At 67.4% G+C, this 110,724-nt stretch carries 111 protein-coding genes, 3 tRNA genes and 2 pseudogenes (2 of these 116 cut by a window edge); 48 read left to right on the forward strand and 68 right to left on the reverse strand.

All coding sequences use genetic code 11. The features are described 5' to 3' along the window. Window positions 1-556, forward strand: partial view of a cadmium resistance transporter gene (locus tag ACSC1Q_RS09300; RefSeq protein WP_436758240.1) — the 3' portion only. 44 nt of this gene lie to the left of the window's left edge; 556 of the gene's 600 nt are visible here — the last part of the coding sequence; its start codon lies off the left edge, out of view; the stop codon is at window positions 554-556. 52 nt (window positions 557-608) lie between these two features. Then, a complete protein-coding gene (locus ACSC1Q_RS09305) occupies window positions 609-1,421 on the forward strand; it encodes a PrsW family glutamic-type intramembrane protease (RefSeq protein WP_436758241.1) in 813 nt (270 codons plus the stop codon). A 30-nt stretch (window positions 1,422-1,451) separates the two neighbouring features. Here ACSC1Q_RS09305 and ACSC1Q_RS09310 read toward each other — a convergent pair whose 3' ends face one another. Further along, the gene (locus ACSC1Q_RS09310; RefSeq protein WP_436758242.1) at window positions 1,452-2,315 is read right to left on the reverse strand and encodes an NUDIX hydrolase; all 864 of its coding nucleotides are present in this window, start codon (window positions 2,313-2,315) and stop codon (window positions 1,452-1,454) included. A 71-nt stretch (window positions 2,316-2,386) separates the two neighbouring features. Between ACSC1Q_RS09310 and ACSC1Q_RS09315 the strand changes: the two genes are divergently transcribed. Beyond that, entirely contained in the window at window positions 2,387-2,845 is a 459-nt protein-coding gene (locus ACSC1Q_RS09315; protein WP_436758243.1) for a VOC family protein, read from the forward strand. A 57-nt stretch (window positions 2,846-2,902) separates the two neighbouring features. On the opposite strand, the gene ACSC1Q_RS09320 is transcribed toward ACSC1Q_RS09315, so the two are convergent. Then, window positions 2,903-3,745, reverse strand: coding sequence for a M15 family metallopeptidase (locus ACSC1Q_RS09320; RefSeq protein ID WP_436758244.1), 843 nt, complete (start codon window positions 3,743-3,745; stop codon window positions 2,903-2,905). Window positions 3,746-3,832: 87 nt separating this feature from the next. Next, on the reverse strand, window positions 3,833-4,735 hold the full coding sequence (locus tag ACSC1Q_RS09325) for a MerR family transcriptional regulator (protein WP_436758245.1): 903 nt from the start codon (window positions 4,733-4,735) through the stop codon (window positions 3,833-3,835). Between the two features lie 54 nt (window positions 4,736-4,789). Between ACSC1Q_RS09325 and rplK the strand changes: the two genes are divergently transcribed. Next, the gene (gene rplK, locus ACSC1Q_RS09330) at window positions 4,790-5,245 is read left to right on the forward strand and encodes a 50S ribosomal protein L11 (RefSeq protein WP_436758246.1); all 456 of its coding nucleotides are present in this window, start codon (window positions 4,790-4,792) and stop codon (window positions 5,243-5,245) included. Between the two features lie 312 nt (window positions 5,246-5,557). Further along, on the forward strand, window positions 5,558-6,730 hold the full coding sequence (locus ACSC1Q_RS09335; protein ID WP_436758247.1) for a DUF8462 domain-containing protein: 1,173 nt from the start codon (window positions 5,558-5,560) through the stop codon (window positions 6,728-6,730). 129 nt (window positions 6,731-6,859) lie between these two features. Here ACSC1Q_RS09335 and ACSC1Q_RS09340 read toward each other — a convergent pair whose 3' ends face one another. Together ACSC1Q_RS09340 and ACSC1Q_RS09345 are read right to left on the reverse strand one after the other, a co-directional pair. Beyond that, a complete protein-coding gene (locus ACSC1Q_RS09340) occupies window positions 6,860-7,705 on the reverse strand; it encodes a MauE/DoxX family redox-associated membrane protein (protein WP_436758248.1) in 846 nt (281 codons plus the stop codon). Window positions 7,706-7,709: 4 nt separating this feature from the next. Next, window positions 7,710-8,660 carry a hypothetical protein gene (locus ACSC1Q_RS09345; protein ID WP_436758249.1) on the reverse strand — a complete coding sequence of 317 codons (951 nt, stop codon included), beginning with the start codon at window positions 8,658-8,660 and terminating at the stop codon, window positions 7,710-7,712. A gap of 305 nt (window positions 8,661-8,965) precedes the next feature. On the opposite strand from ACSC1Q_RS09345, the gene ACSC1Q_RS09350 reads away from it, so the two are divergent. Next, the gene (locus tag ACSC1Q_RS09350) at window positions 8,966-9,469 is read left to right on the forward strand and encodes a SigE family RNA polymerase sigma factor (RefSeq protein ID WP_436758370.1); all 504 of its coding nucleotides are present in this window, start codon (window positions 8,966-8,968) and stop codon (window positions 9,467-9,469) included. A gap of 348 nt (window positions 9,470-9,817) precedes the next feature. Here the strand turns inward: ACSC1Q_RS09350 and ACSC1Q_RS09355 are convergent, their stop codons facing one another. Next, window positions 9,818-10,321 carry a MarR family winged helix-turn-helix transcriptional regulator gene (locus ACSC1Q_RS09355; protein ID WP_436758250.1) on the reverse strand — a complete coding sequence of 168 codons (504 nt, stop codon included), beginning with the start codon at window positions 10,319-10,321 and terminating at the stop codon, window positions 9,818-9,820. A 103-nt stretch (window positions 10,322-10,424) separates the two neighbouring features. Here ACSC1Q_RS09355 and ACSC1Q_RS09360 point away from each other — a divergent pair, with 103 nt between their 5' ends. Continuing rightward, window positions 10,425-10,988, forward strand: coding sequence for a YceI family protein (locus ACSC1Q_RS09360; RefSeq protein WP_436758251.1), 564 nt, complete (start codon window positions 10,425-10,427; stop codon window positions 10,986-10,988). Between the two features lie 279 nt (window positions 10,989-11,267). Next, window positions 11,268-11,357, forward strand: a tRNA-Ser gene (locus ACSC1Q_RS09365). Between the two features lie 85 nt (window positions 11,358-11,442). On the opposite strand, the gene ACSC1Q_RS09370 is transcribed toward ACSC1Q_RS09365, so the two are convergent. The 7 genes from ACSC1Q_RS09370 to ACSC1Q_RS09400 all read right to left on the reverse strand — a co-directional run bounded on the left by ACSC1Q_RS09370 (window position 11,443) and on the right by ACSC1Q_RS09400 (window position 15,969). Beyond that, window positions 11,443-12,807, reverse strand: coding sequence for a tyrosine-type recombinase/integrase (locus tag ACSC1Q_RS09370; RefSeq protein WP_436758252.1), 1,365 nt, complete (start codon window positions 12,805-12,807; stop codon window positions 11,443-11,445). Then, the gene (locus tag ACSC1Q_RS09375) at window positions 12,791-13,117 is read right to left on the reverse strand and encodes a helix-turn-helix domain-containing protein (protein ID WP_436758253.1); all 327 of its coding nucleotides are present in this window, start codon (window positions 13,115-13,117) and stop codon (window positions 12,791-12,793) included. The genes ACSC1Q_RS09370 and ACSC1Q_RS09375 overlap by 17 nt, the downstream gene beginning before the upstream one ends. Window positions 13,118-13,214: 97 nt before the next feature. Continuing rightward, window positions 13,215-15,029, reverse strand: coding sequence for an FtsK/SpoIIIE domain-containing protein (locus tag ACSC1Q_RS09380; protein WP_436758254.1), 1,815 nt, complete (start codon window positions 15,027-15,029; stop codon window positions 13,215-13,217). Next, the gene (locus ACSC1Q_RS09385; protein ID WP_436758255.1) at window positions 15,026-15,346 is read right to left on the reverse strand and encodes a hypothetical protein; all 321 of its coding nucleotides are present in this window, start codon (window positions 15,344-15,346) and stop codon (window positions 15,026-15,028) included. The genes ACSC1Q_RS09380 and ACSC1Q_RS09385 overlap by 4 nt, the downstream gene beginning before the upstream one ends. Before the next feature lie 31 nt (window positions 15,347-15,377). After that, window positions 15,378-15,560 carry a hypothetical protein gene (locus ACSC1Q_RS09390; protein WP_436758256.1) on the reverse strand — a complete coding sequence of 61 codons (183 nt, stop codon included), beginning with the start codon at window positions 15,558-15,560 and terminating at the stop codon, window positions 15,378-15,380. A 53-nt stretch (window positions 15,561-15,613) separates the two neighbouring features. Continuing rightward, window positions 15,614-15,748 (reverse strand): hypothetical protein, encoded by a 135-nt coding sequence (locus ACSC1Q_RS09395; protein ID WP_436758257.1) that lies wholly within the window; start codon window positions 15,746-15,748, stop codon window positions 15,614-15,616. Between the two features lie 20 nt (window positions 15,749-15,768). Next, the gene (locus tag ACSC1Q_RS09400) at window positions 15,769-15,969 is read right to left on the reverse strand and encodes a hypothetical protein (protein WP_436758258.1); all 201 of its coding nucleotides are present in this window, start codon (window positions 15,967-15,969) and stop codon (window positions 15,769-15,771) included. Between the two features lie 306 nt (window positions 15,970-16,275). Between ACSC1Q_RS09400 and ACSC1Q_RS09405 the strand changes: the two genes are divergently transcribed. Next, a complete protein-coding gene (locus tag ACSC1Q_RS09405; RefSeq protein ID WP_436758259.1) occupies window positions 16,276-17,040 on the forward strand; it encodes a GntR family transcriptional regulator in 765 nt (254 codons plus the stop codon). Between the two features lie 394 nt (window positions 17,041-17,434). Here ACSC1Q_RS09405 and ACSC1Q_RS09410 read toward each other — a convergent pair whose 3' ends face one another. Then, a complete protein-coding gene (locus ACSC1Q_RS09410) occupies window positions 17,435-17,740 on the reverse strand; it encodes a hypothetical protein (RefSeq protein ID WP_436758260.1) in 306 nt (101 codons plus the stop codon). After that, entirely contained in the window at window positions 17,737-18,246 is a 510-nt protein-coding gene (locus tag ACSC1Q_RS09415; RefSeq protein ID WP_436758261.1) for an ATP-binding protein, read from the reverse strand. Before ACSC1Q_RS09415 ends, ACSC1Q_RS09410 begins: the two co-directional genes overlap by 4 nt. Window positions 18,247-18,406: 160 nt before the next feature. On the opposite strand from ACSC1Q_RS09415, the gene ACSC1Q_RS09420 reads away from it, so the two are divergent. Both ACSC1Q_RS09420 and ACSC1Q_RS09425 read left to right on the forward strand, forming a co-directional pair. After that, a complete protein-coding gene (locus ACSC1Q_RS09420) occupies window positions 18,407-19,999 on the forward strand; it encodes a hypothetical protein (protein ID WP_436758262.1) in 1,593 nt (530 codons plus the stop codon). A 399-nt stretch (window positions 20,000-20,398) separates the two neighbouring features. Continuing rightward, window positions 20,399-22,624: an AAA family ATPase gene (locus ACSC1Q_RS09425; protein WP_436758263.1), complete on the forward strand. Its 2,226-nt coding sequence runs from the start codon at window positions 20,399-20,401 to the stop codon at window positions 22,622-22,624. Here the strand turns inward: ACSC1Q_RS09425 and ACSC1Q_RS09430 are convergent. The 4 genes from ACSC1Q_RS09430 to ACSC1Q_RS09445 form a co-directional block, all read right to left on the reverse strand. Further along, window positions 22,610-23,425, reverse strand: a complete 816-nt coding sequence (locus ACSC1Q_RS09430) for a pentapeptide repeat-containing protein (protein WP_436758264.1) — start codon at window positions 23,423-23,425, stop codon at window positions 22,610-22,612. The genes ACSC1Q_RS09425 and ACSC1Q_RS09430 overlap by 15 nt on opposite strands. A 27-nt stretch (window positions 23,426-23,452) precedes the next feature. After that, window positions 23,453-23,797, reverse strand: a complete 345-nt coding sequence (cutA, locus tag ACSC1Q_RS09435; protein ID WP_436758265.1) for a divalent cation tolerance protein CutA — start codon at window positions 23,795-23,797, stop codon at window positions 23,453-23,455. A 678-nt stretch (window positions 23,798-24,475) separates the two neighbouring features. Then, on the reverse strand, window positions 24,476-25,534 hold the full coding sequence (locus ACSC1Q_RS09440) for a zinc-dependent alcohol dehydrogenase family protein (RefSeq protein ID WP_436758266.1): 1,059 nt from the start codon (window positions 25,532-25,534) through the stop codon (window positions 24,476-24,478). Continuing rightward, entirely contained in the window at window positions 25,531-25,944 is a 414-nt protein-coding gene (locus ACSC1Q_RS09445) for a hypothetical protein (RefSeq protein ID WP_436758267.1), read from the reverse strand. Before ACSC1Q_RS09445 ends, ACSC1Q_RS09440 begins: the two co-directional genes overlap by 4 nt. Window positions 25,945-26,062: 118 nt before the next feature. Between ACSC1Q_RS09445 and ACSC1Q_RS09450 the strand changes: the two genes are divergently transcribed. Further along, window positions 26,063-26,932: a helix-turn-helix domain-containing protein gene (locus tag ACSC1Q_RS09450; protein WP_436758268.1), complete on the forward strand. Its 870-nt coding sequence runs from the start codon at window positions 26,063-26,065 to the stop codon at window positions 26,930-26,932. A gap of 134 nt (window positions 26,933-27,066) precedes the next feature. Here the strand turns inward: ACSC1Q_RS09450 and ACSC1Q_RS09455 are convergent, their stop codons facing one another. Beyond that, the gene (locus ACSC1Q_RS09455; RefSeq protein WP_436758269.1) at window positions 27,067-27,546 is read right to left on the reverse strand and encodes a YcxB family protein; all 480 of its coding nucleotides are present in this window, start codon (window positions 27,544-27,546) and stop codon (window positions 27,067-27,069) included. 93 nt (window positions 27,547-27,639) lie between these two features. Further along, window positions 27,640-28,503, reverse strand: a complete 864-nt coding sequence (locus ACSC1Q_RS09460; RefSeq protein WP_436758270.1) for an NmrA family NAD(P)-binding protein — start codon at window positions 28,501-28,503, stop codon at window positions 27,640-27,642. Window positions 28,504-28,591: 88 nt separating this feature from the next. On the opposite strand from ACSC1Q_RS09460, the gene ACSC1Q_RS09465 reads away from it, so the two are divergent. From ACSC1Q_RS09465 to ACSC1Q_RS09475, 3 genes are all read left to right on the forward strand, one after another. Continuing rightward, on the forward strand, window positions 28,592-29,332 hold the full coding sequence (locus tag ACSC1Q_RS09465; RefSeq protein WP_436758271.1) for a TetR/AcrR family transcriptional regulator: 741 nt from the start codon (window positions 28,592-28,594) through the stop codon (window positions 29,330-29,332). A 201-nt stretch (window positions 29,333-29,533) separates the two neighbouring features. After that, window positions 29,534-30,136, forward strand: coding sequence for an RDD family protein (locus ACSC1Q_RS09470; protein ID WP_436758272.1), 603 nt, complete (start codon window positions 29,534-29,536; stop codon window positions 30,134-30,136). Window positions 30,137-30,204: 68 nt separating this feature from the next. After that, a complete protein-coding gene (locus tag ACSC1Q_RS09475; protein ID WP_436758273.1) occupies window positions 30,205-30,504 on the forward strand; it encodes a VOC family protein in 300 nt (99 codons plus the stop codon). 273 nt (window positions 30,505-30,777) lie between these two features. Here the strand turns inward: ACSC1Q_RS09475 and ACSC1Q_RS09480 are convergent, their stop codons facing one another. Beyond that, a complete protein-coding gene (locus ACSC1Q_RS09480; protein WP_436758274.1) occupies window positions 30,778-31,302 on the reverse strand; it encodes a GNAT family N-acetyltransferase in 525 nt (174 codons plus the stop codon). Between the two features lie 172 nt (window positions 31,303-31,474). Here ACSC1Q_RS09480 and ACSC1Q_RS09485 point away from each other — a divergent pair, with 172 nt between their 5' ends. Next, window positions 31,475-31,798 carry a hypothetical protein gene (locus tag ACSC1Q_RS09485; RefSeq protein ID WP_436758275.1) on the forward strand — a complete coding sequence of 108 codons (324 nt, stop codon included), beginning with the start codon at window positions 31,475-31,477 and terminating at the stop codon, window positions 31,796-31,798. Between the two features lie 276 nt (window positions 31,799-32,074). Here the strand turns inward: ACSC1Q_RS09485 and ACSC1Q_RS09490 are convergent, their stop codons facing one another. From ACSC1Q_RS09490 to ACSC1Q_RS09500, 3 genes are all read right to left on the reverse strand, one after another. Next, complete coding sequence (locus tag ACSC1Q_RS09490; protein ID WP_436758276.1) at window positions 32,075-33,328, reverse strand: SGNH/GDSL hydrolase family protein; 1,254 nt, start codon at window positions 33,326-33,328, stop codon at window positions 32,075-32,077. A 1,014-nt stretch (window positions 33,329-34,342) separates the two neighbouring features. Then, a complete protein-coding gene (locus ACSC1Q_RS09495; protein ID WP_436758277.1) occupies window positions 34,343-37,375 on the reverse strand; it encodes an AfsR/SARP family transcriptional regulator in 3,033 nt (1,010 codons plus the stop codon). A 286-nt stretch (window positions 37,376-37,661) separates the two neighbouring features. Then, window positions 37,662-38,720, reverse strand: a complete 1,059-nt coding sequence (locus tag ACSC1Q_RS09500) for a TrmB family transcriptional regulator (RefSeq protein ID WP_436758278.1) — start codon at window positions 38,718-38,720, stop codon at window positions 37,662-37,664. Between the two features lie 121 nt (window positions 38,721-38,841). Here ACSC1Q_RS09500 and ACSC1Q_RS09505 point away from each other — a divergent pair, with 121 nt between their 5' ends. Continuing rightward, window positions 38,842-42,186, forward strand: a complete 3,345-nt coding sequence (locus ACSC1Q_RS09505) for a S8 family peptidase (protein ID WP_436758279.1) — start codon at window positions 38,842-38,844, stop codon at window positions 42,184-42,186. Window positions 42,187-42,326: 140 nt separating this feature from the next. On the opposite strand, the gene ACSC1Q_RS09510 is transcribed toward ACSC1Q_RS09505, so the two are convergent. Continuing rightward, window positions 42,327-42,953 (reverse strand): transcriptional regulator, encoded by a 627-nt coding sequence (locus ACSC1Q_RS09510; protein ID WP_436758280.1) that lies wholly within the window; start codon window positions 42,951-42,953, stop codon window positions 42,327-42,329. 17 nt (window positions 42,954-42,970) lie between these two features. Between ACSC1Q_RS09510 and ACSC1Q_RS09515 the strand changes: the two genes are divergently transcribed. Then, window positions 42,971-44,704 (forward strand): pyruvate, phosphate dikinase, encoded by a 1,734-nt coding sequence (locus ACSC1Q_RS09515; protein ID WP_436758281.1) that lies wholly within the window; start codon window positions 42,971-42,973, stop codon window positions 44,702-44,704. A gap of 219 nt (window positions 44,705-44,923) precedes the next feature. On the opposite strand, the gene ACSC1Q_RS09520 is transcribed toward ACSC1Q_RS09515, so the two are convergent. The 4 genes from ACSC1Q_RS09520 to ACSC1Q_RS09535 all read right to left on the reverse strand — a co-directional run bounded on the left by ACSC1Q_RS09520 (window position 44,924) and on the right by ACSC1Q_RS09535 (window position 50,384). After that, entirely contained in the window at window positions 44,924-45,595 is a 672-nt protein-coding gene (locus ACSC1Q_RS09520) for a hemerythrin domain-containing protein (RefSeq protein WP_436758282.1), read from the reverse strand. A 1,978-nt stretch (window positions 45,596-47,573) separates the two neighbouring features. Beyond that, window positions 47,574-47,999 (reverse strand): hypothetical protein, encoded by a 426-nt coding sequence (locus tag ACSC1Q_RS09525; RefSeq protein ID WP_436758283.1) that lies wholly within the window; start codon window positions 47,997-47,999, stop codon window positions 47,574-47,576. 401 nt (window positions 48,000-48,400) lie between these two features. Further along, window positions 48,401-49,675: an esterase-like activity of phytase family protein gene (locus ACSC1Q_RS09530; RefSeq protein WP_436758284.1), complete on the reverse strand. Its 1,275-nt coding sequence runs from the start codon at window positions 49,673-49,675 to the stop codon at window positions 48,401-48,403. A 223-nt stretch (window positions 49,676-49,898) separates the two neighbouring features. Next, complete coding sequence (locus tag ACSC1Q_RS09535) at window positions 49,899-50,384, reverse strand: hypothetical protein (protein WP_436758285.1); 486 nt, start codon at window positions 50,382-50,384, stop codon at window positions 49,899-49,901. 219 nt (window positions 50,385-50,603) lie between these two features. Between ACSC1Q_RS09535 and ACSC1Q_RS09540 the strand changes: the two genes are divergently transcribed. After that, the gene (locus ACSC1Q_RS09540; RefSeq protein ID WP_436758286.1) at window positions 50,604-51,068 is read left to right on the forward strand and encodes a MaoC family dehydratase; all 465 of its coding nucleotides are present in this window, start codon (window positions 50,604-50,606) and stop codon (window positions 51,066-51,068) included. A 188-nt stretch (window positions 51,069-51,256) separates the two neighbouring features. Here the strand turns inward: ACSC1Q_RS09540 and ACSC1Q_RS09545 are convergent, their stop codons facing one another. The 3 genes from ACSC1Q_RS09545 to ACSC1Q_RS09555 all read right to left on the reverse strand — a co-directional run bounded on the left by ACSC1Q_RS09545 (window position 51,257) and on the right by ACSC1Q_RS09555 (window position 54,009). Beyond that, window positions 51,257-51,892, reverse strand: a complete 636-nt coding sequence (locus tag ACSC1Q_RS09545; RefSeq protein WP_436758287.1) for a response regulator — start codon at window positions 51,890-51,892, stop codon at window positions 51,257-51,259. Between the two features lie 193 nt (window positions 51,893-52,085). Further along, window positions 52,086-53,213 (reverse strand): sensor histidine kinase, encoded by a 1,128-nt coding sequence (locus ACSC1Q_RS09550; RefSeq protein ID WP_436758288.1) that lies wholly within the window; start codon window positions 53,211-53,213, stop codon window positions 52,086-52,088. Window positions 53,214-53,379: 166 nt separating this feature from the next. Further along, a complete protein-coding gene (locus ACSC1Q_RS09555) occupies window positions 53,380-54,009 on the reverse strand; it encodes a nitroreductase family protein (protein WP_436758289.1) in 630 nt (209 codons plus the stop codon). A gap of 91 nt (window positions 54,010-54,100) precedes the next feature. Here ACSC1Q_RS09555 and ACSC1Q_RS09560 point away from each other — a divergent pair, with 91 nt between their 5' ends. The 3 genes from ACSC1Q_RS09560 (at window position 54,101) to ACSC1Q_RS09570 (ending at window position 55,146) form a co-directional block, all read left to right on the forward strand. Then, window positions 54,101-54,400 (forward strand): ArsR/SmtB family transcription factor, encoded by a 300-nt coding sequence (locus ACSC1Q_RS09560; protein WP_436758290.1) that lies wholly within the window; start codon window positions 54,101-54,103, stop codon window positions 54,398-54,400. Between the two features lie 134 nt (window positions 54,401-54,534). Continuing rightward, window positions 54,535-54,607: transfer RNA gene (locus ACSC1Q_RS09565), tRNA-Arg, on the forward strand. Between the two features lie 152 nt (window positions 54,608-54,759). Then, a complete protein-coding gene (locus ACSC1Q_RS09570) occupies window positions 54,760-55,146 on the forward strand; it encodes a hypothetical protein (RefSeq protein WP_436758291.1) in 387 nt (128 codons plus the stop codon). 79 nt (window positions 55,147-55,225) lie between these two features. Here ACSC1Q_RS09570 and ACSC1Q_RS09575 read toward each other — a convergent pair whose 3' ends face one another. From ACSC1Q_RS09575 to ACSC1Q_RS09610, 8 genes are all read right to left on the reverse strand, one after another. Next, on the reverse strand, window positions 55,226-56,470 hold the full coding sequence (locus ACSC1Q_RS09575; RefSeq protein ID WP_436758292.1) for a site-specific integrase: 1,245 nt from the start codon (window positions 56,468-56,470) through the stop codon (window positions 55,226-55,228). Further along, window positions 56,470-56,655 carry a helix-turn-helix domain-containing protein gene (locus tag ACSC1Q_RS09580; RefSeq protein ID WP_436758293.1) on the reverse strand — a complete coding sequence of 62 codons (186 nt, stop codon included), beginning with the start codon at window positions 56,653-56,655 and terminating at the stop codon, window positions 56,470-56,472. The genes ACSC1Q_RS09575 and ACSC1Q_RS09580 overlap by 1 nt, the downstream gene beginning before the upstream one ends. Continuing rightward, window positions 56,652-58,001 (reverse strand): replication initiator, encoded by a 1,350-nt coding sequence (locus ACSC1Q_RS09585; protein WP_436758294.1) that lies wholly within the window; start codon window positions 57,999-58,001, stop codon window positions 56,652-56,654. Before ACSC1Q_RS09585 ends, ACSC1Q_RS09580 begins: the two co-directional genes overlap by 4 nt. Window positions 58,002-58,138: 137 nt before the next feature. After that, window positions 58,139-58,297: a hypothetical protein gene (locus ACSC1Q_RS09590; protein ID WP_436758295.1), complete on the reverse strand. Its 159-nt coding sequence runs from the start codon at window positions 58,295-58,297 to the stop codon at window positions 58,139-58,141. Further along, entirely contained in the window at window positions 58,287-58,631 is a 345-nt protein-coding gene (locus ACSC1Q_RS09595; protein WP_436758296.1) for a hypothetical protein, read from the reverse strand. The genes ACSC1Q_RS09590 and ACSC1Q_RS09595 overlap by 11 nt, the downstream gene beginning before the upstream one ends. An 18-nt stretch (window positions 58,632-58,649) precedes the next feature. Then, window positions 58,650-59,306, reverse strand: coding sequence for a DUF2637 domain-containing protein (locus tag ACSC1Q_RS09600; protein WP_436758297.1), 657 nt, complete (start codon window positions 59,304-59,306; stop codon window positions 58,650-58,652). Window positions 59,307-59,341: 35 nt separating this feature from the next. Beyond that, on the reverse strand, window positions 59,342-60,664 hold the full coding sequence (locus ACSC1Q_RS09605; protein ID WP_436758298.1) for an FtsK/SpoIIIE domain-containing protein: 1,323 nt from the start codon (window positions 60,662-60,664) through the stop codon (window positions 59,342-59,344). After that, entirely contained in the window at window positions 60,657-61,010 is a 354-nt protein-coding gene (locus ACSC1Q_RS09610; RefSeq protein WP_436758299.1) for an SCO3933 family regulatory protein, read from the reverse strand. The genes ACSC1Q_RS09605 and ACSC1Q_RS09610 overlap by 8 nt, the downstream gene beginning before the upstream one ends. Before the next feature lie 127 nt (window positions 61,011-61,137). Between ACSC1Q_RS09610 and ACSC1Q_RS09615 the strand changes: the two genes are divergently transcribed. Continuing rightward, window positions 61,138-61,476, forward strand: a complete 339-nt coding sequence (locus ACSC1Q_RS09615) for a winged helix-turn-helix domain-containing protein (protein ID WP_362899571.1) — start codon at window positions 61,138-61,140, stop codon at window positions 61,474-61,476. An 8-nt stretch (window positions 61,477-61,484) separates the two neighbouring features. On the opposite strand, the gene ACSC1Q_RS09620 is transcribed toward ACSC1Q_RS09615, so the two are convergent. Then, on the reverse strand, window positions 61,485-61,661 hold the full coding sequence (locus ACSC1Q_RS09620; protein ID WP_386207930.1) for a hypothetical protein: 177 nt from the start codon (window positions 61,659-61,661) through the stop codon (window positions 61,485-61,487). Next, a complete protein-coding gene (locus ACSC1Q_RS09625) occupies window positions 61,658-61,879 on the reverse strand; it encodes a hypothetical protein (protein WP_436758300.1) in 222 nt (73 codons plus the stop codon). The genes ACSC1Q_RS09620 and ACSC1Q_RS09625 overlap by 4 nt, the downstream gene beginning before the upstream one ends. A gap of 153 nt (window positions 61,880-62,032) precedes the next feature. On the opposite strand from ACSC1Q_RS09625, the gene ACSC1Q_RS09630 reads away from it, so the two are divergent. Together ACSC1Q_RS09630 and ACSC1Q_RS09635 are read left to right on the forward strand one after the other, a co-directional pair. Continuing rightward, on the forward strand, window positions 62,033-62,773 hold the full coding sequence (locus ACSC1Q_RS09630) for an XRE family transcriptional regulator (RefSeq protein ID WP_436758301.1): 741 nt from the start codon (window positions 62,033-62,035) through the stop codon (window positions 62,771-62,773). Between the two features lie 3 nt (window positions 62,774-62,776). Beyond that, window positions 62,777-63,253 (forward strand): NUDIX hydrolase, encoded by a 477-nt coding sequence (locus tag ACSC1Q_RS09635; RefSeq protein WP_436758302.1) that lies wholly within the window; start codon window positions 62,777-62,779, stop codon window positions 63,251-63,253. Here ACSC1Q_RS09635 and ACSC1Q_RS09640 read toward each other — a convergent pair. The 3 genes from ACSC1Q_RS09640 to ACSC1Q_RS09650 all read right to left on the reverse strand — a co-directional run bounded on the left by ACSC1Q_RS09640 (window position 63,221) and on the right by ACSC1Q_RS09650 (window position 64,680). After that, window positions 63,221-63,787, reverse strand: a complete 567-nt coding sequence (locus ACSC1Q_RS09640) for an HD domain-containing protein (protein WP_436758303.1) — start codon at window positions 63,785-63,787, stop codon at window positions 63,221-63,223. The two genes, ACSC1Q_RS09635 and ACSC1Q_RS09640, sit on opposite strands and share 33 nt — an antisense overlap. A gap of 67 nt (window positions 63,788-63,854) precedes the next feature. Next, window positions 63,855-64,331, reverse strand: a complete 477-nt coding sequence (locus ACSC1Q_RS09645; protein ID WP_436758304.1) for a GntR family transcriptional regulator — start codon at window positions 64,329-64,331, stop codon at window positions 63,855-63,857. Between the two features lie 4 nt (window positions 64,332-64,335). Continuing rightward, window positions 64,336-64,680, reverse strand: coding sequence for a hypothetical protein (locus ACSC1Q_RS09650; protein ID WP_436758305.1), 345 nt, complete (start codon window positions 64,678-64,680; stop codon window positions 64,336-64,338). A 164-nt stretch (window positions 64,681-64,844) separates the two neighbouring features. Between ACSC1Q_RS09650 and ACSC1Q_RS09655 the strand changes: the two genes are divergently transcribed. From ACSC1Q_RS09655 to ACSC1Q_RS09675, 5 genes are all read left to right on the forward strand, one after another. Then, window positions 64,845-65,579 (forward strand): XRE family transcriptional regulator, encoded by a 735-nt coding sequence (locus tag ACSC1Q_RS09655; protein ID WP_436758306.1) that lies wholly within the window; start codon window positions 64,845-64,847, stop codon window positions 65,577-65,579. A gap of 644 nt (window positions 65,580-66,223) precedes the next feature. Beyond that, complete coding sequence (locus ACSC1Q_RS09660; RefSeq protein WP_436758307.1) at window positions 66,224-67,465, forward strand: DNA cytosine methyltransferase; 1,242 nt, start codon at window positions 66,224-66,226, stop codon at window positions 67,463-67,465. Window positions 67,466-67,515: 50 nt separating this feature from the next. Continuing rightward, window positions 67,516-70,503: an ATP-binding protein gene (locus ACSC1Q_RS09665; RefSeq protein ID WP_436758308.1), complete on the forward strand. Its 2,988-nt coding sequence runs from the start codon at window positions 67,516-67,518 to the stop codon at window positions 70,501-70,503. Between the two features lie 91 nt (window positions 70,504-70,594). Next, entirely contained in the window at window positions 70,595-72,295 is a 1,701-nt protein-coding gene (locus ACSC1Q_RS09670) for a response regulator receiver domain (protein WP_436758309.1), read from the forward strand. Window positions 72,296-72,474: 179 nt separating this feature from the next. Continuing rightward, window positions 72,475-73,149, forward strand: coding sequence for an IS3 family transposase (locus tag ACSC1Q_RS09675; RefSeq protein WP_436758310.1), 675 nt, complete (start codon window positions 72,475-72,477; stop codon window positions 73,147-73,149). Between the two features lie 590 nt (window positions 73,150-73,739). On the opposite strand, the gene ACSC1Q_RS09680 is transcribed toward ACSC1Q_RS09675, so the two are convergent. From ACSC1Q_RS09680 to ACSC1Q_RS09690, 3 genes are all read right to left on the reverse strand, one after another. Then, window positions 73,740-73,967: a recombinase family protein gene (locus tag ACSC1Q_RS09680; protein WP_436758311.1), complete on the reverse strand. Its 228-nt coding sequence runs from the start codon at window positions 73,965-73,967 to the stop codon at window positions 73,740-73,742. Then, a complete protein-coding gene (locus tag ACSC1Q_RS09685) occupies window positions 73,964-74,146 on the reverse strand; it encodes a hypothetical protein (RefSeq protein WP_436758312.1) in 183 nt (60 codons plus the stop codon). Before ACSC1Q_RS09685 ends, ACSC1Q_RS09680 begins: the two co-directional genes overlap by 4 nt. Window positions 74,147-75,280: 1,134 nt before the next feature. Then, the gene (locus ACSC1Q_RS09690) at window positions 75,281-76,333 is read right to left on the reverse strand and encodes a hypothetical protein (protein WP_436758313.1); all 1,053 of its coding nucleotides are present in this window, start codon (window positions 76,331-76,333) and stop codon (window positions 75,281-75,283) included. A 465-nt stretch (window positions 76,334-76,798) separates the two neighbouring features. On the opposite strand from ACSC1Q_RS09690, the gene ACSC1Q_RS09695 reads away from it, so the two are divergent. Next, window positions 76,799-77,110: an integrase core domain-containing protein gene (locus ACSC1Q_RS09695; protein ID WP_436758314.1), complete on the forward strand. Its 312-nt coding sequence runs from the start codon at window positions 76,799-76,801 to the stop codon at window positions 77,108-77,110. A gap of 104 nt (window positions 77,111-77,214) precedes the next feature. After that, entirely contained in the window at window positions 77,215-77,970 is a 756-nt protein-coding gene (locus tag ACSC1Q_RS09700; RefSeq protein WP_436758315.1) for a DinB family protein, read from the forward strand. 319 nt (window positions 77,971-78,289) lie between these two features. Here ACSC1Q_RS09700 and ACSC1Q_RS09705 read toward each other — a convergent pair whose 3' ends face one another. Beyond that, window positions 78,290-79,213: a hypothetical protein gene (locus ACSC1Q_RS09705; protein ID WP_436758316.1), complete on the reverse strand. Its 924-nt coding sequence runs from the start codon at window positions 79,211-79,213 to the stop codon at window positions 78,290-78,292. A gap of 67 nt (window positions 79,214-79,280) precedes the next feature. Here ACSC1Q_RS09705 and ACSC1Q_RS09710 point away from each other — a divergent pair. Then, window positions 79,281-79,370, forward strand: a pseudogene (locus tag ACSC1Q_RS09710) (SEC-C metal-binding domain-containing protein); the annotation flags it as partial. Window positions 79,371-79,466: 96 nt separating this feature from the next. Here ACSC1Q_RS09710 and ACSC1Q_RS09715 read toward each other — a convergent pair. Next, window positions 79,467-79,751 carry a hypothetical protein gene (locus tag ACSC1Q_RS09715; RefSeq protein WP_436758371.1) on the reverse strand — a complete coding sequence of 95 codons (285 nt, stop codon included), beginning with the start codon at window positions 79,749-79,751 and terminating at the stop codon, window positions 79,467-79,469. A 134-nt stretch (window positions 79,752-79,885) separates the two neighbouring features. On the opposite strand from ACSC1Q_RS09715, the gene ACSC1Q_RS09720 reads away from it, so the two are divergent. From ACSC1Q_RS09720 to ACSC1Q_RS09730, 3 genes are all read left to right on the forward strand, one after another. Further along, complete coding sequence (locus tag ACSC1Q_RS09720) at window positions 79,886-80,062, forward strand: hypothetical protein (protein ID WP_436758317.1); 177 nt, start codon at window positions 79,886-79,888, stop codon at window positions 80,060-80,062. Between the two features lie 120 nt (window positions 80,063-80,182). Next, window positions 80,183-80,821 carry a DUF6348 family protein gene (locus ACSC1Q_RS09725; protein ID WP_436758318.1) on the forward strand — a complete coding sequence of 213 codons (639 nt, stop codon included), beginning with the start codon at window positions 80,183-80,185 and terminating at the stop codon, window positions 80,819-80,821. Window positions 80,822-81,243: 422 nt separating this feature from the next. Next, the gene (locus ACSC1Q_RS09730) at window positions 81,244-81,861 is read left to right on the forward strand and encodes a hypothetical protein (protein WP_436758319.1); all 618 of its coding nucleotides are present in this window, start codon (window positions 81,244-81,246) and stop codon (window positions 81,859-81,861) included. A 435-nt stretch (window positions 81,862-82,296) separates the two neighbouring features. On the opposite strand, the gene ACSC1Q_RS09735 is transcribed toward ACSC1Q_RS09730, so the two are convergent. Continuing rightward, the gene (locus tag ACSC1Q_RS09735; RefSeq protein ID WP_436758320.1) at window positions 82,297-82,521 is read right to left on the reverse strand and encodes a hypothetical protein; all 225 of its coding nucleotides are present in this window, start codon (window positions 82,519-82,521) and stop codon (window positions 82,297-82,299) included. 486 nt (window positions 82,522-83,007) lie between these two features. Beyond that, complete coding sequence (locus ACSC1Q_RS09740; protein ID WP_436758321.1) at window positions 83,008-83,547, reverse strand: PadR family transcriptional regulator; 540 nt, start codon at window positions 83,545-83,547, stop codon at window positions 83,008-83,010. A 239-nt stretch (window positions 83,548-83,786) separates the two neighbouring features. Between ACSC1Q_RS09740 and ACSC1Q_RS09745 the strand changes: the two genes are divergently transcribed. From ACSC1Q_RS09745 to ACSC1Q_RS09760, 4 genes are all read left to right on the forward strand, one after another. Continuing rightward, window positions 83,787-84,974 carry a serine hydrolase domain-containing protein gene (locus ACSC1Q_RS09745; protein WP_436758322.1) on the forward strand — a complete coding sequence of 396 codons (1,188 nt, stop codon included), beginning with the start codon at window positions 83,787-83,789 and terminating at the stop codon, window positions 84,972-84,974. 51 nt (window positions 84,975-85,025) lie between these two features. Next, window positions 85,026-85,382 (forward strand): hypothetical protein, encoded by a 357-nt coding sequence (locus ACSC1Q_RS09750; RefSeq protein ID WP_436758323.1) that lies wholly within the window; start codon window positions 85,026-85,028, stop codon window positions 85,380-85,382. A 213-nt stretch (window positions 85,383-85,595) separates the two neighbouring features. Beyond that, window positions 85,596-85,670 (forward strand) — tRNA-Ser (locus ACSC1Q_RS09755). 71 nt (window positions 85,671-85,741) lie between these two features. Continuing rightward, window positions 85,742-86,710 (forward strand): TAXI family TRAP transporter solute-binding subunit, encoded by a 969-nt coding sequence (locus ACSC1Q_RS09760; RefSeq protein ID WP_436758324.1) that lies wholly within the window; start codon window positions 85,742-85,744, stop codon window positions 86,708-86,710. A 39-nt stretch (window positions 86,711-86,749) separates the two neighbouring features. On the opposite strand, the gene ACSC1Q_RS09765 is transcribed toward ACSC1Q_RS09760, so the two are convergent. Both ACSC1Q_RS09765 and ACSC1Q_RS09770 read right to left on the reverse strand, forming a co-directional pair. After that, entirely contained in the window at window positions 86,750-88,246 is a 1,497-nt protein-coding gene (locus tag ACSC1Q_RS09765; RefSeq protein ID WP_436758325.1) for a sensor histidine kinase, read from the reverse strand. A 6-nt stretch (window positions 88,247-88,252) separates the two neighbouring features. Then, window positions 88,253-88,936 carry a response regulator transcription factor gene (locus ACSC1Q_RS09770; RefSeq protein WP_436758326.1) on the reverse strand — a complete coding sequence of 228 codons (684 nt, stop codon included), beginning with the start codon at window positions 88,934-88,936 and terminating at the stop codon, window positions 88,253-88,255. 168 nt (window positions 88,937-89,104) lie between these two features. Here ACSC1Q_RS09770 and ACSC1Q_RS09775 point away from each other — a divergent pair, with 168 nt between their 5' ends. From ACSC1Q_RS09775 to ACSC1Q_RS09785, 3 genes are read left to right on the forward strand one after another with little or no spacing between them, the layout of a single operon-like run. Continuing rightward, entirely contained in the window at window positions 89,105-90,142 is a 1,038-nt protein-coding gene (locus ACSC1Q_RS09775) for a tripartite tricarboxylate transporter substrate-binding protein (protein WP_436758327.1), read from the forward strand. Between the two features lies 1 nt (window position 90,143). Continuing rightward, window positions 90,144-90,605: a tripartite tricarboxylate transporter TctB family protein gene (locus ACSC1Q_RS09780; RefSeq protein WP_436758328.1), complete on the forward strand. Its 462-nt coding sequence runs from the start codon at window positions 90,144-90,146 to the stop codon at window positions 90,603-90,605. Window positions 90,606-90,625: 20 nt separating this feature from the next. Then, window positions 90,626-92,131: a tripartite tricarboxylate transporter permease gene (locus tag ACSC1Q_RS09785; RefSeq protein WP_436758329.1), complete on the forward strand. Its 1,506-nt coding sequence runs from the start codon at window positions 90,626-90,628 to the stop codon at window positions 92,129-92,131. An 87-nt stretch (window positions 92,132-92,218) separates the two neighbouring features. Here the strand turns inward: ACSC1Q_RS09785 and ACSC1Q_RS09790 are convergent, their stop codons facing one another. The 4 genes from ACSC1Q_RS09790 to ACSC1Q_RS09805 all read right to left on the reverse strand — a co-directional run bounded on the left by ACSC1Q_RS09790 (window position 92,219) and on the right by ACSC1Q_RS09805 (window position 96,970). Next, window positions 92,219-93,613, reverse strand: a complete 1,395-nt coding sequence (locus tag ACSC1Q_RS09790; RefSeq protein ID WP_436758330.1) for an NtaA/DmoA family FMN-dependent monooxygenase — start codon at window positions 93,611-93,613, stop codon at window positions 92,219-92,221. Window positions 93,614-93,625: 12 nt separating this feature from the next. Continuing rightward, on the reverse strand, window positions 93,626-94,726 hold the full coding sequence (locus tag ACSC1Q_RS09795; protein ID WP_436758331.1) for an LLM class flavin-dependent oxidoreductase: 1,101 nt from the start codon (window positions 94,724-94,726) through the stop codon (window positions 93,626-93,628). Between the two features lie 173 nt (window positions 94,727-94,899). Further along, on the reverse strand, window positions 94,900-96,357 hold the full coding sequence (locus ACSC1Q_RS09800) for an MFS transporter (protein ID WP_436758332.1): 1,458 nt from the start codon (window positions 96,355-96,357) through the stop codon (window positions 94,900-94,902). A 178-nt stretch (window positions 96,358-96,535) separates the two neighbouring features. Continuing rightward, window positions 96,536-96,970 (reverse strand): Rrf2 family transcriptional regulator, encoded by a 435-nt coding sequence (locus tag ACSC1Q_RS09805; protein WP_436758333.1) that lies wholly within the window; start codon window positions 96,968-96,970, stop codon window positions 96,536-96,538. 129 nt (window positions 96,971-97,099) lie between these two features. Here ACSC1Q_RS09805 and ACSC1Q_RS09810 point away from each other — a divergent pair, with 129 nt between their 5' ends. Then, complete coding sequence (locus ACSC1Q_RS09810; protein WP_436758334.1) at window positions 97,100-97,849, forward strand: SDR family NAD(P)-dependent oxidoreductase; 750 nt, start codon at window positions 97,100-97,102, stop codon at window positions 97,847-97,849. Window positions 97,850-97,890: 41 nt separating this feature from the next. Here ACSC1Q_RS09810 and ACSC1Q_RS09815 read toward each other — a convergent pair whose 3' ends face one another. From ACSC1Q_RS09815 to ACSC1Q_RS09825, 3 genes are all read right to left on the reverse strand, one after another. Next, window positions 97,891-98,871 (reverse strand): SMP-30/gluconolactonase/LRE family protein, encoded by a 981-nt coding sequence (locus ACSC1Q_RS09815; RefSeq protein WP_436758335.1) that lies wholly within the window; start codon window positions 98,869-98,871, stop codon window positions 97,891-97,893. A 214-nt stretch (window positions 98,872-99,085) separates the two neighbouring features. Beyond that, entirely contained in the window at window positions 99,086-99,985 is a 900-nt protein-coding gene (locus ACSC1Q_RS09820) for a helix-turn-helix domain-containing protein (protein ID WP_436758336.1), read from the reverse strand. Between the two features lie 101 nt (window positions 99,986-100,086). Continuing rightward, window positions 100,087-102,210, reverse strand: a complete 2,124-nt coding sequence (locus ACSC1Q_RS09825) for a cellulose binding domain-containing protein (protein WP_436758337.1) — start codon at window positions 102,208-102,210, stop codon at window positions 100,087-100,089. A 137-nt stretch (window positions 102,211-102,347) separates the two neighbouring features. Here ACSC1Q_RS09825 and ACSC1Q_RS09830 point away from each other — a divergent pair. Beyond that, a pseudogene (locus ACSC1Q_RS09830) lies at window positions 102,348-103,037 on the forward strand (amidohydrolase family protein); the annotation flags it as partial. 30 nt (window positions 103,038-103,067) lie between these two features. Here the strand turns inward: ACSC1Q_RS09830 and ACSC1Q_RS09835 are convergent. From ACSC1Q_RS09835 to ACSC1Q_RS09845, 3 genes are all read right to left on the reverse strand, one after another. After that, a complete protein-coding gene (locus ACSC1Q_RS09835; protein ID WP_436758338.1) occupies window positions 103,068-103,553 on the reverse strand; it encodes a DnaJ family domain-containing protein in 486 nt (161 codons plus the stop codon). Window positions 103,554-103,695: 142 nt separating this feature from the next. Continuing rightward, window positions 103,696-104,277, reverse strand: a complete 582-nt coding sequence (locus tag ACSC1Q_RS09840; RefSeq protein WP_436758339.1) for a YdeI/OmpD-associated family protein — start codon at window positions 104,275-104,277, stop codon at window positions 103,696-103,698. Window positions 104,278-104,567: 290 nt separating this feature from the next. After that, entirely contained in the window at window positions 104,568-104,798 is a 231-nt protein-coding gene (locus ACSC1Q_RS09845) for a hypothetical protein (protein WP_436758340.1), read from the reverse strand. On the opposite strand from ACSC1Q_RS09845, the gene ACSC1Q_RS09850 reads away from it, so the two are divergent. Further along, window positions 104,799-105,704 (forward strand): TIGR01777 family oxidoreductase, encoded by a 906-nt coding sequence (locus ACSC1Q_RS09850; RefSeq protein WP_436758341.1) that lies wholly within the window; start codon window positions 104,799-104,801, stop codon window positions 105,702-105,704. 28 nt (window positions 105,705-105,732) lie between these two features. Here ACSC1Q_RS09850 and ACSC1Q_RS09855 read toward each other — a convergent pair whose 3' ends face one another. Beyond that, the gene (locus ACSC1Q_RS09855) at window positions 105,733-106,266 is read right to left on the reverse strand and encodes a pyridoxamine 5'-phosphate oxidase family protein (RefSeq protein WP_436758342.1); all 534 of its coding nucleotides are present in this window, start codon (window positions 106,264-106,266) and stop codon (window positions 105,733-105,735) included. A gap of 415 nt (window positions 106,267-106,681) precedes the next feature. On the opposite strand from ACSC1Q_RS09855, the gene ACSC1Q_RS09860 reads away from it, so the two are divergent. Both ACSC1Q_RS09860 and ACSC1Q_RS09865 read left to right on the forward strand, forming a co-directional pair. Beyond that, complete coding sequence (locus ACSC1Q_RS09860) at window positions 106,682-108,571, forward strand: NAD(P)-binding domain-containing protein (RefSeq protein WP_436758343.1); 1,890 nt, start codon at window positions 106,682-106,684, stop codon at window positions 108,569-108,571. Window positions 108,572-108,749: 178 nt separating this feature from the next. Further along, window positions 108,750-109,340, forward strand: coding sequence for a YdeI/OmpD-associated family protein (locus ACSC1Q_RS09865; RefSeq protein WP_436758344.1), 591 nt, complete (start codon window positions 108,750-108,752; stop codon window positions 109,338-109,340). Between the two features lie 95 nt (window positions 109,341-109,435). On the opposite strand, the gene ACSC1Q_RS09870 is transcribed toward ACSC1Q_RS09865, so the two are convergent. Both ACSC1Q_RS09870 and ACSC1Q_RS09875 read right to left on the reverse strand, forming a co-directional pair. Then, on the reverse strand, window positions 109,436-110,086 hold the full coding sequence (locus tag ACSC1Q_RS09870; RefSeq protein WP_436758345.1) for a YdcF family protein: 651 nt from the start codon (window positions 110,084-110,086) through the stop codon (window positions 109,436-109,438). Between the two features lie 7 nt (window positions 110,087-110,093). Continuing rightward, on the reverse strand, window positions 110,094-110,724 hold the 3' portion of the coding sequence (locus tag ACSC1Q_RS09875; protein ID WP_436758346.1) for a GntR family transcriptional regulator. It continues 140 nt past the right edge of the window; only the last 631 of its 771 coding nucleotides appear in the window; its start codon lies off the right edge, out of view — the gene reads right to left on this strand; the stop codon is at window positions 110,094-110,096.

Raw genomic sequence — 110,724 nt, forward strand, 5'->3', positions numbered from 1 at the left:
CAACGTGGACGACATCATCATTCTGACGGTGCTCTTCCTGGCGTCCGGAGCGGGGGGTGTTCCCCGCCCCTGGCAGATCGTCGTGGGCCAGTACGCGGGCATCGCCGCGCTGGTGGCCGTCTCGGCGGCGGCGGCCCTCGGGCTCGCGGTGGTGCCGGACCGCTGGGTGGGACTGCTCGGCCTGGTGCCGTTCGGCATGGGAGTGTGGGGGCTGGTCAAGGCCTGGCGAGCTCGGCGGGCCCGGCGGGCCGGGAAGGACGGCGACGAGGCGCCCCGGGTCGCCTCGGGGGTGCTCTCGATCGCGGGGGTGACCGTCGCGAACGGGGCCGACAACATCTCCGTCTACACCCCGATGTTCCGCACGATCGGCCTGGCGTCCAGCGTCGTCACGGTGGTCGTGTTCGCGGTGCTCGTCGCGGTCTGGTGCGCGGCGGCCTCCTGGCTCGGGTCGCACAGGAAGGTCATCGCCCTGGTGGAGCGGACGGGGGCGTGGCTGGTGCCCGTGGTGTTCATGGTCATCGGCGCCGTCATCGTGGCGGAGTCGATATTTAGATAAATATCGACAAATCGCCCGAATCTAGGGCAAACGTACGGGGAAATTACCTGCCATGCGAGAACATTTGCGCTTCTACCAGCAGCGATGGTTCAAGGCGTGGATCGCCCTGATCGCTCTGTCCTTCTCGCTCATCGCCATGATGCAGGCGGCCGGTAACCAGGCGCTCCTGCCCGCGGCCTTCTTCTACGGAGCCGCGGCCGGGCCCCTCGCCCTCCTGCTCGCCATCCACGACCGGATCCACATCGCCACCAGCGTGCCGCCCATGACGCTGCTGGGCATGTTCCTGTTCGGCGGGGGTGTCGCCCTCCTGCTCGGCGGCTACTTCGACGCGCTCCTCATCTCCGGGAAGAACAGCACCTCGATCCTGCGGGTCGGCTGGATCGAGGAACCCGCGAAACTCGTCCCGCCCCTCGCGGTCGCGCTCACCGGCCGGCACCTCACCAAGGCCGCGGGGGTCGCGCTCGGCCTCTCCTGCGCGACCGGGTTCGCGATCATGGAGTCGATGGCCTACGCCTGGAAGAGCCTCGCCAACCACGACGGCGCCATGGGCGCGGGTACGGTCCTTCTCCTACGCGGTCTCAGCACCCCCTTCAGCCACCTCGTCTGGACCGGCCTGGTCTGCGCGGTGGCCTTCGGCGCCTGGCAGGTCAGGGGCCGCGCGGTCGTGACCCTGCCCGTCGTCGCCGCCTTCGTCGTGGCGGCCACGCTCCACTCGCTCAGCGACGGCCTGCTCGTCCTGGACATCCCCTGGCCGGTCAGGCTGCTCTTCCTCGCCGTCGCCGCGGCGAGCTACTGGCTGTTCCACCGCGCCACCCGAGACCTGAAACCGGCGCCGACCCCGGCACCTGAGCCGTCCCACGCCTGACCTCCGGGCACCGGAGCCGTCCCGCGAGCGTCACAGCCGTGCCAGCAGCCACCGTGGCCCGGTGACCTCGGCGCCCAGTGCCGTGACCCGCTCGCGCAGCCCCCGGTCGGCGGTGACGACCAGGACGCGCTCCCAGAGGCGGGCGTCCCGTACGGCCTGGACGACGGCGTCGTCCCCGCTCCCCGGTGCGGCGATCACGGAGACGCCGGGCGCGGGGGCGGTGTCGCGGGCGGCGCCCTCGACGACCGCGGTCAGCCGGGGGAACCAGCGGGCCAGCACCGGGACGCGGCCGGGCGCGGTCAACCGGCCGTCGGCGGCACGCGCGCCGACCTCGGCGAGCAGCTTGGCCGCCGCCCCCGCGCGGTCCCGCCACCAGCCGTGTTCGGCGCGGGCGCCCACGATGTTGGCGACGTCGAGGACGACGAGGGAGGGGGCGAGCGCGAGGCCGACGACCGGCCAGGTCGCGGCGAAACCGGGGTGGAGGGTCCTGGCGGTGATCTCCCCGGCGGGAATCCAGCGCAGGTCGTCGCTCTCCGCGTTGGCGGGGACCGCGCGCAGCAGCTCGGTGGCCTCGGCGATCACCGTCTCGAAGGACCAGCCGCCGTGGTCGTCGAGGTAGACCCCCTGGACCCGCAGGCCGGTGCCGTCCAGCGCGGCCTCCTCGAAGGCCTCGCGCAGGGCGGTGTCGACCGCGTCCTCGTGGCTGTCGCGGGCACCGCCCGGCAGTCCCCAGGTGCCGCCGTGGTGGCTCCACACGGCGCGCTTCTGCATCAGGACGCGAGGCTCGCCCGTGGCGTCGTGGTTGACGGCGAGCAGACCGGCCGCGCCGTACACGCCCCAGTGCCGGTGCCCGAGATCGCACCGAGCCCACCCGTCCCCGTCCCCGGCCGTCATGGACCAATGATGCATCAGGCCACGGACGCGTACTCCCGCCCCCCGGGCCACCGGGAAGACGCGGCCGGGCGGTGACGGCCACGACGTACGTGCCGGTCCTCTCCCCGCTCATCCTTCTCACCACTCTCGTCGTGCGCGACTACGACGAGGCCCTCGACCTCTACCTCGGTGGCCTCGGCTTCCGGCTCCTGGAGGACACGCCGCTGGGTGACCGTCCGCCCACGCGGGGCCCGGGAGACGGCATGCTCCTCGCCCGCGCCGACGGCCCCGAACGGGAGGCCAGGATCGGGGACCGGACCGGCGGCGGGGTCGGCCTGTTCCCGCACACGGACGACTTCGCCCGCGACTACGGGCGGCTGCCGGCGGCGGGCGTCGTCTTCGAGGGGCCCCGCGCAGCGAGCCCTACGGCGAGGTCGTCGTCTTCCAGGACCTGCACGGCAACCGCTGGGACCTGTTCCAGCCCGCCGGCGTCTCACCGGCGTACGGCTGAGCCCGAGCCGCCCCGGTTCCGCGACCCTTCAAGCCGGTGACGGCCCGGCGGAGCGCGGAACGAACGTCCCGGTTTCCCGTTCCCCGGAGGGCCTCCCTCAGTTCCCGCCCTTGCTGAAGTGCTGGTAGTCCTTGATTCCGGACCAGTAACCGCCCCACTCCCAGCCCTTCTGCCGGAAGGCCCTGACCACGCGGTCGCCCGGGTTGATCACCCCGGGAGCCCGGACGGGTCGCTTGAAGAACTTGGCGGCGTTCTTGTGGGAGCCCGTGCCGTTGGCGTAGATGTACGGGTTCTCGCGCGGGTTGATGTCGATGGCCAGGCCGTAGGCGTGCTTGGACCAGCTGCTCGACCCCTCCGCGGGGCGGCAGTTGAAGGCCGAGGTGTTGTCGGCGTCGATCGAGGCGTAGTCGTCGGCCTTGTAGGCGTCGACGAGCCGCATCTTGTAGATGGGCCAGCGCCAGTCGTACAGACGGTGGAAGACGGAGACGACGTCGTCGGCCGCGGCCTTGTTCACGACCAGCTCGCCGGTGTGCGGCTTGTCGTCGAAGCCCCAGTAGGTCATCGTGATCAGCCGCAGGTCGCTCACCGGGACCGGGCAGCCGGGCCGCCACGAGTGTTCGAGCCGTTCGCGGGGGACCCGGGAGACCTTCGCGGAGAACTCCGGCGGGCCCGTCGGGGTCGGCGACGTGGTGGCGGACGGTCCGGTCGTCGGCGTCACGACGGTCGGCTCCGGGGCGGCCACATCCGTGGCGGGCTCCGGGGCGGCCACGTCGGTGGCGGCCTCGGGGGCGGACGAGGGCGCCGAGATCGGCGCCGAGGTGGCCGGAGGCGCGGCCGGGGCGGGCTGGGGGGCGGCCGTGCCGCACGAGGCCGCCGCCAGGCAGCCGGCGGCCGTCGCGAGCGCGGCCCGCGTACGGATCATGAATCTGGAGCCTGACACGCGTCGCCTCCTCAGAAAACAGATCCTCAGGAAACGGATCCTCGGAAAAGCGGACAAAAGCGACAAAAAGCTATTGTAATTGATCGACTATCGGAGGTGGGTGGCGGCCGCCAAGGCGATCCACTCGTGCGCGATCACGGATTCCGGCGGCCAGGGCGTGCCGTTGACCACGGCCACCAGCTCCCAGTATCGCCCGGCGCGCGGGTCGTGCTCCGCGTAGTCCCGTACGACCGACTCCGGGGTGCGCCTCTGCGCCCCGGCGAGGGTCGCGACGAGCTCGGTCACGAGGGGCGCGGCGGCCTCCGACCCCGGGGGCACCCCGTCCCGCGCCGCGGCCAGCGCCCTCTCCGTGACCAGGGTGTTGGCCTCGTGCCAGGCCGCCACGTCGATCCCGTCGGCCTTCTCCCAGAAGTCGTCGCTCATCTCGCGCAGCGAGGCGCGGAAGCCCTCGTCGGCGAGCAGCTCGGTCAGCTCCAGCCAGGCGTCGAGCTGCTCGATGCCCGGCTCGTCGGGCAGGTCGGGCACCATGGCCGCGCGCAGGCCGCCGAGCCACTCCTGCCTGGCGGCGTTCGCGCCCGCGACGTCGTCGACGAACTCGTTCACCAGCGCCACCGTCTCCGCCGCGCCGAGCCGCCCGAGGGCGTTGAGGCGCCGCAGGTCGTCGTCGGCGGGTTCGTCCCGCTCCAGGGTGGCCCTGAGCACCGCCCGGGTCCGCTGCAGCGCCCTGATCTGCGTCTCCACCGTACGGAGGTGCAGGGACAGCACCTCGCCCAGGTCGCGGTCGCCGAGCGACCTGATGGTCGCGAGGTCGACGCCGATCTCGCGCAGCGTCCTGACGAGCTCAAGCCGCCCGCGGTCCTCGTCGCCGTAGAGGCGGTAGCCGCTCCGGGTGCGGCCGCGCTCGGGGAGCACCCCTGTGTCGGAGTAGAAGCGGATCGTCTTCACCGGCAGCCCGGAGAGCCTGGCGAGCTGTCCGATCGTGTAGCTCATGACCCCGATTATTCCGTTGAGTCTCCAGTAACGGGAGACTTTAGTTTGACGGGCATGCCAAACATGCCGAACGCGTCGAGCGCGTCGTCGAAGAAGAAGGTCAGCCGGGTCGCCAAACTGCAGCTCCCGGCCGGTGAGGCGGGCCCCGCCGCCGTGGGCAAGGACCTGGGCCCGCTGGGCCTGAACCTCATGGAGTTCTGCCGCCGGTACAACGAGGCCACCCAGGACCGGCGGGGATTCGTCGTCCCCGTCGTCGTCACCGTGTTCGAGGACCGTTCGTTCGAGCTGACGATCAAGATGCCCACCACGGCCTCGCTGATCCGCAGGGTCACCGGCCTGGACCGGGGCGGCCCTCGTCCGGGACACCAGGCGGCGGGCGTGATCACCCGCGCGCAGCTGAGGGAGGTCGCCAGGACCAAGCTGCCCGACCTCAACACCGCCGACCTGGACCAGGCGGAGAGGATCGTGGCCGGCACCGCGCGCTCGATGGGGCTGACCGTCCGGGACTAGCCCGTATGTCCCCGTACGTGCCCATGTGGCTTACAGCCCGGTTCGTACATTCCTTGGGGAGGCTTTTCATCGAAACGTATCGCGCCTGTGTTCGAACCCGCGCTACAGTCATGGGCACGGGATCGAACACGGGTTCGGGCTGACGTTCTCGCAGGTGAGGGGTGTGCCATGGCGATGCTCGCGGTGCCGCCGACGGTGTGCCCCCCGTCAGCCGGGTCTCCGGTGGAGCGCCGCGCGACACGCCGTAGCACTTTCTACGGAATTCTAAGCCGGCCGCTATATCCCGTCATAAAGTCCGAGAGCGTGGACCCCGTGCGCAATCCCTACGCTCCCGGTGCCGGACAGCGCCCCCCAGAGCTCGCCGGCCGCGACCGCGAGCTGCAGCAGTTCGAGATCGTTCTCGAACGAGTGGCCCGTGGGCGCCCCGAGCGCAGCATGGTGGTCACCGGGCTGCGCGGCGTGGGCAAGACCGTTCTGCTCAACACCTTCAAGTCGATGGCCATGCAGCGGCTGTGGGGCACCGGCAAGATCGAGGCCAGGCCCGACCAGTCGATCCGGCGCCCGGTGGCCGCCGCCCTGCACATGGCGGTGCGGGAGCTCGCCCCGAGGCACCGGGCGCCCGAGCGCATCGAGGAGTTCCTCGGCGTGCTCAAGGCGTTCGCGATGCGCGACCCGTCCGCGGCCAAGGGCACCTCGCACTGGTCGCCCGCGATCGACGTGCCCGCGGGGCGGGGGCGCGCCGACTCCGGAGACCTGGAGATCGACCTCACCGAGCTGTTCGTCGACGCCGCCGCGGTCGCCACCGACCTGGGTGTCGGCATCGCGCTGTTCATCGACGAGATGCAGGACGTGCAGGCCCCCGACGTCTCGGCGCTCTGCGCGGCCTGCCACGAGCTCTCCCAGAGCGGCGGCCCGCTGATCGTGGTCGGCGCGGGCCTGCCGCACCTGCCCAGCGTGCTGTCGGCCAGCAAGAGCTACTCCGAGCGGCTCTTCCGCTACGCCAGGATCGATCGTCTCGACCGCGAGGCGGCCGACCTGGCGCTCATCGCCCCCGCCGAGAGCGAGGGCGTGGAGTTCACCCAGGACGCCCTCGACGCCCTCTACGTCGCCGCCGACGGCTACCCCTACTTCGTCCAGGCGTACGGCAAGGTCGCCTGGGACCTGGCGCTGCGCAGCCCGATCACCGCCGACGACATCAGGGTCTCCGCGCCGGAGGCCGAGGAGGAGCTCGCGGTCGGCTTCTTCGGCAGCCGCTACGAGCGGGCCACCCCCGCCGAGCGCGACTACATGCACGCCATGGCAGCCATCGGCGACGAGCCCGTCGCCACCGCCGAGGTGGCCGAGGGGCTCGGCCGCAAGCCGTCGAGCCTCTCCCCGGCTCGCGACAGCCTCATCAAGAAGGGCCTGATCTACAGCGCCGAACGCGGGCTGATCGCGTTCACCGTGCCGCACTTCGGAAAGTTCCTGCGGGCACAACCGGTCTGACTGAACATTTGTTCGATATGATGCGCGGGAGCCCCTAGCCCTCTATATGGCTCTCTAGTGGGGAAGCTAGAGAGCCATATAGAGCTCAATCGTGCTGCCCTGAGGTGTCCTAGCGGAATCTAGGGTTCTCTAGTGTCCAGCCGATATCGGCAGAGATTCGGCGAGACCCCCGGCCTCCACCGGCTGCCCGTCGGAGCCGACCATCGCGACCCGCACCGCCGGGTGCCGCCCGCTCAGATAGACCGCGAAGACCACGTCGACGGGGTCGCCCGCGTGGCTGCTGCCCGGATAGACGAAGAACCGCCAGCACAGCTCCCGCCAGCTGTCGACCGGCTCCTTGCTCGACAGCATCCCCTCGTGCGAGCGCCAGACCGTGCTCGACCGCAGCCGTCCGAGCGCGGTGGCCGGGTCGAGGCGGCGCTGCTCACAGGGGGCCCGATAGCGGAGCCTGGCGACCGTCTCCTCGATCTCCGGCGAGAGCGTGGCGAGCACCAGCAGCCCGGCGAGCACGGCCGGCGCGTGCGTCCACGTCAGGTTCGCCATCGCCGCCCAGCCGGGGACCTCCGGTGTCCAGACCAGTCCCAGGGACATCGCCGTCAGCACCATGGTGCGGCCCAGCGACCGCCGTCCCACCGGGAGCGCGCTCACCTCGCCGAAGCAGCCGCAGCCCGCGTCCGGGCGACGGCGCCGCAGCTCCCACAGGACGTAGGTGGAGACCGCGAAGAACCCGCCGATCCCCCACCGGAAGAACGGATGGCCGGTCAGCAGCAGCCCGCTCGCCAGGAACAGCTCGCCGAGCGCGCAGCCCAGCATCGCGGGCGCGCGCCAGCGCTCGGGCACCAGCACGGCCGGTCCCAGCCTGCTCAGCATGCCCGGCTCGGCCTCGCGTGCGACCGTCCAGATCTTCGCGACCGTACCAGCGGCCAGTAGCAGGAACACGACCGGCAACTGCGCGGCGGCGATCGTCGTCAGCATCTGTTCACCCCATTCCAAGCCGGGCGTTGAAGCACCCGGTGGTCAGGTCACCGCCGAGTTCCACGAAGGAGCTCGGGGACAGTTCCAGGATCCGGCCGCGCGGCGAGGTACCGCACTCCAGACACCGGTCGCAGAAGCGGCCGGCCAGGCAGCCGCACGCCACGATCGGCAGGACCGAGGTGCGTCCGGCGCACACGTTGCGCACGTTGAGCATCGACCCCAGCGCCAGGTAGGGGAGACCGGCGCAGGACACCCCGGTGTCGTCGCACGCCGTGTCGGCCCGTTCCAGCATGGGGTAGGCGACCCCCTGCTCCCCGCAGTCGAAGGTGTCCGACCAGGTGGCCGTGCCCGAGATCCGCGACTGCACGCCGACGTAACCGGGGGGCGGCGGCGGCACCGCCGTCCACCGGTAGGGCGGCTGCGAGGTCGCGGGCAGCCGCGCCAGCGCCGTGCCGTCCTCGCGGACCCCGATGGCGTCGAACAGGTAGCCGGGCTCGAACTGCGGATGCCTGACCCGCAGCCGCCCGGAGGACCGGTAGGGGATGACGATCGTGCGCCGCCCGCGGTGCGGCCCGCAGTACAGCTCCACGGTGTGGTCCTTGCCCTCGGAACCGATCGACTGGATCACCCCGGTGATCCTGGTGATGTCCGCCCAGATCCGGTCCACGACCCGGCCGGCCCGCAGCGCCTTGATGATCACGTTGGAGCCGTGGGGGAGATCGGCGGGGTTGACGGTCTCCCCGCGCCAGGCGGTCGCCCACGGTGCGATGACGAGCCGTTCCTCGTCGCCGGTCGGGGTGTCGATGACGATCAGGTGCGGGCTGACGTCGAGGATCGTGCCGCTGACCGCGTGGAAGGGCTCGCCTTCCGAGGGGAGGGGGCCCGGCTCCTGGACGGTCCGGCCAAGCGCGGCGGCCGCCAGCGTACGGCGGCGATCGGCGCTGCGATAGGGCATCGTCGCTCCCCAATTCTGCGAGGTGTCGCGGCCAGCGTCACACGCTTCGCGGAATCCCGCTGTCCGCTCCACCAATAATCACGGCAGGTGTCCAACCGCGTACTAAAGTTCCCCTCTCTGGTAGAACGCATTGGTGTCCGCCCGATGACAAACCGCTATCTAATGCTTCTTGCGTGCTCCATCGCCCATCGAAGCTGATCTTTACCGTTGATGGGATGAAATATAGATTTCGGTTCAGCCGCAGTATGGGTTCCGGCTGCGATTCTGGCCACCATACGCACCTGGAGCACAGGCTGGTGATCACGGTGGCCGGCGGAACCGACGAGGAGTTCCGCGAGTATGTCGTTGCTCGCGGCCCGGCGCTGCTGCGTGCCGCCCACCGGCTCACCGGGCACCCGAGCGACGCCGAGGACCTGCTGCAGGCGGCGCTGGTGAAGACCTACCTCGCCTGGGACCGCATCCAGGACCGCACCGCCCTGGACTGCTACGTACGCCGGGCGATGGTCAACATCAACATCTCCTGGTGGCGGCGGCGCAAGCTGGAGGAGTATCCGTCGGGCGAGCTCCCCGAGCCGGTCGTCGCGAGCGCCCAGCACCTTCCCGAACGCGTCGAGCAGGCCCTCGACCGGCTGCCCGTCCGGATGCGGACCGCCGTCGTCCTGCGCTACTACGAGGACATGACCGAGCCGGAGATCGCCAAGGCCCTGGGCATCAGCGTCGGGACGGTCAAGAGCACGGTCTCCCGGGGAATGGCCAAACTCCGGGGCGACCTCACCGCCGAACCACGACACCTGGAGCCGCAGGTCTGAGGCGGCCGGCTTTCGCCGGTTCATGGGCGCTTTGCCCACTCACTCGTCGGGAATCTCCGTGGGTTCGCCCGTACGAAATCTCTGCCCGTACGAAATCTCCGAGGGTTCGCCTGTACGGAACCTCTGCCGGCTTGCCTGCGGAATCCCTGTCGGTTCGCCTGTGCGGAACCTCTGCGGGCCGCTCATGGGTCTCGTAAGGACCCGCGTACTCGCGGGGGCTCGCACAGAACTCGTGTGAAACCTTCGCAGCACCGGTTACGGGGGCTTGCGCGGAACTCGCGTGAAACCTTCGCGGCACCGGTCGTGAGACCTCACACCGGTCGCGGGACCTCGTACCGGATGGGCGCGTCACTCGGACGGGATGAGCGCCTTCTCCTCCGGCCGGAGGCCCTCCGCTCCCGCGGTGGCGCACGGTCGTACGGCGTCGCGGATGGTCCTCAGGGTGCCGAGGAAGGTGTCGAGCTCCGCGGGAGGGAGGAGCCCGGTGAACCAGGTGTCGATGTCGATCAGGTGTTGCGGGAGCACGCTGCCGAGCCGGTCGGTGCCGGCCTCGGTGATGGCCGCGTAGGAGGCCCGGCGGTCGGTGGGGCACGCCTGCCTCGTGACCAGCCCCTCGCGCTCCAGCCGGTCGACGACCCGGGTCGTCCCGCTCGTGGACAGACCCGTCTGCGCGGCCAGGTCGCTCATGCGCAGCCGCCGCTGTGGCGAGCGCGCCAGCCTTATCAACGTCTCGAAGTCGATCTCTGACAGCTTCGCGGCGGCGAAGGACTCCTGCGTCTTCGCTGAGATACCGGCGTAGACCTCGGCAAGGAGGCCCATCGCCGTCAGCCGGGAGTCGTCGAAGTGGTTCACGCTCACACCCTACCGGACAGTAGTTGACGAGAGGAATATTCCTCGTGTAGAAATCTGTTGACGCAAGCATCCACTCAGCAAGCATCTCTTCGGGAGCAGAAAAATGACCACTCGGACCTGGGAGAACCTTCAGATCCCCGCCCCGGGCACCTATGCTCTGGACGTCGCCCACACCCAGATCGGCTTCGTCGTCAAGCACATGATGGTGAGCAAGGTTCGCGGTCACTTCAACGAGTTCGCCGGCACCGTCACCATCGCCGAGAACCCCCTGGACTCCTCCGCGCAGCTCACGATCAAGGCCGCGAGCATCACCACCGGCGCTCCCGACCGCGACGGCCACCTGCGCAGCGACGACTTCCTCTCCGCCGACAAGTTCCCGGAGCTGACCTTCCGCAGCACCCGCGTCCTCGGCCACTCCGGTGACGAGTTCACCCTCGTCGGCGACCTCACCATCCGCGACGTCACCAAGCCGGTCGAGCTCACCGTCGAGTACGGCGGCGCCGGCACCAACCCGTGGGGCCAGGACGTCTGGGGCTACTCGATCAAGACCGAGATCGACCGCGAGGAGTTCGGCCTGACCTGGAACCAGGCGCTGGAGACCGGCGGCGTCCTGGTCGGCAAGAAGATCAAGATTGAGATCGAGGGCGAGGCCAACCCGGCCGCCTGATCTCCGATCTCCGTGACCACCCGAGGTCTCTCCCGTCTCACCGGACGGTGAGGGGCCTCAATGGTGTTCACTTGTTGAGATGTAGCGTCTCGCGAACTGGGAATCCACAGGATTTCCACCTTGCTCAGCTGCGGACTCCCCAGTTTGTCCACAGGGTCGGGGAGAGTTATCCACCACTTGTGGATAACTCTCCCCCAACTCTTGCCCGAGACGCGGTCGTCAACCGCTTTGCCGCCTTGCCTGATGGCCGGTACTCTGTGCTGAGCCGAACGGCAACCAGGAGGCTTCGCCTAGTCAGGTCTATGGCGCCGCACTGCTAATGCGGTTTGGGTTTACCGCCCATCCGGGGTTCAAATCCCCGAGCCTCCGCACTGAGCTGCTCGTTCCCCGACGTTAGGGTCGCCGGGGAACGAGCAGTTTTTCGTTGGGTGAGCGGTTGGGTGAGCAGTTCGCCTCACTCGCCCCACAACGCCGCTCCCATGCGGGCTGTCGCGTCCCGCACCTGAGGGGCCGCCACGTGGGTGTACTTCTCCGTCGTCGTCACCCGCGTGTGCCCGAGGATCTCTTGTACGACGCGGATGTGCACCCCCTGCTCGATCAACAGGGTTCCGGCCGTGTGCCTGGCGTCGTGCAGGCGCCCGTCGCGGACTCCCGCGATCTTGAGGAGCCGCTTCCACTCCTTCCAGTCCTCCGTACGGCTCTCCGGCGTCCCGTCCGGTCTCGGGAACAGGAGATCGTGATCCTGCCAGGCGTCACCCACCATGAGCCGCTCAAGGTCCTGCGTCTCGTGGTGCGCCCGCAGGACGGGCAGCAGCTCCGGCGGGCACTGGAGCGTGAGCTTCCGCTTGCCCTTGCGGGGACGGAAGACGATGCCCCCGCCCGTCCGCCGGGGACAGGATCGCGCGTGCTCCCCGCAGTTTTTTCCACAGGGCCTTTTCGGGCACCCGTGCTTGCGGTTCTTGCAGTCGGCCGAGCAGTCCGGGGTGTGGACGTGGATTCTGCACGGCGTCTTGCAGGGCGGCTTGTGCCACTTCGCTCCACAGGCGTGCGGGTTCTCACACCCATGCTGGAAATTGGCCTGCTGGACCTGGAACCACGCCCGGATCACCCCGGTCTCCAGGTCGATGTACGACCAGCGGAGCCCGAGCGCCTCGCCCTGCCTGATGCCCAGGGCGAGGGCGACCGACCACCGCGCGGCATTGCGGCGCCCTTCGGCCGCCTTCAGGATGCGCCTGGCCTCCTCCCTGGTGAAAGCCTCGATCTCCGTCTCGGCCGCGGCCGGCGCGTCGATGAGGGTCGCCACGTTGCGGTTGAGCTTCTCCCGGCGTACGGCCACGCTCAGCGCGCGGGAGAGGATCCGGTGGACCTTGAGGACCGTGCTCGGGGAACGACCCTTCAGGTGCATCTGGCTGTAAGCCTTGTCCAGGTGCTCGGGAAGCAGTCGGTTGAGGCGGTGCTGCCCCAGCAGGGGGATGATCCACACGCGGGTCTTGGACCGGTAGTCGTCGAGGGTGCGGGGCGCCATCTTCCCCGACGCCACCAGCCTTGTGCAGATGGTGTCGAGGTAGAACGCCATCCATTCGGCCAGCGTCGGCACCCGGCTCGTCTGCGCGAGCCTTCCCGCCTCGCGATCGGCCTCGAATTCCTTCACCTTCTTCCTGAGCTTCTGTTCTGACTTCGACTTGCAATGGCGCCGGTCGAGCGAGCCGTCGTCCTTGATTCCCATGGTCACGAAGCCGTGCCAATAACCGTCGGACTCGCTGAAGAAGACCGACGATTCTCCGTTCGCCGTTCTGGTGCCCTTATCGGGGCGGGTCATTTCGATCACCTTCCTCTTGTTCTGCCTGCAGGCGGTGGACGTAGGAGCGGAGGGTGGAGGCGGGGATCTTGCGGCTCCGCCCGATGCGGACGGACTGGATCTCGTTCTTGGCGAGGAGTTCATAGAGCTTCGTCCTGCTGATCCTGAGAGCTTCGGCGGCTTCGGGGATCGTGTAGAGGAACGGGGGCGGGGGTGTGGTCTTCGTCGTGAATCCCTCCTTTCGGGAGGGCACCGAATCCAAGAAAGAACGTCGTACGTTTGCGGTGAGACGATGAACGTAGGTCGTCGAGAGAATTCGGATGCCCTCCATGAAGCGGCTACGTTGAGTGATCGTCTAACGTCTTGTCCAATCCCGCGTCCACGTCCCTTACGTGCAGACACGCGCGAGACATTGAACAATTAGACGATCACGAAGAGTCAACCTCCGGACTACGCCACCGTCCCCGGCTGACCTGTCTGACCACCCCTTGCGTGTCGAGCTGGTTGAGTCGCCAGTACACCCACGGACGACTCATGCCGGTCGCCTCCATGAGCCGGGGAACGCTCACTCCCTCCTCGGGAGCGTCGTGCAGGGCTGCCAGGAGAGCCCCCTCCGAGACCTCCTGAGCGGTTTTGCGGTCATGCTGTCGTTCGGTCTCTCGCGACTCCTCCACCATGCTGTCCGGCCCGTCTTCGACGGCGGTCACGGACACCGGATCGAGGACGGGCCGGCGGGGCGCGTGCTTGCCCGCCGCATGCCGTATGGTCTCGTCCTCCATCAGGTAGGTGCGGGCACGGCGCGGGAGGTCGTGCTCGGGTGCGCTGACCAGGAACTTGCCGGGGGCGTCGAGCGCGTCGGCGTGCCAACCGGCCTTGTGCATGCCCTGCCCGAGGATCAGGTCCACGTCACGGCGTTCCCGCACCCGGAAGGAGATCCGCACGTCCATCTGGGAACGGACGGCACCGCTGCCCATGGCCTTCTGCGAGGGGCGCTGAGTGGCGGCTATGAGCGTGGTCGCGGGGGCGCGTCCACGCCGGGCGATGGAGTCGGCATAGCGCACCGCTCCGGGAGCGTCCTCGACGAGTTCGGCGTACTCGTCGACGAGCAGGATTAACGCGGGCGCCTCCGCCGAAGGCTCCCAGGTGCGTTCCCCGCGCTGGGCGAGTGTCGCCGCGCGCCCGTCGAGGATGGCCACGGCGTCCCGAAGAAGCGTCTCCGCCTCTCGCGGGGTGGTGGCGAGCCTGTCGAGGCAGGAGACCCACGGCAACAACTCCATGCCGCGCTTGAGGTCGATGCCCCACACGATCACATCGGGGCAGGCGGAGAGGTTGCCCAGGATGACGTTGACTCCACCGCTCTTGCCCGACCCGGCGACACCCCCGACGAGGGCGTGACGTCGGAGCAGGGAGACGCGGGCGGGACTGCCGTCCTCGAAGACGCCCAACTCGATCGGTTGGGTGATGGAGGTGACCGAGGAGCCCGGCCATCCGATGGCATCGGCGTGCGGATCGGTTTCGATGATCCGCAGCTCCAGCCGGTTGGCACGTTCGGGGATCGGCTGGATACGGGCGGCTCCCCTGCGGGTGCCGAGACCCGACTCGATGGCGGGGAGCCTCCCGATCGCATCCTCCACGGTCTGCCCGCGAGCCAGCGCGATCCGGGCGCGCCACCCCCACAGGTCCACCACGGCGGACTGGATGCGGGAACCGGCCAGGCCGACCGCCTCCGAGATCTCCGGCCAGGCGTCCAAGGCGCGTTCCACGCGGACACGGGCGCGCCTGCGACGGTGTGCCCACCACGGGACGGCGAGGACGAACCCACCGATCCCGAGAACCGCCGGGAGCGGCGAGGTGAACGGGCCGACGACCGTGGCCGCGGCCAGCCATCCCCCTATCAGCAGGACGATGACGGCGGCATAGCCGCGTTCGGCGCCTCGGGTCAGGTTGACCCATCGGCCGAACAGGGCCAGCGTTCCCGCGAAGCCGCCGGTGAGGATCAGGACGGTGGGCCACCACGTCGGGTAGGAAGTGTGCAGGACCACTCCGCCCGTGAGCGCCAGCAGCACGGTGTTGAGCGGGGCGAGTTCGGAGCGGTAACGCCAGAACCAGCGTCCGGCGACCACCAGCGCCACGGACCCGAAGTCCATGTCGTCGTTGAGGAGCATCATCGGTTCCACACCGGACCTGCGGAGCCGGCGGGCGTTGCGCTGGATTCGATGCCTGGAGATAGGGCGCCTTCTCATCGAGCGTCACCGTCGCTCAGCTCGTCACGCAGATACCAGAGTGGGTCGGTCTCGCCGTCGTGGTGAGCGGCGAGGGTGGCGCGGGCGGCGGCGACCAGGTTCGCCCGCTTGTGGCGAGCGGTGGCGAGGTTGGCACGGAGCCGAACGACCTCCGCGGCCAGCTTTAGCGTGTCATCCATGGCGGTCTCGACAAGCTGCCGGATGCCGCTCGGGAACAGGCCGGCGGTGAAGAAGGCGGTGAGGATCTGGCGGGCGGTGCGGTTGCGGGTGATGACCTCCTGAAGATCACGGTCGGGGTAGGGGTGGATGTGGGGCACTGGACATCCCTCCTTCGGTCGGGGGATCGGGTCAGGAACCGGTGAACCAGCTCAGGGCGGCACTCACCAGGCGGCGGATGTCGGGGGCGAGGGTGGTCGCGGCCAGGAAGAAGCCGAGCAGCAGGCAGACGAGCGCCTGCCACAGGCGCAGTCCCAGGTGACGCCAGGCGACGAAAGCGACCGCGCCCAGGAACAGGACCAGGGGAATCGACACCGTCAAAGAGGTCTCACCTCCTCTCACGTTGTGCGATGGGGAGAAGCGGGGGATCAGAAGCCGTCGTGGAGGGCCTTGCGGCGGTGCCAGCGGGCACGCGCCCGGCACTTGTGGCATCGGGCGGTGCCGGGGTCGGTCAGGGCACCGCACAGGCAACGGCGGGCGAACGGGGTCAGGGGAGTGCGCAACGGTTTCACCTCCTCACGTCTCAGTAGCCGGTACTTCGGCGGTAGCGGGCATGCACCCCGAGCAGTCGCCGCGTGGCGGCTTCGGTGTGGGTGCGGGGCGGGTGGGCCATGCTCATCCGGCGGTCCTCGACGCGGATGCTGACGGTCAGCATCACGAACGCCACCAGCACGGCACCGGTCAGGAACAGGGCGAGGAACACGATGAACAGGGGGACGTCCACGGTTCACGCCCCTGAGGGAAGGCCGGGAACGGTCGTGCCCGAGCGGGATGTCGTCGTGCGGACCTTGGGCCGGTTCACCAGGAAGTTCACCGGCACGCGGAGTTCGTTGACGAGCCGTGTGCGCTGAATCGGGGCGGTACGAGTCATAGAACATCCCTCCTCTCGTCGGGTCGGGCTCTAAAAACAACGTCCAACGTAGTACGTTGACGACTGTACGTTCAACGTACTACGTTCTGTCAAGAGTTCCCGAGTCGGGAAAACACATAAGGCTCTAGGGGCCTGGCAGGGCCCTGGTTGGGAGACCGGATGGTGGAGATCAAGGCTCCTGTGTCCCGCTGGAAGCAGGTCGCCGACTATCTGCGGGAACAGATCCTCACCGGAGCGTTCCCCTCCGGGCAGCTCCTGCCGTCCGAGCAACAACTCGCCGACGAGTTCGGCCTGTCACGCCCCACCATCCGCCAGGCCATCAACGAGCTGAAGAGCGAGGGCCTGGTCGAGGTCAAGCGCCCCCGCGGCACCTTCGTCCGCTCGCCGTACGCACGCCCCGCTCACACCGAGGAACGGGGTCTGACACGTGGCGCGGACGGTCGCTATGCCGAAGCCGGCGACATCGTCTGGCGTGACCTGGGAGAGCCGACCTTCTACCGGGAAGACGCCACTGTGGCGCACGCCGACCTTCTCGGCGTCCTCGCGGGGGAGCCCATGCTCGTCCGGGCTACCGTCCAGATCGCGGGCGACGCACGACGTTCCCACAAGCTGGCCATGCCCTTCAGCGTCGCGGCGAAGACGCCGTGGGCCGACGACCCGAGGCTGCCCGAACCTGTCACGCTGTACGCCCACTTCGAGACGAGCACGAAGGGTGTGCGCTGGACCGAACACGTACGCGCCCGGATGCCCATGCCAGACGAGGTGACGGCACTCAGCCTCCTGCCCGGCACACCTCTGCTGCACGTCACCAGGATCACCCACGCTGACAGAACACCTGTGATCATGGAGGAGATCGTCGTGCGCGGTGACACGCTGGAAGTCGCCTACCCGCTGCCTGTTCTCAAGACCCGAACCGCGAAATAGGCCAGGCGGGAACCGCACGACGATTCGGTTCCCGCCTGACCTACGACGGCGCGGGGAAGGCCCGGCTCACCTCGGTTGGCTGAAAACCGAGGCGAACAACCTTCCCCGCGCCTGCTCTACTGAGCCTCGCCTCGCAAGAGACGTTCCCAGAGCTCCTGTGCCTTGTGAAAGGCCATGCGGTGTGTCTCCTCGACGACGTGGCCGTCAGCCAAACGCACCGTGCGCCGGATGAACGCCTGCGCGTTGACGCGACAGAGTTCGTAGCTCACGCTTCTGCACGCGCACGTGTAGTCGACCACGCCCACAGGCTGCGGAGTCAGCCACTTCAGGGGCTCATGATCCGGTTGTCGAGGCGCGGGGTGCACGCTGAGACAGGGCACCTCTTCGAGCCTTCTCACGCCGCGCATCCCGTCCCCTTTCCCTCTGCTTCCGCCTGGGCGGAGAGCAGTACGAGAGCCTGAGCGAGCAACGCGGCCGTCTCCGGCGTGACGCGCCCCAGTTCCACGAACCCGGCACCGAACACGTTCACGTCGGCCCGGAGATAGGGCATCGACTCGGACAGTTCCAGCGCGTCCAAGGAGTCCTTGAGGCTGCTCACCGCGTGTTGCGCACGAGCCCATGCCCTGACGTAGCCCTTGCCTTCCTCCAGGATGAAGGCAGGATCTCCCTCGGCCCAGGGGGTAGGTTGCTCATCCTTCACGAGGTGCCGCCTTCCCCGCGAACAGCGTGCAGCCGATGACGTCGCGCGATGTCGAACTCACACCACACGGCCTTGCCTTGCGCGGTCAGCCTCACGCCCCAGCGGTCGGTGCATCCCTCCACCAGGAGAAGACCGCGCCCGTCCATCTCCATGGGGCTCGGCGTCTTGACCACAGGGATGCTGGCCGAATCTCCGTCCCGGACCTCAAGGCGCAACGTCCCCGCCGCGTAGGCGAGGAGAAGGGAAACGGGTTCCTCGCCATGGGTGTGCTGTACGGCGTTGGTGACCAGCTCAGACGCGACGAGTTCAACCGGTTCGACGATCTGAGGAAGCTGCCACCTGTCCAGGACGGCCCGTACCCATGCACGCGCACGCCTGACCCCTCGTGGAACGGGCGGGATGGCGATTGCCCTAGAAAGGTAATCATCGGGCATTTCCGGCATACGGATCTTCTGTGATTCGTCAGCCAACTCGTCCCCGCGGAGAAGATTTCTTCGCCACAGCACGGTCCCACCTCCCTTCTCAGCCAGAAGAGACGCGCATCCTGTGCTCGTCCTGTCTGATAGGGAGTCTGTCTGTTACCTTCGGACCAGCCCATGAACCACCGATGCATCACCAGTGCACCGGTAGTGCACCTCCCTTCCCCCACTCAGGGAGCTGTTGTCCGTGGAAGTCGTAGAGCAATGGACCGGTCAGCTCGCAGGTGCTCTTCAGAGAGCGCTCCGGTTGACGAACGAGGGCTTCGCCGGCGAACTCGGCACCGCGGTTCGGACGGTGGCCAAATGGAATGCGGAGCCGGAACTCGTCCCGACAGTGGAGATTCAGCGAGCCCTGGACACCTTGCTCTACCGGTCTCCGGAGGACACGAAAGCACGATTCGCCTTACTCGCTTCTGCTGAGCCGATCGCTTCGGAAGAGATTCCGCCGTCCGCAAACGTGGGCAGCACCGCGTCGATGGAAGCGGAAAGACGGCTCGCGAGCGACAAGAACGTCAATGCCGCACTGGAGTGGCTGGACAAACGAGCGGGTTGGAGCCACGGTCGCAGCCGAAGAACAGTCGCTGAGCAGCTCGCGAAAATCGATCCCCGCGACCTTCAGGACCGGGCTCATCGGCGCGTCCTCGTCAGCAGAGAGCAGATCGCGAGTGCGCTTTCGGAATATTACGCCGACGGCTTCGGCGAGCATCAGCCGTACAGCGCACAGGCGGATGGCGGAGTTGCCGCGACCAGCGTGCTGGTCAGGAAACAGTGGCTTGATCTGAAGCTGGATCTCGCCAGCCGCGATCGACTTCGACTGGCCGACACCAACGAAGCGGTCGTACCCGCTGTGATCGACGAAGTCGGTGCGGACGCGGCGGCTCGGCGCCTGGCGGAGGCTCTGGCGACCAACGCCCGCATCATCAACACTCCGCTCTACAGGCTGACCGGTATCGACGTGTCCCCTGAGGCGATCGAGGGATCCGTAGGCATCACGGATTTCGTGAGCTACGCCCTCACGATGGACCTCCTGGAGGGGGAGCTCATTGACGCCATCGCGGAAGGCAGGGCCGTAGCTCCCGGCAACCTGCCGTTGCGCGATCGCTACCTGCCCAACGTGAACGTCGTACTCGGCTTGGATTGGCGCCTGTGCGCCGGCGGAACCTTGGCCCTGTTCGCGGTTGCCCGCCCCAGCAGCCGGGTGCGCCGCGGTGCACCCGACTACCTCCTGTTGATCCAGGAACGTTCCGGCCATGTGCTGAATGCGGCCCGTCGACTGGCCGTGATCCCCAAGGCATTCCATGAGCCGCTCGTCGACTACGCAGAAGACGTGCAGATCGAGAGGACTCTGGAGCGCGAGATGGAGGAAGAGCTTTTCGGGAGAGACGACGTCGACTCCACCGAGGGGGGCCTGCTCGACGCTGACCCGATGCACCCGAGCCGGCTGTCAGAGCCGATGAGATGGCTGCACGATCATACGAAGAGCTCACACTGGCGGATGGAGTGCACGGGGTTCGGACTCAACCTGGTGAGCGGAAACTTCGAGTTCGCGAGCCTCATCGTCATAGAGGACGAGGAGTGGTGGACGCGGTACGGAGGACTCATAAGAGCCAACTGGGAGTCGAGCAGCCTGAGGCGTTATTCCACTCTGGACCGCTCCGTGCTCAGGTCGCTGATTCTCGACCCTGCCTGGAGCAACGAAGGGCTGTTTGCCCTGACGCATGGCCTGCGACGTCTGGCAGACATCGGTGGTCAGCGGGTAAATATTCCAATTATAGAGTAGGGGCTGTAACAGTTATGGCTGATAACTGGTACACGGGTAATGCAAACGACGACGCAGAGGAGAACCGGGGGTGGATCCTCGGGCACTTCATGGATCCAGACACGGGAGGCGTCCGTAAGACCGAAGATCTTGAGGTGAAGTGGGGAATTCACACCGCAGGCCAGCAGCGGCCAGAGTGGACTTCTGGTGACAACCGGACCACATTGCTGGTCCTTGTACAAGGCCGCTTTAGGCTTGATCTTACGGTTGGCAGCTTGGCTCTGAGTAGGCAAGGTGACTATGTCGTGTGGGGCCCAGGTATCGACCATTCGTGGCAAGCTGAAGAAGTATCAACCGTGATCACGGTGCGATGGCCTTCTTGCGAAGTTTAATTCGATCATCTAGAAGGAAGTGGGAAGAATGATTATAGAGAAGCGACGTAACCCCTATGATTACGCTAACCCGGTAAAAGATAGCAGAATTTTTGCTGGCCGCGGAGCTGAATTAAGCAAAGTCTCCTACATGCTCGATCAGATAGATCTAACACGCCCTTCATCTTATCTGGCCATAGTCGGAGAGCGTGCTTCCGGTAAGACCAGCCTTTTGAATATGATTAATATCATGGCTATACACAAAGAGATTCTTCCTGTGCGGATCGACTTAGTTCCTGGGGATGGTGAGCCCGTAACATTTTTTAGTAAATTGTTCGAAGAGTTAGTTAGCGCTGCCGCTGAAAAGGGGCGTATGAGTACGATCTCCGGCACCCCTATCACTGCCCGAACTATCCGGCGCATAATTAGCGGAGAATTTCAGGATGAGCACTTTCCCCTAGAATTCCCAGAGAGCTTAAATCAAGCTGCGCATGGCGGCCGGATCTCAGAGAGTGCTCTAAGAGCAGATTTAAGCTACCTTGCGAGTCGAATCGCAAGGCCAATATTGTTCCTTATCGATGAAGCGCAAGAGCTTGCCACAAATGAGGCAACCCTTTCCATTATGCGTACCATCGGTATGCGAGTGAATGGTTATGGATTTATTCTAGCGGCGACAGCTGATTTAGTCGAGAAAATCAATTCTGTTTTCTCTCCAATTATACGCCAATTTCAGGTTATGAAAGTCGAGAGATTTACGGAAAGCTCAGAAGTGCGTGAGTGCATTGAGAGCCCTCTGGCAACCTTAGGATTTAATTTCGATGATTCGTTCGAGAATGATGACGAGCAACTATTTGATCTAATGCGACTTACCGACGGAAATCCCTATGAGATTCAATTACTCTGCCATACGATGTTTACGCGTTGGCAGGAAGGAAAGACTGCAAAAATGCAAATAACAACAGAGGCGCTCGAAGGTGTTCGAGCCCTACTTGAAAGTCATCAAGGGACTCAAAGCAGGCCTCTCATCGGTAAATCCCACAAGCTCCCTGCACGGCGTCTATCTGCACTCAATCTTTTATGCTCAGCTATTGGAGCTGCAACATATGAAGACATTTGGTTCATCAATAATATTTCTCTTGTTCCCGAATTCAGTCGCGATGAATTGTCGGAACACTTGGACGGCTTGATCTTTGATGGCTTCATAGAAATACTTCCCGATGGTTACATAAACTTCACAGGTGATCAATTTGATCGCATTTATATCAAAGTGCTAAGCAGGTCACTTCTAGCTAGAGCTGAGAAGAGCCATGCCCTTAGCACCAACAGCATGCACTTCTTGTTGACTTACTATTTGGAAGTATTTATTCATTCCCTAAAGATTAATAATGCTTCTTGTTTGGAAACCTGTTGTCCTATGATGGAGCAGGACGACGTGCTATCAGCTATCAGTGCTTTGTCTGCTCTTGACCCAGGAATTGAAAGAATCCCTGGCGTTGTTGTGTTCTTACATGGAGCTATTGTAGATGCGGGAATTCCGCGTGAGCTTGAATTAACAACGATTCAGTGCCAATACAAAGGCGAAGTCGCCACAAGATGGCTCTTTAAGCGTACTGATGACCCATTTGACTTGGATGAAGATACCCGTTTTAGGACTGTCTGTAGAAGATTAGAGGAACTAGGCGGTAGCCTTACCTTGCAGGCTTCAACTCTCCCTATCGATTCATTTCAAGAGTTATTATCTTGGGCTAAATCTGTACTATCAAAAACCAATTTAGAGCATATGGCTAAGCATCATATAACAGCTGGCTACAACGCATACGAGAAAAGTGAATATAGTTTATCTTTAGAGCATATGCATAGAGCTCAGTGGCTCACGCCCACGTGGAGGGGGGCAAACAACCTAGCCTATATGGCGATGACTGCCGGATCTTTTAGCGATGCGTTAATTTATGCTGAAGAAGCTATAGAATTAGGGTCAGATGCCGATTCGCTATCTCTTAGCTGGTACAATAAAGCGATGGCGCTCCTAGCCTCTGAGCGAGCTATCGATGCCAAAGAAGCGCTACTTGAAGCGCAGCGCAAAGCGGCGGAAGTCAACGAATCTGAATTAAATTTCGGTTATTTAGTAGTTCCGAAGATCGTTGACAAGTCAATTGTATTGCGAGAAGTCAGCAATGCAAATCTTGCGTCTTCTATCACGAACAGTGCTGAAATAATAGAGCTTTCTATACGAATCCCGTCGTTGCTCGACGGCATAAGGCTAGTTTTCGACTAAAACCCCATGATCAAAAGGATTGAATCCTTTCGGCCATCGAGTTTGATCATCCATGGTTGCTCCAGATAGTCTAGCTCTGTCTAATTTTGCCGAGCTCAAGTCAGTGCCTTTTAATCGGGCCCTACGGAGATCGGCTCCACTCAAATCTGCATTTGATAATATTGCCTTGCTTAGATCAGCCTCGCTTAAATCGATTTTTTCTAAGCGTGCGCGGACTAAGCGTGCTTGTGCTAGATGCACTCCTTTTAACGTAATGCCAGAAAAGTTAATTCCTTCAGGCCAGTCTCTTCTGGTAATCACAAATAAGGCCGCCTTAACGTCGCGATTAAACTCAGGATATTGGTTTTGCTCGCAACTCTCTCGAATGAATTCTGTGAGAATTTCACAGACTCGACTACCCTCGGACCTCTCCTGCTGTGCAATTCGATCTAGCGAGTAAATGCCGCCCAACCTTACGGCCGTAGAATTAACATTGGAGAGTTGTTCTACGGCTTTTGAAAAAGTGTCAGTCAGTGCGCTTTGAAAGCTAATTACTTGCTGCCGTCGATTAATTATCATCTGATTCCATGCGGTGAGCGCTCCAGCTAGAAGCAAAATCCCACCGATCGCCTGTAATATCGAACCCCGAATATTGGACTCGGCGGATATTGCTTCGACTGGCTTTAGCTTAGATGCGACAGGCGACATGTTGAGTATTTTGGTCGGCAGCGTACCGAATGTTGCAATTATAGCTGCGGCTAGCGCAAGGGAAAGACTGGCCACTATAAGCCAAGTGGCAAATTTTCCTATTTTATGCTTCACGACTTCACAGTTCCAGTGCTAGCGTGCTTATGAGGCTGGCTTGTTTGGAGGCTGGATTGTTTGGCTATCTATCCACAATAGCTTTTCACGGCTACCGTAAGTCAGAGAAGTAGCGACAAGCTTGAACCGGTCATCCATTGAAAATTTTCTACGCAGGTGTTCCTCTACCAAAGGTAAGAGGTCACGATTCGTCGTCATCGTGACCTCCCACTCCTGGACCTCTTCGAGAAGGTCTTCCCACCAGCGCAGAGAACGGACCGGGCCAGCGATGTGTACCTCTGCCACGAGTCTCGCTTGAAGGATGCTCCGGGCAAGCGCATCGGCCTCCTGGGCACTCTCTGCCATCGTGAAGGCGCGTACGTACTCCGCCATCGGTCCCGTTCCTTTGGTGTCCGAGGAGAAAGATCGTCGAGCGCCTCAACCCTAGTCTGCGGGATTCGTCCTCGTCAGAGGATGCGGAGAGGTGAGCAATCAGATGAGCAGTTCGTGCACGTACACCGGTGCCCGCTGACGTACGGCTTCTCAGCTCAGGACGTCTACGGACACCGGTGCACGCTACATCTGGTCACTGCTAATGCGGTTTGGGTTTACCGCCCATCCGGGGTTCAAATCCCCGAGCCTCCGCAGATCAGAGGCCCTCTCCCGAGTCTTGGGAGAGGGCCTTTTTGATCTCTGAACCCTGTCAGGGTTGCAGTTCTCACGTGTCGCCCCAGAGGGCAGCTCTTATGCGGGTGCTCGCGTCCCGCATCAACGCGCCGGTCACGTGGGTGTAGTGCTCGGTGGTGGTCACCCGCGCGCGGCCGAGGATTTCCGTACGACGCGGATATGCACGCCTTGTTCCAACAAGGAGGGGGCCGGCCATGTGACGCGCGTTGTGGAGTCGTGCGTCACGAACGCCTGCCCGCTTCGGCAGTGCTTTCCACGGCTTGTAGTCCTCATTCTGTTCCATCGGCCTGTCGTGCCGGGTGGTGAACGCGAGATCGTATTCTTCCCACAGATCTCCCGCCTCTTCCCGTTCGGCCGCCTGTGTGTCGCGCTGAGCTCGCAGAGTCAGTCGATCCGGATGATCACCTTTCCGAAAGGCCTGCTGTCGAGGTAGTAGCTGAAGGCCTCGTGTGTGGCGGCGAAGCCGAATACGCGGTCGATGACCGGCCGCAGGCGGTGTGCGCTGATCGCCTGGTTCATGGCCTCATGATCAGCGCGGTTGCCGACGAAGATTCGTCTGATGGTCGCGAGGGTGGATCCGTAGGCTTCGCCGGAGATCTCGATGTGGGACCTGGGTCCTCCGGCCGGATCGGACACCGCGAGCAGCACGATCTGCCCGTAGAGGGCCGCGGCTCTGACCGATTGCTCGATGGTGGCGGGCCCGCTGGTCTCGACGATGAGATCCGCTCCTCGCCCCTCGGTGAGCTCGCGCACCGCCTGTCCCCATTCGGGGGTGTCGACGTAGTCGATGACGTGGTCCGCGCCGAGTTCCTTGAGCTTGCCGGCTTTGGTCTCGCCGGAAGTGGTGGAGATGACGCGGCAGCCCAGCATTTTCGCGAACTGGAGGGCGAAGAGGGAAACGCTTCCGGTGCCGAGGGTGAGCACGGTCTGTCCGGGGCGGAGGGGTTCGCCGCCGACGATCGAGTTCCACGCGGTCACGCCGGCGCAGGGCAGGGTCGCCGCCTCCTCCCAGCTCAGATGGTCCGGCACGTGGACCGCCCACTGCTGATCGAGGAGCACGTACTCGGTCAGCATGCCGTCCAGGGTGCAGCCGAACTGGTCGAGGAACTCGGGCCTCAGCCTGCCGTCGTGCCACCGGGGCCAGTAGCCGCCGACGATCCGGTCGCCCACCTTGAAACGGGTCACTTCCTCGCCGACGGCGACGACCTCGCCGGCTCCGTCGCTGAGCGGGACGACGCCGGGCACCGACGGCAGGGGGTACCGCTCGTGGAGGATGAGCGCGTCGCGCCGGTTGAGTGAGACCGCGTGGACGCGGACAAGGATGTCGGTCGGTGTGGGCGTCGGTATCGGTTCCTCACGCGGCACGATCCCGTCGAGGCGGCCGGGCTTCTCCAGACGGTAGGAACGCGTGGTCGTCCGGCCTCGTGCCGTCTGGGCGTTCATCCCTCGATGAACTGGTAGTCGGTCCGGATCCGGCCGTCCTCGCCGAGGACGAGGATCTCAAGTCCGACGCCCGCCGGTTCACCACCGCCCGTCGGCACCATCTCCCAGTTGAACTTGACGACGTCGGCGAGACGTTCGGCGTTGTCCCGCGGCCTGAAGAGGAACTCCCCGGGCGCGACGAACTCCTCGTACGAGCGAGTGACCCTGACGTCGAGTGCCTCATGTCCGCGAGCTTCGAGGATCGAGGTGAGGCCCAGTGCCGCGGCCGTCTCCCGGATCCCCTGTGGTGGCTGGAGTATCTGGACACCGTCCTCGGTCCACAACCCGGCGACGGCCTTGCGGCGCAGCTCGGCGTCCGGCTCGTTCCAGACCGCCACGTAGCGGCCGACCAGCTCCCTGACATCGATCACAGCTTCTCCCTCGTCGTGACGTGTTCGTGAACGCCGCCGATCCTGACCGCGACGCCGTGGCCCGGCAATTCCCTGGAGGGAATGGCCATACGCCGCTCATCGCGTTAGACAGGGGCCGGTGACCATCACTTCGGAACGCGGCGGGTTCGCCGGTGTCCTGCGCGAGTGGCGGGGACGCCGCGGCGTCAGCCAGCTGGACCTCGCCCTGCGTGCCGGGACCACGCAACGGCACGTCAGCTTCATCGAGAGCGGGCGGTCGATCCCCGGCAGGGCCATGGTCGTACGGCTCGCCGAGTCGCTGGAGATGCCGCTTCGGGAACGGAACACGCTGCTGCTGGCCGCGGGCTACGCTCCCGCCTACCCGGAAACCCGGTTCGACGACCCCGAGCTCGAACCGGTCCGCACCGCGCTGGAGAGTGTCCTGCGAGGGCACCACCCGTATCCCGCGGTGATCGTCGATCGGCGCGGCGATCTCGTCTCGGCCAACGACGCGTTCCGGGCGCTGACCGGGGGCGTGGCGTCCCGTCTCCTCACGCCGCCCGTCAACGTGCCCCGCCTGTTGCTGGATCCTCAGGGAATGGCGCCGAGGATCGTCAACCTGGACGTATGGGCCTGGCACGTGATCGACCACCTCCGGCGGGAAGCGGCTCGCAATCCCGATGACCGGCTTGAGGCGCTGGTCACCGAGCTCACGAGACTCGTACCCGACCGCCCCCGGCAACCGGGACCGGATCACCTCGGCTTCGCGGTCCCGCTGCGGCTTCGCCTCGGCGACGGCGAGCTTCGGTTCCTGACCACGCTGACCCACTTCGGGACCGCGGTCGACGTCACCGTCGCGGAACTGCGGATGGAGGCATTCCTTCCGGCCGACGCGGCGACCGCTTCCGCCCTCGCCGGACTCGGGCGGACCTCACCTTCCACCGGGCTTCGGCCAGGCGAACCTGCTTCCACTGAGAGTGGAGCCGCGGGGCTCCACAGGAAACCGTGACAAGCACACCGATCAGAAGGGCGATGCCCACGGCTTCACGCTGCCGCCAACCGCTGGTGAGCGCAAGCGGTGTTCGCGGATGACCGCTGTGTGACCCGCCGGGAGAATGAACGGAGGGAGCGGCAATTCGGCGATCAAGAAATCATCGTGTTCCGCCGAGAGGCTATGAAGTCGTCGAACTCGGCCTGTTGTCCGCCACTGAAAGCACGCCGGGGGAGGAAGCCGGTGAACTGCCTGTTCACGAAGAACAGCCAGAACTCGGGGCCGGTCACGATCCGTCCGAACAGCGACCATCGCATCGTGGTCGTGGCCTGGTCGGTATGGCACTCGTATCCGTCGCCGGTCAAGCGGAGGGTGGTCGGGACGCAGAGATGGGCGAGCCGCCGCCTGCCGGTACGTCGGATCGACCAGGTCAGCACGAGCGGGAAGGCGACCGCCCCCACGAGCATGGCGACACCCGTGGATGTGGAGCCGATCAGGACGCAGCCGAGCCCCGACGCGATCAGGACCGACGGCAACGCCAGGTAGGCGATCTTGAGCTGCTGCCTGATTCCCTGCCCGAGTGCTCGCGCCACTTCATCGAGGGTGGGCTCGTAGCTGACCGCGACGTCCAACCTGCCGCCTTCGTTCGTGTGGCAACACATCATTCAGGGCCCCGCACGGACGCGCAACGAGCTTCTCCACAGGGCCACATCGGGGAGGGAGGTTCACGGCTGGGTGGTGAGTTGCCCCAGTATCGAGCGGACCGGGGTGGCCGGGCGCTGGAGGAGGTTCTCAAGCTCAGGGCCGGTGGTGGAGAACTCCCCGCGGCGCGTGGCGTGGAACATGCCGAGCAGCAGGTTCGCCTGGTCCGCGGGGACACCGTGGCCGATCATCGTGGCCGTCCACGCCGTGTCGTCGGCGACGACGCGGCGGATGGTGCGCCCGGTGAGTTCGGTGACGATTCCGGCGATGTCCGCGAGGTCGAGCGCGTCCGGTGCGGTCAGTGGCGGGGTCGGGCCATCGAACCGGCCCTCGTCGGCGAGGATGATCGCTGCCGCTTCGGCGAGGTCGGCGTGCGCGGTCCAGGACACGGGTCCGTCGGCCGGTGCGACGAGTTCGCCGGTTTCGAGTGCCCGGCCGAGCAGGTGCCGGACGGTGTCGGCGTAGAACCCGTTCCGCAGCGCCGTGAACGGTGTGCCCGTCTTCGACAGGTAGCGCTCGGTGACGGCGTGGTCGGGCATCGGCGCGAAGACCGAATCCTCGGCGGCGCCCTGGTGGCTGGTGTAGAGGACGCGCCTGGCGCCGGCATCGCGAGCGGCGTCGATCGCCGCGGTGTGCTGGGCGACCGCCGCCTCGCCCGTCCGGTCGGTCGAGACGATGAGCACCTGCGTGGCGCCCTCGAACGCGTCGGCGAGGGAGTCGGGGTCGGTGAAGTCGCCGCGTCGTACGCGTACCCCGCGTGCGGCCAGGTCGCCGGCGCGGCCGGTGTCGCGGACGCTCACGCCGACCCGGTCCGCAGGGACCCGGTCGAGCAGCCGATCGACGATCTGGGAGCCGAGCCAGCCGGTACCGCCGGTAACGATGATCATGATTTGCCCTCCCCTGATAACGATGGAACGAGATAGATGCTATCAGTGTTAGCAACGACGATAGCAAGAGTGCGTTATCGTTGGACGCATGGCAGAGGCTAGGCCGGACAGCGCCGGCAGGCACAGGACGCGGGCGAACATCGTGGAGTGTGCCGCGCGGCTCCTGCGTGAGCAGGGCGCGAGCGCGGTCACCACCCGCGCGGTCGCGCAGGCGGCCGGCATGCAGGCGCCGACCATCTACCGGTTCTTCGAGGACAAGGACGCCCTGCTCGACGCCGTCGCCGAGCACGTCTTCGCCACCTACGTCGCCGGGAAGTCCTTCGCCGAGGACAGCGGTGACCCGGTCGCGGACCTGCGGGCGGGGTGGGACACGCATATCGGCTTCGGTCTCGCCAACGCGGCGCTGTTCGGGCTCCTCGTCGCCCCCGGCCGCGGGGCCCGTTCACCGGCGGCGGCCGCGGGCCTGGAGGTTCTGCGCGGCCGGGTGCACCGTGTCGCGGCGACAGGCCGGCTCCGGGTCCCGGAAAGGCGCGCCGTCGAGCTCATCCACGCCGCCGGCACCGGCGCCGTGCTCACCCTGCTCGCCACCCCGCCGGAACACCGGGACCTCGACCTCGCCGACGCGATGTACGAGGCGGTGACGCGATCGATCCTCACCGACGTGCCGACGCTTCCCGCGGACAGCGCGGCCGCGGCGGCTGTCGCGTTCCGGGCCGTCACCCCGAAGCTGACAGTGCTCACCGGCGCCGAGCGCGCCCTGCTGTCGGAGTGGCTGGACCGGGTCGGCGACGGCTCAACCGACCCCGATGCCGCGGCCGGCCCCGGCTGAGATCGCGATCAGGTGCCGTCCAGGGGTGACCGCGTCCGCGAGAGGTGTTCTCCGGCTCTGCGGTCCCGCCGCCCGTCACGGCGACGGCGTCGACGGCGTCGACGGCGTGCCGAGGTGAGCCGTACCCGGTGCCGCGTCGTTTCTCGTGATCTCCCGCGGCCCCGGTTTCACGCGTCGAAGGCATCCGGCACACTGACTGGCATGACGATCGCCCCCCAATCCCTGGCGCCACGAACTCTCGCCGCCAGGCGTTACCGTTGTGTAGCCTTCGTTATCGACAGCCTGATCTTTTACATGGCGACATCGCCGATCTATCCACTGCTTGTGGAAGACTTCGAGATATCCGAAGAACAGGCCCTCGTCAGCTATCTCAACCCGTACGCGGGGAATCCCAACTGGCCGATCGAGATCGCGGTCACCGTCCTGTTCGCCGTCTACTTCTGGCTGCAGCACGCGCTGTGGGGCCAGACGCTCGGCAAGCGCATTTACCGCCTGAAGGTGGTGTCCAGCACGACCGGAGAAACACCGGGCCTCCGCCATGCGGGAATCCGTGCCCTTGTCCATCCCGCTCTTATGGCGACGCCGTATTCCGGAGTGCTGATCCATCTGATCGACGCGCTGTGGATATTCGTCGGACCGAGGCGTCGATGCCTGCACGACGTGATTTCCGGAACCGTCGTGGTCGACCTCAGTGACCCCGGCAGGAAAGGTTCAGGAAGAATCGGTTTCCTGTTCAGCGTGGGCATCACCCTCACCCTTCTCACCGCCCTCGTGTTGTTCGTCTCCCTGGTGATACCGAAGTAGCCCACCATGTCGACTGGAGCGCGGTAGCCGGGACGGGTGCCCGGCTCGCAGTCGTCGAGGGGAGTCCTGTGATTCGCACCAGTCTGATCGTCGTCTACACCGATCGGCTCGACGCCTGCCACGCCTTCTACGCCGGGCTCGGCCTCACCTTCGCCAAGGAGCGGCACGGCGCCGGCCCCGAACACTACGCCGCCCTCCTCGACGGCACCGTGTTCGAGCTCTACCCCGCCGGCGGTCGCCGCCCAGCCACCGGAAGTCTGCGCCTCGGTCTCACCGTCCCGGCCGGCTCCACCGCCCAGGGTTTCGCGCCCGGGCGGCACGTTCTCACCGACCCTGACGGCCGCGTCGTCGACCTGCATGTCACTTAGGAGGCCCTCGCCCGGCAGGCGACACCCGTAGCGACCACGTGCTTCAACGGCGTTGCCGCGTGCAGGAACGAACGAAGAGGCCCGCGGCGGCGATGAGCAGGAAGACCAGCGCGATGTCCAAGGGATTCACCATGCGCGTCCCTCTGCCCCGCGGTCGCGAAGCCATCCGCTCCGACCACAGGAATCTGCCCGCGGTGAGAGAGCCGTCCGAGGGGTGTCTACACGTGATGCCGGGGCCGTCGTTCGTGCCGGGGCGGGTTCGTCACCGGGGCGTCATTCCCGCGGCATCCCGGTCAGGACGAACTCGTACTCGACCTGGTCGATCGGGTTGCCGTCACCGAAGTCGTGTCCGCGGACCGCGCCCGACTCGGTGAAGCCGCTCTTGGCGTAGAAGCGGCGTGACCGGGGCGTGTCGCGCAGCGTCCACAGGTGCACCCGGCCGAAGCCGTCCTCGCGCAGCCTGCGCAGGGTCGCGGTCATCAGGGCGTCCGCGCTGCCGGTACCCCATCTGTCCGGGTGGCCGTAGAAGCCGAAGATCTCGGCCGATCCCGGACGGGTCGGGGAGGAGCCGAAGTAGGAGAAGTTCAGGGGACGCTCGTCCAGCGCGGCGAGCAGGACGGTGTCCTGGCCCTTGGCGAGCACGTCGTGCCACTTCCCGCGCCGGTGTCGTACCGCCTCGGCCCAGAACTCCGGGGCGAAGAAGCCCGAGTAGGCCGCCTTCCAGGACTCCGCGTGGATCTCGCCCAGGACATCCCCGTGTTCGGCGGAAGCCTGAAAGATCGCGAAGTTCTTGGTCACAGGGTCACACTACGGGGGATGAGGGACAGGGGGCATCGGCCGGGCAGCCACCGCCTGAGCCGGTTCGCGGTGAATCGGCCTGTACGCCGTTGGAGGGCGCGTGCTCGTTCGCTCGGCTCCGACAGCCGCCGATCTTGACGCTGCGCCACGGTGATGCCAGCATCCGGTCACCATGGCAATCGACTCCTCTGATCCGAACGAGCGGAACTACAGGCCTCTGGCCTTCATTCTCGTCTTGTTCAGCTCGATCCTCATGGTCATGCCGATCGGGACAGTGGTCCGGGTGATTGATTCCGGGTCGCGGGATCTGTTCGTCCCGGCGTTCGTGCCGCCGCTGATCCTGGTCGGGTTGCCCGCGCCGGGGGCTCTCGTCGGAGCCTTCACGAGGTTCCGGGGACCCGGTGGCAGATTCTTCGGGATCACATTGGGGATCTTCGTCGCCGGCGTGATCCTGATGGCACTGCTCGTTTTCTGGGTTTTCTCCGTCGTCGACTGATCCGCCTCAGGGTCTCGACCCGCCGAGGGCGGCAAGGGTGCCGATTTCGGCTGTGGGCCCATGCGCCGACACATTTGAACCTCCCGATCCGGAACGGCGAGGAGACATCGGGAACCGACATCGGGAACCGCCCGGGCCGATGCCGCCCGGTGAGTTTTTCCGGTCACGGCGTCGGGCGGTGGGGCCGTCGCGGAACGCGGGACGGCGCGCGCCCGGAGTGGGGCGCGCGCCGTCGTGCGTCGTGCGTCGTGCGTCGAGTGGAGATGTCTGGAGATGTCAGGAGATGGTCAGTGTGCCGTTCGTGTTACGGGCGCAGGTGACGACCGTGCGGGGTGCGGCGGTGAGGGCGCCGGTCAGGCACTGGCCGAGGACGACGTGGCCCGCGGCGTTGGGGTGCCACGCTTCCTGGCAGGTCTGGAAGTAGGTGACGCAGGTGTTCGCCGCCTTCTGGACGCGGATCTTGTCCCAGCCGGACAGGCTGTTGACGACGTTGCCGTTCGGCGACTCCTGCACCCGGACCGGTGTGGCGAGCGCGTTCCCCGGGCTGCCGGGGTTCTCGCAGAGCCGGGCTCCGTCGAAGGCCTTCTGGACGTCCAGCACGCGCAGGTTGGCCGCCGGACGCTCGGCCGCCAGCGTGTTGTAGGCGTTCCTGACGAGGTTGCCGAGGTTCTGGGAGAACACGTGCCCGGGGGCGAGGCTCGCGCGGTGGATCGGGCAGCCTGCGGCGTACCGCTCGGCGCCGAGGTCGCGGAACTTGTCGCGCGTGTCGGTGCGGTTGTCCTCGTCCCGGTACTGCGGGGCGACGTCGAGCGGCAGCGGGTTGGTGTAGTTCTGCAGGACCACCTGGTGCACGCCGTCGGCGTCGACCTGGGCGAGGGTGTCGAGGATCTGGCGCAGGGCGGCGGTGGTCTCGGTGGTGGCGGCGGCCACCTCGGCGTCGGAGGCCAGGTCGGAGACGGTGCAGGGCTCCTGCGGCACGTCGCCGCCCAGGTAGGCCCAGAACTCCCACCAGCCCGTCCAGGCGTCGGCGATGAAGCGGTTGGCGCACAACGTGGCCACGTCGCCGAAGGTGAACTGGCTGTTGTTGGAGCCGAGGCCGATGAGGACGACGTCGATGTCGTGGGTCTGGGCGACGGCGCGCAGCTGGTCGAGCTGCGAGGCGACGGAGCGGCCGTTGGGGCGGGCGCTGGAGGCGTTCGCGATGTCGGAGGGCCGGCCGCCGGAGCACGAGAGGTTGAAGCGGTCCTGGATGCCGGGGAGCGACGCCTTGAAGAACGAGGCGTTCGCCGACCGGTGGCAGAAGTAGGCGTTGCTGTTCGCCGCCGACCAGCCGGGGAAGCCCTGTGCCGTTCCGGAGGTGTCGACGACGGGTTGGTAGTCTCCCGCGCCCTCCCCGCTGATGAAACTGTCGCCGAGTGCGACGGCGGCGGTGGGCAGGGCCGCCTGCGCCGCTCCGCCCTGGATGACCTGGACGCCGACAGCGCCCACCAGGAGCGCGACCATCGCGGCCGCACGCCGGAGAACCCTCACAACTGCCCCATTTCCTACTAAAGGACCATGAAATAATGACTGCCTAGATCACAACATGCCGCGTCGGTGGCGTCAAGATTTCCATGAGCCCGGCTCGTGTTTTTTTCAGGAGTTCAGGAGATCACGTATCGGCCCGATTGCCAACCACTCATTTGCTTGTTCGGAGGGTGTGCGGTGATCGGCCGGACCGGGCCGGACCGGGCTGGACCGGAGCACGCGGACCTGCGCACCGGCGGCTCACCGGTCGGCGACGACCGCTTTCGCGCGGTGTACAAGCCGTGCCGATGCCCCTGCCCGGCACGCGGACCCGGTACGCGGAAGAGCCCCGCCTCCACGAAGGGGACGGGTGCTCTCGCGCGTACGGGTTACGGGCGCGTTACGGGTCAGGGGGCCTTCGTCCGCGTCGGGACGGGGGTCGGCCTCAGGATGGGCCTCACCGTGGGGTGAGGGCCGGCGCGGGCGACGCGACGAGTGCGCCGACGATGCCCGGCACGATCGCGGTCATCCGGGTGACATCGTGCTCCGTGTCGTCGCCCGCCTCCGGGGCGAACATCCCGCCGAGCGTGGTCTCGTACCCCGGGGCAGGACGGGGCGGGACGGCACCGAGCCGGAGGCCGGTGCGGACGGCGACCGCTGCGGGAGGTCGCCGTCCGCACGCGACGGCTGGGCCCGCGACGACCGCCGCGGGGAGGTCGCCACCGGTTGGTGATCACGATTTCGTACGTGCCGGCGGTGCGCGACGCCCCTACGGTCGCGCCTTGTCACGGCACCGTGATCTAGGTCTCATACGGGAGAGGGCTGAACGTCCGGTCACCGCCGCGCTGTGGTGATCATGGTTCCTCCCGAAGGGCCGGGCCGGGGAGACCGGCTACCGAGATCGTGCCATCGGCTCGGATAGGCGCCGTATATGTCACGTATACGCGGCTGACCGCGAGACCGGATCGTCGCGTTCGCGTTCGATGCCGAGGCCCCGCCTCCCGGGAAGCGGGTCGGCTGGACGGGCGGAGAGGACGGTCAGCCGGCCGGGGCGGCGCCGAGCCGGTCGAGGTGGTCGCGTACCACTCCGGCCTTGCGGTGCCTTAGGTCCTCGAAGAGGGCCAGGGCGGCCTCAAGATGGGCGACCGCCTCCCCGGTGCGCTCCAGCGAGGCCCGCGCGAGGCCGAGCGCCTCGTGCGCCTCCGCCCGCAGCAGGGTGTCACCGGTCCGGGTGGCGAGGGAGAGGGCGCGCTCCCCGCACGACGCCGCCTCCTCGCGGGCGCCCATGTCGTGGTGCAGCGCGCTCATGCTGACCAGGATCTGGGCGATGTCCCGGTCACCGCAACTCGTCTCGCTGATCTCCAGGGAGGTCAGGTAGTGGCTCATGGCCTGGGGGAGGCGCCCGGCGAGGTGGTGGGCCTCACCCAGGTTGCTGTGCAGCAGGGCGGTGAAGTGGTGGGCGTCCGCCAGGTGCGCTGCCAGGGAACCGGCCTCCTCCAGCCACCGGATCGCCTCCTCCGGGCGGTGGGCGTTGACGCACACGGCGGCGAGGTTCAGCAGGGCCGTGGCCGCTCCCAGGGTGTCCCCGAGCCGGAGCCGGAGCCGGTGCGCGCGGTGACAGGCGGAGACGGCGCGCTCCGTGTCGCCCAGCAGGCTGTGCACGATGGCGAGCCGGCCCGTGACCATGGCCTCGCCCGCGGGGTCTCCGGCCGTCGCGGCGGCCTCCGCCGCGACGGTGTAGAGGTCGGCCCACTGTCTCGCGTGGTGGCGCCGGTTCAGCCACCCGAACATGGCCGCCGCGATCCGCCAGGCGAGTGCCGGATGCGATTCCGCCGCTCGCCGTACCGCGGCGTCGAGGTTCGCGGCCTCCGCGTCGAACCAGGCCAGGGCCGACGCCGCGTCGGCGAACCCCACGGGCCGGGTCGGGGAGTCGAAGTTGGGCCGTTCCTTCGGCCGGAGGACCCGGTCGGCCGCGTTGGCGGCGTCGCGGTACCAGGTGAGCAGCGCGGTCACGCCTCGCTCCCGCTCGCCCGCGTCCTCCTCGGCGAGGCATCGCTCACGGGCGTAGATCCTCACCAGGTCGTGCATCGCGTAGTGGTCACCGGAGACGGGCGCGAGCAGGTGGACGGACACGAGCTGGTCGAGCAGCCCCCGTGTCTCGTCGGCCGTCGTGCCCGACAGGACCGCGGCGACGGCGAGTGACGGCTCGGGGCCGGGATGCAGCCCGAGCAGCCGGAACATCCGGCGGACCGGTTCGCCCAGCGGGCGGAGCGAGGCGCGCAGGACCGCCCGGATCGATACCTCGTGCTCGTCGACGGCGAGCCTGTCCAGGCGTACGCGCTCGTCGGTCATCTCCGCGACCAGCGCGGGCAGGGCCGAGTCGTACGCCGACATCTCCAGGCGGGAGGCCGCGATCCGGAGGGCGAGGGGGATGCGGTCGCACAACTCGGCGAGCTCTTCCGCGCCGGGGACGTCGCTCGTGACGTCGCTCGTGACGTCGCTCGTGACGTCGCCTATGACGCTGTCCGTGATGCCTCGTGTGACACCGTCCGGGGCGTCGTTCGTGGCACTGCCCATGATGCCGTCTGTGCCGCTGTTCGTGGCAGTGCTCGTGGCAGTGCCCGAGACAGTGCCACGAGCAGTGCCCGTGGGGCCGCTCGTGGTGCTTCTCGTCCGGGTGAGCCGGTCTTTGAGCAGGGCGACGGCGTCGGCCACCGGCAGCGGGCCGAGCGGGATCCGCGGGACGCCGTGCGTGGTGGCGAGCCCGTCCAGGCGGAGCCGGCTGGTGATAAGGGTCAGGCCCGGCGCGGCCCCGGGGAGCAGCGCGCGCGCCTGCGCGGCCGAGGCGGCGTTGTCGAGCACGATCAGCATCCGCCGGTCGGCCACCAGCGACCGGAACACGGCGGCCCGCTCCTCGGTGTCGGCGGGGATCCGCCACGACGGGACGTCCAGGGTGCGCAGGAAACGCTCCAGCACCAGGCCCGCGTCCAGCGGCCTGCCGACCCCGAACCCGCTCAGGTCCACGAAGAACTGCCCGTCGACGAACAGGTGACGCGTGAGGTGGGCCCACCGGACCACCAGGGCCGTCTTGCCCACTCCCGGTGGTCCCACGACGGCGACGACCCGGGCCTCCTCGCCGGTCCCCGCCGCGATCTCGTCCAGGTGCGCGAGCTCACCGTCGCGCCCCACGAACCCGAGCGGCCTCGCCGGTAGCTGGGCGGGCACCACCCGGTGGCCGGACACGGGCGGACGCGCCGAACTGGCACGGGCGTCCGCCTGGGGCGGCCGGATCCCGGCCGTGTCCCAGGGCGGCCGGATCCCGGCCGTGTCCCACAGCCGTGGGTCGGCGGTGAGGATGGCCCTCTCCATCGCGCGCAGTTCCCTGTTGGGCTCCAGTCCCAGTTCGTCCGCGAGGATCCCGCGCGCCCGCCGGTAGGCCTCCAGGGCCTCCGCCTGGCGGCCGGACCGGTAGAGCGCGAGCATCAGGTGCGACCACAGCCGCTCGCGGAAGGCGTTCCGGTTCACCAGCGCCGTCAGCTCGGCCACCAGGGAGGCGTCCCGCCCCAGGCGCAGGTCCGCCTCTATCCGCCGCTCAAGGGCCACCATGCGCCATTCCTCCAGGCGGGACCGCTCCTCGCGCAGGGCGGACTCGGCGGGCAGGTCGCAGAACGGGGACCCCTGCCACAGCTCCAGCGCCTCGCCGAGCGACCGCCGGGCTCCGGTGGCGTCGTCCGCCGCCAGGGCCGTCTGCCCGTCGTGGACGAGCTCGACGAAACGGCAGGCGTCGACCTCGCCGCAGTCGGCGTCGAGCCGGTACCCGGCGCGGCCCTCGCGCAGGATCCGGTCGGCCCCCAGGACCACGCGCAGGCCGCGCGCGTAGAGCCGGATGTTCGCCTCCGCGGAGGGCGGGGGCGCGGATCCCCACAGCGCGTCTACCAGGTGGTCGACGGAGACGAAGCCGTGCGGGTGGCCGAGCAGCACCGCGAGGAGCAGCCGTTGCTTGGGCGGCCCCAGCGCCGGGGAGGCGTCGCCCGACCGGACGCGCAACGGGCCCAGAACCTTGAACTGCACAATCACGCTCCTTCCGCGCGCCGCGTACGGCCCCGCCGCGGACGGCCGCCGCGACGGCGCTTCCCGGCGTCGGCGGCGCGGGATCACGCGGGTACGGCTACCGCGCCCTCGGCGAGTGCTGCGCCGGCGACCGAACTCAGGTGGTGATCATGGGCCAAAGCGTAGACCAAACCACGGCGGCCGGCGGGTCATCCCGAGTGGCGGCCGGAGCGGCTTCCGGGGCGCCGCAGCTCGAAGGGTCAACGAGCTCGAAAGCTCGAAGGTTCGAAGGCCCTCTCCGGGAGGGTCACACGAGGCCCCGGCGGCTCGCCTGGGCGCCCGCCTGGAAGCGGGTCTCGGCGTTCAGCTCGTCCAGGAGGTGGCGCAGGCGGCGGCGGAGGCTGCGCGGGCTGGTACCGAGCTGGCGGGCGATGGCGTCGTCCTTGAGCCCGGTCGAGAGCAGCGTCAGGAGCCGCCGGTCCTCCGGGTCGAGCTCCGCCCACTCCTTCTCCCCGTCCCGGCAGGGCTCCCCGTCCCGGCAGGGCTCCTCGTCCCGGCGGGGTTCGCCGGCGGGCTCCGGAGCGCCGTCACGGGACGCGGGCTGCGGGTAGATGGGAAGCGCCTCCCGCCACATGCGCTCGAACAGCTCGACCAGGGCCACCACCATGGTGGACCCCTTGATCAGCACGCCGCGCGTCAGCGGCAGGTCCATGTGCAGCGGCATGACCGCCTGCCGCCGGTCGACGAGCGCCATCTTGAACGGCAGTTCGGGCAGGACCCGCGCCTCCTCGCCCGCCTTGACCAGGCTGCCCACCTCGTCGAGCGCCCCCGCGTGGTCGAACGCCTCGGGCACGTAGATGGTCCGGTAGCGGACGCCCTCGCGGAGCAGGCCGGTCTGCACCGGGTTGTGATAGTCCAGCACGTACGGAGGCCGGTCGAAGGTCAGCACCTCCTCCTTGGCCTCCTGCTGCAGCCGGACGTACGACCTGGCCTGCTCCTCCGGCCCCGCCAGGACCTCGAACTGGCCGCCCTCCTCCAGGTCCTGACCGGCGGTGCGGAAGGTCTCCTCCAGCTGGTCGGCGGTGTCGGTGAGCCGGTCGAGGTTGGTCTGCATGCCGCGTACCAGCGAGCGGATGGCGGTCCCCGGGTTCGTCGCGGTCCAGCGGGGCGACCGTCCCCACAGGCGGCTGACCAGGCCCTTGGCGCGGAGCCTGGTCAGCGACGTCTGGATGCGCCCCGAGCTCTCCCCGCTCCTCATGACGAGCTCCCGCACCGTGATGCCGGGACAGGCGAGCACCTCTCGGTAGATCCGCTCGTCGAACGCGCTGATCCCCACGACCGCCAGCGCCGGACCGTCATCAAGCATGCCTACGAGCTTGGCCATTTTCGGCAGTTGCCGCAATAGGCCACACGAACCTCCTTGTCACCAAAATTCGCATACCGTTAGAAATCGGGATGTGCTTCAGAGAACCGTCCTTATCGGCAGTGTGGTAACGGCCCTGACAGCGGCCGCCACGCCGGTCCAGGCGACCCCCACCCCAGCCCCCACCCCCAAGGCCTCGGCTTCCTCCTCCCAGGCCGTGCAGGCCGCCCCCGCGAAGGCCGGACCGCCCAAGACGATCACTCTCATCACCGGCGACAAGGTCACGCTCCGCTCGCTCCCCAACAGGCAGACCCAGCTCGACGTCAAGCCGGGACCCGGCCGGGAGAAGATCAACTTTGTGCACCGCCGGGCCGGGGAAGGGCTCAGCATCGTCCCCGTGGACGCGATGCCCCTTCTGGCCGCGGGCAGGCTGGACCCCCGGCTGTTCGACGTCACCCGGCTCGCCGAGCTCGGCTACGACGACGCCGCCAGCCCGGCGCTCCCGCTCATCGTGACGTACTCCGGCCAGACCGACGTCGCCACGCTGCGCGTCGCGGGCGGGCGCCCGCTGCCCGCGGTCAACGGCGTCGCCCAGAGCGAGCCCCGAGCCGCCGCGGGCACGCTCTGGAAGTCGCTGTCAGGGCAAACGCCAGGGCAAACGTCCGGGCAGGCGTCCGGGCAGGCCAGGGCGGCGTCCGAACCCGAGAAGATCTGGCTGGACGGCAAGGCCAGGCTCTCCCTCGACGTCAGCGTCCCGCACATCGGCGCGCCCAGGGCCTGGGAGGCCGGTTACACCGGCAAGGACGTCACCGTCGCGGTGCTCGACAGCGGCTACGACCCCGACCACCCCGACCTGCGGGGCCTGGTCACCAAGACCGAGAACTTCACCGCCGAGCCCGACGTCCGCGACCTCAACGGCCACGGCACCCACGTCGCCTCCACGATCGCCGGATCCGGCGCCGCCTCCGGCGGCAGGTACAAGGGCGTCGCCCCCGGCGCGAAGCTGCTGATCGGCAAGGTCTGTCAGCAGGACGGAAACTGCCCGGACTCCGGCATCATCGAGGCCATGACCTGGGCGGCGGAGAACGGCGCCCGCGTCGCCAACCTCAGCCTCGGCGGCCCCGACATCCCCGGTGTCGACCCGCTTGAGCAGGCCGTCAACACGCTCTCGGAGCGGTACGGCACGCTGTTCGTCATCGCGTCGGGCAACGACGGCCCCCAGACGCTCGGCTCGCCGAGCAGCGCGGACCGCGCGCTCTCGGTCGGCGCCTCCTACCGCGACGCCGACACGGTCACCCAGTTCAGCAGCACCGGGCCGCGCGTCGGCGACGCCGCGGTCAAGCCCGACCTGATCGCGCCGGGCGCGGGCATCGTCGCGGCCAGGGCCGGGGGCACCTCGGCGGACGACTCGTACACGGAGATGAGCGGCACGTCCATGGCGACCCCGCACGTGACGGGAGCGGCGGCGATCGTCGCCGGACGGCACCCCGAGTGGAAGGCCGGCCAGATCAAGGCGGCGCTGATGGCCTCCACCGCGCCCGGCGACGAGCTCGGCGCCTACGTCCAGGGCTCCGGCCGCGTGGACGTCGCCCGCGCCGTCGGCCAGCAGGTCACGGCCGAGCCCGCCTCGCTGAGCCTGGGAGAGATCGAGCTGCCCGCCTCCGCGCCCAGGAAGGGCACGCTCACCTACCGCAACGACGGCGACGCCGCCGTACGGCTGGACCTGAGCGTGAAGGCCAAAAACGGTCAGGGCGAGACGGTGACGCCGTTCGAGCTCGGCGCCACCACGGTGGAGATCCCCGCGCACGGCACCGCGCGGGTCGAGGTGACCGCCGAGCCGGGCGCGATCGGCATGTACAGCGGCACGGTCATCGCCGCCAACGCCGAGGTCTCCGTGCGTACCGGCATCGGCATGCGGGTCGAGCCGGAGAAGCGCGGCCTCAAGCTGGCCTTCACCGGCTCGGACGGGCGGCCCGCGCGGAACTCCTTCGCCGGGTTGATCGACCTCGACACCAAGGAGCAGGTCAACTACGACATCTCCGGCGGCACGCTGGACCTCAGGCTGCGGAAGGGAAGCCGTTACACGATCGTCGCCCTCATGCTCGACCACGACGGCACCCTGGTGATGTCCGCGGAGCCGGAGTTCACCCTCGACGCCGACCGCACCGTCACCGCCGACGCCCGCAAGGCCAGGCCGGTGGACGTACGCACCGAGGAGCCGACCGCGCGACTGGCCATCGGCATGCTCGGCATGATCCAGCTCGCCGACGGCGTCCAGCCGATGGGCGTGGACGTCGAGCTGGCGGACAGGTGGGGCGCGGACCGGATCGAGGGCATCAGGGCCATCCCCACGACCCGTACCGTGAGCAAGAACTTCGCCTACTATCGCTGGACGCAGTGGGCCAAGCCGAAGGGCGACGGCACCTACGACGACAGCCCGTACTTCTACCACCTGATGAAGGCCGAGCCGCGCATCCCCGCCGACCCCGGCTACCGCCCGCGCGGCCGAGACCTCGCCAAGGTCACCTCCACGTACGCCACCCAGAACGACGCCAAGTTCGGCGAGCACTTCGCCCTGCCCGTGCTGTACGGGACGGAACTGGCCTGGATGCCGTACGGCGACGTGTCCCACTTCCCCCTCCCGTTCCGGCGGACCGAGTACTACACGCCCGGCGACACCGGCTGGTACCCGTCCTTCATCCAGTACAAGGCCCTGGACGTCTGGGACAACATCGACCAGTTCTTCTTCGGCGAGACCACCGTCTACCGCGCCGGTCAGAAGATCTCCGACCGCTGGAACAACGGCGTCTTCGCGGCCGGGTTCCTGCCCGGCGGGGACTACTCCAGGCGCGAGGACGACATGCTCCAGTTCGCCACCGGGCTGTTCGAGGACAGCGTGCCCGAACGCAACTCCTACGGCGAGTACACCGCCCCGCGGGCCAAGCTCTACCGCGACGGCGAGGAGATCTACAGCGACACCTACCTGCCCGGCGTCATCGAGGTGCCCGCCGACAAGAAGGAGAGCGAGTACCGGCTCGCCGTGACCGCCGACCGCGACCCGGCCATGACCAAGTTCTCCACGAAGGTCAGTGCCGAATGGCGGTTCAGGTCCAAGACCCCCGAGAAGGGCAGGCTGTCGACGCTTCCGCTGATGGTCGTCAGGATGAGCCCGGAGCTGGACGACCGCAACCGCGCGGGCACGGGCCACACGCGCGTCCCGCTGCGGATCCAGCGCCAGGCGGGCTCACCCGACCTGAAGGTGAGCAGGCTCTCCGCGGAGATCTCCTACGACGACGGCCGCACCTGGTGGCCCACACTGGTGCTTCCGACCGGCAAGGGGACCTGGTCCGCCGAGACCTGGAATCCGGCCGGCACGCGCGGCAAGTTCGCCTCGCTGCGCGTGAAGGCCGTCGACACCGGCGGCAACGCCTTCACCGAGACCGTCATCAGGGCGTACGGGATCAGGTGAGCCCCGGGTAACCCGGGTGAGCCGACGGGACCCCGCCGCGTCCTCCGGACGCGGCGGGGTTCTCGCCGTGTCCGACGGGTTCGAGGACGGCCGCCGGAACACGGCGGCGGCGCGGGGGGTCTCCGGAGGGGCTGAACGGCTCAGTGTCGCGGGATGCCCAGGGTGACGAGCAGGTCCTCGTGAAGCTGGAACCACACGGTGTGGTAGGACTCCATGTCGTCCGACACGTAGTCCAGCGCCCCGGACCTGGCACGGGTGAGCGCGGTGGTGAGCCTGGCCCGATACCGCCGGAACCGGAGCATCGACGCGAACAGGTCCGCGCAGGCGCCGTCGGCACGCCGGTCGAGGTCCGCGAACCGGTCCAGGAGCCGTGAGTCGTAGGCGGGGTCGGTGTGGTCGTTCGGCACCGCGACGCCGTCGACGGATCGCAGCTGCCACGCCGTGCAGAGATCGAGCAGCTCCGGATTGAGCACGAGGAAGCCGTCGTACGCCCTGGACACCGTGGCCCGGGTGCCCGCCGCGTCCAGCTCGGCGGAGATCCGTTCGGCGTCCGCGGCGACACCGGCCTCGGTGAGCCCCCACCCGCCGAAGTCACCCGAGGCGTGCGTGACGAGGCCGGCCACCGCGAGGTCGATCAGCTCGGACTCGACGTCGGCCTCGGGAAGCCCCACCGTCCGGGCCACGCGGGGGAGGCCGGCGAACCCGATGCAGCGAAGCGCATGGAGCGTCAACAGGTCGACACTGGTCGAATGGGGCGGCTTCGGCACGCCGATATGCTACATGGATGGCCTGGATTCACCCGGTTTCCGCAGAGGTCGAGGAGACCGCGAGCGTCCTCGGCGGCAAGGGGTACGGCCTCGTCGTGCTGCGACGTCTCGGCGTGCCGGTCCCCCCGGGGTTCGTCATCGGCACCGCCGCGTGCCGCGCCTTCCTCCGCGACGGGGAGCTTCCCGGCGGCCTCGACGCCGAGCTGGCGGCCGCCGTCTCCGATCTCGAAGCCGCCACGCGACGGCGCCTTGGCGGGCCCGACCTGCCACTGACGGTGTCGGTCCGCTCGGGCGGCGGCGTGTCGATGCCCGGCATGATGAACACGATCCTCAACCTCGGTCTCACCGCCGAGACCACGGCGGGGCTGGCGGCCGAGACCGGCGACCCGCGGTTCGCGCTCGACTCCCGCCTGCGGTTCCTGTCCGGCTTCGCCTCGGCGGTCCTCGGCACGGAACCGGAACGCCTGGAAGCCGTCGCACGCGAGGCGGCCGAGCGCGCCGCCGGGAACGCCGGAGACGCCGGGGACGCCGGGAACAGGGCTGGGAACGCCGGGAACAGGGCTGGGAACGCCGGGAACAGGGCCGGAAACGAGGCCGGGAGCGAGTTCGGGAGCGAGGAGACGCGCCTCGCGTACGCGATCCGGGGAGTCGAGGACTTCATCCGCGAACGAGCCGGCGCACCGGTGCCGGACGACGCGATGGGGCAGCTGGAGCCGGCCGTCAGGGCCGTGTTCTCGTCCTGGGACACGCCGCGCGCCAGGACCTACCGCGAGCTGCACGACATCCCGCACGAGCTCGGCACGGCCGTCGTCGTGCAGGCCATGGTGTTCGGGAACCGCGACGACCACAGCGGCACCGGTGTCGCGTTCAGCCGCGACCCCAACACCGGCGAGAGGGTCCCGTTCGGTGAGGTCCTCTTCGGCCGCCAGGGCGAGGACGTCGTCTCCGGGAGGTCGGTGACCCGGCCGCTGGCCGAGCTGGCCGAACGGGAGCCGGTCGTGTGGGCCGGTCTCCTGGAGGCCATGGGCCGGATCGAGGGGCACTACCGCGACACCTGCTACGTGGAGTTCACCTTCGAGGCGGGCGAGCTGTGGATCCTGCAGGTGCGGCCCGGCAACCTCGTCGGGCGTGCCGCCGTCCGCGTCGCGGTGGACCTGGCCGACGAGGGCGTCATCGGCCGTGGCGAGGCGCTGCTCCGGGTCTCCCCGCACCATCTTCGCCACGCTCGTACGCCCAGGGTCGAGACGGCCGACGCGGGTGACGTCCTCACCCGGGGGCTGGGCGCCTGCCCGGGGGTCGCGGTCGGCAGGGTGGCGACCACCGCCGACAGGGCGGCGCGGATGGCCGCCGACGGCCCGGTCATCCTGGTGCGCCCGCACACCTCCCCGCTCGACATGCACGGCCTGGCCGCCGCCGTGGGGGTCGTCACCGCCAGTGGCGGACCGGCCAGCCACGCCGCCGTCGTCGCGAGGGCGATGGGCAAACCCGCCGTCGTGGGGGCCGCGGACCTCACGGTCGACGTCGCCGCCGCCCGCGTGCGAGCCGGTGGGCGCGCCTTCCCCGAAGGCACGCTCATCACCATCGACGGGACCGGCGGAGAGGTCCTCGTCGGCAGTCACCGCGTAGCCACGGCCACGACCGACTCCCACCTGCACCGCCTGCTCGCATGGGCCGACGAGGTCTCGGGCGACGCCTCGGACCGCGACGAGATGGAACGCCTCATGGCGGCCCGCGCGGTCCTGCCCGCCTGAGAAGACCCAGTCTGAGACGACTCGATCTGAGAGGACCCGATCTGAGACGACCCGGGGCTGACGGGGGCCTTCCCGTCCTGTTCCAGGTGTTCCATGCGTTCCGCGTGTTCCGCGTGTTCCGCGTCAAAGGGCGAGGCGTGCCTCCCCGCGCCTACCGCGCGTCCCATGACTCCCGTGACTTCCGGCGGGGGCTCGCCGGGTGGCCTCCGGGGGCAGGGCTCACGCCGCCAGCGGTCCCCGGAGACGCGACACCTGCTCGGCGTACTGGCGGCGGCCGACGGTTCTCCACAGCAGCCGGGCGAAGAGCGGCAACTTGCCGAGGAAGAACCCGCGCTCCTCCTGGTCGGCCTCCTCCAGGATCGCGCCCATCGAGATCAGCAGCTTCTTCTTGGGGATCTGTTCCACCGCGCGTGCGCCGACGGCCTCCCACTCCGCGACCGACATGTGCTCGGCGACGAGCGCCAGCACGTACCGCTCCTCGTCGTCCAGATGCTCGACCAGGGCGGTGCGGTGCTCCTCCATCGCGATCGCGAGTTTCTCGCCGGCTCCCTTCGAGGCGGTGAGCCGCCACTCGGGCAGCACCTCGGCGATCCGGGTCAGGGTCTCGGAGATCCGGTCGTGCTGCTCCTCCATCCGTACCACCATGTCCTTCTCCAGACGGACCCGCGACAGCAGGAGCGGCCACACCAGCTCGTCCTCGGCGCTGTGGTGGTGGTGCAGGCCCTCGGCGTAGTCGAGGTAGTGCTCGGCGATCTCGGCCGCGCGAGCCGTGTCGCCTTCGGGCACCGCCCGGACGAACCTGGGCATCAAACCGGACTCTCGCCGGAAGACACGGTGGACTACCACCATCTCGTGGGTGTACGGGCGGTCTGTGACATTCATCGCAAGCATCTTTCGTCCTTTGCCAGGGGCGGCGGACCCAGTCTGCGAGAACCGTCTTGGAACCGACTTGCCGTGCTCTTGGAAGGGGCTGGCGCCCGGCCGCCGGGCCGTGCGCCCGCGACGGCACGGCCACCGGGGTGATCTCCGGGTTCCGTCCCGGACAGATCACCCCGGTGGCCGTGCCGACCGGTTACGGCCGTGCCGTCATCGGGCCTCGTGGCGGTGCGGGCCGGTGCCGTACGGATTCCGTGTCCGTGTCCGTTTCCGCTTTCGCGAGGTCGTGCCCGTATCGAAGCGGCGTGCGCCCTGTCCCGCGCGGGTCAAGGAAGCACGCCGCCTGGCCACGCGCTACACGCATCCAACGCTTCCCGACACCTGGAGAACGTCGACGGCGCTGACCGGACCGGGGAGACAGAAAGGTCCGGGGACGCCGACGGGAGCGACGGGAAAGCTGACAGGCACGATCGGAAGGACGACAGGGGCGACGGCGCACACGGAAACGACCAGAGGACCGCCCAAGGCGCAATCCGGAGGGCTGGGCGGAGCCACGAGCGTCCCCGGTCCCGGAGGTCCTGCCGGGCCCGCAGGCCCTGCGGGTCCCGCGGGTCCTGCCGGTCCCGCCGGGCCGTCCGCTCCCGGAGGTCCCGCGAATCCGTCCGCTCCCGCCGGTCCTGCCGGTCCTGCTGGTCCGGAAGATCCTGCCGGTCCTACCCCGTTCGCTCCTGCCGGGCCTGCCGGTCCGGGGGGCCCCGCTGGTCCGGGAGGTCCTGCCGGTCCTGCCGGGCCTGCCGGTCCTACCCCGTTCGCTCCTGCCGGGCCTGCTGGTCCGGGAGGCCCCGCCGGTCCCGCTGGTCCGGCGGGGCCTGCCAGTCCCACTCCGTTCGCTCCCGCGGGTCCTGCTGGTCCAGGAGGCCCCGCCGGTCCCGCGGGTCCGGGGGGCCCTGCCGGTCCGGGAGGTCCCGCTGGTCCCGCGGGCCCTGCCGGACCGGCGGTGGTCCCGGTAGGAGTTCCGGTGGGCGTTCTGGTGGGCGCGACGGGCACACGGACAGGGACGGCGATCACCGCGTCATCGTCGTCGTCATCCCGGTCTCGGTCCCGCGCCCTGTCCCGGTCCCGGTCGTCGTTCCTGCCGCATCCGCCCCCGCCCCCGCCGCCTCCGCCTCCGCCGCGACCACCGGGGCAGTCGCAGTTACGGGCCCCGCCGGGGCATCGGCAGGGCCGGCACGGGCGGAGAAGCGGCTTCTCGCCGGGGTGCGCGGAATGTTGAAGGCGGGCCTTGCCGCCGGCCCCCCCGGTGTCGCCGTAGGGGGTGAGGTCGAGAAGGTTCGTCCCCCCGGCGGCGTTCGCCGGCACCTGGTTCGACGACACCATGAGGATGCCGGCCATCGCCGCGATGGCCAGAGCGCCGGCGCGCTTACCGGAAAGAGACGGCGCCCATCTGCTACTACGAGGAAGCACGTTATTTCCCCATATCATTGCTAATTCCGAAAAAACTCGGATCTGTCATTCGGTCACGGAAGTGACGCGGACAGGAGATACCCGAGGCTTATGCGGATAACGCGCCGCCATAGTTGAGGAAGAGCAAATAAACAGTGTTGTGAAAGAAAACCTGTGCCTCATCTATGATTTGGTAGTATTTGTAATGATTATTCATCCATGGTGTTCAAGGGGTGATTTCAAATAACCCACGGAAGAGGGGATGGGTCACAGGGGAAGGGTGAGTCGATGTGTGCCGTACCGGTGTGCACCGGTACGGCACATGCGTTTTCTTCTCCGGCTCGACGGCACCCGCTCCGGCACCGGGGTGATCGGCCGCTCTTCGTTCTCGTGCCGTACCGGACCCGCCGGATCTCGGTGACCGGTCCCCGTCTCGGCGGCGTACCGTCTCCTGCGCCTCGTTCCCGGGTCAGGCTCGGCCTCGTCGCTCGGCCTGGTCCTCGTCCTCTCGCGTCTTGTCACGGCTGGGACGGGAAGTCGCCCGTCGGGCTCACTTCTCGCGAACGATGATCTCCGGGAACGACGGGTCTTCCTGGAGTTCCCTCATCATCCGCTCGGAACGGGTGAGGCGCTCACGTCCGGCGGGTGCCGCGTTGTCACCCCTGCGTCCGCGGTAGCGGTCGTAGGGACGATCCTGGTAACGCTGCGACCTGCCCCGCCACCTGTCGGAGGGCCTCGGCTCGTGCCCGCGGTGCTGGCGGCGGGAGGGGTCGGGGCGGCCGGAGAACCGGTCGCCGGAAGTGCTGTCGGCATTCAGCTGTGAGATCGAGCCGAGCATCCGGTCCTGCCCGATGGTGGCGCCTGCCGGTACCTGGTTCGACGTCATGAGGATGCCGGCGACTGCCGCGATGGCGAGGACGCCCACCTGCCTGCCGGAGTTCGCCCCCGGTGTCCGTTCGCTCTTTCGAGGAAGCACGTTATTTCCCCATCTCATTTCTGGTTCCGAAAACATCTGATATCCCTCACTGCCCCATAAGTGACAGCAGGTAGGAGATACCCCTCGGACCATGAGATAGCGCATTGAAACGGTTGCGGCAGAGCAAATAAATGACGCCGTGAAGAATAATGAGATCTTATCTATTGCTATTTGCTGTTTTGTCGTAGTTATTCGTGTGGTGAGAGGTGGGGGCATCCGGAATCTCACCGGGCCGGATCACGCCAGGAGCGTGACGGCCCAGCGCCACCCCCTCGGGACAAGCGGCCCTCAGGACGAACGCCTCCGGTACGAGAGCAGGCTCCCGGAAAAGGGGCGAGCCCTTCCTCCCGGAAAGGGAGGAAGGGCTCGCGGAGAGGGTTGAGGGAGAAGGCTCGCCGACGTCACAGATAGACGCGGATGTCGGCCCGGAGCGGGCGCGACAGGCGCACGGTGATGAACTCGTTGTTGTCGGGCTTGCCCGGGGTACGGCCGGAGGAGGACGGGAAGTTGTTGTCGTCCAGCACGCCCAGGGTCCGGTCGTCGAGGATCACGACGTCCTCGATGGTCTGGAACGGGAAGCGGAAGGTCTCCCCGAACCCGCCCAGGCCGCGCGGGTTGGCCAGGTCGAGCAGGTCGGCGACGAGGGTCTTGCGCAGGTCCGCGTGGCGGGTGTCCACCATGTAGATGCGCTTGGTCTTGGCCGCGTCCCCCTGGAGGTTGTCGCGCTCGATGACGAGGAACCGGTACCGGTCGACCGCGATCATGTCGCCGATCGCGTTGTCGGGGCTCTCCAGCGTGTAGGTCCAGCGCTTGCCGGTGTAGGCCCGCCGGCGCAGGTCGAACTCGTTCATCCGCAGCGTCCCGGCGGTGTCGCCGGTCACGGTGCCTTCGAGCAGCGGGTACAACGTGCGGCCGTCGACCGAGCGCGCCATGCCCTCGAAGCCCTTGCTCCGCCCCAGGTTCGGCTGCTCGCCGTTGAGAGAGGGGTTCTCCGGGGCCTTCACACCGGGCAGCGGGATCGGGGCGTCGAGCAGCCTGCCCGACGAGGAGAAGTGCAGCAGGAACGGGCCGAACTCGTCCCCGATCCAGTAGGTGCCGTCGATGGTCCGTACGATCGACTCCACGTCGAAGTCGGCGCCGGTCAGCTTCCGGTCCGGCCGGGTCAGCGGCCAGGTGACGCGCCTGTCGGGGTCGCTCAGGTTGAACCCGCCCAGCACCGACACCTTCTCGCGGCGGAAGTCGGGCTTCACCCGGTGCACCCGCAGCAGGAAGTCGGCACTGTTGTCCTTGGCGCCGAAGCCGTTGTCGGACAGCACGTCGAAGGTGCCGTCGTGCCGCCGCACGATGCCGCTGAAGCCCTGCACCGGCTGCCCGGCGAACGGCGGGGTCACCCCGTTGACGGGAGCCGTGCCGAGCTTGGACCCCGACGGCTCGCTGCCGGGAACGAAGGTCAGCGCGGGCAGGGAGGCGAACCCGGTGAGCGTGGCGCGCCCGAACCCGGGGTGACCGGAGCCGGGGTGACCGGAACCCGGCCGCTGTGAATCCGTCTGCTGTGCGTCCGCCTGCTGGGTCCCGGCGCCGTCGGAGGTGGGCTGCCCGGGGTCGGCCACCGCCGGTGCGGACACCGCCAGTGCCAGCACGGCCGCGCCGATGGTGATCGTCATACGTCGTCTCATGGCGGCACGCTAGGGAGCCCGCGTGAACGGCCGGTGTTGCGCTGCGGGCCGTACAGCGAAAACAAGATGCGGACCGTACTAAATGCTGGAAGGAGGTGGCCGGAAAGCGGTGCGCCGGAGACAGATGAAAAGGGATGCAACAGAACGTGTCCCTGAAGCGTCCTTGGATGCGTGGAGTTCGCCGATTTCGTCGCCGCACGGCCAGAGCGCTGTACCGGTACGGCTACGTACTCACCGGGAACGCCGAGGACGCCGCCGACCTGACACGGGAGGCCCTCACGCGTCCGGGGGACGCGTGGCCGAGAGTGCGGAGGAGGGAGGATCCGGAAGGGCACGTCCGTACGACCGAGGAGGCGCAGGTCCGTACGCCGGCCAGGGCGGCGAGGTCCGCGCCCGAGCCGGTCGGGGACCTGGTGGTGACGATCGGCAGGAAGCGCCGGCGGCGCAGGCGCGCGCGGGCGCGGTCGGCGCTCGCGGTCGCGGTCGCGGGGGTGATCGCGGTGGTCGGGGACACCCTCCCCAGCAGGGGCGGAGAGGGTGTGAGCATGACCCCGGCGGCACCATCGGGCGACACGGGCGACACGGGCGACGCTGGCGAGGAGACCGGGCAGCCGTTCCAGAACGGGCCGGGAAGGGTGTGGACCCCGGAGGAGACCGCGCGGATCGAGATCCGGCCCGTCGAGGAGGTCTGGCCCGCGGCGGTCTCCACGATCCGGCGAGAGGACCGTCGAGGAGTGCGAGACGGTCGACGCCCCAAGCCTTCCCCGCCCGTCGGGCGCGGCCGTTCCCACCGGCGAGGCCACCGTGTGCACGAGGAGGGAAGCGGGCGGTGGCGAGGAGTTCACAGAAAAGTTCACGAAGGAGTTCACAGAGGAGTTCGCGGTGGTGAATCTTCTCGCCGTACCCTCAACGAAATAAAGTTCCGGACATGAGAACTTTCGCCAACATCACCGAGTTCAAGACCGCCGTCGGGGAGCACCTCGGCTATACCGAGTGGCGCGAGGTCACCCAGGAGCAGGTCAACCTGTTCGCCGACGCGACCGGCGACCACCAGTGGATACACGTGGACGTGGAACGGGCGAAGCAGGGGCCGTTCGGCGCCACCATCGCCCACGGATACCTGAGCCTGTCGCTGCTGCCCTCCCTGATGTCGGAACTGATCCAGGTGGGCGGCCTGGCCATGGGCATCAACTACGGGCTCAACAAGGTCCGCTTCCCCTCGCCGATCCCGGTCGGCGCGCGGATCCGCGCCGGAGCCGAGCTCGTCGATCTCAAGGGCACCCCCTCGGGCTACCTGTCGAACGTCCGCATGACCGTGGAGATCGAGGACGCGAAGAAACCGGCCTGCGTCGCGGAGACCCTCTCCCTGTACGTCCCCGCTGAAAACCCCTGACCGGGAACTCGTACGTCTCCGGGGAGGTCACCTGACCGGGGTTCCTACGGGACCGCCTTGCAGGGTTCCCACGGAAGACTCCTGACCAGGACGCGTCACTTCCCAACGGAGCGCCTTCGGGCTGGAAACGGAGCGCCTTCGGGTCGGAAGGGGCGCTTCCCGGCGGGGAGCCTCCGAGCGAGGACGGATCACCTCTCGGTGGAGAGCTCCTGGGCCAGGATCGCGGCCTGAACGCGACTGCGAAGACCCAGCTTGTTCAGCAACCGGCTGACATGGGTCTTCGTCGTCGCCTCCGCCATGTCCAGCTCCGCGGAGATCTCCGCGTTCGACAGGCCACGCCCGATGCAGGCCAGCACCTCACGCTCGCGCGGGGTGAGACCGCCGACCTCGTACGACCTGCGCTCGGGCACCGACGCGCCGAAGGCGGAGATCAGCCGCCGGGTGACCGCGGGCGCGATGAGCCCCTCGCCCCTGGCCACCACCCGTACCGCGTCCACCAGGGCGTCGGCGTCGGTGTTCTTGAGCAGGAACCCGGCGGCTCCGGCCCGCAGTGCCCCGAAGACGTACTCGTCGAGGTCGAACGTGGTCAGGATCAGCACGTCGGTGATCCCGCTCAGCTCGCGCGTCGCGGAGATCCCGTCCAGCTTCGGCATCCGGATGTCCATCAGGACCACATCGGGACGGAGGTCGAGGGCCATCGCGACGGCCTGCTCCCCGTTGGCCGCCTGGCCGACGACCTCGACGTCCTCGTGGCCGTCGAGGATGAGGACGATCCCGGCGCGGACCGCCGCGTGGTCGTCGGCGACGAGAACTCGGATGGTCATGCGATCTCCCGGGCGAACGGTCGGCTGGTCACGCGATCCCCCGGCTGGACATCCAGGCCGGTCACGTGATCCCCAGGCCGGACGTTCGGTCCGGTCACGCGGTTCCCCGGCTGGGCATCTGGTCCAGTCACGCGATTCCCCGGCTGGACGTCCAGGCCGGTCACGTGATCCCCTGGCTGGGCATCCGGTCCGGTCACGCGATCTCCCGGGTGGGCAGTTCGGCGTGGACGCGCCAGCCGTCGTCGTGCGGACCGGCCTCGAAGACCCCGCCGACGAGGGCCGTACGCTCCCGCATGCCGATGATCCCCGCACCCGCCCCGGGAAGCCCTCGCCCCGCGCCGTCGATCGGGTTGTCCACGGTCAGCGTGACCAGCCCCGGCCGGTAGCCGATCACCACGTCGGCGTCCTTGCCGCCGTGCTTGAGCGCGTTGGTCAGCGACTCCTGGACGATCCGGTAACCGGCCAGGTCGACCGAGGCGGGCAGCTCCCTGGCCTCGCCGTCCACGCGCATCCGGACGTCGAGCCCAGCCTCCCCCGCCCGCTCGGCCAGCTCCCCGGCCTCGGCCAGCCGCCGCCTGATCGCCTCCGGCTCCTCGCCGTCCTGCCGGAGCAGCCCGATCATGGCGCGCATCTCCGCCATGCCCTCGACGCTGTTCTCCCTGATGGACGCCAGCACCTCCCGTACGGCCCGCGCGTCCAGGTCCCTGCGGGAGAGGACGGCGGTGGACTGGATGGCGATCGCGCTGAAGTGGTTGGCGATCATGTCGTGCAGCTCCCGCGCCATCCGGGTCCGCTCGGCCTGCACAGCCGCCACCCGGTCCAGTTCCGCCAGCCGCGCCACCTGCTCGGCCCTCGCGCGCTCGGACAGCGCCTGGTCCTGCAGCTGCCGCGTGAGCATGGCGGTGAAGACGGGGGTCACCCCGACCAGGCCGCCCTGGACGAGGAAGATGGCGGCGGCCGACCAGTGCCTGAAGAGGGCCCCCGCGATCACGCCCGCCACGACGGCGATCACCGAGGTGATGCCGAGCATCCACCTGCCCAGCGCCCGCGGACCGTACCTGACCCCCGCGTAGAGGTTGTCCGTGACGATCAGGATCGTGCCCAGGGACGGGCCCATCGCGAAGTCGCCGAGGAAGGCCACGACCCCCAGCCCCAGCGAGAGCAGCGGCCTGCTCCGCCGTACCGCGACCCCCGCGCACGCGACCGCCAGCGGCCCGGCGAACAGCGGGGCGGAGGCCCACCGATGCTGGTAGGCGCCCGCGGCGAGCAGGAGGAGACCGCTGACGAAGCACGCCGCGGCCCACAGCGCGTCTCGTCTCATGCCTCCCATCTCACCACCCCGACACGGCCCGCGAGTCCGGCGCGGGACGGGTCACCCGTACACACAAGGATGTATCCGGCTCACAGGCATCTCATCAGCGCCGACGATGTCTCTCACGGAGAACGTCTCCCAAGGAGAGCCGTCGACGCCGGGAGCAGGGGTGGACTCACCAGCGATCCCAGTGCGTGACCTCCTCCATCGGCACCCTGCGCGCGGGCTTGAAGTCGGTCCCGATCGTGTAGGCCAGCGGGACGAACGCCACCTGCATCACCCTCTCGTACGGGATGCCGAGCACCCCGGCCGCCTCCCGTTCCAGGCGGAGCGGCCCCAGCCAGGCCGTACCCAGTGACCTGGCCCGCGCGGCCAGCATGAAGCTCCAGACGGCGGGCATGATCGAACCGAAGGTGTTGGCCTGCTCGTGCACGCTCGCTCCCTCGGTACGCCCCGTGATGCACGGGACGAGGAACGCCGGGACCTCGTGGATGTGCCGGTACAGATGATCCGCCCCCTCCCACACCCGCTCCATCGAGCCCGGGAACGCGTACGCCCGCCGCGCGTCCTCCTCCGGTATCGGGGTCCCGGGCAGGTTCATCCCCTCCCGCCACAGCGCCGCGATCCGCTCCCGTTGCTCCCGCTCGGTGACCACGACGAAGTGCCAGCGCTGGCGGTTGCGCCCGGTCGGAGCCTGTACGGCGAGCCTGAGGCACTCCTCGACGAGCTCACGGGGGACGGGCCGGGTGAGGTCCAGCCGCCTGCGCACGGCCCTGGTCGTGGAGAGCACGTCATCGGGGGTCATCCGGCCTCCTCATGGATTTCGACATGCATCGAATTGTGTGACCGGCTTCGATGGTTGTCAAAGTCTCGAAGTCCTCGGTTAGGATCGGCCCATGCGAGCCCTCCACCACCCGGACGTGGCCTCCGTCACACTCCCCGGCATGCTCAACGCCCTCGCCGACGAGGTCCGCCTCTCGGTCGTCCGCCAGCTCGCCGAGGCCGGAGGCGTGGTCTGCGGCCAGTTCGACGTCCCCGTGAGCATGTCGACCCTCTCCCACCACCTGAAGGTCCTCCGCGAGGCCGGCCTCCTCCGCGTCACCCCGGAAGGCAGCTTCCGCCGCCACGAGCTCCGCCTCGCCGAGATGGAGATCCGCTTCCCCGGCGTCCTCACCTCGATCCTCCAGGCCGCCTGACCCGCCGCCCCTCTCACGTCCTGCCGGATCCCCGTCCCCACCGAGGAACCCGGCGCCGCCGGGCGGATCAGAGAGCGATCGTTTAACCGATTCGAGGCATCGCCCAAAACCCGCTATGCTTGCTTACGCAGCGAGCGGCCGTAGCTCAATGGATAGAGCATCTGACTACGGATCAGAAGGTTGGGGTTTCGAGTACCTCCGGCCGCACAGCAGGTCAAAGGCTCTCCGGGTGATCCCGGAGGGCCTTTTTCGTGCCTGTACAGCAGCGAAATACAGCAACGGGGTCTGACGGCCGCCACTGATCGAGTGTCCTGGGTCTGCTCCGCGTGAGAGGCGTTCGTCGTCGAAGGGGGGAGCACGTGACCGGGATCCGCGTCCTCTCGTTCACGGCTTGGCGAGAAGGTCGCTATGTCGGCCTGGCGGAGGTCCTCACTTCCCTCGGTACCTTGATCGAGGACTATCGCTGGCGATTGATCATCGACCGGCTCGTCTCTGCGGAGCTTGAATCGATCACCGAGGCCACGGCGAACTCGCTGGTGACCACGAGTCGTCTTATCGACCTGTTCAGCGGGGAGGGCCAGCTCATCGATGGAGAGCTGGTGGGCTATGGCGACAGTCCGTCGGTGCCGGAGGTGAGGATCCGAGCATTCGACAGCGGCCATTGGGATGTGCAGACAGGCAGCCCTGAACTGTTGGAGAAGATCATCATGCTCTATCCCGACGCTCACGAACTTCCCAAGTGGTGAATCCGCGAAACTCACCACGAAGGCCTCCTAGGAGAATTCTGAGAGGCCTTCGTCGGTCGGTCTGTGTGGGCGATTGCTCCTAGTGGTCGCTTTCCTCGGTGTCGAGACTGGCATTCAAACGATCCAGTGCCTTCCGGGTCTCGGGTGATGGGATCTGCGTGTAGACGTCCATGGTCATCGAGATTTGCGAGTGCCGCAGGATGCGCATCGCCACCCGAGGGTGGACGTCGAGGGCGGCCAGGAGCGATGCGCAGGTGTGCCTGGTGTCGTGGACGCGGATGCGTGGGACACCCGCCTTGCGGCATTGAACCTCGAAAGATCGGTTGAAGTTGCGCGGCTCGATCGGTGTGCCGTTCCTCGTGGTGAAGACGAGATCGGAGTCCTTCCACTTCGCTCCGGCCGCCTTGCGGGCCTCCTCCTGAGCTCGCTGGCGGTGTCTGAGCGCGGTGATGCACAGGCCGAGCAGCGGAAGCGATGCGGTGGAGTCGTCGGTCTTGGTCGTCTCGCGATGGAGGAGTTTCCCCCTGACGCGGTTGAGCTGCCGAGAGATCCACACTTGTTCTCCACCGAGGTCGACGCAGTCCCAGGCAAGCCCGAGCACCTCGCCTCGCCGCAGGCCCAGAACGAGGATCAGCACGTAGGCCGCGTAGAGCGGGTCATCCTCCGCCCGCAGGTGTTCAAGGAACCTCCGCGCCTCATCGACATCCCATGCCACGTGTTGACGCTTCTTCTTGGTCTTGCTCGGGTTGGGCAGGGTGGTCAACGCCGCGACGTTCTTGGAGATCAGCTCTTCCCGGATGGCGTTGCCGAGCGCGGAACGCAGAACACGGCGAATCCCCGCGATCGTGCTCCGAGACGGATACCCCTTGCAGCACTTTCCGATGGCGCAGCATCGCCGCTTGGCCTCCGCCCGCCGGTGATCCTTCTTCTGGTCACAGCAGGTGCAGAGGGTGGCCAGCGCGTTCAGCCATGTCTGTACCTCGCGGACCGTGAGCTTGTCGAGCCGCTTCTTGCCCAAGCCGGGGACGATGTAGAGCCGCACCAGCGGCTCGTAGGCCACGTAGGTCGTCGGCTCAAGGTTGGGCTCGACCACCTCGGCGAGCCAGCGCGTCAGGTAGGCGGCGAGCGTGGGGTGCTTGGTCGGCACCGGCCCCTTGCTCGCCAGCTCGTGGAGCTTGAGCCACTTCTCGTGGGTCTCCTCACGGGTCTTGCCGTAAGCCCATTTGCGAGTCTTCTTGCCCTCTGGCGTGACGACCCAGACGTAGCCGGCCCAACCATCCTTGTACGGGAAGACCGAGCCTTCACCGTTCGAGCGCTTGCCCATCAGGCGGCCTCCTCGCAGAGCCGGGTCACGTAGTCGTTGAATGCGGATTCCGGGATGCGGCGGCACCGCTCGCCGACCATGACAGAGCCGAGTTCTCCGGAACGGATGATCTTGTAGAGGGTCCACCGGCTGACCTTGAGCTTGGCCATCACCTCGGGGACCGTGAGCATGTCGTCGGCGTTCATCGGCCACCTCCGCCGTCCGCCGAGACGGGTAAGGGCGTGCCGGTCAGTGCCGAGAGAAGGAGCACGTCGCCGATGGACAGGCCCTTGCCTGCGTACTCCCAGTTGGTGATGACGATGACGGTGTCCTCGTCGAAGAGGGGCAGGCGTCCGGTGGTGGTCTCTTCGGTGCGGGCGAAGTCGCGGCGTTCGTCGCGGATGGAGCCGATGGTGATGGAGTAGTGGCGGGAGCGGGTGGAGAAGTGGCCGCGGAAGCCCAGCATGTGGGACCAGTGGGCAAGGCGAAGGTCGGCCAACTCGTCCAGGGCGCCCAGGCGCTGGCATTCGGCGATGAGGCGGCGGGGATGGTCGCGGAGGTTGAAGGCGGTCAGGTCGTCGAGGGGGTTGATGCGTCGGTCGAGGGTGCCGACGCATTCGGCGGCTTTGGTGGCGTACTTGGCGATGTAGCCGGCCACGGCCTGGTCGGAGAGTTCGCCGTCCATGGTGATCTGGCGGACGTCGAGCTGTCGGCCCCAGCGCAGGATGCGCGCGGGTTCGTCGCCTGCCGCGGGAACGGTCACGGTCACCGCTCGAACGGCGTGTTGTATGGCGTGCGTCAGCATCTCTGCCGTCGCCCAGGCTGGAGGCGGTGCGCCGGGTCCGTCCGGCCCGTCGAGGCGGATGACGGCGTGAAAGTGGACGACGCCGCGCTTCTGGTACTCGGCGACTTTGGCGAAGGAGATTGTCAGGCGTTCACGGAGCTCCCGCAGGGTCAGACCGGCCGTCTTGGCGACGCGTCGCCGCAGGGCGTCGGTGAAGCGCTGCCAGAGCTTCGGGGAGACGGCGTTGAACAGCACCGATCCCGTGTACTCGTAGCAGTCCGGGCAGAGCGGCTCGCCGAGACACGATTCGTCGGCGCCGTGTCGGGCGGTGCAGGACATGACGCGCCCGTGCGGGCAGGTCTGCGCGTCGCGGCGGGCGTGGCAGGGCAGGGTCTTGCCGTTCTTCTCTCGCCGGGTGTGGACGACTCCGAATGACGGGGCGGTCAGGGTGATGAACAGGCATGGGTGCGTGGTGACCGTGGTCGGGACGCCCTTGCCTCCGACCAGGCCCGCGCGGATCAGCTGGTAGGTGTCGGCGCGGTAGACCTCGGCGCAGGCCGGGCAGCGGGAGGTGCGGCGGGTCTTGCACGGCAGGTGCAGGACACCTTCGGGTTCGGTGGCGGTGGTGTAGCGGTGCAGGAGCCGGCCGGTGGCGCGGTCGACGTGCAGGACGCGTCCCCGCATGTGGATGGGCTGGCGACAGCCGCCGGTGGCGCGGAGTCGGGCGGCCCATCGGGGGTACTTCGGATCGTTCAGGCGGGTAATCATGCCTGCGATCGCATGCGTGTCGGGGCGTGTTGTGGGCAAGATGGTCTCCTCCTTTCACTCGTTGGGTGAGGGGGGATGGCCCCCGACCTGGCAGGCGTCTTGGCGGATGTACGGCCAGGCCGGGGGCGCCGACGCTTTCAGCAGAAGCCGAGACCGTCGCAGGACTCGCAGGTGATGCCGTGGCTGTCGAGGCCGGTGGCGCCGCAGTCGCAGCACCGCCACCGTTTGGGCGCGATCAGCGCGGGCGGTTCCTGCTCGCCGTTGTGCTGGATGGTCGGTGGGGTGTCAGGCGGCATGGGCGGAGTTGGGTTCGACGCAGCCGATGTAACTGGTCTCGGCGTCGTACCGGGCGCGCCGGTGGGCCAGGACGGCGAGTGCCCCGTAGCGGACCGGGCCGAAGTTGATGCCGGTGCGGTAGTGGCTGTATGAGGCGTCCTCGGCGTCGACCTCGGTGCCCAGGAGGGTGGCGATCCGGTCGACCTCGGCGGTCATCTCAGCGTCGGTTCCCCGCGCGGGGAAGCACAGGGCGCTCACCTCGTGAGGAATGGGGAGCTCGGGGTTGGCCTCCAGGAAGGTGGCCAGGTCCCGCAGACCGGTGATCATTGCGGTGCGCTTGTCGGTGGTGGTCACGATGGTTCTCCTTTCGGTTCAGGCGGGTTCGGAGGTGGTGCGCAGGGTGCGCAGCAGGTCAGAGGCGAGTTGGTTGGACACGCCCAGGCGGGCGCGTAGGGTGTCGCGGCTGATCGGCTTGCCTTGGGTGTTCTGGTACTCGGTGGCCACGCGGCGGGCGTAGTCGACGAGCTCGGAGGACGGCCCGTCCGCGGTCCCGACCTGGTCGTCCTTGTCGTCCTGGGTGGCGGGGACGAGCGCGGGCACCGAGGCCGGCTCGGAGGACAGGGCCGGGGACGGTTCGAGGCGGGGGCCGGAGGCGCGGCGTTCGAGCATGGAGACGGCGATCAGGAACGCGCCCGCCGGGGTGGCGGCGGTGATCCAGCCCCAGACGGAGGCTTCGGCTTGGTGGAGGTTGGCGGACAGGGACAGGACGATGCCGAGGATGAGGACGAGGGTGGGCCAGGAGGCCAGGCCGTCCCGGACGCGTCCGGTCTTTTTGTCGCGCTGGCGTTCGCGGGCGGCCATGACACAGGTGAGATCGACGCACACGGCGACGGCCCAGGCCATCCAGCCGCTTTGCCCGTGTTCGGTGGCGGTGTCGCGGATGTGGGTGAACGAGCCCGCTCCGGCGATCGCGGCCAGGACGATCACCGGCCCGGAGTCGAGCAGGGCGGCGAGCAGGTTTCGCGTCATGGTTCCTCCCTTCAGAAGTCAGTGGGGACAGGGGGTTAGGCGGGGACGTTGACCGGTTGGGCGGCGGTGAGGTCGTCCCAGGACGGGGTGAGGTGGGCGTAGGTCTTGGCGGCGTGTTCGGCGGTGTTCTCGGCGACGTAGAAGGAGCGCGCCCGGTACCACTGGCCGTCCTGGGAGGCGACGATCGCGACGCCGGGGGTTTCGGCGGGGATCGCGCGGGCGGAGACCAGGGCGGCGGGGTCGAGGTCGCCGAGGGTCATGGTCGCGGTTTCGGGGTCGTTGACCCGGTGACAAATGCGTCCCGAGCACTGGGCGCGCAGTGCGGTGACGCCGGGGCCGAGGTCGGAGCCGATGCGCTGGCCGGAGCAGAACAGGTAGATCCCGAACGCGCGGCCGAGCTGTCCGATGCGCAGCAGCGCGGTGGAGGTCCTGGCGATGTCGTCCTTCTCGGACTTGTCGGCCATCAGGTACAGCTCGGCCAGCTCGTCAACGAGCACCACGACCGGAACGAGGCGCACCGCTGCGGGGAGTTGCCAGATGTTACGGGCGCCGGCCATCCGGCACAGGCCCATCCGGTCGATCATCATGCCGATCAGGTCGGCCAGCAGCCGGGTGCACTCGGCGCGTTCGGTGGCCAGCGCGGACAGGCGTGCGGCGTAGGGGGTGAACTCCACGCCGCCCTTGAGGTCGAAGCCGACCAGGGCGACCGGTTGCGGGGCCAGGCCGACGAGCAGGGCGTTGGCGAGGTTGGACTTGCCGGACTGGGTGGCTCCGGCATTGATCCAGTGCGGCACGGTCCGGAAGTCGATCACCCAGGGTTTGCCGGTCTCCAGCCGTCCCACGGTGACCTTGAGCAGGTCGGTGGAGGGCGGCAGGTGGTCGACCTGGACGAGGGGGTCGCGGATGGTGGTGTTGATGACGAGGCGTCCGGGGCGGGGTGAGGAGACGCGGACGGCGTGCACGCCCCAGGAGTGGGCGAGGCGTTCGGCGGCCTGGGCGTAGTCATCGGGGATCTGGCCTTCCAGCAGGTGCAGGGTGGCGCGCCAGCCGTGCCGGGTGGGCATAGGCAGCCACATCCAGGGTTTGGTGTCGACGGCGACCCGGCGAAAGCGGCGCCGTACCTTGACGGTGCCGGTGGAGACGAGGGCGCCGGGGGTGAGGGTGAAGGCCCAGCGCGCCCGCTTCTTCGTCAGCCCGCAACCGAGGGCGACCTTGCGCCAGGTGGCGCGGACGCTGAGTGCGGTGAGCGAGTAGGCGGCGATCAGCCAGAACGACCGGCGATGAAAGCGCCGCCACGCCCACGCAGCGATTGCGATGCAGGCCATGACGATGAGGGCGAGCCTCAGGGAGTCAGGCACTCTGGTCTCCTGCGGGGATGCCGGAGACGGGGACGATGGGGGTGGCCTTGTAGCTGATGCCCCATCGCGAGGCGCCGTTCTGCGGGATCTCCCAGACGTAGCCGACCATCGCGGTCGGCACGACGTCCTGGCCGGGGGCGATTGGGGGTTGTCCGGAGGTTCCGACCTTGACCAGTTCGATCCGGCCCAACTCGTCTTCGGCGAGCAGGACGGATTCGTAGATCTTGTTGCCCTCCTTGTCGGTCTTGATCTTGCCGGTGTCCTGGTCGACCACGCGGGGACGGGCGGCCTTGACGCAGGTGAAGCGGAGTCGGTGGACATCGACGGGGATCGGGATGTTGCGCATGGATGTACCTCCTTATTTGGCTAGGACAACATAGTCAGCCTAGTTGGCGTGGGTGTCAATGGTCGCGTAGTTGGCTTGGTCGCGCCTTTGTGCTGAACTAGGGAGCACTCACGACAGAAGAGGGGCGATGGTCAAGAACACCGGGCGACCCGGCTATCTGCAGATCGCCGACGACCTGCGCGAGCAGATCCGGCGCGGCACCCTGGCGCCCGGAAATCCGCTGCCGTCCACGACCCAACTCGCCACGACGTACGAGGCGTCGCTGAGCGTGGTGAAACTCGCCGTCGGGGTGCTACGAAACGAAGGGCTGGTCATCGGCCAGCAGGGCAAGGGCGTCTTCGTCCGCGACGACGCCGCCCCGGCTTTGCCGCCGGCTGCGGAGGAGTTGGCCGAGATGCGGGCCACGCTGCGGGATCTGTCGCAGCGCCTGGAACGGGTGGAGTCGAAGTTGGCCGAGCGCGAGTAGTTCGCCGCTCATCCGCGCACGTGGCAGCCGGTGACCCGCCGCGCCAAGCCCGCCGCCCGGGTCGGAGGAACGCCCCCCAAGGACATCCGCCGGTCTTCTTGGCGCATGCCGACCATGACGAGCACGTAGCCGACCAGCACGGCCGCCCCGAGGACGAGGCCGATGATCAGCGGGATCGTGGTCACGTCCAGCTCACCCCCGCCTCGGCGAGGTTGCGCGGACGGCCGGCCGGGCGCCTGCTCTGACCGCGCCGCTTGCTCGTCCGGCGCTTGGCCGCCTGCCCCTGACGCCGGATCCACCGGTCCCGGGCCAGGCACTTACGGCATGCGATCCGCCCCTCCTCCAGGGCCGCGCCGCACACGCAGGCGGGCGTCTCGTCGATCGGCCGAATGTCGTTGATCACTGTGTCTCTCCTCTCGATCGCTGCTGTTGCTGCCTTGCGATATCGAGAGTGCGACAGAGAGGTAGGACGAGATCACTACAGGATGGGACATGTTCAGGACGTCCGGTCTACGATTGCCACGTCCCTGGACGTCCCTTCTTACGGGCAGGTGAGATGGCGAACGAGCGGTTGCGCACGGCATTGCTGGAGCGGGGAACGACGATCGCCGAACTGGCCGAAGCCATCGAGGTGGACGCCAAGACCGTGGAGCGGTGGATCACCCAAAGCCGCACCCCCTACCGCAAGCACCGCTTCGCCGTCGCCAAGTACCTCGATGCCGAAGAGGCCTACCTGTGGCCCAACGCTCTGACGCCCAAACAGGCCGCCGCGGTTTCGGAGACCGAGATCGTCACCGTCTACCCGCACCGCTGGGCCGTACCCCGGGACGCCTGGGGACGTCTGTTCTCCGCCGCCAAGCAAGAGATCAATGTGCTGGTCTACAGCGGCACCTTCATCTCCCAGGACACCGGCCTCATGCGCCTGTTCGCCGACAAGGCCAAGGCGGGCGTACGGGTGCGCATCCTGCTCGGCGACCCCGACTCACCCGAGGTCGCCCAGCGCGGCGCCGACGAGGGCATCGGCGACGGCCTGGCCGCGCAGATCAGGACGGCACTGGTGATGTATCGGCCGCTGCGCCAGGTCGAAGGGGTGGAGATCCGGCTGCATCGCACGGTGCTGTACAACTCCATCTACCGCGGTGACGACCAGCTTCTGGCCAACACCCACCTGTACGGCATGCCCGCCGGAGACGCACCCGTCCTGCACCTGCGCAAGGTGGTGGGCGGCGGCATGGTCTCCACCTACCTCGACAGCTTCGAAGCCGTCTGGGCCGGAGCCACCCCGGTAGAGTCCTGACCCATGGCCCGCCGGATCGACTTCTACGACGACCCCTCCGCGCCCGCACCCAACAGCCTCGTCCCCTCGGTCAACGTCGTCGTCACCAACAACGCCGGGGACATCCTGATGATCCACCGCACCGACAACGACAACTGGGCCGTACCCGGCGGAGCCATCGACCTCGGCGAATCCCTCCCAGCCGCGGCCATCCGCGAGACGCTGGAGGAGACCGGCATCACGTGCGAGATCACCGGCATCGTCGGCACCTACACCGATCCCAGGCACGTCATCCTCTACACCAGCGACGGCGAAGCCCGACAAGAGTTCTCCATCGTCCTCACCGGCCGCCCACTCTCCGGCGAACCGACGCCGAGCGACGAGTCCCGCGAAGTGAGGTGGGTACCGCGCGAGGAGGTCGACTCACTGACGATGGACCGCTCGATGCGCCTGCGGATCGGCCACTACCTAGCCGGCACCACCGGGCCGTACATCGGCTAGCGCGACCTGGACCGCCCGCACCGCCGAGGTGATACACGGCGTCGCGTTGGCGATCGACCGGCTCACCAGATGCTCAGGACCGTAGCGGGAATGGATCTCCGCCAGCCGCACATCGACCTCCAGGGGAAGCCCGTCCGGGCTGGTGGTCATGTCGCAGTAGGTCAGCGCCTCCACCAGCTCCGGACGCTCCCGGTCGAACTCCTCGTTCAGCACGTCCAGCAGGCCGCGTTCGGTGGCCTCATAGACCGCGCACGAGTGATGCGCCACCAACCGGACGAGCTTGTCATCGGCCTGATGCACCTCGCGCAGGTAACGGGCACCGTCGAGCGGATGGAACCCGGTGTCGACCAGCGGCGGCGCGTACCCGATGTCATGCAACCAGGCCGAAGCGGTCAGCAGGTCGGACTCCTGGCCGAGGATCGGCGCCAGCGACTCGGCACGCGCGGCCACCCCTTGGGTGTGCGCCCATCGGCGCGGCAACGGCTGCTCCAGCAGCTCTTTGGCCAGGTCACGTGCCCACTCAGCTTGTCCCATGCGGTTCACGATAGACGCCGTCCCCCGAGGCGAATCCAGTACGCGAGCCGAGACGTCCCAGGACGTCTCAGTCCGGGAGAGGACGGACAAACCGGCCCTTGCCATGCGCGGTCACGATCAACCCCTCGCGCTCCAGCTCACCCAGGGCATGGCGTACCGTGTTGCGCGAAGCCGCGTACTGCCGCCGAAGCGCGTTCTCACTCGGCAACGCGGCCCCGACAGCTAGGACGCCCCCGCGGATCTGTGTCCGCAGATCCTTTGCGATCACCTGATACCGGTACTCCGCCGCGCCGACCTGTTGCCCCTCCTCCTTCACCACGCGCCCCTTGCCGGGCATCGTGACGATCAGCCCCTCGCTCTCCAGCATGGCCAGGCCACGACGGACGGTCGTGCGGGCCACATGAAACTCCGCGACAAGGGCCGCCTCGGAGGGCAGGGCGCCGCCGGCCGGATACTCGCCAGAGGTGATCTTTTCGCGAAGCCGGTCGGCGATCTGGGGATAGACCAGCCCGCCGGTCAGCCACCTGCTCGTCTCAGAGATCATCGACTCAGGCGCGGTACGCGTCGGCGATCTTGCTCAGATCCACGGTCAGCGGCTCCTGCTCACCTTGACGCCAGCCTTCCCGGGCCGCGGTGGAGATCCGCTTGGCCGCACTCGCCAGACGCAGCGAGGAGGTCCGCTCGTCGAGCTGGTCGCCCCAATAGAACCAGTGGAACGCCGTCTGGACATAGACCCGGCGAGTCCGGAAGTGCCGGTCGACGACCTCCAGGCAGGGCTGTCCGGTGTTGTCGACGATCAGGACGGTGGTGATCTCCAGCGAGGACAGCTGCTCGCGCAGCAGGGTCAGTAGCTCCTGTTGGTGGGCGCGCTGTCTTTCTCGGGCGGTGGTCATGGATGTGCTCCTGTCAGCGTGAAGGGCGTGGCCCCTTGGGTGGGAGCCCGTGCCGACGAGCTTCGTCTTCCGGGGCCAGAGATCGACACCGCAACTTAGGGACGTCTAGGGACGTCTTATGTTAACGTCGCAGGCACTGACCGTGCCACGGGAGGTGCCACCCCATGAACGAGAACCTGCGCCACGCCCTCATCCGAGCGCGGCTCCAACCCCTCGACGTCGCCACCCACCTGACCGTCGACCCCAAAACCGTCACCCGCTGGCTGGCCGGCCGCATCCCCCACCCCCGCCACCGCCTGGCCGTCGCCGACCTCCTCGAAGTCGACGAAAACGACCTGTGGCCCGACAGCATCCGCCACCGCTCAGGGCTCACCCACGAACTCAAGGCCGTCTACCCCCACCGATGGGCAGTGCCGGCGGACACCTGGCGCACGTTCTTCGCGTCCGCCACCACCAACATCGACATCCTCGTCTACAGCGGCCTGTTCCTCGCCGAAGACTCAGGACTCCTGCGCATCCTCACCGACCGAGCACACGCCGGGGTACGCGTACGCATCCTGCTCGGCGACCCCAACAGCCCGCACGTGACAACCCGCGGCACCGAGGAAGGCATCGGCGGCGACGTCATGGCCAGCCGAGTCAGAAACGCCCACGCCCTCTACCGGCCACTCCAAGACGTCGAAGGAGTCGAACTCCGGCTACACCGCACGGTGCTCTACAACTCCATCTACCGCGCCGACAACGAACTCCTGATCAACCTGCACGCCTACGGCACCCGAGCCCCCGAAGCGCCCGTCATCTACCTGACCCACACCGAAGCCAACAGCACCGCAACGACCTACCTGACCAGCTTCGAACACGTCTGGACCAGCGCCGGACCTGCAGGCCGGAGGTTCTGACAGACGGTCCCGCCAAGATCGAAAGAAACTTATCTGTTCGTCTTCAAGGCGCGCGCCGCCTGCGGCGTCCCGCGCGCGTCGGGCGGTCGCTGGCCGCGCTGCGGCTCTTCGGCCGGTCACGGCCCGCGCCGCCAACGCCATAGGTCACTTGAGTTCATCGGCAGACGGGTGCTCTACTCCCGTCCCACACAGCGTCGAGTTCTCGGAGCTTTTCCGGCGGTTTGAACTTGACAGGAATGTCATTCTTGCATCTCGCAGAAATTGGCCTCTTAAATCAACCTAGATCTAGACATGGCTAGAATAGGCTGTCGACACAAACCAGGGCCACTCCTGGCTTAATTGAATTCACAGGTGAAGTTCACATTCCCACGAAGCCCGAAGCGGCATAAATAACCCTAGAGTGGGCGCCCACACCTGGAGCACTGAAGCAATATTAAGTACGTCTGCCACGTACGTCAGTCCTTGTATCCTAACATTCTTAAACAAGCGCCGAACCCCCCGCGCAATAGCCTACGAGCAGGCCCACTCCGTCGGCGTCGTAGGCACTTCACCAACGACACCTAGGATCGATAGCTGCGATCTCGTCCAGAAATTGTCGTTTGTGAGCTATCATCACCCCATGCTTGGATACCCCGGGACGGATCATGACTGAGGCACTCGAGTCTGGCCAGGTGGATCCAACGAACCACCGAGACCGCCGCTGGACAGTGGTCGACCTCTTCAGCGGAGCAGGTGGCATGAGCTACGGATTCCATGCCCATACTGGCTTTCGTGTCGCGGCGGCAGTGGATGCACAAAGAAGCAAGCCCAGTAGAGGTTCACTGGACTGCAACGAAACTTACCGTCAGAACATTGGCGTTAAGCCTCTTGACATTGATCTCCAAGCCGTAACCCCAATCGAACTTGCACAGACAGTCCGTCGAGCGGGAAACCTACGCCGGCCAACGGTATTAGTTGCATGCCCGCCTTGTACCGGATTTTCGAGAACGCTTCCCCGGAACCACCGTGAAGACGATCCTCGCAATGCCCTTGTTGGCAAGGTTGCAGAATTCACAGCACAGTTGCAGCCCAAAATTGTGATCGTGGAGAATGCTCGCGAATTACTTAAAGGATCCTTCCGTCTACATGCAGAAGTATTAAGCGCACGACTACAGGAACTAGGATACAAGGTACACTCCCACATTTACCGCTTTGATCGATTCGGGCTCCCCCAGCGCCGCGAAAGATCAATCATGATTGCTGCCAGTGCAGACGTACGCCTGCGGCATCTTGATGAACTATGGGACGGATGGCGGGTAAACCCCAAAGCTCTGACGGTACGTAGAGCGATTTGGGATCTACCTGAAGTTCAAGTTGGCGTCCCTGACAGTGAAGACGCGGATCACGTGAGCACATCCGTTACGCCCGAAGTTCTTCAACGGATAAGAGCGATTCCCGTTGACGGCGGCTCATGGCTCAGTCTCTTTAAGGATCCAGAAACCGAGAGACTGGCGACGCCAGCTATGCGAAAGTCGGTCGCTAATAACTCCCAACATCATTTCAGTGATGTCTATGGCCGCATGGCGTGGGACTCGCCCGCCCCCGTAATTAAGCGAGAGTGCAGCCACGTGGGGAATGGGCGCTACACGCACCCCCAGCAAGACCGCCTTTGTACAGTTAGAGAGATGGCTCTCCTGCAAGGCTTCCCGGCTAGCTATTCTTTCAAGGAGTCGGCCAAGCAAAATGCATATAGACATGTGGGAGACGCAGTCCCTCCCCTGATAAGTTATCAGCTTGCTTGGCTCTGTTCTTGGATGCTTGGGGGTCGACGTCCTACCCCACAAGAATTCGTTCTTTCTGGAACTACACTACGGATAGATGACGTCACCTCTACACAAACAAGATAAAAGGAAAACGTTAACCGATAACGTAATCTATGAGGCGGTGGGAAGATTAGATGGCAACTTTCCGAGCTCGGGCGCGAGCGGTCGACATGCTGGGGCGACAGCAGATCGCTGGCATTCCCACTGCCATCAATGAGCTCTTCAAGAATGCGCATGATGCGTATGCTGAGAATGTGATCGGCGACTATTTCCGGCACGACCGTTTGCTCGTAATACGAGACGACGGATACGGGATGACGGTGGGCGAATTCATTGAGAAATGGTTGACCGTCGGAACCGAGAGCAAGATGTCAGGCGGCATGCCGCCTCCTCCAGGAAAGCCGCAGCGACCAGTCCTAGGAGAGAAGGGAATCGGGCGCCTAGCCGTCGCCGCAATTGGCCCACAGGTGGTCGTACTTTCCCGTAGCGCAAAAGAACATCGAATTTTGATCGCACTAGTCAACTGGACGATGTTCACTGCCCCCGGCATTGACTTGGATGAAGTCACCATTCCGATGGTGACAATCCCGGCCGATACCTCACCTAAAAGCCAGAACATAGAGCAGCTCGTCGGCGAATTGCGAGCCAATCTCGAAAGAGTCCGAAAGAAGATTCCCAAGTCGATCTACGACACTGTGGCGGCACAGTGCACCTCATTGCTGGAAATTGACCCGGGCAAGATTTATAGACGACTGCAGGGGCCATCGCTTACTTCGGGTCCAGGTACTCACTTCTGGATTACACCGACAGATGAGATGCTCGCTCATGACATTAGTCAAAATCCGAAGGATGAACTTTCACCTCCGCCGCTGCTTCAGATGCTGGTTGGTTTCAGCGAAACTTTGCTGCCAGGAAATCCCCCACCCCCCATGCTCGCACGTTTTTATGATCATAGATCAAGCGAGATAGCAATCGACATGATCGGAGATTCCGAGTTCTTCACCCCTGAAGACTTTGAAATCGCCGATCATCAGATTGTCGGATCCTTCGATAAATTCGGTCAGTTCAGCGGTACGGTGTCGGTCTATCGTGAGCCCGCCCAAAGCCATATAGTTTCCTGGCCAAATGTTCGAGGCAACGAAACACAATGCGGGCCATTCAGTCTGCGACTCGCATACATTCAGGGCGAGAAGAGGGCCACACGTCTCAGCCCTGAAGAATTTAATCTGACTCTACGCAAGCTGAGCCGAGTAGGCGGCCTCTACGTATACAGAGACCGAGTCCGCGTACTTCCATACGGAAAACATGATTTCGACTGGCTAGATATCGAAAGAGAGCGCAGTAAGAGCGCCTCCGATTACTTTTGGTCTTATCGGCGGATGTTTGGCGTCATCAGCATCGATAGCAAGATCAATAATCAGCTTCAGGAAAAGGCAGGCCGGGAAGGCTTTCGAGCCAACGCCGCTTATCGCGAGTTGAGGGATATACTCCAAAACTTTCTTGTTCAGACTGCAAGGGATTTCTTTCGTGAAGACAGCCCAGATGACACTTGGCGCACGATAAAAGTCGAGCTCGAGCGTGAGGCTGCTGCCAGGAAACGCCACGATCAATTGTCGAAGCAACGACGCGCTGAATTCCGTCGTACGCTTTCGGCTGCCGAGCAGAAGCTCGACCAGGGCAGGCCTGAACACGAGATCGGACAGATTCTAAGTCGACTTGAGTCAGCGCTAGCTGACGCGACGTCTGATTCAGATCTGAGCAGAGCTTCAGAAAAGGTCATTGCCGCAGAAAACGCTGCGCAACGCGCACTTTCGGATTTGCGCGTCAATTACCGGGTGACACGCCCAAGGGGGCTAGCTCTTTCGAAGGGAGCCGCGCTGGACTGGGAGGCCTACCAGCGCGAATTTGAGGCCCTGGAGCATGAACTCCTTACTAGCACGCGATTGGAAATCGCTCGACGCAGCGCTACCGCTGCTCAGCGGATGGGTACCGCCCTCAACCGGCGACGACGGCTCGAAGCAGGCATCAAAGAACGATCGGAACATGCTCAATCCTCTATAAATCAGCATGGCTCCGAGGTGAGTCAAAAGTTCGAGCACCTGAGGACACAAGTAGAAGCTCAAACCACCGGCGCCAAGCTTTCTCTGGACAGAGAGATAGAAAAAGTATTTGTCGTCTTGGCATCGACAAATACCGATGATCTTGATGATCAAAGAATAATAGACCTCCGAGCGAGCCTTGAAGACCAGCTTGATCAAAGCGTCAATGAGCAGCTCCGCTTACTGCAGGCTTTGTCGGATAAGCTGTCCCTGATCATGGAACAGGGGCCATCCTTGGGACAGGCCGACATCGTAGATGTTATCGGTAGCCTAGAGCAGGAAGTATTCTCTTTGCGCGACCGTGCGGATGAAGACCTCGAACTCGCACAACTGGGTTTGGCTCTTCAGGTCATCAATCACGAGTTTTCTTCCAGTATTCGGGCTGTGCGGGGAAATCTTCGCCGGCTTAGAGCGTGGGCTGACGCCAACAAAAGCCTACGTTCAGTGTATTCCGACCTCCGTGCAAGCTTCGAACATCTTGACGCCTATTTGAGGCTGTTCACTCCTCTCAACAAGCGCCTTTATAGGCGGGACACCATAATGAGTGGCGGCGATGTAGAGAATTTCGTCCGCGACCTGTTTCAAGAACGTCTTTTGAGTGAAAACATCTCACTTGATGCAACAGTGGCATTCAGAAAGGCCCGAGTGAGGGCATACCCCTCCACTTTGTATCCCGTTTTCGTTAATCTAGTTGACAACGCCATATTCTGGTTGTCTCGCCAATCGCCGCCGCGTCAGATCGTATTGGATCACGCGAATGGGTCTTGGTCCGTCGAGGACAACGGGCCTGGAATCCCAACGAGGGACCAGCAGCGAATATTCGAACTGGGATTCTCACGCAAGCCCAACGGCCGAGGTATGGGCCTGCATATCAGCAGAGATGTTCTTCGTAAAGAGGGTTGGGGTCTTGAGCTATCCACATCTCGCCTTGGAGGAGCATGCTTCGTCCTACGCGAACCTACCGCGAGCGAGATTTCAGAGTCAGATGACGAAGAGATCGCAGACGAGCCCGCTCTCGAATAGCTGATTTCCGAACTCTCTCCTACAATCGGGATCGGCTGTCTATAATCATCCAGTCGGGGCTATACCAGAACCCGGATGGGAGATCGTTGAAGTGACGGAGACGGTTGCCTCTCATCGACACCACGTTGAGTCCGCCGAGAGCTATGATGATCTCTGTATCCGTGCTGCTCAGGAGTTCCTTCACACGATTGTGGTCGTAGATGACCGCGCGACGTATGGGGGTGGCGACGAGATAGCTCCCCTCGTAGCTCCGGAGAGCGGTGCTCTCGACGAAGATCCGAGCGAGGTGCAAGAGTCGGTCGAGATAGGCAGCGGCGCGTCACTGGACGTTGGAGCTCTCACAGATGCGAGTGCGGACCTAGGCCTAACTTGCGCCGTGCTGCGCCCAACGCGCGAGGAACAGCACGATGGAACCCTCGACAAGAGATTGGTTAAAGCGGCTCAGCGGGCTGACGTTCTTGTCCTGGATTGGCAGCTCAACGATGAGCCCCGTGGCCAAGCTGCTCTACGGCTTCTAGCTGATGTCGTGAAGGATGATGAGAAGGGTAGAAGCAGGCTCCGCCTTGTTTGTATCTATACTAGCGAGCCCGATCTAAATGGCGTCTACGATGCGCTAAAGCAGGCACTTGACTCCAAGGTGAAGCAGCATTCCGATGTTGATGACCCAATGCGATGGCTTGATTGCGGCTATATGCGTGTCGTCATCTATGCCAAGGCTGGTGGGGCCGGATCAGCCATGAGTACAACGGCAGTGGAAGTCTATGACCTGCCGAATACCTTGGTAAAAGAGTTCAGCCGGCTGACTGCAGGCTTGGTAAGCAATGTTGCAGTAGCTTCGCTAGCTGCGATCAGACAGGGTGCTCATCGACTTCTAACGCGGTTCGAACCCCGCCTAGATCCCGCGTTTCTTTCGCATCGATTCTTCGAAGGCGGACCAGAGAGCGAGGAGTTGTTAGTAAGACTCGTCGCTGACGAAATCAAGTCCGTACTAGATGGTGCGGATGTTAGGCGGTGGGCCGAATCAACTGCCGTTCGCATGTGGGCAGATAGCAACCTGCCGGATCAGGTCGATGTCACCTCGAAGCCTACAAAGGTACGATTCGTCAGTAAGGAAGATCTGACAAGCGCTCTACTTGATTCGGGGCCAGATAGAAGTTTCCGTGTCAGCAACCTCAAAAAATCTGGGGATATTTTCGATCTCGGAAGCGATCTAAAACCAAGCATAACAAGCATCCTTGCAACAACTGGATCAATAGCTGAAGAACTCGATTATGATTTCGCCAGACTGACCTGTCTCGCCCGTAACGATCCTTCACCTTTCCCACATAACCGTACGCCAGTGCTTTCGGAAGGGACGATCGTTAAGATTAGAGATGGCAGTGAATATTCCTATTTGTTGTGCGCGATGCCTCTGTGTGACAGTGTCAGAGTTGGGGCTGGACGGGCTTTTCCCTTTGTTCCTCTCAAGTCAGTCGAATCTACAAAACGGTATAATCTGGTCGCCCTAAGCCCTGAAGGCAAGCGTCTCTATCTGGCTTTTTCGCCTAATAATCACTACGACATCGCTCGATACACATTTTTCGGTGGCGCCGGTCAGGTCGTCACTGCGCAGCGACGAGCCGTAAAGGGACGAGACCACTTCGTCTTCTACGATAAGAATCATAAAGCATTTATTTGGGTAGCAGAACTCCGCTTTCAGCACGCCCACCGAAAGCTTCACGACTTGGGGTTTGCCGCAAGTCGCGTCGGACTAGATGAGTCGCATTTCCTTCGCATGGCGAAGGATAAGTAGAACACATCTGATCTAGAGAGATCGATTTCGGTTCTTGGCCTGTGGAATTCGTGGTATCGAGCGCTCAATCGAGCCCCCGGCGGAGAGGCTGGGGTAGTCGACTGCCGCGCCGCTTCCGGTGCTCGGGCCTGACGGCCCTGCGCTCCGGGTCGGCTTGCCACCGGATAAGTCGGTTGATCATGGAAGGGCACGATAAGAGCACACGAGACCGAGAAACAGTCACAGGGGACATCAAAGCCTCCAGCAATCCCGGCGCGGTTCAACAGGGCAGGCATCGGTGGCGCCGACAGATCACCACGATCCCCGCCCCGGATGTCGGCGGCAGGCCTGACCTGATCGGCCGCCATTTCCAGCCCGGCCCTGACGGGATCAGCGCTCGCTGGTGCGGCGACATCACGTATATCGCCACGAATGAGGGCTGGCTGTATCTGGCCACGGTCATCGACATCGCCTCCCGCCGGGTGATCGGCTGGGCCACCGCTGACCACCTGCGCACCCAGCTGGTCGCCGACGCCTTGCAGCACGCGTGGCGCGACCGCCGCCCGCACGGGCCGGTAATTCTTCACTCCGATCGCGGTTGCCAATACGTCAGTACCGCCTACGCCCAGCTCGCCGACCGGCTCGGTATCCGGCTGTCGGTCGGCCGCCGGGGCCAATGCTGGGACAACGCGGTGGCCGAGTCGTTCTTCGCCACGATCAAAGGCGACCTGCTCGACGAACACCGCTGGCCGACCCGGGCCGCCGCCCACAGCGCGATCTTCGAATACATCGAGAGCTGGTACAACCTGCACCGTCTGCACAGCAGTCTTGACTACCGTAGTCCCGCCGAGTTCGAGGCCGCAGGCGCAGCCTAATCGCCACAACAGCGGTGTCCGTCAAGCGGAGCAAGCTCATCTAAGACTGACCAGCGGAAATACATTTTCGTTGGTGTCTTCGATCGAAGCGAAGACATCTGAGGTGGCCCGCATCTGTGGTCGCTAACTTATCACCGTCGACCACGATGATGACTCGTGGCGGACGCGGGGTGATGCTGACCGAGGCGTACGACAGAGTCTCGTTTGAAATCACTTCCGAACTAAACCACAGCCTGCCGACAGTCAATCCATCGATACAATACATACCTAGTTGGGTAGGTGGCTGACCTATCTATCAATAGTGCGGATATGAGGGCCTCGCGGCGCGCGGGTTCCGCGAATCAAATCTGTGCGATCCGCTTGCTGGCCGCGATCTACCAGACATAGCCTGTGCGTCTCGTCGCTTCTGAGAACATCGCCCAATATTCTGCGCAAGACCGTGGCGTACTTCTTGAGAAATGAAATAGGGCCTAGGTGTCGCGCCAAGGCCCTATTTCATACGGTTATCAGTCAGACAAAAGGCGTCTGTGCCTGGCGACGCCCTCCGGCGTCAACGACCTATACCCCTGACCTGGCTGGGCCTACGTTCATCAGGCCGTGCCATGCAACTTGTCGATCAGTTCGATGGAGGCACGTGTCTTGAGAAGTCGCCAGACGTGCATGGATGTCCAGCGGCTTCGTCCCAGCGGGGTCTGGATGCCCTGCTCGTTGAGTACCCTTGCAATGCTGGGCGTTCCCATTCCAGCCATGCGCATGCGAACGACCCGCTCACGGACATCCCCTGGGCAGAGCGGGGGCCGCCCACGCCTCCCACTCACTTCGACCGCCTAAAGAAGGACAGCAATGCGCGGAAGATCTGCATAGCGCGTTTTCCCCGGGCCTCATCGCTGCTGAAAACGGCAATCAGTGCCATCGAGACAATAGCGACTGCGGCTAGCGCGATAACGCAAGCCAGGGCGATGGCTACATACGTGGTTCCAGCGATGTTCAGAACCATGGAAAGAATTTCTCGCACCTTAGTGCTCCCGAAATATTGAGCGGGAGGCTCATTTCCACCCGCAGGCGAACTCGACTAAGACCGCCTGAGGGCATACACGTACGCCGCAGGTCAGTCTAGATAGTGAGCAGCTGTACGGGATTATCGGGAGCTGGTGTGTTGAGCGCAGACAACGGCTAGCTTCCCGAACAGTGGCGTAGCATCTGACAGCTCGGAAGCGTGACCGGAGAAGGCTATGGCTTGTGACTTCTGGACAGCTTTACGGATACCAATCAGGACCGGGATCGGAAGGACGCGTGATGCGACTTCGATGATGAGATCGACCAGCCACTGAGGAATTTTGCGTCGTTTGCCAACTCGGCGAACGACGCCTTCGGAATTTTTCGCCTTTCCGCTGCGCCTGATTAGGCCACGCCGAATTGCGTGACCATAGAGCTGGCAAAGAGCAACTGGGTCTCGAATCTCTCCCGACCTAAAAGCGGCTAGAAATCTTTCGGTTTTACTTGATCCGGGATCTGTTTTGACAAGCGCCGTGAGGATGGACGTAACATCAACGTCCTTAAGGCCTTCGAACATGATCTTCGTCTCGAGCCTGAGACTGCCTTGGGCCCAGCCCGCCCATCGCTCTCTGTAGTCAGTCTCGGACGAGAACCAAATCGTGAGAGGCGCCATTTCGGGTAAAAGCGGAGAAGAGTCCCCACTATCCCAGCCAGGTGGAGGACCGTCTCCGCAAGCAGCCCAAAGCTGCCAGTCAGATTCGTGGTCGGCCAGCATGATCACCTCCCAGGCGCCGACGATGGAGTGACGGTACACCCAGCCGCAAGCCCTTACGCTTATTCACTCCTGGAGTTCGGCCACTCCTGTCATTGGCGCTGTGCAGAAGGTCCTGATGTGTCTACTGAACCGGGGCAAATCCACCTTTTGGTTCCTTGATCGTTGGGGCTTCTTGCCAACACCCTTGCTAACAGGGCGTCTCCCTACTCGCCGACGGCATCCGCGAAGACGTCGGCCGCGGAGGCTTCCGCCGCTCGGATCACGTGAGCGTAGACGCGGAGCGTGATGGACGGACGGATCGGCATGGCCGAGTCGAGCGGCGACGACGTGGACCGGGACGCCGGCCAGGAGCAGGGTTTCCTACCACCAGAACGGGAGGTTGGTTCGGCGGTCCTGCACGTCGTCGTAAACCGCTCGCAGCCATGGCTGACGAACCTCCGGCAGTCGTGCCAGCGCGTCCAGGAACATTTCCCGGTCGAGCCGGAACGGGCCGAACGGCAGTGGCGGTGGAGGGTCATCGCGGTAGACGCCGTCGGGTAGCCCGCCCGACGCGGGGCGGAGCCGCCGATTGCGGCTGAAGGCCATGTACGTCCACACATCGGCATCCAGCGGCACCGCTGCCTCCGTGCTGGACGACCATGTCTCCCCGGTCTGCGGGTGCCTTGGAACCAAGGCGATGTCCGTGACCGTGGCGGGTAGGCCAGGCCCGGCCATAGCCAGGCTCCTCGTCGGAGGCTCGGCCGGGAGCAGGACATCGAGCGCCGGACGGAACGCGTCGGCGACAGGGCCGTTGGGAACCACGACCCGTGCACCGCCCGACGCGGTCAGCAGGTGGGCCAGTGCCACCGAGACCGTCGCCTCCCACACCGGGCTCCAGGCCCCGATCGGGTCAACCGGCGGTCTCTCCGGCTGCTCTCGCAGTTCCTCCCAGCTGAGCACTCGGTGGGCGGGCGCGTCGACGTCGAGCAGACGTACGGCGCGCGGGTCCAGCCACACCACCTGCCAGTACCCGCAGTCGTCGATGAGGGTGGCCACGGCATGATTGCACTGCGCGCACGCCAAGTTGGGGCCATTTCTGCTGTCCAGACCGCAGCAGAGGCCGTCGCATCGTTCCGGAATCAGAACGGTTCCGCGGACGTCGCCCAGCGCGACCGCGACCGCTCCCGGCGGCCCGTACGACAGGGCGAAGACCGGCGCGTACACACCGCGGGCCTCTGCCTCTTCCGCGCCGATCTCCTCCCACCGCCGCCACGGCGGCCCGGAGGGTTCCGGGTCCACCGCGTAGGTCCCAGGCTCCATGAGCACGGGAAGTAGTTCGTGGCCGTACTTCCGATGGGCGTGGGCGGGGAGCGTGACCTGCGACATAGGCAAGGTCAACGAGGCGTCACAGCCCGCACACGTGAACACGATCATGCGCCCTCCCACGTCATGGTGCTCGGATCATCTTGGCTCAGAGCCGATCTTGAGGGAATCGCTCGACGCCGATTCGGCGAAAGGCCACATCGCGCCTCACGAGGAATGAGGAATGCTGTACAGCAGTCGATACAGCAACACCGCCTTACAGGATCGCCCTCCACCGACCCACAACCACCACCTGAGCAGGGCGAGACGCCGCTGACGAGGCATCTGCCTTTCCCTACGGATCAGAAGGTTGGGGTTTCGAGTACCTCCGGCCGCACAGTGCGAAGGCCCAGGCCATCATCACGATGACCTGGGCTTTTTCGTGTTCTGGATCAGGTGTGGATGTTCGGCCGTGTCCGGCTGTCGTCGGCTGTCTCCGGCTGGTCTTTCCCGATGGGTTCCCGCGGTCCGGGGCGCGGAACGTCACCGATCCGGCGCGTGGCGATCTCGTCGTGACCCACGAGGCACTTCTCGTAGGTGCGATACCTGTCGATCCGCTACAGCGAGCGCCTGGCCGACACCGGCGTGGTCGCTGCCGTGGGCAGCCGAGGCGACTCCTGCGACAACCTCCTGGCCGAATCCTTCAACGGCCTGTTCAAAGCCGAGCTGATCCGCCGCCACGGCCCCTGGAAGAACATGGACGACGTCGAGCTGGCGACACCGGAACACCTCGACCGGCTCAACCACCGCCGCCCTCACACCGCCTGCGGCAACATCCCGCCCGCAGAGTACGAAGCGACCCATTACCGTCACCGACAAGCCGCACTCACCGCGGCAGAAACCAAGTAGCCAAGTCTCCACGGAACCCGGCGCGGTTCACGTTCCACACAGTTGGCCCCGAAACTGGGTCGCCAAAGGTGGTGCGGGCGGGACGGATGCGGAAGAATGCCTCGATGGCTGTTGAGTACGCCCAAAGTGACCAGTTCCGTGGTGCCCGCATCCACCTGTGCGACCTTGCCGGTCTTGAGATCCGCGATTGCGAGGTCAGCGGCCTGAAGATCGTCGACTGCTATGGGGGCGACGTCTACCTCGGTGGCGCCTTCGAGCGTCTCGTCGTCAACGACGTCGACGTGACCGCCTACGTCGAGGCCGAGCTCGACCGGCGCCACCCCACGCGGGTGCTGGCGCGTGAGGCCGCGTCCCCCGACGACTACCGGGCTGCTTGGGATGCCATCGAGACGCAATGGGAGGCGACGCTCGACCGCGCCAGGCTCCTGCCCGAGGCCAAGCTGTACGAGCAGGTCAACGGTGAGTGGTCGTTCGTCGAGACCCAACGGCACCTGCTGATGGCCGGTGATGCCTGGCTCGGCAATGCCGTGCTGGAGGAGGAGGCGCCGTACCATCCGCTGGGCTTCCCTCACGGCGGGATGCCGCCCGACGCGACGGCGAAGCTCGGTTTCACCCTCGAAGCCACCCCGACGCTCGACGAGGTGCTCGCGCCGCGGCTCGCCCGCATGGCCACGATGCGGCGTGTCGTCGACGGGCTCACCGAGGCCGAGCTCGATCGGGTGTGCGGTCGCAAGCCGGCGGACCCGTATCCCGACCAGGAGTACGTCGTGCGCCGCTGCCTCAAGGTGGTGCTGAAGGAGGAGGCCGAGCATCACCGTTACGCGGTGCGCGACCTCGCCGTGCTTGAGGCCGGTGCCTGAACCGGCGCCGACCCGGCCGGAGATGACCTCCAGCCGCATTGCGTACTGCCAGGACGGTCATCTAACGGTCACGTCGACTACGAGACCACGCTGAAGCGCCCAATTCAGCAACCACCACTGTCCTTCGGGAGCACCCCGCTTCGAGTGGCTCGACTACCTGTGCACGGGCTGGTTCGATCGGCTGACGTTCTGGCCCTGGTGTTCGTCGGCTTGACCCGCGACCACGGCGGCCCGTTCAGCGACAACCTGTGAAGCACTAGGAAGGCCGTCATGACAGCCTCTAGATGCTCAAGATCATTCTGATTTGTTCGTTCCGTTGTCATGGTGGAGCGAGGCGGAGGATCTGGTCGCGGACGGGGTCGTCCAGGTCGGCCTGGAGCAGGCCGTTGTTGACGGCGGGGGCGCAGTTCATCGAGATGTTCACCGCGGCGGCGGGTCCTTGTGGATAGTCGAATATGAGCCGGATGCCGCGTTGAGGGGCGCCTCCGAGCCCTTGGCAGGTGTTCTCGCTCGGCACGGTGTCCAGGGAGTTCAGCATCGCGGCCAGCGCGCGGGCGATGTCCCTGTTGTGCCGTTTGCGGTAGGGCGGCCTCACGTACGTGGCGTCCCTGCACACGGTGAGGCGGCCGGGGCGTCCGGGAACCATCAGCTCGTCCTGGCCTCGGCGGTCGCCGGGGCCCCGGCAGGGGTCCTCCGGTGGTACGGGCCGCCAGATGCCGTCCTCGTAGGCGGTGGTGATGGCGGGCCCGACGTACGAGTTGCTGCTGGCGGTGCCGTTGGTGATCCTCCCGCAGCGGTTGACCTCCTCGGCGCCGCCCACCCACAGGGCGCGGCCGTCGGGGTAGGCGAACCGGATGAGGTAGTTGGTCATCGGTCCCCCCATCAGTGTGCATCCGTGGCCCACGTCGGCGTCGGCCACCGGGAGGTAGGCGAGGTCACGGGCCATCGCCGCCGCCTGGTCCGTCAGCGTCCGCGAACCGGCCAGCCGCTCACCACCCGGACGCGTGTTGTCCCCGGGGTAGGCGCAGATGAGAGCCTTCACCGGCGAGCCGGGGACGAGCGACTTCTCCACACCGTCGATGTCGGCGGCGGCCGGCACCCAGCCGCCGATGTCGTCGCTGTCCCAGCGTTGCGGGCAGGTAGCCGGTACGGGCGGTGACTCGCCGACCGCTCCCGAGAGGAACACGGCCGCGCACACCCCGGCCGCCGCGAGGCCGAGACCGATCGACGTGGAAAGTCTCATGGTTCATAGACGTCGCTTCCCGGCCGATCGGTTCGCCTCGCTCATCCCTGTCCGGGTCGCCCACCGTGACACCCTGGGTGATCTTCAAAACAACGCGCCCTGCTCGTGTGGCTCGGGAAAGAAGTACAAGCGCTGCCACGGCAGAGCCGCGACACGAGAACGAGGCATCTGCCCTTGCCCGCGAATCGGGTGGTACGGAGTGGACCAAGGCGCGGGAGTTCGCCTGCGCGAGGAAGAACGAGCGCCTCTGCGATCAAGGCACGTCGGGCTGTCGCGAGTGCCGATGCCGGTTGACGATCCGCCGTGTCCAGCGCATGTACCAGTCCAGGAACGGCACCGGTTCGCTCCAGCCCCCGTGCAGACAGCCCGACGGTTCGACACCCCGCCAGGGGGCCGACGGCCACCAGTACATGTCCTTCACCCACCCCATCTCGGTGAACCAGACGGCGCCGGCGTACTCACCGTTCATGGCGAGCATGCTGATCCACGAGCGTCCATGGCCGCACAGGAACATGGTCCCGGGCGAGGGCTTGTCCATCCACAGGGTGGGGTCTGCTCCGTATCCCGGGTCACCGGGAAGGGCTCCCACGGGTAGGCGGCGACCTCGGGTTCCTCCTGGAAGTACCCGCGCTCCCGTTGGGTCTCTTCCACGATCCAACGCAGGTCGAGCAGGTGACCGGGAGAGACTCCCCGGCCGAATCGCAGCGGGAACGACCGGAACTCGTCGGGAAGCGGCGCGCCGATCACTTCCTCAAGGGCCACAACCTCGGATTCCGGCAGAGGAACAGCCGTCGAGAGTTCAGCGAGCCGGGAGAGTTCAGCGGCCATCTCGTCCAGGCCGATGTCTGATCGCATGACTTCTCCCGCCGAAGGTCTCAACGCGCACAGGCCAACGGCGTCGAAGAGCAGGTGGCCGCGCCCGGCTTTGGGGGCGGCCGTCGAGACCATGTCTCCGTCGGCGAATCGACGGTGGCGGCACGAGCCAGTCCTGCCGATAGCGGCCCGGCCGGCAGTCGTAGGGCCTCGCAGCCGCTCCGGAAGGACCACACGGACTATCCCGGTCACCTCGACCTCGACTTCGTGCTCAACGTCGACCGGCCTGAGAGCACCACGATCGTCGACTGCGTCGCGGGGTACGGCACCACGACGGAGGAGGCCGTGGACCGCGCGATCCGTACCTGGCTCGGCACCACCGGCAGCGCCGTGCTCGAACTACTCGAACAGAACGGCGCCTTCGCCGCTCACTTCTCCTCCGACGACCCCGAGGGGTTCCCGGGCTGGCACGTCATCCACGGCGGCATCATCGGCTGGGGCACCGGGGCCGATCGCGAGGCCGGGCGGACCTGGGCTGCGGACAATGTGCTCCTGCCCTACTTGGCGCCCGTCCTGAGCGGCGGGTTCGAACGCGACAACCTGATCGGCGTCAAGGCGCTCTTCGGCGGCGGCCATGACGCCGACGGCCTGTTCGAGACCGCCGAGGTCCGCGTCGACGGTGTCCACCACGAAACGGCCTCACGCGTGCTGGCCGGTCTCGGCTGGCCCCGGCCGACCGACGGGATGTCCTACACCCGGACGTTCATGCTGCTCGTGCACCGCGAGGACTCCTGATTGGATTCCGGATGTTGGATTCCGGATGGTGGACGGGGCCCAGCCCGTGGTGAGCCGGATCCAGCGGGAACGATTCCGACCAGCCAAGACCATCAAGGTCCGTGGGCTTGTAAGGCTTCGGTTGATGATCGACGGAACGGTGTCGGCCGACGCTTTCCACCTGGCCTGGATCCTGTGGTCGATGTGGCCGCCCGCTCGCAGCCGGTCGACCTTCTTCGATGACGGTTCGCGGATACGCCGACAGCTCTTCGGCCGGTCGCGGCCGGCACCGTCCACGCGCCGACGTCACCACGTGAACGATCTCAGACGAGACAGGAGCGTCACCAGCCACGGCAGGCCACACGGAGGGCGCATCTCTGACGGAACCTTCGTACCGGCTCGGTCCGTCGTTCCGGGAATGCGGACGGGCCGACAATGAGCCCATGGATCTCCAGCACGCGGTGACGCACTACAGGCGCCTGATCAAAGAGACCGGATGGCTGGAGGAGGGGATGGCCTGGACCGTCATCCTGCCCGTCTCGGGGAGACTCTCCGTGCGGGAGGCCGCGACACGCCTGACCGGCGACAGCCGTCCCGAGCTCGGCGAACTCGAACCGGGTTTCTCCGATGTCGTCTCCTTCGGCCGGTCAGGGGAGGCGATGATGCTCTTCGAGGCGGACGGTTTCAGCCACGCCGGACATCCCGAAGCCCTGGAACGGCTCAGCGAGAACGCCCGCGTATGGCATGTGTCCTGGAACCTCACCGGCAGGCGCATGCTCAGTCACGCCGCCCAAGGGAAGGTGCTGGCCGAGATGCTCGATTTCGACCCCGGCTGGCTGCATGGCATCGACCCCGGCTCCTTGCGGGAGGAGGCGGCGATTCTCCGTGGCATCGGCCGGTACAGGCCGCCGACCAGGTACAAGACCAAGGTGATGGCCATGGTGGAACAACGCACCGGAGCACGCCTCGACAAGCTATGGCTCGGGCAACCCCAGCCGGCTCTGTCCCTCGACCGGCCATCCACTGAGCGGGAGGTCGCTTTCCGCGGCAGTGCAGGCTGATCTCCGGCGTCGGCGGGAGGAGGGTGCGGCCCGCGTACGGTCTGAGCACCGGAGCGGACGGCCTGGTCCTGAGCGCGGCGCGGAACATGCGCCACAGAGTTGCCTGGACGAGAAAGTCCCACGTGATGAGCGCTGAGCGAGGGATCACGTCACAGCTCATGAGGGAGGGCGTACGGCAGCCGGTACAGCGACATCGCCTTACAGGATCACCCTTCATCGGCCCGCGACCACTTTTGGAGCGGTGCGGAGGGCGTCGGCGGCGCGGACCAGGAATTTGCAAAGCGGGATGATCAGGTTTTCAAGGAGTCTGGAAACGCCTAACGGAGTGGTCGCATACAAACCGGGGCACGTCACCACAGGGGGAAACAACGCTGTCGGCCGGGGGCAATGTGGCCACCTTCCGTCAGAAGGTCCGGCGTCCGCTGTCAGCGATCCTCAGACGTCCGTGATCTTCAGAAAGGCATCGTCATGCAAATCGAAAAGGCCAAAATCGTTGAGCTCCTCCGGTCCCGCGGTGACAACGCGCTGGCGCAGCAGGCCGACAAGAGCCTGCCTCCGCAGATCGACACCGACCAGCACGCGGATCAGCTGGCCAAGCTCGGTGTGAACCCGCAGGACCTTCTCGGCAAACTCGGCGGCCTCGGTGGCGGTCTGGGTCATTGACCCTGGCGCCAGGGGCGCGGGACGGCTCGGGAGCGTGATTGCTTTTTCATGTGGCCCCGCGTCGACCCGATGCACTTTCGGGCTTCGGGCTGACCCCTGGTCAACGATATGAAGTGAGGATGTCGGAGCCTCCCCTGTGGATCAGAGGGTTGGGGTTTCGAGTACCTCCGTCCGCACAGCACGGAAAAGGTCCTCCGGGATGATCCCGGAGGACCTTTTCCGTGCCCGTACGGCGGCGAAGTGTGGCAACGGGGTCCGGCGGCCACCGTTGATCCGGTGTCTTGGGCCCGCTCCGCGTGAGAGGCGTCCACCGCCGAGGAGGGAGGCACGTTAACCGGGAGGCGCGTGATCGGGATCCGCGTGATCGGGATTCGTGTCTTCTCGTTCGTGGCTTGGCGAGGAGGCCCGTTGCCGGCGACCGTGGCCCGTCGGGTGATCGAGGTGGTGGGTGTGCCGCCGGATCGGGGCCGAGGCCGTGCGGTGTCAGTGGTTCGGTGTCTCGTGCCGGTCGATGTGATCGCGGAACCAGTCGAGTGTGAAGCGGTGTGAGGCGATGCCGTAGGCGAGCGTCGCGCGCTGGTGGGTGGCGAGGTCGCGGTGCTCCTCGGGGATGTTCAGGGTGTCGAGGTGCTTGTCGAGGGACGAGAGCGTCGCGAGGTCGGTCTCGATGCGCGCCGTGATGCGACGGAGCACCGGCAGGCGTTCGGCCGGCTCCAGCAGGCCGAGGAAGTAGAGCCTGGACAGTGCGGCGGTCTCCAGGTCGAGCCCGGCCAGGTCCCCTGTCATCCACTCGTGGAACTCCTGGCGACCGGCCTCGGTCAGGCGGTACACCTTCCGTCCCCGGCCTCCGGCTTCGACGCTGGCGACCTCGATGAACCCCCGTGCGAGCAGGGTGTCCAGCGCGCGTTTGATGCTGCCGGAGCTGGCGCTGTAGAAGAGCGCGACGCCGGCCTCGAATCCCTTGATGAGGTCGTAGAAGGTCTGCGGGGCGATCAGAAGCAGACCGAGGATCACATGGGCCATCGGCCGAGTTTAGACCATTGACTCTCATAGACATGTCTATTAGACATGTCTATGAGACCCCTTGGGGTGATGCTCATGGTCGTGATGGCCGTCGCGAATGCCGACCGACCGCCTCGACCGCCTCGACCGGTGAAAGGCCCGATGGAAGGCGTGGCGGAAGGTGTGGCGCCGAGGAGGCACGTTGAAGGCACGGAGACAGCGCAGGCAACGCAGGCAACGGAGACAGGGAGAACATTCACGTGACATCGCCGCTCGCCACGATCCCCGCTCATGACAATCGCGTTCCCGACGACGTCGACGCACGGCTGACGGGTCTGCTGGAGAGCCTCGTCGCGCGACGGGGCGTGCACCACGCCAACCTCGCCGTCACGAGTGGTGACGGGAAACAGCGCTGGTCCGCCGCCTCGGGACCCGCCGGGGCCGGCGATCGTCCACTGCGTCCCGACACCCCGTTCTTCATCGCGAGCGTCACCAAGCGTTTCATCATCACGCTGGTGCTGCAGGCGCACGAGCGCGGCGAGATCGAGCCGGCCGCGCCGATCGGCGACTACCTGCCGGCGGAGACGATCACGGGGCTCCACGTCCTCGGGGGGATCGACCGGACGTCCGCGATCACGGTGCGCCACCTCGCGAGCCACACGTCCGGGCTGCCCGACTACTTCGAGAAGCGTCGTGAGGGCCCCAGCCTGCGTGAGCACCTCGCCGCCGGTCGGGATGTGGCCTGGACCTTCGAGGACGCGATGCGGATCGCGCGCGAGCAGCAGCGCCCGCACTTCGAGCCGCAGGACCTCGCGGCCGCCCGGCAGAAGGCCCGTTACTCCGACACCGGCTTCCAGCTGCTCATCCGCATCCTGGAGACGGTGACCGGCCGGTCGTTCGCCGAGCTGCTGACCGAACGGATCCTCGGTCCGCTCGGCCTGACGCACACCTGGCTCCCGGGACATCGCCCGCAGGACCCGGCGACCGTGGCGCCCTCACCGCTCCACGCGAGACAGCGCCGCGTGGAACTGCCCTCGATGATCGAGTCCAGCAACGACCTGTTCAGCACCACCGGCGATCTCCTCACCTTCCAGCGGGCGCTGCTCGACGGCGAACTCCTCGGTGACGCCCGCTCGCTGGAAGCGCTCACCGAGCGGCGCAACCGGCTGCGCGATGTCCCCGTCCTCCGGTACGGACTGGGCACCATGTTCTTCAAGGTCGGCCGGCTCATGTCACCGGGGCGCCGCCCTGTCACGCTCGTCGGCCATTCGGGAGTCACCGGGACCTGGCTCTTCCACTGCCCGGAGCTCGACCTGCACCTGGCCGGCACCGTCGACCAGACCAGGGGACAGGCCATTCCCTTCCGGTTCATGGCGCGTTGCCTGTACGCCTGGCGAACGTTTTATCGCGAGCCTTCGCCCCGGTCCAGACGTTCCGTTATCGGATAGCGCCGGATAATTCGGTCGAAGTGAAGTGTGACCAACCGGAATGATGACTTCATGAAGTTCCGCGATGACAGAACTCAGCCGCCCCGCAGGGAGATCCTGGTCGAGTTGCACGCCTCGCTCGGCCGCCGATACCGGCCCGAGGACGTCGCGGACCTGGTGCTTCTGCCGCGGGAGGTCCTGGACGGGAGCGCGGGCTGTGCTCGCGCCGATGTCGAGGCGGCGTGCCGTACGGCGGGGCTGGACCCGGAGCGGTCGGGCTGGACCGTGCCCGTGCCCGCGCCCGGGCGCGGGGTGGCGGTGTTCCGGCCGACGCCCGAGCTGGTGCACGGGGTGGGTATCGCCGACCCGGTCTGGGCCGCCCTGCTCCGGCGGGGGCGTTCAGCGGCAGGCACGTCAAGCCCGAGATGATCGCCGATGTCAGCCACGGGCTGGCCTCCGGGGTGGTCGTCGGCGATCTGCCCGTCCGGGACCACGACCACTAATCCTGTGGCGCCCGCCGGACGACGTCGGGAAGAATGACGGCCGCGACCCTCCGTAGTCCAGCGGTAGAACGCCTGGCTCTTCATCCAGGTGGGCGCCGGTTCGAGCCCGGTCGGCAGTGGCGTGTGTCATGAGCGTGGCCTCGTTGTAGCTCAGTGGTAGAGCTCCCGGCTCGAGACCGGGTGGACGCCGGTTGGAGCCCGGTCGACGAGGCCACCGTTCGCCGGTCCGTCGATGTGACGCCGATGTCACCGGCGACCGGCGGCCCGGGTCCGTATCATCGCGGCATGGTGCTGAACCCGGAGCCACGGATCGGCCGGCGGGTGGTGCTCATGGCCGCCGGGGGGCTGCTCGTCGGCTGCTCCCCGCGGCCCGAGGCCGACAGGGTCCACCTGCGGCTGGCCACCGGGCCGGCGGGGGCGGTGTACCGGCGCATCGGCGGCGCGCTGGCCGAACACATCTCCGAGCAGGTGCCGGGGGCCACGGTGACCACCGTGCCGAGCGGGGCGTCCACCGACAACATCCGGATGCTGCGGGCCGGTGAGGTGCACCTCGGGCTGACGAGCCTGGACGCGCTGATCACGGTCGACGGCAGCGCGCCCGGGGGACTTTCGGCGATCTGCCGGCTCTACGACAGTCACCTGCACCTCGTGGTCATGGCCGGTTCGGAGATCGAGGAGTTCCGGGACCTTGAGGGCAGGCGCGTGTCCCTCGGTGCCCACGACTCGGGCACCGAGTTCACGTCGCTGCGGGTTCTGGAACGCGGCCGGGTGAACGCCGGCGGCCGGTATCTCAGCCAGGCCGAGTCGGCGGCGGCGCTGCGCGACGGCGAGATCGACGCGATGTTCTCCCTGACCGGCGTCCCGACCCCCGCCATCACGGAGCTGGTACGGCGGCACCCGATCCGGCTGATCCCGCTGGACGCGCAGGCGGACGCGCTCTTCACCGCGTTCCCGGGGCCCTACACCCCGGCCATGATCCCCGCGACCGCCTACGCGGGTGTCCCGGCCACCCGTACCGTCGCCGTGCCGAACGTGCTTCTCGTGCGCGACGACCTGCCCGACGACCTGGTCTACGCCATCACCGACACGATCTTCACGCACACCCGCACGATCATCTCCGCCAGCCGCGACGGCGAGGCCGTCCCCGAGGCCGTTCCGGAAGCGTGGCAGATCAACGTGCGGACCGGGATCTCCACCGCGTCGATCCCGCTCCATCCGGGCGCGACCGCCTGGTTCCGCGACCGCAAGCGCTGACCCGGGAAAAGTGGCGACGCGGTGACGGAGCCAAAAGCCTCAGGTCCGTGACGGCGCCGGCGTGCCGGATGGTGATGTCACCTGTGGAACGACCGGCAGTACGACAACCGCGGCGAATCCGTGCCCGGAGCCGTCCGGGCGTGGCAGGCCCTCCTCCAGCCGCAACTCGCCTCCGGCCGCCCCGACCAGGTCGGCGCAGATCGCCAGTCCCAGGCCGGTCCCGGGCACGTTCTGGTGCCGTGGCGACCGCCAGAACCGCCGTAGCGCCTGGGCCCGCTCCGACGCGTCGAGCCCCTGGCCGTCGTCACGGACGACGATCGTGACCACGCCCCCGGCCCCGCCCCTGACCTCGGCCCCGCCCCCGCCCTCGGCCCCGGCGACGTCACCGGGGACGACCTCGGCTGTCACCTCCACCACCCCCGCGTCCGACAGGCGCAACGCGTTGCTGATCAGCTCGTCCAGGACGCTGCCCAGGCCGCCCGGCGGCTCCAGCAGCCGCAGCCCCGGTGGCACGTCGACCGCCAGGGTCTGTCCCGCCGTCGCCGTCAGCGCCTGCCACCGGTTCACCCGGGTCGCCAGCACCGCGTCGAGGTCCACCGGCGACGCCGTCCGTATGCTCTCCATCCGCGCGCTGGCCTGCAACGAGTTCAGCATCCGCTGCATGGCCTTCAGCTCGTCGACGGCCATGTCGTAGACCTGCCGCCCGTCGCCGGACGCGCGCAGATGCGGCTCCAGGCTCTCCACGGCGAGCCGGAGGCTGGTCAGCGGGTTGCGCAACTGGTGCGACGCGTCGGACACGAACGCCCGCTGCCGCTGCACGGCGTTCTCGACCGCGTCCATCATGGTGTTGAACGACTCCGCCAACCGCCGCAGCTCGACCGGGCCGGCCTCGGCGTCCGCCCGGATCGTGAGGTCGCCCCGCGAGATCCGCGAGCTCGCCGCGTCGAGCTCCCGCACCGGCCGCAGCACCCACGCCGACACCGGCCAGGCGACGGCCACCAGCGCGACCAGCGGCAGCAGCCCGAGCCCGGCGAGCTGGGCCCATCGCACGAGGATGCGGTGGCGTGTCCTCGACAGGTCGGAGATCGTCACGACGGTGCCGACGACCTCGCTGTCCCGGCCCACCGGTTCGGCGACCACGAGCGCGGAGTCGTCCCACGGCGCCCATTCCCAGGACGGTTCCGACCTCGCCCCGGCCAGCGCCGCGGTCACGATCCGGGGCAGCGCCGGCTCGGCCCGCGCCGCCTCCTGGTACGCGTCCGCCGGTCCGAGCAGCACCGTGCCCGACACGTCGATCACCGCGGCCGGGATGCCGTACAGCTCGTGGTAGTGCGCCAGCTCCTGCTGGAGCGCCTCGGTCCGCCTGGTCGACAGCGCGGTCTCGGCCAGCGACGCGAACCGGCCGACGTCGTTGAGCCGGTCGACGTACGTCTCCTGCATCTCCCGTTCGGCCACGGTGACGCTGAGCGGCACGCCGAGCGCCGCGACGAGAAGCACCGCGAGGGGTACCAGGACGGCGAGCAGGCGACGGTGCACGGCGCGTCAGCCGATCAGCTCCGGCTGGTCGGCCAGGAGCCGATAGCCGACTCCGTGGATCGTGCGGATGAGCACGGACGGCCCGAGCTTGTGCCGCAGCGCCGCGATGTGGGTGTCCAGGGTGCGGCTCGACGCCTCCCAGGTCGTGGCCCAGATCTGGTCGAGGATGACGTCGCGGCTCACCACGTTCGGTGCCCGCCTGGCCAGCAGCAGGAGCAGCTCGAACTCCTTGCGGGTCAGCGCCAGGGGCGTGCCGCCGACGGTGACCTCGCGGGTGCCGACGCCGATCCGCATCGGGCCGAGGACGAGCGGCTCGTCCGGATGGCTCAGGGAGCGGGCCACCCGGGTGCGCCGCAGGACGGCGTCGATCCTGGCGAGCAGCTCCGGGATGCCGAACGGCTTCACGATGTAGTCGTCCGCGCCGGCGCGCAGGCCGCGGACCCGTTCGTGCTCCTCGGACCGTGCCGTCACGGCGATGACGGCGGTCTCCGGGCGGTCGCGCAGCCTGCGGATCACGTCGAGCCCGTCGCCGTCGGGCAGGCCGAGGTCGACGAGGACCACGTCGGACGGGGCGGCACGCTCGGCCTCCGCGGCGGTGGCGATGCGGTGGACCTCGAATCCCGCCTGGGAGAGGACGGTCACCAATCCCCGCGCCACGCGGTCGTCATCCTCGATGATGGTGATCCGCATACCGGCGGATTGTACGGGCCGGATCGGCGATTGGTCAGCCCTCCCGATATAGGGACTTCTCTGGCATCCGACGCATTCTTGGGATTTCTCTGACACCATTCGCGGCCCCGTCAGCCGAGACTGATGCCGCGCGCCCAAACGCGCGTGCGCCGAGGAGGAGGCCGCGACATGAGAACGACCAGCAGGTACCGGGCCGTCGCGCGGATGGCCGCCGCGATCGGTGTCGTCTCACTCGCCGCGGCCTGCGCCGGCGACGGTGGCGCCGGAGGGGGCGCCACGGGCGGGGGCGCCGGTCCCACGGGGTACCCGGACCAGAACATCACGTTCGTCGTGCCGTTCAGCGCGGGCGGCCCGACGGACACCGTGACCCGCATGATCGCCGAGCCGATGGCCGCCAAGCTCGGCGCCAAGGTCGTCGTCCAGAACGCCGAGGGCGCGGGCGGCACGGTCGGCGCCGGTGAGGTCGCGCGGGCGGAGCCCGACGGCTACACCGTGCTCATGCACCACATCGGCATGTCGACGGCGCCCGCCCTGTACAAGGACCTGGGTTACAAGCCGCTGGAGAACTTCGAGATGGTCGGGCTCGTCACCGAGGTGCCGATGACGATCGTCGCCCGCAAGGACTTCGAGCCCAAGACGCTCCAGGACCTCGTGACCTACGTGAAGGCGAACGCCGGCAAGGTCACGCTGGCCAACGCCGGCATCGGCGCCGCGTCCCACCTGTGCGGCCTGCTGTTCCAGACCGCCGCCGGGGTGAAGCTCCAGGAGGTCCCGTACGAGGGCACCGGCCCCGCGCTGACCGACCTCGTCGGCGGCCAGGTCGACTTCATGTGCGACCAGACGACCAACACCAGCGGCCAGATCTCCGCGGGCGAGGTGAAGGCGTACGCGGTCACCACGCCGGAGCGGGTGAAGAGCCTGCCCGACCTGCCCACCACGACCGAGGCCGGGCTGCCCCAGCTCCAGGTCAGCGTGTGGCACGGTCTCTACGTGCCGAAGGGCACGCCGCCGGAGGTCGTCCAGAAGCTGTCCGAGGCGCTGAAGGTGGCGCTGGCCGACAAGGGGATCGTCGACCAGATGGCCAAGCTCGGCACCGCGCCGGTCCCGGCGGAGGACGCGACCCCGCAGGCGCTCAAGACCAAACTCGAAGAGCAGCTCGCCACCTGGGCGAAGGTCATCGCCGACGCCGGCGTCAAGGCCTCCTGAGGTGGAGCGCCGCCGGTCCCTCCCGGACGTTCTCGCCGGGGGAGTCTTCGTCCTGATCGGTGGCGCGTTCGTGGTGGGGGCGCTCGGCTACGAGCTGGGCACCCCGCTGCGGATGGGCCCCGGCGCCTTCCCGCTGCTGGTCGGCGCGATCGTGGCCGCCCTGGGCCTCGCGATCGTCATCAAGGGGCTCGTCGCGGGCGAGGTGATCGAGTTCGGGCCGGTCCCCTGGCTCGCGGTCGGCCTCATCGTGCTCGCGGTCCTGTTCTTCGGACTCACCGTCCGGGGGCTCGGGTTCGTGCCGGCGTCCGCGGTGACCGCCCTGCTCACCGCGCTGGCCAGTTCGCGCGTGCGGTTGCTCACGGCCGTCGCCGTGGCCGCCGGGCTCACCGTGGCGGGCACGCTCATCTTCGTCGTCGGGCTTCAGCTGCGGGTCCCGCTATGGGGCACGTGGCTGGGGTTCTGACGCGGCATCCGGATTGAGGCATGGAACTTCTCGACAACCTCGCGCTGGGCTTCTCGACCGCCCTCCTTCTCCAGAACGTCCTCTACTGCTTCGTGGGAGTGCTGCTCGGGACGGCGGTCGGCGTGCTGCCCGGCATCGGGCCGACGGCGACGGTGGCGATGCTGCTGCCGATCACGTTCGGCTTCGAGCCGGTGACGGCGCTGATCATGCTGGCCGGCATCTACTACGGCGCGCAGTACGGCGGCTCGACGACCGCGATCCTGATCAACCTGCCCGGTGAGTCGTCGGCGGCGGTCACCGCGCTGGACGGGCACGAGATGGCCAGGCAGGGCCGGGCCGGCGCGGCGCTCGCCGCCGCCGCGATCGGGTCCTTCTTCGCGGGCACGGTGGCCACCGTCGTGCTGGCCGTCGCCGCCCCGCCGCTGGCCCGCGTCGCGCTGAGGTTCGGCCCGGCCGAGTACTTCTCGCTGGTGCTGCTCGGCCTGATCGTGTCGATCGCGCTGGCGCGCGGCACGGCGCTCAAGGCACTGGCGATGATCGCGCTCGGCGTCCTGTTCGGCACGGTCGGCCAGGACATCTACACCGGCACGCCCCGGTTCGTGTTCGGCCAGCGGGAGCTGTACGGCGGCATCGACTTCGTCTCGGTCGCCGTCGGCATGTTCGGGGTGGCCGAGATCCTGCGCAACCTGGAGAACGAGCGGACCCGCACGGCGATCGTCGGCAAGGTGAGGAACCTCTGGCCGACCCGCGAGGACCGGCGCCGGATGGTCGGCCCGATCCTGCGGGGCACCGGTCTCGGCGCCGCGCTCGGCGTCCTGCCCGGCGGCGGTCACGTGCTGGCCTCGTTCACCTCGTACGCCGTCGAGAAGCGGATCTCGAAGCGGCGGGAGGAGTTCGGGCGCGGCGCGATCGAGGGTGTCGCCGGGCCCGAGTCGGCGAACAACGCCGCCGCGCAGACGTCGTTCGTCCCGCTGCTCACCCTGGGGCTGCCCGCCCACCCGGTGATGGCCCTGATGGTCGGCGCGTTCATCGTCCACGGCATCACCCCCGGCCCGAACGTCATCGTCGACGAACCGGCGCTGTTCTGGGGCCTGATCGCGTCGATGTGGATCGGCAACGTGCTGCTCGTGCTGCTGAACCTGCCGCTGATCGGCCTCTGGGTGCGCATGCTGCGCATCCCGTACCAGGTACTGTTCCCGATGATCATCCTGTTCGCCGCGATCGGCACGTACTCCCTGGAGTTCAACGCGTACGACGTCTACGCGATCGTGTTCTTCGGGATCCTGGGCTACGTCCTGATCAAGTGCGGTTGCGAGCCGGCGCCGCTGCTGCTCGGTTTCGTCCTCGGCCCCCTGCTTGAGGAGAACCTGCGGCGGGCGCTCATCATCTCCCGCGGTGACGCGACGGTCTTCCTGACCCGGCCGATCTCCGCGGCGCTCCTCGCTCTGGCCGTGGCGGCGCTCGTCGTCGCCGTCCTCCCGGCGATTCGCAGGCGCCGGGAGGTCGTGTTCACCGAGGAGGAGTAGGGACTCCCCGTCCACGGGGGCCGGGTAAGGGTCCCTGGCGGTGCCCCCACCCTGCCGGGTGGGGGCACCTGCCCAGTCGGTTCTCCTTCACCCCACCGCCGGCAGGGCGAGGTGCTCGCGGAGCGTCGTTCCCTCGTACGCGGTGCGGTAGGCGCCGCGCTCCTGCAGCTCCGGCACGAGCTTGTCGACGATGTCCTCCAGCGACGACGGCACCAGGTGCGGGGTGATGTTGAAACCGTCGACCGCGCGGGTGCGGACGTAGTGCGTCCACTCGTCGGCGATCTGCGACGGCGTGCCCACGAACGAACGGTGCTGGGGCGTGACGCGGCGCACGAGCCGCACGATCGACAGGTTCTCCGCCTCGGCCTGCTCGCGCCACCGGGCGATGAGCGCGAGCTTGCCGGTGCGCCGCTCGATCGGGAGCGTGCCGCGCGACGGGTCGAGCTCCGCCTCGCCGGGCTCGATGTCGGGCAGCGGGCCGTGCGGGTCGTAGGCGGACAGGTCGGTGCCCCAGTACTGCTCCAGGAACGCGATCGCCCGCGCCGGGGAGATCTGCTCGCTCCGCACCCACTCCGCGCGCTCCCTGGCCTCCTCTGGCGTGTCGCCGAGGATCACCGAGGCGCCGGGCAGGATCCGCAGCGAGTCCGGCGAGCGGCCGTGGCGCGCAAGCCTGGCGCGCAGGTCGGCGGCGTAGGCCACGGCCTTGTCGTAGTCGGTGTTGGCGGAGAACACGACGTCGGCGTGCCGTGCCGCGAGCTCGCGCCCGCCGTCCGAGTCACCGGCCTGGAACAGCACCGGGCGGCCCTGCGCGCTGGCCGGTACGGTGGCACGCGCGCGCAGCCGGACCAGGCCGGTGTCCCGCTCGACGTCGCGGATCGCTCCGGGCCGCGCCCAGGACTTGGCCTCGCCCGACTCCGCGACGGCGTCCGGCTCCCAGGACGCCCACAGCGCCTTCGCGGCCTCGACGAACTCGGTGGCCCGCTCGTAGCGCCGCTCGTGCGCGAGCCAGCCGCCATGGCGGAAGTTGGCGCCGGTCCAGGCGTTGTCGGTGGTGACGATGTTCCAGCCCGCCCGCCCGTCGGAGAGCAGGTCGAGGCCGGCCAGGCGGCGCGCGAGGTCCGCCGGGAAGTTGTACGTGGTGTTCTGCGTGGCGACCAGCCCGATGCGCTCGGTGACGGCGGCGAGCGCGGACAGCTGCGTGATCGCGTCGGGGCGTCCGGCGACGTCGAGGTCGTAGACACGGCCCCGGTTCTCGCGGACGCGCAGGCCCTCGCCGAGGAAGAACGCGTCGAAGAGCCCTCGCTCCAGCAGCCGCGCCAGCCCCGTGAAGGTCTCGATGGCGACGTGCGGCGCGGCCGTCGGGCCGGTCCAGATGAGTTGCGGGCCGACCCCGGTGTAGAACACGCCGAGGTGCACCCGGGCGTCCGGGTCGTACGGGGCGCCGGTCGGGCCTGTCGGGCCGGTCGAAGTCGTGGTGGTCATGGTCGTGTCACCTCACGCGGTCGTGCTCGCCGGGGCGGCGAAGCGGTTGGCGGGGCGGGACAGGCCCAGCGTCGAGCGCAGTGTGGCGCCGGGCTCGGGTGTCCGGTGCAGCCCGGCCGCCGCGAGCGCGGGCAGCACCTGCCCGGCGAGCACCGGCAGGTCGACGGCGAGCACCGCCGGGTGCAGGCGCACCCCGTCGACGCCCGGTGCCAGGGAGTGGAGCAGCTCCACGAGCCCGCGTGCGGGACCGGCGTACCGCAGCCGTCCCGAGTCCGGCCACGGAGTGGCCGCGTCCAGGGCGGCGAGCCGCCGTTCCCCGGGCTCGCCGGCGTCGAGGACCACCTCGACCTCGGCGAAGGCGAGCGCCGCGCCGGAGTCCCTGGCCCGGTCGGCCCGCCGGGCGATCGCTCCGGCGTCGGGCCCGCCGACGAGCACGACGTCGGCGAGAGCGTCGATCTCCAGCTCGGCCGGGGCGAGCACGACGACCTGCCCCTGCGGCGGGCGGGGGGTGATGAGCGGCCCGGTCACCGAGAAGGTGGTGCCGGTGAAGTTCACGTGGTGGACGCGGTCAGGGTCGAGGTAGCGGCCGGTGGCGACGTCCCTGATCACCGCGTCGTCCTGCCACGAGTCCCAGAGCAGACGGGCGACGTCGACGACCTCGGCGGCCTCGCGCCGTACGGCGTCGGCGTCCGGCGCGCTCGCCCCGATCGTCGCGAGGTCGTCGGCGTCGTGCGCCGCGCCGACCACCCAGCCCGCGCGGCCCCGGCTGGCGTGGTCGAGGCTCGCCAGCTGGGTGGCGAGGTGGAACGGCTCGGTCGTGGTCACGTGCAGCGTGGGCGCCAGCCCGATCCGGTCTGTCAGCGGCGCGGCGAACGCGGCACGGGTGCCCGCCTCCAGCCGCCCGGCCGCGTCCAGCCCGCGGCTCGGTGGCACCGGCGCGTCGGCGAAGGTCGCCAGCGTGAAGCCCGCGGACTCCGCCGCGCCGACGGCGGCGCGCAGCGCGGCGGCGGTCAGGACGTCCCCCGGCCGGCGGCCGCTGTGGCGCCAGGCGGCCGGGTGGGCGCCGTCCCCGTCCAGGTCGACGGCGAGTGACAGGGTGCGGTGGTCGCTCATCGGTCGGCTCTCCTCTCTCGTGCGACTCTCGTCTCGTACGGCCCTCGTACGGCCCTCGTGCGGTCTTCTCGCGGCCCTCGCGCGGCTCTCGTGCGGCATGTCCCGAGGGTGTGCCGCGATAATTACCTCTATTATTGGTAGGAATAATGTAAAAAGGCAATCCATTCCCGTAGTCACGTGCCGGAGCCCTGGCTCGCCGGTGTCTCCGCCGCGGTCCGGGCGCCGGGAGACGGGCGCTCCGGCCGGCCATGTGGTCCCAGGAGCGAGACGAGCAGCGCGAAGGCGGCGACGCCGGCGCAGGTGAGGACCGCGTGCCAGAAGGCCGGGCGGTGTCCGGACGCGCCCGCGGCGGAGCCGTACAGGTAGATTCCCGACACCGCCGAGATGCAGACCGCGGCCGCGATGCGCTGGGACATCTGCAGGATGCTCCCCGCCACCCCGGCCGCCTCCGCGGGCGCGTGCTGGAGGACCGACGCCTGGAGCGGGGAGATGACGAGCCCCGAGGCGGCGCCCGCGCACATGCCGCACAGTGCCAGCAGGACGGGCAGGTGGGGGCGCGGGGCCAGCAGGCCGACCAGGCCGCTCACGAGCATGAGGCCCGCCGACAGGGCGAGCCCCACCGAGACGGCGTACCGGCCGAACCGGCGCGCCGCGCGCCAGGCCAGCGCGGAACTGACCGTCATCGACAGCGCCGAGGGCAGGGTGACGGCGGCGGCCACGAGGGCCGACAGCCCGAGGCCCTCCTGCAGGAACACGACCAGGACCAGCGAGAACGCCAGCCCTGAGCCGAAGTACCCCATCGCCACCACGGTTCCCGCCGCGAACGGCGCCGACCGCGCCAGCGCCGGATGCACCAGCGGACGGCGTCCCGATCGCGCGTAGTGGTGCTGCCACCGGAAGAACGACACGGCCAGGGCGCCCACGACGGGAATCCAGAGGAGCCCGGCCGCGCCGGTCGGGGGCTGGACGAACGGCAGCATCAGCGACAGGGTCAGGCCGCCCATCAGCAGCAGTCCCACCACGTCGAGGTCGGGGGAGCCCGCCCGCGCTCGCGCGGGAGGCAGGTGGCGCGCCGCGAGCGCCAGCGTGACCACGCCGCACGGCACGGCGAGGAGGAGGACGAGCCGCCATCCGATCTCGGGACCGAAGGCCCCGATGACGGCGCCGCCCAGCGGCGGCCCGAGCCCGCCCGCCACGCCGCCCGTCACCGCGTACAGGCCGAGCGCGCGCGTCCTGGCGTACCCGGTGAACGTGTCCTGCATCGTGCCGATCATCTGGGAGTTGACCAGGCCGCCGCCGAGCCCCTGGAGCAGGCGCGCCGCGACGAGCGCCCAGGGGTGGGGGGACGCCCCGGCCAGCGCGGCGCCCACGGTGAAGATCGCCATTCCCGCGAGGAAGAACGGCCTGCGGCCCCGGACGTCGCCGAGCCGCCCGCCGGGGATGAGGGCGAGGCCGAAGGCCAGGGAGTATCCGGCCACCATCCACTGCACCTGGGTGGCGTCCGCGTGCAGCGAACCGCGCAGCGCCGGTACGGCGACGTTCAGGACGGAGTTGTCGAGCAGCGTGGTGAACCCGCCGAGCGCGCAGACCACCAGTACACGCCGCCCGGCGGCGTCGAAGCCGGTGGTCAAGAGCCCTCCCCGCGACACCTTCCATAATTACCTGTATTTCCAGTAGGGAAACTTAGTATTTATTCGCCCGTCGGGCAACGCGCCGATCATCCGGGTCGGCGGGGCGGGGCGGGGCGGGGGTTGGCGGGGTGCCGCGAGGGCGTCCCGGACCGTCCTCCGGCGTGGCGCGGGGCGGGGGCTAGCGAGGGGCCGCGAGGACGTCTTGGAGCACGTCCTCCAGCGTGACGCGGGCCAGCTCGCGCCGCAGGGTCTCCTCGATGCCCTCGTAGATGCCCCGCATCGCGGGCTGGATGCCGTAACCCACCGTGCACCCCTGGTCCGGGGTGGCGCGGTGCATCGCGAACAGCGGGCCGGGCTCCACCGCCTCGTACACGTCGAGCAGGGTCATCGACTCCAGCTCGCGGGCCAGCGACCAGCCCGCGCCCGCGCCCCGCCGGGACTCCACGAGACCGGCCCTGCGCAGCTCGCCGAGCAGCCGCCTGATCACCACGGGATTGGTGTTCGCGCTGGACGCGATCTGCTCGGAGGTCGCGACCTCGTTGCCCTGGCGCTGGTAGAGGCTGATCCAGGCGAGCGCGTGGGCGGCGATGGTCAACCTGCTGTTGGCGCTCATGAACCCTCTTCTCCCGGTCCCGACGCTGTATGGTACGGCCGCCCAGTCGTAACAGCAAATGTTGCGACCATGAGGTTGTAACTATTAGTGTTACGACCATCGGATGGATCGATCAACGAGGTGAGAAGAATGAACAAGCCGCTCACGGGCAAGGTCGCCCTGGTCACCGGAGGGTCTCGCGGGCTGGGGGCCGCCACCGTACGGCTGCTGGCCGAGCAGGGCGCCGACGTCGCGTTCACCTATGTCAGCTCCGACGAGCGGGCGCGGGCCGTCGTCGACGAGGTGCGCGCCACGGGCGCGAAGGTCGTCGCCCTCAAGTCCGACCAGGCGGACCTGGACGGGGCGCCGGCGTTGATCGACGACGTGGTCGCGCACTTCGGCGGCCTGGACATCCTCGTCAACAACGCGGCGATCTCGGTGAGCCGCAGGGTGGACGACCCGGACGCCGACACCGCCGCGCTGGACCGGATGCACGCCACCAACTACCTCGGCGTGATCGCCGTCATCCGGGCCGCCTCCCGGGTGCTGCGCGCGGACGGCCGCATCATCACGGTGAGTTCCGGGCTGGGCTCCCGGGTCGGGCTCCCGGGCCTCGCCGACTACTCGGCGACCAAGTCGGGGGTCGAGAGATACACCATGGGCGTCGCACGGGACCTCGGGTCCCGGGGCATCACGGCCAACGTCGTGGAGGCCGGACTGATGGAGGGCGGGATGGAGCCGCCGGACCCCGAGACCCTCAAGGTCCTGGTCGGCTCGCTGTCCCTGCAGCGCATGGGCCGTCCCGAGGAGATCGCCGTGTCGATCGCCTTCCTGGCGAGCCCGGCCGCGTCGTACGTCACGGGCGCGGTGCTGGACTCCCACGGCGGCTACAACGCCTGAACCGGTTCGATCCCGTGGGAGCCCGCCCCGGCGCGGTTGGCCTACCGGTGGTCGCGCAGGCGTGCGCGCAGCAGGTTGGGGTCGGTGGCCGTGGTGTAGGCGGCGCTGAGCACATACACGTCATCGCCGCGCAGCGCGACGGAGGTGGGGTTCTGGAGTCCGTCGGCGGCGTCCAGGACGGTGGTGCCGGTGCCGTCGGACCGGACGCGCACGACCTTGTTGGGGCCGTTGAGGGCGGCGAGGATCTCGTCGCCACGGCCGGTGAAGGCGAAGTCGTCGATACCGACCATGCCCGATGCCCTGACCCGCGGTGCTCCCGCGCGGTTTCCCGAGCGGATCGGGATGCGCAGGAGGGTGCCCCGGTCGAGGTTGGTCACCCACAGCGCGCCGCCGTGCACCTTCGCGCCGTTGGCCCCGAGGAAGCCGGCCGGGGCGAGTTCGGGAGCGGTGGACCACGCGACGGGAGTGCCGCCGGTGACGGGGACGGTCCACACGGCGCCGAGCACCGAGTCGGTGATGTAGAGCCGTTTGCCGTGTCCGTCCAGCGCCAGCCCGTTGGGCAGCCCGTTCGCGGGCAGCGCGGCGATGCGCTGAGGGGTCTTTCCCGGGCGCAGTCGCCACAGCCCCGTCAGGTCGGCCGTGCCGGTCGCGTACAGCGTGTACACGGTGCCGTCCGGGGTGTGGACGATGCCGGTGGTCAGGGGGAAACCGAGGACCGGCGTGTCGACCCCGCCGTCGGCGGGTGCGGGCAGCGTCGCCAGGACGCGCGTCTCGCCCCGGGGGGTGACCTGGGCCACCTGGCGACCGGCCGCGAAGGTGACGTTCGCCGTGCCGTCGGGCAGCAGGGCGATGTTCTCCGGCATCTGGCCCGCGGACAGGTCGAAGTGGGTGGCGATCCGCACGTCTGTCAGCGGTCCCCTGGCGGCCGTCGCGTCGGCTGACGCGGCCGGCGCGGTCGGCGTCAGGGCGGCCGCGGCCAGCAGGGCGGCCGACATAGTGATCTTGATGCTTCGCTTGGGCATGGTTCCTTCACTGTTTTCCGGCATGCGGCGGCCGTGGTTCGGCGCCGTGGGCGAGGGGTGTCCTGCGGATCGAGAGGTGTCTCGGAGATCGAGGGCGTCTCGGGAGGGGGGGCGGGCCAGGCGGCTCGGGGCAGGCGGATCGGGGGACGTGGCCTGGGGGAGGCGGTGTGGGTCGGGTGGTGCGGGTCAGGCGGTGTGGGTCGGGTGGTGTGGGTCAGGTGGTTTGGGTTTTGGCGCCGGGGTGTGGCCGGGGTGCTTCTCGCGGTGCGGTGACGTGGGAGAGCAGGGTCAGGGCCGTCGCGGAGGGGGAGCCGGGATCGGCCGTGGCCACCACCAGCGCGGGACCGTCTCCCTGCGGGCTCTGCAGCGTCTGCTGGGTGACCGTCAGCGTCCCGACCAGGGGGTGGCGCATCTCGTAGTCGGCGACATCGCAGGCCAGGACCCGGTGATCGGCCCACATCGCGGCGAACTCCGGGCTGCGCATGGTCAGCTCGCCGATCAGCCCGGCCAGCAGTGGATCGTCCGGGTGCCGCCCGGCCGTCAGGCGCAGGTTGCCCACCACGGCCCTGGCCTTGGCGGGCCAGTCGGTGTACAGGTCACGGGTGTGCGCGTCCAGGAACACCAGCCTGGCCATGTTCGGCCGCCGTCCGGGGACGCCGGGGCCGTCCGGGTCGAGATGACCGGCGAACAGCCCGTGCCCCTGACGGTTCCAGGCCAGGACATCGCTGCGGCGGCCGATCACGATGGCGGGTGTGCTCCCGAGGGCCGCCAGCAGAGCGCCGGTCGCCGGGGTCACGTGTTCGGTACGCGGCCTGCTCGCGGCCCTGTCGCGTCTCGGTGCGCGGGCCAGGGCGTGCAGATGGGCACGCTCTGGCTCGTCCAGGCGCAGGGCGCTCGCTATGGCGTCGAGCACCTCGCGCGAGGCGTTGCGCGACTGGCCCTGCTCCAGGCGGGTGTAGTAGGGCGCGCTGATGCCCGCGAGCATCGCGAGCTCCTCCCGCCGCAGCCCGGGCACCCGGCGCCGCTCGCCGTAGGTCCGCAGCCCGACGTCCTCGGGCCGCAGCAGGCTCCGGCGTGCCTGGAGGAAGTCGGCGAGGTGCCCGTGCTCGTTCATGAGGCCAAGTATGCGTAACGCCGGAGATCCACGCCTCACCCCGCCGGGGTAGGGATCGGCGGGGTGAGGCTCACCCCGCCGATCCCTGCCCCGGCCCGCCGTCACCTGGTCGTGCAGACGGTCCCGTTGAGGGTGAAGACGGCGGGCAGCGTGTTCGGGCCGCTGTAGTTGCCGACGAAGCCGATCGTGGCCGTCGTGCCCGTGGGCAGCGAGCCGTTGCCGGGCTCGTTGACGACCTTGACGTCCTGCCCGTTCTGCGTCCAGACCGCGCCCCAGCCGCTGCCCAGGCTCTGCCAGGTGTTGGGCCAGCCGAAGTTCAGGGTCCAGCCGTTGACCGGCGCGCCGTTGTTGGTGATGTCGATGGCGCCGACGTAGCCGCTGGCCCAGTCGGACTGCTTGGTCAGGCGTACCGAGCACGAGCTGGAGGCGGGCGTGCCGGTCGTGAACGTCAGCGGCGCGGAGGGCGACGACACGCCGCCGCCGCTGTCCCGGGCGATCACGTTGACCGTGTAACGCGTACCCGGCTTCAGGTTGCCCACGGTGAGAGAGGTGCCGGTGGTCTCGCCGATCTGCTCGCTCACGGCTCCGTTCTGGCGGTGGACCTCGTACTTCGCGATCGGACGCACGCCGGTGGGGGCGGCGGGCCAGGAGACGGTGGCGGCCCTGTCCGTCACGGCGGAGGCCACCGGCTGTCCGGGCGTGCCGGGCAGGCCGGTCTGGGCGGAGGCGGGACGCAGGACGATCGTGGTCAGCGAGAGCGGTGGCAGCGTCTGGCCGGTCGCGCTGCCCGCCGTCGACGTGGTGATGCTCGTGGCGCCGTTGGTGTGGGTCAGCACGGTGGGGGCCCCGGACGCCGGGCTGAAGCCCGAGTAGCCGATCGTGACGGGGTAGGACGTGCCGGACGAGGTGTTGATCAGCAGGACGGCCAGGTCGCCGTTGGGGCGGCGCACGGCGTGCGCGGTGACCTTCGCCTCGCCGGTCGCGGCCCGGACGAACCGGTCACCGGGGCGGGCGAACCTGCTCACCATCTGGAGCGCGTAGTACGGCGCGAAGGGCGTGTTCGCCGACGGCTCGCAGACGCTGCCGTCGGACGTGCACACCCCGCTCGACAGCAGGCCGAAGTCGCCGTAGTCGGTGTGTCCCTCGACCTGCGTGACGTTGCCGATGCCGTTGTGGACGTTCCACCAGTCGACCGTGAACACCCCGTTGGCCAGCAGCGTCGAGTAGGCGTCGGCGGCGGCGAGCGCGCCGGGCTGGGTCGTCGTGCCGCCGCTGTTCGACCCGGTGTTGAACTCGGTCATCGCGATGCCGATCCGCTCGGAACCGGCCCCCACGTGTCTCGCGATCTGCTGCCGGGTGAGGTGGATCATGTCGGGAACGTGCGCGGCTTTGTCGAAGGCGCCGGGGTACCAGTGCAGGATCACGAAGTCGATCTTCGAACCGGCGGTCGACAGGACGACGTCGTTCCAGGTCCCGGCGTCGCCGTCGGCGACTATCCCGTCGGGCCAGTTGGCCGGGGTGGTCAGCACCGCGCCGATCTTGATGGTCGGATCGACGGCCTTCATCGCGTCGGAGTAGGCCACGACGTGGCGCGCGTACTCGGCCGGGCTCTTGTCGGGGTGGTCGTCCGCCTCCCAGACGGCGCCGTAGTGGCCGTTGCCGTAGTTCTCGTTGCCGATCTCCCAGTACTTGACGCCGTAGCCCTTGGTGACGTTGGCGTGCCGCACCCAGGCCGCGGCCTCCGCGGCCGTGCCGGTGCCGTAGTTGGCGGTCACCATCGGCTGCGCGCCGGTGCGCCGCACGCCGCGCATGAAGGTGTCGAAGTCGGTGTCGGGAGCGACGTAACCGCCGGGAGCGGTGTGGTCGGCCCAGTGGTAGATGTCGGAGTACGAGCCGCCGGGATAGCGCAGCACCTTCGTACCCGCGTCCTTGAGCAGGTCGGCGGTCTCGTCGGTGCCCAGGCGGGAGTCCCAGATCGCATGGTTGGTGCCGACGCCGGTCTCGGGAACGGAGGCGAGCGCGGCGCGGGCGTTGACGGTCACCGCGACGGTGGCCGCCTCGCCGGCGTGCGCCGTGGGGATGTTCAGGGCGGTCGCCTTCCCCGTGGGGACGTTCAGGGCGGTCGCCGCGACCGGGGCGGCCTCGTCGGCGTGCGCTGTGGGGATGTTCAGGACGGTCAGCGTCAGCAGGACGGCGGACGCGGCCCGTAACAGTGTTCTTGGCATCGGTGCACCTCGCAACGGATAGTGGCGTTCACTCGACACCCCCTCCCTGACCCGGAGGCAACATGATCGTCAGCGGTCGCCTCATATCCGTCAACTCGCGGTGAAACTTTCACGCGGAAGCGGATCCGCGGTTCGCGGACTCCTACCACCGCATCGCGGCCACCGGCGGCTCCATCTCGATCTCCACGGAGAGCGAGCAGAGCGCGGGCCAGGGCTACCCGCCCACCTGGGCCATCCGGGCCCACGGCATCCCGGTCTCGCTCTCGATGGACACCAGCGTCTGGTGGAGCGGCGACCTCTTCTCCGCCATGCGCACGACGCTCGGCGCCGACCGTTCCCGCGAGCACCTGGAGGCTCACGCCAAGGGCGACACCGTCACGCACAGCGGCCTGCGCGCCGACCAGGTCGTCGACTGGGCCACCCGTGGCGGTGCCCGCGCCCTCGGCCGCGACGGCGAGCCCGGCGCCCTGGAGGCAGGCCGCAAGGCCGACATCGTCCTGATCAAGAACGAGCACTCACCGGTCTCGTTCCCGCTGCTCAACCCCTACGGCCACGTCGCGTTCCAGGCGCAGCGCGGGGACGTGCACACCGTCCTGGTCAACGGCCGCGTCGTCAAGCACGAGCACCGCCTGCTCGGCGTCGACCTGGCCGCCGCCCGCCGGAACGTCGAGCGGACCGTCGACCACCTGCGGACCACGATGGGAGAGGCGGAGTGGCTGAAAGGGATGAACCCCGACATCCCCCAGACCACCCTCCTCGACAACCCGTACACCTACACCGACTACCACAGCGACGCGACCCACACCCGCCGGGAGTCCGCCGAGTAGGGCCGGGGCGACTGTCCGGAGGATGGAAGATCAGCCGCGCCTTTTCCGCCGGAAGAACGGAAGGAGGGAGCGCCTCTCGCGAGGCGGTCCGGGAACGGGGGCGGGCCTCTCCTCGGCCGGATGAAGGGCCCGCCAGTCGGCGACGGTCTTCTCCACGTCGATGAGGGGCTGGAAGAGCGGCGGGCCGGACAGGGGTCTCGCGTAGCTCTCGCGGATCCTGTCGTTCATGCCGTCGACGATCGCCCGGGCCTCGGCCTCCGTCCGCGCGCCCATCGCCTCCGCCACGGCCTCTTCGGCCTCCTTGCGCAGCGCGAGCGTCCCCGGTAGCGGGAAGGCCAGATTCTCCTCAAGCATCTTCTGCTTGATCCACCACATCTCGTCGTGCGGCTTCCCCTCGCCGGGGAGGGGCTTGCCCGTGCCCGGCAGGTTGTCGAACTCCCCGCGCTCGGCGGCCTCCCGAATCTGCCGGTCGATCCAGGTCTCGAAGCTGACCCCCGGTGGCTTGCGTTCCGTCATGATCTCACCCCTCATGCCGCGGCCGGCGCCACCTTCGAGGATAACGAGGGACATGCGGTGAGGGATGGACGGGTTCAGGCGGGTTCGGGCGAATTCGGGATGGTTCAGATGGGTTCGGGCGGTGACCAGGGTTTACGCAGGCTTATTTATCCTTTTTTTCGCTCTTGGCCAGCATTTCCAGGACTTTGTCGAGCCGAGCCTTCCTGTTCTCCGGCGTGAGCGCCTGGAGCAGCGGCAGGATCACCAGGTAACGGCCGGTCTTGTCGAGCGCCTCGAACGCCTTCCCTGCCTGCGGGTTCGCGTCGAGCGCCGCCGCGAGGTCGGGGGGCACCGTCGCCGTCTTCTGCGACTCGTAGGCCACCGCCCAGCGCCCGTCCTCCTGCGCCTTGCGCACCTCGGCCAGCCCGGGTTCGCGCATCCGCCCGGCGGCCGTCAGCATCGCGACCTTGTCGACGTTCACCTGCGACCACAGGCTCTTGCGCCGGCGCGGCACGTACTTCTGCAGGTAGTACCGCTCGTCGAGGGGAAGCCGCTGCCCGGAGATCCAGCCGTAGCACAGCCCGACGTCGACCAGCTCGTCGGAGGTGATCGACGGAATGCCGGTCTTCTTCTTGGCCAGCTTGATCCACAGGCCCTCCTGGCGCGTGTGGTGCTCGGCGAGCCAGCCCTCGAACGCCTCGGCGTCCGCGAAGGCGATGATCTCCACTCCGTCGCGCTCATCCATGTGGATCAGGCTATCCCCGCGGGCGGCCCGGTGCCCCGCGAGATCCGCGGCCGGGGCCCCTGGCTCGGACGTGCTTCTCAGACGTGTTTCTTGGACTGGCGGTAGGCGTGCATCTTGGAGCGCGTACCTCCTCGAATCCGTGGCGGGCCAGCCAGCCGACGAACCCGTCGGCCGTGGCGAACTCGTCCGGACCGAACTCCACGTTGACGCTGTTGACGAAGTCCTGCACCAGCGCGAGCCGGCCCGGGGCGGCTGCCTTGTTCCCGGGTTGTCCCTTCACCTCGCCCACTTTAACGGCAACGTTTTTTCACCCGCAGCCCGGCATTCGCTTCGGCGGGAAGGAAATATCGCACGAGCGGGAAAGGAACACCGTACGAGAACGTCGCCGTGAACCGATCAATGGAGATCCATTTTTCGGCCGGGCTGACTCGGCGGTTTACGACTTCCCCTTCCCGCTTTCCCCGGCCGGAACGCGCCATTGCCTTGACGTGGAACAACGCGCGCGAAGTACTGTGGATCACATGCTGATCGTCGTCGCGGGATCGACCGGCCTCATCGGCAGAACAGTGGTCTCCGAGCTCCGCGAGGCGGGTCACGAGGTGCGCAGGCTCGTCCGGCGCGACCCCGTGGCGGAGGACGAGCACGAGTGGGATCCATCGTCGGGCACGATCGCGCGAGAGGCGTTCGACGACGGCGTCGACGCCGTGGTCAACCTGTGCGGCGCGTCGTTCCAGGGCCGCTGGAACGCGGCGCGTAAGCGGTACATCCGCGCCAGCCGCATCGAGCCGGCCAGGACGCTGGCCGAAGCCGTCGCCAAGCACGGCGTCCCCACCCTGCTCAACGCGTCCAGCCTGAGCTTCTACGGCAACACCGGCGACGTCGTCACCGACGAGACGGCGGGCGAGGGCCCCGGTTTCCTCGCCGAGATGGTCGTCGACTGGGAGGCCGCGACCGCCGTGGCGCGCGACGCGGGCAGCCGGGTCGTGCTGCTGCGCACCGGCCTCGTACTGTCGCCCGACGGCGGCCTGCTCAGCCTGCTCAGGCCACCGATCCAGTTCGGGCTGGGCGGGCGGCTCGGCGACGGCAGGCAGTACGTGGCGTGGATCAGCCTGCCGGACGAGATCGCCGCCATCCGTTTCCTCCTGGACAACCCGGACGTCTCGGGACCGGTCAACCTGTGCGCGCCGGAACCCGTGACCAACGACGAGTTCACCAGGGCGCTCGGCCGGGCACTCCGCCGGCCCGTGCTCCTGCCCGTGCCGAAGGCGGTGGTCCGGGCCGTGCTCGGCGAGGCGGCCGACGAGCTGGCGCTCATCAGCCTGCGCGTGGTCCCGCGGGTGCTGTGCGACGCGGGATTCACGTTCCGGCACGCCGACTTCGGCACCGCGCTCGCCGACGTCCTGCGCCCCTCGCTGTCAGGCCGGTGACGAGGACGCCGTCGCGGAGCGACCGCCGTCAGGACGAGGCCGTGGTCCCGGCGAACCGGTAGCGGGTCTGCGCGGGCGGCTCCTTCCCGAACGCGAACACCTTGACGGGCTCGATGCGGAACACGACCGCGGGATGGCCCGCGACCTGGGCGACGTCGTCGACGAGCTCCAGGCTCCAGCTGTTGTGGGCGCCGTACTTCGCGTCGAACGCCTCGACGATCCCCGGCAGGGCCTCGGGAGCGGTGATCTCGGTGGCCATGCCCTCGACGACGACGTCGAGCCCCTTGGTCCAGAGGTTGTTCCCCGTCGTCACCGCGACCTTTCCGCTGTGCTCCAGGTTGCGCATCTTCTGCTCGATCGAGGCGGTGGTGAAGTACACGGCGTCCTCGTGCCACACCGCGACCACCGGTGTCACGTGGGGGCGGCCGTCGGCGCGGACGGTCGTCAGCCAGAACAGCTCGGCCGTCTCCAGCATGTCCAGGGTGTCCCGCCACGAGGTGGGCTCCACCCCCGGCTCGCTGTAACGCACTTCCAGTTCGGCCTCGGGGTAAGTGGTGGGCATCGTTTCTTCCTTTCTGCCGTACGGGGGGGCGGGCGGGGATGATCTCGATCTCGACCTCGCGACACCATGACCGCGGTGACGGGAAATGATGTTCCGGGCACGAGGCTACGACCGCCGTGACGGGCAGACAATGACGTTCCAATAAGGGGTGGCTTTCGTACCGATTAAGACCCGTGGCGATCCGGATTCACTACCCAGGATGAGCAGGGAGTTTCCGAGTTCAATAAGAAATTCTTACTCCGCGCAATAAGCAATCCTTATGGCGCGCTCGTTGTCCCTAAAGGTGTTACCGGCATAACTTAATGGCAGGTAAACGTAGTCGGATGGAACGAAGGGGAAACGGGAGGCCCAGAGCGTGCCTCTTTCCCTCCGGGTCTACCGGCGTCGCGAAACCGATCATGAGGAGGTAACAATTATGGAGGACGTCTGCATTATCGGCGCGGGCTCGTCGGGGATTGCCGCCTGTCAGGTTTTGCACGAGAGGGGCATCGCCTTCGACTGTTATGAAGCCGGCTCCCAGGTTGGCGGCAACTGGCGCTATCTCAACGACAACGGCCTTTCCTCGGGCTACCGGTCGCTGCACATCAACACCTCGCGGAACCTGACGGAATACCGTAGTTATCCCATGCCCGACGACTATCCGGCCTATCCCACCCACTTCCAGATGGCACGTTATTTTGACGACTTCGTCGACCACTTCGGCTTTCGTGACGCGATCGTCTTCCGTACCGAGGTCACCCGCGTGGAGCCGGCCGACGGCGAGGGCTGGACCGTGACCGTGCGCCACCGCGACACCGGTGCCGAGACCAGCCGTCACTACCGCGCGGTGGTGGTGGCCAACGGCCACCACTCGATCCCCCGCTACCCCGAGCCGCCCTTTCCCGGTGTGGACACCTTCACCGGCAGCCAGATCCACTCGCACTACTACAAGGTCCCCGACGAGTACGCCGGCAAGCGGGTGCTCGTGCTCGGCCTCGGCAACTCGGCGTCGGACATCGCGGTGGAGACCTCCGCCGTCTCCGACCGTACGTTCATGGCCATGCGCCGCGGGGGATACGTCTTTCCCAAGTTCATGTTCGGCAAGCCCAGCGACGATCTCATCAGCCCTTTTCTGACCAGGGTGCTGCCGAGGGAGGCGCAGCGGTGGGTCATGTCGGGCCTGCTGCGCCTGACGGTGGGCAAGGTCACCGACTACGGGCTGCCGGCGCCGGGCCACAAGCTGTTCAACTCCCACCCGACGGTCTCCGAGACCCTGCTGGCCCGCCTCGGCCACGGCGACATCACCGTCAAGCCGAACATCACCCGCTTCGACGGCGACACGGTGCACTTCACCGACGGCAGCAGCGAGGCAGTCGACGCGGTCATCTACGGCACCGGCTACAAGATCAGCTTCCCTTTTCTGGACAAGAGGGTGATCGCCCCGACCGACAACGACGTCTCCCTGTTCCACCGGGTGGTCGACCCCAACCACGCCGGCCTGTACTTCGTCGGGCTCTTCCAGCCCCTGGGCGCGACCACGGTGCTGTCCGAGGCCCAGTCCCACTGGGTGGCCGACCTGCTGGAGGGCAGGGCCGCGCTGCCCCCGCCGGAGCAGATGCAGCGGGAGATCGCCGGTTACAAGGCGAGGCTCGCCAAGCGCTACGTGACCTCCAAGCGCCACACCATGCAGGTGGACCACTATCCCTACCTGGCCGAGCTGGACCGCGCGCGGCGCGACGGGGCCCGGCTCGCGCTGGCGGCGTCCAAGGCCGAGGCCAAGGCCGCCGCGAACGAGCGCCCCGACGGCTACAAGCCGGAGGAGGTGTCGATCTGGATCGACGCCGACCCCCAGGCGGTGTGGGACCTCGTCAGCGACGTGACGCGGATGGGGCGGTGGAGTCCCGAATGCCGCCGATGCGTCTGGATCGGCGGCAGGCGCGGGGTCGGGGCGCGCTTCGTCGGGGTGAACCGCCGAGGCTGGGTCGTGTGGGTCACCACCAACGAGGTCGAGGAGGCGGAACTGGGCAAGTCCTTCGCGTTCCGCACCAGGACCAACGGCGTGCGCTGGAGCTACCGGCTGGAGCCGGAGGGCGGGGGCACCCTTCTCACCGAGCGGTGGGACGTCTCCGGGCAGAGCCCCGGGCAGCGCAAGCGCACCGCCTCCTTCGCCAACCTGGCGCTCGGCGGCTACAAGGAGCACACCGAGGAGCTGCGCGACGGCATGCACATGACCCTGGAGCGCATCAAGGCCGCCGCCGAGCAGCAGGCCCTGCCCGCCGAGGTCCTGGAGGAGAAGGTGCCGCAGCACGCGTCCAGGGAGGTATGAAGGGAGCCATGACGATCACCGGTGACGTACCGGACGGCCATCGGTGATGTACGGACGAACAAGCGAAACGCGACACGTGACCTCGGATGAGCGGCCCCGGCCGAGGCGGGGGAGCCGGTGAGACGTCGGCGTCCCCCGCCTCGGCCGGGGCAGGAGGTCTCCACGCTGGAGGTATCCGATGACGGACGAGAACCTGCACTTCACCTCGGTCGACGAGTTCGACACCTGGCTGGAGGCGAACCACCTGACCGCCGGCGAGGTCTGGGTCGCCCTGCCGAAGAAGGGGACCGAGGTGCCCTCGGTCACCAGGTCCCAGGCCCTGGACGTCGCCCTCTGCTACGGCTGGATCGACGGCAAGGCCTTCTCGGGAAACTCGCCGGAGGGCTGGTGGGCCCAGCGCTTCTCACCGCGCCGGGCCCGCAGCCCCTGGTCGCAGATCAATTGCGCCAAGGTCGAGAAGCTCATCGCCACCGGCCGGATGCGCCCGGCCGGGCTCGAACAGATCGAGCTGGCCAAGGCCGACGGCCGCTGGGACGCGGCCTACGCCCCGCCGAGCACCGCGGAGGTCCCCCCCGACCTGCGAGCGGCCCTCGACGCCTCCCCCACCGCGGCGACCGCCTTCGCCGCCCTCAGCAAGAGCAGCGGCTACCAGATCCTGCTCACCATCCAGAAGGCGAAGAAGCCCGAGACCAGGGAACGCAGAATCGCCGCCTACGTCGAACGCCTTGAGGCCGGAGAACCACCCCACGGCTCTCGCAGAAAGTCGTGACACCTTTCACCCACCACAAGGATGGCGAAGTGGTCGCCATCCTTGTGAGTCCCGAAGTAACACTGAAAACACAAGGCGGATAACAGCCTTACTGGCTATACCAGCCTGCTCGTGTAGCCCGCTAGGACAAGGCGATCGTATGCGTCCCGTACTTCGTCAGGCGTTTCTTGCGGTACGGCAAACCCCAGTTCGGCATACCTGGTGATGCGCTGAGTGTCGCCGACGATCATATTGGCGACTCGATTCGCATCCCCGATCGCGTCGATATAGTCCGTCAGTGGCAAGGATGCGGACGCGCACGTGACCTCCACCTCGGGCCACAGCCTCCTGCAGGTCGCGTACGCCCGTCTCTGCTGGTAGGGGCGTGAGACAAGGATGATGGACGAGACGCTTATGCCGTGATCCGCAAGCAACGTACGGGTGAACTCGATGTTCTGTCCCGTGTTGGTCGCTCTCGCCTCGACAAGGATCCTGTCCGCGGGAACACCCAGCTTGACGGCCTCTTCCCGATAGTGAACCGCTTCGCCGCGAGGGAAGCGCTCGATCGTCGTCGGTGCGTTGGCGCCGGTGAAGACGATGAGTGGGAAAAATTCCTTCTTGAAAAGTTCGGCCGCGAAGACCGCTACTCCTAAATCATGGCTCCCGAGCCCGATCCCGATATCGGAACGTCGTGGTTCGTGGTGCATGTTGTGGTAGTCCCACAAGATTTCGAGATCTTCCAGAATGTTTTCAGATAGAGCTTCCATGTCCGGCCTATTCTGGGATCTTGAAGTTGTAAGACCACTCGAAGCGCGTGGCCGCATGGACACCACGAGCGAATTCCACAACCTGTCCGTCCAGCGTGGTGGTCATGCGTCTGAGCACCACCACGGGTTCGCCAACGGGAAGCTGTAGTTCTCGCGCCTCATCAGGTGTTGGCATGCGAGCGTGAAGGGACTCGGTGATGGCGTCCGGCTCGAAGCCCTGGATGGTCAGTACCGCGAAGCCTCCGCCATGGCCTGCGGGTCCTGGAGCGGGATTGACCAGAGGAGTGCCTTCCACGTGGTCAGGGCGATAGAAGCTGGTAAGTGCGTGTGTGGGTACGCCTTCTTCTCTCACCAAGCGCGCTCGCTCGTAAACGGGTGCTCCGACAGGCAGTCCGAGTGCGGCGGCGACCTCGGGATCCGCCTCCACCAGACGAACACGATTGCTCTGATCACCGGGTGCCCAGGCGCGTCCTGAGGCTTCCCTGTCCGCCGCGAAAGCTACGAGGCCGAACTTCCACTTGCTCTTGGCGTACCGCTCCGCACCCAGTCGTTTCATCGCGGGCTGGCGGCGAATCACCGTCCCCCTACGCCGTACCACCGTGACGAGACCCTCGGCTTCGAGAAGGCGGACCGCTTGG

The sequence above is a fragment of the Streptosporangium heterodermiicola genome (assembly GCF_051390675.1).
In the GTDB taxonomy this organism is placed as follows: Bacteria; Actinomycetota; Actinomycetes; order Streptosporangiales; family Streptosporangiaceae; genus Streptosporangium.

Excerpts from the sequence above, each read along its gene's own strand:
- ACSC1Q_RS09600 (WP_436758297.1), bottom strand. The coding sequence starts at position 59,306 with ATGACGCGAAACCTGCTCGCCGCCCTGCTCGACTCCGGGCCGGTGATC.
- ACSC1Q_RS09500 (WP_436758278.1), bottom strand. The coding sequence starts at position 38,720 with ATGCTTGATGACGGTCCGGCGCTGGCGGTCGTGGGGATCAGCGCGTTC.
- ACSC1Q_RS09575 (WP_436758292.1), bottom strand. The coding sequence starts at position 56,470 with ATGGGCAAGCGCTCGAACGGTGAAGGCTCGGTCTTCCCGTACAAGGAT.
- ACSC1Q_RS09640 (WP_436758303.1), bottom strand. The coding sequence starts at position 63,787 with ATGGGACAAGCTGAGTGGGCACGTGACCTGGCCAAAGAGCTGCTGGAG.
- ACSC1Q_RS09715 (WP_436758371.1), bottom strand. The coding sequence starts at position 79,751 with ATGGACAAGCCCTCGCCCGGGACCATGTTCCTGTGCGGCCATGGACGC.
- ACSC1Q_RS09805 (WP_436758333.1), bottom strand. The coding sequence starts at position 96,970 with ATGAGCGCCAACAGCAGGTTGACCATCGCCGCCCACGCGCTCGCCTGG.
- ACSC1Q_RS09405 (WP_436758259.1), top strand. The coding sequence starts at position 16,276 with ATGGTGGAGATCAAGGCTCCTGTGTCCCGCTGGAAGCAGGTCGCCGAC.
- ACSC1Q_RS09375 (WP_436758253.1), bottom strand. The coding sequence starts at position 13,117 with ATGGAGGGCATCCGAATTCTCTCGACGACCTACGTTCATCGTCTCACC.
- ACSC1Q_RS09705 (WP_436758316.1), bottom strand. The coding sequence starts at position 79,213 with ATGAGACTTTCCACGTCGATCGGTCTCGGCCTCGCGGCGGCCGGGGTG.
- ACSC1Q_RS09540 (WP_436758286.1), top strand. The coding sequence starts at position 50,604 with ATGAGAACTTTCGCCAACATCACCGAGTTCAAGACCGCCGTCGGGGAG.
- ACSC1Q_RS09730 (WP_436758319.1), top strand. The coding sequence starts at position 81,244 with ATGGATCTCCAGCACGCGGTGACGCACTACAGGCGCCTGATCAAAGAG.
- ACSC1Q_RS09545 (WP_436758287.1), bottom strand. The coding sequence starts at position 51,892 with ATGACCATCCGAGTTCTCGTCGCCGACGACCACGCGGCGGTCCGCGCC.
- ACSC1Q_RS09515 (WP_436758281.1), top strand. The coding sequence starts at position 42,971 with ATGGCCTGGATTCACCCGGTTTCCGCAGAGGTCGAGGAGACCGCGAGC.
- ACSC1Q_RS09835 (WP_436758338.1), bottom strand. The coding sequence starts at position 103,553 with ATGACGGAACGCAAGCCACCGGGGGTCAGCTTCGAGACCTGGATCGAC.
- ACSC1Q_RS09520 (WP_436758282.1), bottom strand. The coding sequence starts at position 45,595 with ATGCTTGCGATGAATGTCACAGACCGCCCGTACACCCACGAGATGGTG.
- ACSC1Q_RS09700 (WP_436758315.1), top strand. The coding sequence starts at position 77,215 with ATGGCTGTTGAGTACGCCCAAAGTGACCAGTTCCGTGGTGCCCGCATC.
- ACSC1Q_RS09465 (WP_436758271.1), top strand. The coding sequence starts at position 28,592 with ATGGCAGAGGCTAGGCCGGACAGCGCCGGCAGGCACAGGACGCGGGCG.
- ACSC1Q_RS09635 (WP_436758302.1), top strand. The coding sequence starts at position 62,777 with ATGGCCCGCCGGATCGACTTCTACGACGACCCCTCCGCGCCCGCACCC.
- ACSC1Q_RS09660 (WP_436758307.1), top strand. The coding sequence starts at position 66,224 with ATGACTGAGGCACTCGAGTCTGGCCAGGTGGATCCAACGAACCACCGA.
- ACSC1Q_RS09325 (WP_436758245.1), bottom strand. The coding sequence starts at position 4,735 with ATGAGCTACACGATCGGACAGCTCGCCAGGCTCTCCGGGCTGCCGGTG.
- ACSC1Q_RS09690 (WP_436758313.1), bottom strand. The coding sequence starts at position 76,333 with ATGATCGTGTTCACGTGTGCGGGCTGTGACGCCTCGTTGACCTTGCCT.
- ACSC1Q_RS09370 (WP_436758252.1), bottom strand. The coding sequence starts at position 12,807 with ATGACCCGCCCCGATAAGGGCACCAGAACGGCGAACGGAGAATCGTCG.
- ACSC1Q_RS09650 (WP_436758305.1), bottom strand. The coding sequence starts at position 64,680 with ATGACCACCGCCCGAGAAAGACAGCGCGCCCACCAACAGGAGCTACTG.
- ACSC1Q_RS09560 (WP_436758290.1), top strand. The coding sequence starts at position 54,101 with ATGCGAGCCCTCCACCACCCGGACGTGGCCTCCGTCACACTCCCCGGC.
- ACSC1Q_RS09485 (WP_436758275.1), top strand. The coding sequence starts at position 31,475 with ATGGCAATCGACTCCTCTGATCCGAACGAGCGGAACTACAGGCCTCTG.
- ACSC1Q_RS09750 (WP_436758323.1), top strand. The coding sequence starts at position 85,026 with ATGAAGTTCCGCGATGACAGAACTCAGCCGCCCCGCAGGGAGATCCTG.
- ACSC1Q_RS09440 (WP_436758266.1), bottom strand. The coding sequence starts at position 25,534 with ATGAACGCCCAGACGGCACGAGGCCGGACGACCACGCGTTCCTACCGT.
- ACSC1Q_RS09470 (WP_436758272.1), top strand. The coding sequence starts at position 29,534 with ATGACGATCGCCCCCCAATCCCTGGCGCCACGAACTCTCGCCGCCAGG.
- ACSC1Q_RS09775 (WP_436758327.1), top strand. The coding sequence starts at position 89,105 with ATGAGAACGACCAGCAGGTACCGGGCCGTCGCGCGGATGGCCGCCGCG.
- ACSC1Q_RS09770 (WP_436758326.1), bottom strand. The coding sequence starts at position 88,936 with ATGCGGATCACCATCATCGAGGATGACGACCGCGTGGCGCGGGGATTG.
- ACSC1Q_RS09665 (WP_436758308.1), top strand. The coding sequence starts at position 67,516 with ATGGCAACTTTCCGAGCTCGGGCGCGAGCGGTCGACATGCTGGGGCGA.
- ACSC1Q_RS09655 (WP_436758306.1), top strand. The coding sequence starts at position 64,845 with ATGAACGAGAACCTGCGCCACGCCCTCATCCGAGCGCGGCTCCAACCC.
- ACSC1Q_RS09530 (WP_436758284.1), bottom strand. The coding sequence starts at position 49,675 with ATGAGACGACGTATGACGATCACCATCGGCGCGGCCGTGCTGGCACTG.
- ACSC1Q_RS09820 (WP_436758336.1), bottom strand. The coding sequence starts at position 99,985 with ATGAACGAGCACGGGCACCTCGCCGACTTCCTCCAGGCACGCCGGAGC.
- ACSC1Q_RS09855 (WP_436758342.1), bottom strand. The coding sequence starts at position 106,266 with ATGCCCACCACTTACCCCGAGGCCGAACTGGAAGTGCGTTACAGCGAG.
- ACSC1Q_RS09760 (WP_436758324.1), top strand. The coding sequence starts at position 85,742 with ATGGTGCTGAACCCGGAGCCACGGATCGGCCGGCGGGTGGTGCTCATG.
- ACSC1Q_RS09580 (WP_436758293.1), bottom strand. The coding sequence starts at position 56,655 with ATGAACGCCGACGACATGCTCACGGTCCCCGAGGTGATGGCCAAGCTC.
- ACSC1Q_RS09380 (WP_436758254.1), bottom strand. The coding sequence starts at position 15,029 with ATGAGAAGGCGCCCTATCTCCAGGCATCGAATCCAGCGCAACGCCCGC.
- ACSC1Q_RS09785 (WP_436758329.1), top strand. The coding sequence starts at position 90,626 with ATGGAACTTCTCGACAACCTCGCGCTGGGCTTCTCGACCGCCCTCCTT.
- ACSC1Q_RS09340 (WP_436758248.1), bottom strand. The coding sequence starts at position 7,705 with ATGCTGACGACGATCGCCGCCGCGCAGTTGCCGGTCGTGTTCCTGCTA.
- ACSC1Q_RS09860 (WP_436758343.1), top strand. The coding sequence starts at position 106,682 with ATGGAGGACGTCTGCATTATCGGCGCGGGCTCGTCGGGGATTGCCGCC.
- ACSC1Q_RS09425 (WP_436758263.1), top strand. The coding sequence starts at position 20,399 with ATGATTATAGAGAAGCGACGTAACCCCTATGATTACGCTAACCCGGTA.
- rplK (WP_436758246.1), top strand. The coding sequence starts at position 4,790 with ATGCCAAACATGCCGAACGCGTCGAGCGCGTCGTCGAAGAAGAAGGTC.
- ACSC1Q_RS09360 (WP_436758251.1), top strand. The coding sequence starts at position 10,425 with ATGACCACTCGGACCTGGGAGAACCTTCAGATCCCCGCCCCGGGCACC.
- ACSC1Q_RS09585 (WP_436758294.1), bottom strand. The coding sequence starts at position 58,001 with ATGATTACCCGCCTGAACGATCCGAAGTACCCCCGATGGGCCGCCCGA.
- ACSC1Q_RS09850 (WP_436758341.1), top strand. The coding sequence starts at position 104,799 with ATGCTGATCGTCGTCGCGGGATCGACCGGCCTCATCGGCAGAACAGTG.
- ACSC1Q_RS09735 (WP_436758320.1), bottom strand. The coding sequence starts at position 82,521 with ATGACCCAGACCGCCACCGAGGCCGCCGAGTTTGCCGAGAAGGTCCTG.
- ACSC1Q_RS09870 (WP_436758345.1), bottom strand. The coding sequence starts at position 110,086 with ATGGAAGCTCTATCTGAAAACATTCTGGAAGATCTCGAAATCTTGTGG.
- ACSC1Q_RS09590 (WP_436758295.1), bottom strand. The coding sequence starts at position 58,297 with ATGCCGCCTGACACCCCACCGACCATCCAGCACAACGGCGAGCAGGAA.
- ACSC1Q_RS09630 (WP_436758301.1), top strand. The coding sequence starts at position 62,033 with ATGGCGAACGAGCGGTTGCGCACGGCATTGCTGGAGCGGGGAACGACG.
- ACSC1Q_RS09345 (WP_436758249.1), bottom strand. The coding sequence starts at position 8,660 with ATGCCCTATCGCAGCGCCGATCGCCGCCGTACGCTGGCGGCCGCCGCG.
- ACSC1Q_RS09815 (WP_436758335.1), bottom strand. The coding sequence starts at position 98,871 with ATGCCCAAGCGAAGCATCAAGATCACTATGTCGGCCGCCCTGCTGGCC.
- ACSC1Q_RS09810 (WP_436758334.1), top strand. The coding sequence starts at position 97,100 with ATGAACAAGCCGCTCACGGGCAAGGTCGCCCTGGTCACCGGAGGGTCT.
- ACSC1Q_RS09740 (WP_436758321.1), bottom strand. The coding sequence starts at position 83,547 with ATGGCCCATGTGATCCTCGGTCTGCTTCTGATCGCCCCGCAGACCTTC.
- ACSC1Q_RS09685 (WP_436758312.1), bottom strand. The coding sequence starts at position 74,146 with ATGGTTCTGAACATCGCTGGAACCACGTATGTAGCCATCGCCCTGGCT.
- ACSC1Q_RS09305 (WP_436758241.1), top strand. The coding sequence starts at position 609 with ATGCGAGAACATTTGCGCTTCTACCAGCAGCGATGGTTCAAGGCGTGG.
- ACSC1Q_RS09460 (WP_436758270.1), bottom strand. The coding sequence starts at position 28,503 with ATGATCATCGTTACCGGCGGTACCGGCTGGCTCGGCTCCCAGATCGTC.
- ACSC1Q_RS09790 (WP_436758330.1), bottom strand. The coding sequence starts at position 93,613 with ATGACCACCACGACTTCGACCGGCCCGACAGGCCCGACCGGCGCCCCG.
- ACSC1Q_RS09865 (WP_436758344.1), top strand. The coding sequence starts at position 108,750 with ATGACGGACGAGAACCTGCACTTCACCTCGGTCGACGAGTTCGACACC.
- ACSC1Q_RS09610 (WP_436758299.1), bottom strand. The coding sequence starts at position 61,010 with ATGCGCAACATCCCGATCCCCGTCGATGTCCACCGACTCCGCTTCACC.
- ACSC1Q_RS09550 (WP_436758288.1), bottom strand. The coding sequence starts at position 53,213 with ATGAGACGAGACGCGCTGTGGGCCGCGGCGTGCTTCGTCAGCGGTCTC.
- ACSC1Q_RS09615 (WP_362899571.1), top strand. The coding sequence starts at position 61,138 with ATGGTCAAGAACACCGGGCGACCCGGCTATCTGCAGATCGCCGACGAC.
- ACSC1Q_RS09645 (WP_436758304.1), bottom strand. The coding sequence starts at position 64,331 with ATGATCTCTGAGACGAGCAGGTGGCTGACCGGCGGGCTGGTCTATCCC.
- ACSC1Q_RS09825 (WP_436758337.1), bottom strand. The coding sequence starts at position 102,210 with ATGCCAAGAACACTGTTACGGGCCGCGTCCGCCGTCCTGCTGACGCTG.
- ACSC1Q_RS09675 (WP_436758310.1), top strand. The coding sequence starts at position 72,475 with ATGGAAGGGCACGATAAGAGCACACGAGACCGAGAAACAGTCACAGGG.
- ACSC1Q_RS09555 (WP_436758289.1), bottom strand. The coding sequence starts at position 54,009 with ATGACCCCCGATGACGTGCTCTCCACGACCAGGGCCGTGCGCAGGCGG.
- ACSC1Q_RS09795 (WP_436758331.1), bottom strand. The coding sequence starts at position 94,726 with ATGAGCGACCACCGCACCCTGTCACTCGCCGTCGACCTGGACGGGGAC.
- ACSC1Q_RS09310 (WP_436758242.1), bottom strand. The coding sequence starts at position 2,315 with ATGACGGCCGGGGACGGGGACGGGTGGGCTCGGTGCGATCTCGGGCAC.
- ACSC1Q_RS09840 (WP_436758339.1), bottom strand. The coding sequence starts at position 104,277 with ATGGATGAGCGCGACGGAGTGGAGATCATCGCCTTCGCGGACGCCGAG.
- cutA (WP_436758265.1), bottom strand. The coding sequence starts at position 23,797 with ATGGCGGAGTACGTACGCGCCTTCACGATGGCAGAGAGTGCCCAGGAG.